The 114,463-nt window shown below is 36.9% G+C and carries 96 protein-coding genes and 2 riboswitches; of the genes, 17 read left to right on the top strand and 79 right to left on the bottom strand.

Translation table 11 applies throughout. From position 1 onward, the window contains the following. The 11 genes from V7097_RS04325 to V7097_RS04375 form a co-directional block, all read right to left on the bottom strand. Positions 1 to 488, bottom strand: a 488-nt coding sequence (locus tag V7097_RS04325) for a hypothetical protein (RefSeq protein WP_335702368.1), incomplete at its 3' end; no start/stop codon positions are given. A 328-nt stretch (positions 489 to 816) separates the two neighbouring features. After that, positions 817 to 1,704 (bottom strand): hypothetical protein, encoded by an 888-nt coding sequence (locus tag V7097_RS04330; protein WP_335702369.1) that lies wholly within the window; start codon positions 1,702 to 1,704, stop codon positions 817 to 819. Beyond that, positions 1,694 to 2,791, bottom strand: a complete 1,098-nt coding sequence (locus V7097_RS04335) for a glycosyltransferase (RefSeq protein ID WP_335702370.1) — start codon at positions 2,789 to 2,791, stop codon at positions 1,694 to 1,696. Before V7097_RS04335 ends, V7097_RS04330 begins: the two co-directional genes overlap by 11 nt. Positions 2,792 to 2,811: 20 nt before the next feature. Then, positions 2,812 to 4,053 (bottom strand): hypothetical protein, encoded by a 1,242-nt coding sequence (locus tag V7097_RS04340; protein WP_335702371.1) that lies wholly within the window; start codon positions 4,051 to 4,053, stop codon positions 2,812 to 2,814. A 69-nt stretch (positions 4,054 to 4,122) separates the two neighbouring features. After that, positions 4,123 to 5,238, bottom strand: coding sequence for a UDP-galactopyranose mutase (gene glf / locus V7097_RS04345; protein ID WP_335702372.1), 1,116 nt, complete (start codon positions 5,236 to 5,238; stop codon positions 4,123 to 4,125). A 17-nt stretch (positions 5,239 to 5,255) separates the two neighbouring features. Continuing rightward, positions 5,256 to 6,647, bottom strand: a complete 1,392-nt coding sequence (locus V7097_RS04350; protein ID WP_438824195.1) for an oligosaccharide flippase family protein — start codon at positions 6,645 to 6,647, stop codon at positions 5,256 to 5,258. 69 nt (positions 6,648 to 6,716) lie between these two features. Further along, positions 6,717 to 7,937 (bottom strand): glycosyltransferase family 4 protein, encoded by a 1,221-nt coding sequence (locus V7097_RS04355; RefSeq protein WP_335702374.1) that lies wholly within the window; start codon positions 7,935 to 7,937, stop codon positions 6,717 to 6,719. A gap of 37 nt (positions 7,938 to 7,974) precedes the next feature. Further along, positions 7,975 to 8,604 carry a sugar transferase gene (locus V7097_RS04360; protein ID WP_335702375.1) on the bottom strand — a complete coding sequence of 210 codons (630 nt, stop codon included), beginning with the start codon at positions 8,602 to 8,604 and terminating at the stop codon, positions 7,975 to 7,977. 30 nt (positions 8,605 to 8,634) lie between these two features. Next, positions 8,635 to 9,732 carry a copper resistance D family protein gene (locus V7097_RS04365; protein WP_335702376.1) on the bottom strand — a complete coding sequence of 366 codons (1,098 nt, stop codon included), beginning with the start codon at positions 9,730 to 9,732 and terminating at the stop codon, positions 8,635 to 8,637. Further along, complete coding sequence (locus tag V7097_RS04370; RefSeq protein ID WP_335702377.1) at positions 9,733 to 10,317, bottom strand: copper resistance CopC family protein; 585 nt, start codon at positions 10,315 to 10,317, stop codon at positions 9,733 to 9,735. A gap of 132 nt (positions 10,318 to 10,449) precedes the next feature. Continuing rightward, a complete protein-coding gene (locus tag V7097_RS04375; RefSeq protein ID WP_335702378.1) occupies positions 10,450 to 11,847 on the bottom strand; it encodes a multicopper oxidase domain-containing protein in 1,398 nt (465 codons plus the stop codon). A 376-nt stretch (positions 11,848 to 12,223) separates the two neighbouring features. On the opposite strand from V7097_RS04375, the gene V7097_RS04380 reads away from it, so the two are divergent. Then, entirely contained in the window at positions 12,224 to 12,979 is a 756-nt protein-coding gene (locus V7097_RS04380) for an IclR family transcriptional regulator (RefSeq protein WP_335702379.1), read from the top strand. A 14-nt stretch (positions 12,980 to 12,993) separates the two neighbouring features. Then, positions 12,994 to 14,124: an NADH-dependent flavin oxidoreductase gene (locus V7097_RS04385; RefSeq protein WP_335702380.1), complete on the top strand. Its 1,131-nt coding sequence runs from the start codon at positions 12,994 to 12,996 to the stop codon at positions 14,122 to 14,124. Positions 14,125 to 14,197: 73 nt separating this feature from the next. Here the strand turns inward: V7097_RS04385 and V7097_RS04390 are convergent, their stop codons facing one another. The 6 genes from V7097_RS04390 to V7097_RS04415 form a co-directional block, all read right to left on the bottom strand. Then, complete coding sequence (locus tag V7097_RS04390; RefSeq protein WP_335702381.1) at positions 14,198 to 14,758, bottom strand: TVP38/TMEM64 family protein; 561 nt, start codon at positions 14,756 to 14,758, stop codon at positions 14,198 to 14,200. A 75-nt stretch (positions 14,759 to 14,833) separates the two neighbouring features. Beyond that, positions 14,834 to 15,457, bottom strand: coding sequence for a DJ-1/PfpI family protein (locus V7097_RS04395; protein ID WP_335702382.1), 624 nt, complete (start codon positions 15,455 to 15,457; stop codon positions 14,834 to 14,836). Positions 15,458 to 15,545: 88 nt separating this feature from the next. Further along, on the bottom strand, positions 15,546 to 16,172 hold the full coding sequence (locus V7097_RS04400; protein WP_335702383.1) for a nitrite reductase: 627 nt from the start codon (positions 16,170 to 16,172) through the stop codon (positions 15,546 to 15,548). 103 nt (positions 16,173 to 16,275) lie between these two features. Further along, complete coding sequence (locus tag V7097_RS04405) at positions 16,276 to 18,711, bottom strand: heavy metal translocating P-type ATPase (protein ID WP_335702384.1); 2,436 nt, start codon at positions 18,709 to 18,711, stop codon at positions 16,276 to 16,278. Positions 18,712 to 18,783: 72 nt separating this feature from the next. Beyond that, complete coding sequence (copZ, locus tag V7097_RS04410; protein ID WP_335702385.1) at positions 18,784 to 18,990, bottom strand: copper chaperone CopZ; 207 nt, start codon at positions 18,988 to 18,990, stop codon at positions 18,784 to 18,786. A gap of 75 nt (positions 18,991 to 19,065) precedes the next feature. After that, positions 19,066 to 19,398, bottom strand: a complete 333-nt coding sequence (locus V7097_RS04415) for a metal-sensitive transcriptional regulator (RefSeq protein WP_335702386.1) — start codon at positions 19,396 to 19,398, stop codon at positions 19,066 to 19,068. A 546-nt stretch (positions 19,399 to 19,944) separates the two neighbouring features. On the opposite strand from V7097_RS04415, the gene yidC reads away from it, so the two are divergent. Further along, positions 19,945 to 20,736: a membrane protein insertase YidC gene (yidC, locus tag V7097_RS04420; RefSeq protein WP_335702387.1), complete on the top strand. Its 792-nt coding sequence runs from the start codon at positions 19,945 to 19,947 to the stop codon at positions 20,734 to 20,736. 76 nt (positions 20,737 to 20,812) lie between these two features. Here the strand turns inward: yidC and V7097_RS04425 are convergent, their stop codons facing one another. Further along, entirely contained in the window at positions 20,813 to 21,937 is a 1,125-nt protein-coding gene (locus V7097_RS04425; RefSeq protein ID WP_335702388.1) for a polysaccharide deacetylase family protein, read from the bottom strand. Between the two features lie 236 nt (positions 21,938 to 22,173). On the opposite strand from V7097_RS04425, the gene V7097_RS04430 reads away from it, so the two are divergent. Next, positions 22,174 to 22,938: a divergent polysaccharide deacetylase family protein gene (locus tag V7097_RS04430; protein ID WP_335702389.1), complete on the top strand. Its 765-nt coding sequence runs from the start codon at positions 22,174 to 22,176 to the stop codon at positions 22,936 to 22,938. Positions 22,939 to 23,054: 116 nt separating this feature from the next. Here V7097_RS04430 and V7097_RS04435 read toward each other — a convergent pair whose 3' ends face one another. The 9 genes from V7097_RS04435 to V7097_RS04475 all read right to left on the bottom strand — a co-directional run bounded on the left by V7097_RS04435 (position 23,055) and on the right by V7097_RS04475 (position 33,712). After that, a complete protein-coding gene (locus V7097_RS04435; RefSeq protein ID WP_335702456.1) occupies positions 23,055 to 25,391 on the bottom strand; it encodes an ABC transporter permease in 2,337 nt (778 codons plus the stop codon). Between the two features lie 10 nt (positions 25,392 to 25,401). Next, positions 25,402 to 26,163, bottom strand: a complete 762-nt coding sequence (locus V7097_RS04440; RefSeq protein WP_335702390.1) for an ABC transporter ATP-binding protein — start codon at positions 26,161 to 26,163, stop codon at positions 25,402 to 25,404. A 132-nt stretch (positions 26,164 to 26,295) separates the two neighbouring features. Next, positions 26,296 to 27,561 (bottom strand): HAMP domain-containing sensor histidine kinase, encoded by a 1,266-nt coding sequence (locus tag V7097_RS04445; protein WP_335702391.1) that lies wholly within the window; start codon positions 27,559 to 27,561, stop codon positions 26,296 to 26,298. Continuing rightward, on the bottom strand, positions 27,558 to 28,247 hold the full coding sequence (locus V7097_RS04450) for a response regulator transcription factor (RefSeq protein WP_335702392.1): 690 nt from the start codon (positions 28,245 to 28,247) through the stop codon (positions 27,558 to 27,560). Before V7097_RS04450 ends, V7097_RS04445 begins: the two co-directional genes overlap by 4 nt. 201 nt (positions 28,248 to 28,448) lie before the next feature. Next, positions 28,449 to 29,744 carry a VTT domain-containing protein gene (locus V7097_RS04455; protein ID WP_335702393.1) on the bottom strand — a complete coding sequence of 432 codons (1,296 nt, stop codon included), beginning with the start codon at positions 29,742 to 29,744 and terminating at the stop codon, positions 28,449 to 28,451. 245 nt (positions 29,745 to 29,989) lie between these two features. After that, positions 29,990 to 30,760 (bottom strand): SDR family NAD(P)-dependent oxidoreductase, encoded by a 771-nt coding sequence (locus V7097_RS04460; RefSeq protein WP_335702394.1) that lies wholly within the window; start codon positions 30,758 to 30,760, stop codon positions 29,990 to 29,992. A 171-nt stretch (positions 30,761 to 30,931) separates the two neighbouring features. Further along, positions 30,932 to 31,573, bottom strand: coding sequence for a pyridoxamine 5'-phosphate oxidase family protein (locus tag V7097_RS04465; RefSeq protein ID WP_438824196.1), 642 nt, complete (start codon positions 31,571 to 31,573; stop codon positions 30,932 to 30,934). A 152-nt stretch (positions 31,574 to 31,725) separates the two neighbouring features. Further along, entirely contained in the window at positions 31,726 to 32,358 is a 633-nt protein-coding gene (locus tag V7097_RS04470) for an FMN-dependent NADH-azoreductase (RefSeq protein WP_335702396.1), read from the bottom strand. Positions 32,359 to 32,941: 583 nt separating this feature from the next. After that, the gene (locus tag V7097_RS04475; RefSeq protein WP_335702397.1) at positions 32,942 to 33,712 is read right to left on the bottom strand and encodes an SDR family NAD(P)-dependent oxidoreductase; all 771 of its coding nucleotides are present in this window, start codon (positions 33,710 to 33,712) and stop codon (positions 32,942 to 32,944) included. Positions 33,713 to 34,639: 927 nt separating this feature from the next. Between V7097_RS04475 and V7097_RS04480 the strand changes: the two genes are divergently transcribed. Beyond that, on the top strand, positions 34,640 to 34,762 hold the full coding sequence (locus V7097_RS04480) for a YjcZ family sporulation protein (RefSeq protein WP_335702457.1): 123 nt from the start codon (positions 34,640 to 34,642) through the stop codon (positions 34,760 to 34,762). A gap of 465 nt (positions 34,763 to 35,227) precedes the next feature. Beyond that, a riboswitch (purine riboswitch) is annotated at positions 35,228 to 35,329 on the top strand. Between the two features lie 136 nt (positions 35,330 to 35,465). Beyond that, positions 35,466 to 36,659, top strand: coding sequence for a NupC/NupG family nucleoside CNT transporter (locus V7097_RS04485; protein WP_335702398.1), 1,194 nt, complete (start codon positions 35,466 to 35,468; stop codon positions 36,657 to 36,659). A 90-nt stretch (positions 36,660 to 36,749) separates the two neighbouring features. Here the strand turns inward: V7097_RS04485 and V7097_RS04490 are convergent, their stop codons facing one another. The 12 genes from V7097_RS04490 to V7097_RS04545 form a co-directional block, all read right to left on the bottom strand. Next, positions 36,750 to 37,376 carry a GyrI-like domain-containing protein gene (locus tag V7097_RS04490; protein WP_335702399.1) on the bottom strand — a complete coding sequence of 209 codons (627 nt, stop codon included), beginning with the start codon at positions 37,374 to 37,376 and terminating at the stop codon, positions 36,750 to 36,752. 194 nt (positions 37,377 to 37,570) lie between these two features. Beyond that, positions 37,571 to 38,083: a DinB family protein gene (locus V7097_RS04495; protein WP_335702400.1), complete on the bottom strand. Its 513-nt coding sequence runs from the start codon at positions 38,081 to 38,083 to the stop codon at positions 37,571 to 37,573. Between the two features lie 234 nt (positions 38,084 to 38,317). Then, positions 38,318 to 39,058: an amino acid ABC transporter ATP-binding protein gene (locus V7097_RS04500; RefSeq protein WP_335702401.1), complete on the bottom strand. Its 741-nt coding sequence runs from the start codon at positions 39,056 to 39,058 to the stop codon at positions 38,318 to 38,320. 17 nt (positions 39,059 to 39,075) lie between these two features. Beyond that, complete coding sequence (locus tag V7097_RS04505; protein ID WP_335702402.1) at positions 39,076 to 39,822, bottom strand: amino acid ABC transporter permease; 747 nt, start codon at positions 39,820 to 39,822, stop codon at positions 39,076 to 39,078. A gap of 65 nt (positions 39,823 to 39,887) precedes the next feature. After that, entirely contained in the window at positions 39,888 to 40,724 is an 837-nt protein-coding gene (locus tag V7097_RS04510; RefSeq protein ID WP_335702458.1) for a transporter substrate-binding domain-containing protein, read from the bottom strand. 101 nt (positions 40,725 to 40,825) lie between these two features. Continuing rightward, positions 40,826 to 41,005: riboswitch (Lysine riboswitch) on the bottom strand. Between the two features lie 90 nt (positions 41,006 to 41,095). Beyond that, the gene (gene pdxA / locus V7097_RS04515) at positions 41,096 to 42,058 is read right to left on the bottom strand and encodes a 4-hydroxythreonine-4-phosphate dehydrogenase PdxA (RefSeq protein WP_438824197.1); all 963 of its coding nucleotides are present in this window, start codon (positions 42,056 to 42,058) and stop codon (positions 41,096 to 41,098) included. Between the two features lie 35 nt (positions 42,059 to 42,093). Then, positions 42,094 to 43,389: a four-carbon acid sugar kinase family protein gene (locus V7097_RS04520; protein WP_335702404.1), complete on the bottom strand. Its 1,296-nt coding sequence runs from the start codon at positions 43,387 to 43,389 to the stop codon at positions 42,094 to 42,096. Between the two features lie 445 nt (positions 43,390 to 43,834). After that, complete coding sequence (locus V7097_RS04525; protein ID WP_335702405.1) at positions 43,835 to 45,004, bottom strand: UxaA family hydrolase; 1,170 nt, start codon at positions 45,002 to 45,004, stop codon at positions 43,835 to 43,837. Further along, positions 44,997 to 45,296 (bottom strand): UxaA family hydrolase, encoded by a 300-nt coding sequence (locus V7097_RS04530; RefSeq protein ID WP_335702406.1) that lies wholly within the window; start codon positions 45,294 to 45,296, stop codon positions 44,997 to 44,999. The genes V7097_RS04525 and V7097_RS04530 overlap by 8 nt, the downstream gene beginning before the upstream one ends. Before the next feature lie 118 nt (positions 45,297 to 45,414). Beyond that, on the bottom strand, positions 45,415 to 46,683 hold the full coding sequence (larA, locus tag V7097_RS04535) for a nickel-dependent lactate racemase (protein ID WP_335702407.1): 1,269 nt from the start codon (positions 46,681 to 46,683) through the stop codon (positions 45,415 to 45,417). Positions 46,684 to 46,764: 81 nt separating this feature from the next. Further along, positions 46,765 to 47,874, bottom strand: coding sequence for a 2-keto-3-deoxygluconate permease (locus V7097_RS04540; protein WP_335702408.1), 1,110 nt, complete (start codon positions 47,872 to 47,874; stop codon positions 46,765 to 46,767). Then, positions 47,852 to 49,021 carry a glycerate kinase gene (locus V7097_RS04545; RefSeq protein ID WP_335702459.1) on the bottom strand — a complete coding sequence of 390 codons (1,170 nt, stop codon included), beginning with the start codon at positions 49,019 to 49,021 and terminating at the stop codon, positions 47,852 to 47,854. Before V7097_RS04545 ends, V7097_RS04540 begins: the two co-directional genes overlap by 23 nt. A gap of 147 nt (positions 49,022 to 49,168) precedes the next feature. On the opposite strand from V7097_RS04545, the gene V7097_RS04550 reads away from it, so the two are divergent. Beyond that, positions 49,169 to 50,275 (top strand): CdaR family transcriptional regulator, encoded by a 1,107-nt coding sequence (locus V7097_RS04550; RefSeq protein WP_335702409.1) that lies wholly within the window; start codon positions 49,169 to 49,171, stop codon positions 50,273 to 50,275. 50 nt (positions 50,276 to 50,325) lie between these two features. On the opposite strand, the gene V7097_RS04555 is transcribed toward V7097_RS04550, so the two are convergent. The 4 genes from V7097_RS04555 to V7097_RS04570 all read right to left on the bottom strand — a co-directional run bounded on the left by V7097_RS04555 (position 50,326) and on the right by V7097_RS04570 (position 55,000). Then, positions 50,326 to 51,525 carry an MFS transporter gene (locus V7097_RS04555; protein WP_335702410.1) on the bottom strand — a complete coding sequence of 400 codons (1,200 nt, stop codon included), beginning with the start codon at positions 51,523 to 51,525 and terminating at the stop codon, positions 50,326 to 50,328. A 268-nt stretch (positions 51,526 to 51,793) separates the two neighbouring features. Next, positions 51,794 to 53,029 (bottom strand): amidohydrolase family protein, encoded by a 1,236-nt coding sequence (locus V7097_RS04560; RefSeq protein WP_335702460.1) that lies wholly within the window; start codon positions 53,027 to 53,029, stop codon positions 51,794 to 51,796. Between the two features lie 19 nt (positions 53,030 to 53,048). After that, positions 53,049 to 54,227, bottom strand: a complete 1,179-nt coding sequence (locus V7097_RS04565; protein WP_335702411.1) for an ankyrin repeat domain-containing protein — start codon at positions 54,225 to 54,227, stop codon at positions 53,049 to 53,051. A gap of 47 nt (positions 54,228 to 54,274) precedes the next feature. Then, positions 54,275 to 55,000 (bottom strand): ankyrin repeat domain-containing protein, encoded by a 726-nt coding sequence (locus V7097_RS04570; RefSeq protein ID WP_438824198.1) that lies wholly within the window; start codon positions 54,998 to 55,000, stop codon positions 54,275 to 54,277. Positions 55,001 to 55,237: 237 nt separating this feature from the next. On the opposite strand from V7097_RS04570, the gene V7097_RS04575 reads away from it, so the two are divergent. From V7097_RS04575 to V7097_RS04590, 4 genes are all read left to right on the top strand, one after another. Next, positions 55,238 to 56,128: a cation diffusion facilitator family transporter gene (locus V7097_RS04575; protein ID WP_335702412.1), complete on the top strand. Its 891-nt coding sequence runs from the start codon at positions 55,238 to 55,240 to the stop codon at positions 56,126 to 56,128. Positions 56,129 to 56,515: 387 nt separating this feature from the next. Beyond that, the gene (locus V7097_RS04580; protein ID WP_335702413.1) at positions 56,516 to 57,103 is read left to right on the top strand and encodes a DeoR family transcriptional regulator; all 588 of its coding nucleotides are present in this window, start codon (positions 56,516 to 56,518) and stop codon (positions 57,101 to 57,103) included. Positions 57,104 to 57,287: 184 nt separating this feature from the next. After that, complete coding sequence (locus V7097_RS04585) at positions 57,288 to 57,863, top strand: copper resistance CopC family protein (RefSeq protein WP_335702414.1); 576 nt, start codon at positions 57,288 to 57,290, stop codon at positions 57,861 to 57,863. 3 nt (positions 57,864 to 57,866) lie between these two features. Then, a complete protein-coding gene (locus V7097_RS04590) occupies positions 57,867 to 58,958 on the top strand; it encodes a copper resistance D family protein (protein ID WP_335702415.1) in 1,092 nt (363 codons plus the stop codon). Between the two features lie 417 nt (positions 58,959 to 59,375). Here V7097_RS04590 and V7097_RS04595 read toward each other — a convergent pair whose 3' ends face one another. The 3 genes from V7097_RS04595 to V7097_RS04605 are packed head-to-tail and all read right to left on the bottom strand — an operon-like array spanning position 59,376 to position 62,780. Continuing rightward, on the bottom strand, positions 59,376 to 60,056 hold the full coding sequence (locus V7097_RS04595) for an ABC transporter ATP-binding protein (protein ID WP_335702416.1): 681 nt from the start codon (positions 60,054 to 60,056) through the stop codon (positions 59,376 to 59,378). Next, positions 60,053 to 61,702, bottom strand: a complete 1,650-nt coding sequence (locus tag V7097_RS04600; RefSeq protein WP_335702417.1) for an ABC transporter permease — start codon at positions 61,700 to 61,702, stop codon at positions 60,053 to 60,055. Before V7097_RS04600 ends, V7097_RS04595 begins: the two co-directional genes overlap by 4 nt. 1 nt (position 61,703) lies before the next feature. Next, complete coding sequence (locus V7097_RS04605; RefSeq protein ID WP_335702418.1) at positions 61,704 to 62,780, bottom strand: Fe(3+) ABC transporter substrate-binding protein; 1,077 nt, start codon at positions 62,778 to 62,780, stop codon at positions 61,704 to 61,706. A gap of 406 nt (positions 62,781 to 63,186) precedes the next feature. On the opposite strand from V7097_RS04605, the gene V7097_RS04610 reads away from it, so the two are divergent. Next, positions 63,187 to 64,032 carry a DUF2935 domain-containing protein gene (locus tag V7097_RS04610; protein ID WP_335702419.1) on the top strand — a complete coding sequence of 282 codons (846 nt, stop codon included), beginning with the start codon at positions 63,187 to 63,189 and terminating at the stop codon, positions 64,030 to 64,032. A 146-nt stretch (positions 64,033 to 64,178) separates the two neighbouring features. Here V7097_RS04610 and V7097_RS04615 read toward each other — a convergent pair whose 3' ends face one another. From V7097_RS04615 to V7097_RS04710, 20 genes are all read right to left on the bottom strand, one after another. Continuing rightward, on the bottom strand, positions 64,179 to 65,942 hold the full coding sequence (locus tag V7097_RS04615; RefSeq protein WP_335702420.1) for a putative bifunctional diguanylate cyclase/phosphodiesterase: 1,764 nt from the start codon (positions 65,940 to 65,942) through the stop codon (positions 64,179 to 64,181). Between the two features lie 201 nt (positions 65,943 to 66,143). Continuing rightward, on the bottom strand, positions 66,144 to 66,923 hold the full coding sequence (gene nadX, locus V7097_RS04620; RefSeq protein WP_335702421.1) for an aspartate dehydrogenase: 780 nt from the start codon (positions 66,921 to 66,923) through the stop codon (positions 66,144 to 66,146). 16 nt (positions 66,924 to 66,939) lie between these two features. Beyond that, on the bottom strand, positions 66,940 to 69,219 hold the full coding sequence (locus V7097_RS04625) for an ATP-binding cassette domain-containing protein (RefSeq protein ID WP_335702422.1): 2,280 nt from the start codon (positions 69,217 to 69,219) through the stop codon (positions 66,940 to 66,942). 175 nt (positions 69,220 to 69,394) lie between these two features. Further along, positions 69,395 to 71,623 carry an FIMAH domain-containing protein gene (locus tag V7097_RS04630; RefSeq protein ID WP_335702423.1) on the bottom strand — a complete coding sequence of 743 codons (2,229 nt, stop codon included), beginning with the start codon at positions 71,621 to 71,623 and terminating at the stop codon, positions 69,395 to 69,397. A 654-nt stretch (positions 71,624 to 72,277) separates the two neighbouring features. Then, positions 72,278 to 74,335, bottom strand: coding sequence for a glycoside hydrolase family 3 protein (locus V7097_RS04635; RefSeq protein WP_335702424.1), 2,058 nt, complete (start codon positions 74,333 to 74,335; stop codon positions 72,278 to 72,280). 980 nt (positions 74,336 to 75,315) lie between these two features. Then, a complete protein-coding gene (locus V7097_RS04640; protein ID WP_335702425.1) occupies positions 75,316 to 75,750 on the bottom strand; it encodes an SRPBCC family protein in 435 nt (144 codons plus the stop codon). A 14-nt stretch (positions 75,751 to 75,764) separates the two neighbouring features. Next, positions 75,765 to 76,541 carry an SRPBCC domain-containing protein gene (locus V7097_RS04645; RefSeq protein ID WP_335702426.1) on the bottom strand — a complete coding sequence of 259 codons (777 nt, stop codon included), beginning with the start codon at positions 76,539 to 76,541 and terminating at the stop codon, positions 75,765 to 75,767. Positions 76,542 to 76,714: 173 nt separating this feature from the next. Beyond that, on the bottom strand, positions 76,715 to 77,110 hold the full coding sequence (locus V7097_RS04650; RefSeq protein ID WP_335702427.1) for a DUF1761 domain-containing protein: 396 nt from the start codon (positions 77,108 to 77,110) through the stop codon (positions 76,715 to 76,717). A 226-nt stretch (positions 77,111 to 77,336) separates the two neighbouring features. Beyond that, the gene (locus tag V7097_RS04655) at positions 77,337 to 77,888 is read right to left on the bottom strand and encodes a hypothetical protein (protein WP_335702428.1); all 552 of its coding nucleotides are present in this window, start codon (positions 77,886 to 77,888) and stop codon (positions 77,337 to 77,339) included. A 158-nt stretch (positions 77,889 to 78,046) separates the two neighbouring features. Then, positions 78,047 to 78,649, bottom strand: a complete 603-nt coding sequence (locus V7097_RS04660) for an HAD-IA family hydrolase (protein WP_335702429.1) — start codon at positions 78,647 to 78,649, stop codon at positions 78,047 to 78,049. Between the two features lie 21 nt (positions 78,650 to 78,670). Further along, positions 78,671 to 79,654, bottom strand: coding sequence for a tRNA dihydrouridine synthase (locus V7097_RS04665; RefSeq protein WP_335702462.1), 984 nt, complete (start codon positions 79,652 to 79,654; stop codon positions 78,671 to 78,673). Positions 79,655 to 80,002: 348 nt separating this feature from the next. Then, positions 80,003 to 80,728, bottom strand: coding sequence for a glycerophosphodiester phosphodiesterase (locus V7097_RS04670; RefSeq protein WP_335702463.1), 726 nt, complete (start codon positions 80,726 to 80,728; stop codon positions 80,003 to 80,005). 9 nt (positions 80,729 to 80,737) lie between these two features. Continuing rightward, entirely contained in the window at positions 80,738 to 82,039 is a 1,302-nt protein-coding gene (locus V7097_RS04675; RefSeq protein WP_335702430.1) for an ABC transporter substrate-binding protein, read from the bottom strand. 30 nt (positions 82,040 to 82,069) lie between these two features. Further along, entirely contained in the window at positions 82,070 to 82,900 is an 831-nt protein-coding gene (locus V7097_RS04680) for a carbohydrate ABC transporter permease (protein WP_335702431.1), read from the bottom strand. 30 nt (positions 82,901 to 82,930) lie between these two features. Next, positions 82,931 to 83,926 carry a carbohydrate ABC transporter permease gene (locus V7097_RS04685; protein WP_335702432.1) on the bottom strand — a complete coding sequence of 332 codons (996 nt, stop codon included), beginning with the start codon at positions 83,924 to 83,926 and terminating at the stop codon, positions 82,931 to 82,933. A 580-nt stretch (positions 83,927 to 84,506) separates the two neighbouring features. Next, a complete protein-coding gene (locus V7097_RS04690) occupies positions 84,507 to 85,889 on the bottom strand; it encodes a 2-oxo acid dehydrogenase subunit E2 (protein WP_335702433.1) in 1,383 nt (460 codons plus the stop codon). A gap of 26 nt (positions 85,890 to 85,915) precedes the next feature. Continuing rightward, complete coding sequence (locus tag V7097_RS04695) at positions 85,916 to 86,935, bottom strand: alpha-ketoacid dehydrogenase subunit beta (RefSeq protein WP_335702434.1); 1,020 nt, start codon at positions 86,933 to 86,935, stop codon at positions 85,916 to 85,918. Between the two features lie 149 nt (positions 86,936 to 87,084). After that, complete coding sequence (locus V7097_RS04700) at positions 87,085 to 88,071, bottom strand: thiamine pyrophosphate-dependent dehydrogenase E1 component subunit alpha (protein ID WP_335702435.1); 987 nt, start codon at positions 88,069 to 88,071, stop codon at positions 87,085 to 87,087. A gap of 224 nt (positions 88,072 to 88,295) precedes the next feature. After that, positions 88,296 to 90,221: a sigma-54-dependent Fis family transcriptional regulator gene (locus V7097_RS04705; RefSeq protein WP_335702436.1), complete on the bottom strand. Its 1,926-nt coding sequence runs from the start codon at positions 90,219 to 90,221 to the stop codon at positions 88,296 to 88,298. A gap of 603 nt (positions 90,222 to 90,824) precedes the next feature. Continuing rightward, a complete protein-coding gene (locus tag V7097_RS04710; RefSeq protein ID WP_335702437.1) occupies positions 90,825 to 91,583 on the bottom strand; it encodes an SDR family oxidoreductase in 759 nt (252 codons plus the stop codon). A 262-nt stretch (positions 91,584 to 91,845) separates the two neighbouring features. On the opposite strand from V7097_RS04710, the gene V7097_RS04715 reads away from it, so the two are divergent. After that, positions 91,846 to 92,394, top strand: a complete 549-nt coding sequence (locus V7097_RS04715; protein ID WP_335702438.1) for an NADPH-dependent FMN reductase — start codon at positions 91,846 to 91,848, stop codon at positions 92,392 to 92,394. A 97-nt stretch (positions 92,395 to 92,491) separates the two neighbouring features. Here V7097_RS04715 and speG read toward each other — a convergent pair whose 3' ends face one another. From speG to V7097_RS04745, 6 genes are all read right to left on the bottom strand, one after another. Further along, positions 92,492 to 93,007 carry a spermidine N1-acetyltransferase gene (gene speG / locus V7097_RS04720; protein WP_335702439.1) on the bottom strand — a complete coding sequence of 172 codons (516 nt, stop codon included), beginning with the start codon at positions 93,005 to 93,007 and terminating at the stop codon, positions 92,492 to 92,494. 342 nt (positions 93,008 to 93,349) lie between these two features. Next, positions 93,350 to 94,204 carry a malate synthase gene (locus tag V7097_RS04725; protein ID WP_335702440.1) on the bottom strand — a complete coding sequence of 285 codons (855 nt, stop codon included), beginning with the start codon at positions 94,202 to 94,204 and terminating at the stop codon, positions 93,350 to 93,352. 367 nt (positions 94,205 to 94,571) lie between these two features. Then, a complete protein-coding gene (locus tag V7097_RS04730) occupies positions 94,572 to 95,072 on the bottom strand; it encodes a DUF1456 family protein (protein ID WP_335702441.1) in 501 nt (166 codons plus the stop codon). A 162-nt stretch (positions 95,073 to 95,234) separates the two neighbouring features. Continuing rightward, a complete protein-coding gene (locus V7097_RS04735) occupies positions 95,235 to 96,146 on the bottom strand; it encodes a Gfo/Idh/MocA family protein (protein WP_335702442.1) in 912 nt (303 codons plus the stop codon). Positions 96,147 to 96,536: 390 nt separating this feature from the next. Further along, positions 96,537 to 97,169 (bottom strand): acetate uptake transporter, encoded by a 633-nt coding sequence (locus V7097_RS04740; protein ID WP_335702443.1) that lies wholly within the window; start codon positions 97,167 to 97,169, stop codon positions 96,537 to 96,539. 201 nt (positions 97,170 to 97,370) lie between these two features. Continuing rightward, positions 97,371 to 98,213, bottom strand: coding sequence for a LysR family transcriptional regulator (locus tag V7097_RS04745; RefSeq protein ID WP_335702444.1), 843 nt, complete (start codon positions 98,211 to 98,213; stop codon positions 97,371 to 97,373). Positions 98,214 to 98,330: 117 nt separating this feature from the next. Here V7097_RS04745 and V7097_RS04750 point away from each other — a divergent pair, with 117 nt between their 5' ends. The 4 genes from V7097_RS04750 (at position 98,331) to V7097_RS04765 (ending at position 104,902) form a co-directional block, all read left to right on the top strand. Continuing rightward, the gene (locus V7097_RS04750; RefSeq protein ID WP_335702445.1) at positions 98,331 to 99,479 is read left to right on the top strand and encodes a YbfB/YjiJ family MFS transporter; all 1,149 of its coding nucleotides are present in this window, start codon (positions 98,331 to 98,333) and stop codon (positions 99,477 to 99,479) included. Positions 99,480 to 99,890: 411 nt separating this feature from the next. Continuing rightward, a complete protein-coding gene (locus tag V7097_RS04755) occupies positions 99,891 to 101,138 on the top strand; it encodes a sugar ABC transporter substrate-binding protein (protein ID WP_335702446.1) in 1,248 nt (415 codons plus the stop codon). Positions 101,139 to 101,207: 69 nt separating this feature from the next. After that, positions 101,208 to 102,509, top strand: coding sequence for an alpha-glucosidase/alpha-galactosidase (locus tag V7097_RS04760; RefSeq protein WP_335702447.1), 1,302 nt, complete (start codon positions 101,208 to 101,210; stop codon positions 102,507 to 102,509). Between the two features lie 107 nt (positions 102,510 to 102,616). Continuing rightward, a complete protein-coding gene (locus V7097_RS04765) occupies positions 102,617 to 104,902 on the top strand; it encodes an Ig-like domain-containing protein (protein ID WP_335702448.1) in 2,286 nt (761 codons plus the stop codon). Positions 104,903 to 105,068: 166 nt separating this feature from the next. Here V7097_RS04765 and V7097_RS04770 read toward each other — a convergent pair whose 3' ends face one another. The 7 genes from V7097_RS04770 to V7097_RS04800 all read right to left on the bottom strand — a co-directional run bounded on the left by V7097_RS04770 (position 105,069) and on the right by V7097_RS04800 (position 113,995). Then, complete coding sequence (locus V7097_RS04770) at positions 105,069 to 105,350, bottom strand: YciI family protein (RefSeq protein WP_335702449.1); 282 nt, start codon at positions 105,348 to 105,350, stop codon at positions 105,069 to 105,071. A gap of 79 nt (positions 105,351 to 105,429) precedes the next feature. Beyond that, positions 105,430 to 106,167 (bottom strand): tRNA pseudouridine(38-40) synthase TruA, encoded by a 738-nt coding sequence (gene truA, locus V7097_RS04775; RefSeq protein WP_335702450.1) that lies wholly within the window; start codon positions 106,165 to 106,167, stop codon positions 105,430 to 105,432. A gap of 42 nt (positions 106,168 to 106,209) precedes the next feature. Then, positions 106,210 to 106,971 carry a Nif3-like dinuclear metal center hexameric protein gene (locus V7097_RS04780; RefSeq protein ID WP_335702451.1) on the bottom strand — a complete coding sequence of 254 codons (762 nt, stop codon included), beginning with the start codon at positions 106,969 to 106,971 and terminating at the stop codon, positions 106,210 to 106,212. Between the two features lie 952 nt (positions 106,972 to 107,923). Then, the gene (locus V7097_RS04785; protein WP_335702452.1) at positions 107,924 to 109,174 is read right to left on the bottom strand and encodes an exo-beta-N-acetylmuramidase NamZ family protein; all 1,251 of its coding nucleotides are present in this window, start codon (positions 109,172 to 109,174) and stop codon (positions 107,924 to 107,926) included. Between the two features lie 30 nt (positions 109,175 to 109,204). Next, positions 109,205 to 111,271: a glycoside hydrolase family 3 protein gene (locus tag V7097_RS04790; RefSeq protein ID WP_335702453.1), complete on the bottom strand. Its 2,067-nt coding sequence runs from the start codon at positions 111,269 to 111,271 to the stop codon at positions 109,205 to 109,207. A gap of 17 nt (positions 111,272 to 111,288) precedes the next feature. Further along, positions 111,289 to 112,971, bottom strand: a complete 1,683-nt coding sequence (locus V7097_RS04795) for a serine hydrolase (protein WP_335702454.1) — start codon at positions 112,969 to 112,971, stop codon at positions 111,289 to 111,291. Between the two features lie 562 nt (positions 112,972 to 113,533). Continuing rightward, the gene (locus V7097_RS04800; RefSeq protein WP_335702455.1) at positions 113,534 to 113,995 is read right to left on the bottom strand and encodes a hypothetical protein; all 462 of its coding nucleotides are present in this window, start codon (positions 113,993 to 113,995) and stop codon (positions 113,534 to 113,536) included. Positions 113,996 to 114,463: the final 468 nt, after the last annotated feature.

The following is a 114,463-nucleotide window of genomic DNA, read 5'->3' on the forward strand; positions in this document are numbered from 1 at the left end:
ACGACCGATCCAGCTACATTTGATGCCTTCTCTGAAAGATCTATATGTAATAGATCAGGATTGTTTACTTTACCACCTTGTACCGTAAACGATACGACATGAGGATACCATTTCGATTCAGAATCAACCCAGACTCCTAGTAATTCGTATTCTCCATCTGGTACAGCAAAACCAAAGTCCCCATTTGTTTCCGTTACTGCGTTATACCAGCTATCTATTGTAGAATTATAAATACTTAAATTTATTCCTGACAGCGGATTCCCATTTTTCATTAGATTTCCTAATACATTCGGGCTGGTTGTTATTGCGCTTGCTGGTTCAGAACCTTCAACGTTCGCCTTACCTTCTTCTACTTCCGTTGATTCAGAACTTTCAACTGTAGTATTACTTTCTATTGCACTTACAGATTGAATAAAAGCTGTCGCTATTAATAAAAATACCATCAGGATTGCAACAGTTTTATTCATAATGCGAGTCCTCTTTCCCACCAACTCTCCTCCTTTTTAATATATTCATAAGATTTTAGACATAAAAACGACTTGATGACTAAAAAGGGTACATTTGGCATATTGATAAATGTCTAATTCTTAAGTACTATTATACTCTTAAAACAGGCAGAACTTACTATATAACGAACGTTTTATTTAGCTAAAATTGTATAAGATTTGACAAAAAACTCCCTATCATCAAAAATAAAAACCGGACAGATTCAACATTTACCTATATTCACAGTTCTAGGATGTAAATGAGAAACTAGAAATACCAAACTTAATTAATTATTGTTTCATCATAGTAGATATTCGTTTTTAAGAAAGTTCAAACAAAAACTCGTATATACAGATCCTTCAAACGAGTTAAGGTTTGTTGTATATATGTAGGTTGAAACTGCTTAACATAATCTTCTGATATACTTTGAATATCAGGTACTTTCCTTTGTCTAATTTGTTGTAAAAAAACCCTATCTGGGTCATTAACATCCATTCCGACTTTATGTACGAAATACACACTAGGATCTTGTAGGTACTCCTGGATTTCATTCAATAGATGCCTTCGATGCACCATTGCATGAGAGCCTGGATTACAAATTGGATTTCCTTGAATTTTGACAGCATAGGTAGCATAAATAACTTCCTCTAAAGCAGCTAGTTTAGATTTCTCTACTGCTTTCATTAATGCTCCTGTCATAGGATCATTTACGAAGTGGCTCACATATTCTCGTCGGAACACCTGACCTGGATTAAAGCTTCCATAGGGAGTTTCAATTTCAAAAAAATGCTTGAATCTCTTCGGCCACTTATATAAAAAACGCCTGCCAATGATCCAATCTGTACCTTTTTCGATTTTCTGCAAATTAACTCCCATATACAATGAATCAGCCATAGTATGGTCCAAAAACTCTGAAAATCCTGGTTTAGTCAGCAGCATATCCGAGTCCAGTGTTACCAAAAAATCATAATTGTACTTTTCATTTTCAAGCATTTTCATCACACCGTAATGAAAATTAGCCAGTTTCCCATGCTTCAAAGGCAAGCTGTATGGACAATGATCGACAGAAATATTTTCACCGAACTCCTTGTCTGTTCCACCATTAAACAACACCACCCTATTCCCAGGCGATAACACTCGCAAGCTGTCAATTAAATCCTCCAAACTTGCTAGATGGTTATGGGCTAATATTGCATAAACAATGTGACTAATGACCACTCACCACCTTTGTTGTTCCATAATCTTCAGCCAATTTTAACGTCATTTGCTCAACAGTAAAATTATAGCTAGATTGTCTGGCACGTTCTTTAAATTCGTATAGTTCTTCATTCGATAATTCGATAGCTTTTTCCATTGCTTTCGCAAGAGACGTTGAATCCTTTGAACGTACTAAATAGCCATTACCCCCATCAATTAAGGCTTCATTTATCCCCCCAACATCTGTGCTAATGACCATTACACCCGCTGATAATGCCTCTATAAGAGTATAGGGAAACCCCTCCTGTATTGAGGAAATGAGGAAAACATCATAGTTGTTTATGCAAGGTACGACGTCCTCAGGTGGGACAAACCCATACAACTTAACTGATTTTAGCTTTTTTTCCTTGATTGTTTGGCGGATGATTTCAAGCATCGGTCCCTCCCCATAAAGATCGACACTAAATTTAGGACATCTTGATTGTTCGAGATGTTCAATTGCTTGAAGAAGATACATAATGCCCTTTTCTTCTATAAAGCGGCCAAGAAAAACAAATTTTCTTATCTTTTGGTCTGGCACTACAGGTTGCACCGTAGGCATAATTTTAATACCGTTATGATTGATTGAGACTTTCTCACCTTTAATGTCATGATCCATCAGCAATTCTTTTACATGACCGGAAACAGCAATAATCCGATCGCAATGATTGACTGCATAGACAAATATTTTTTCATAGAGATATCTCATCCGTAAACGGTCCGGTATCCAACCATGAGCTGTTGCCATAACGGTTGCTTTATGAATGGCTAGTTTTGCCGCAATGATACCTATGAAAGTTGCTCGTGGACTATGAAGGTGCAGGATATCTGGTTGCGTTGTATTCAAAAGATGCATGATTTTCCATATACTTTTTAAACCACGATCCACTTCATAAATCACAGCTTTAGGGTTTGCCTTCCGGATAAAAGAAACTAATTTAGAACCTGTAGGAGCGATCACTGTTAATTTCACTTTATCGCAATCCATATGGTTTACTATATCCATAACATGCTTCTCTGCCCCACCATAGGATGAATTTAAGATAAGTAACATTACACTTTGTGTCATGTCTCACACTCCCTACCTGATTAAATTTTAGCAAACCTATCTTTCTCGTCATTAGGTAAGGCTTGTCGATTTCTTCTTAACATCTGCCATCCGACGAGAAGGATCCATAAGAGAAAAATCGGAGCAAAAGCAGCAATCTGTAGTACTAGCATTAAGCTACCTACTAAAATGGTAAATAACTGAATAACGGTCGTCTGATTACGGTCACCTATCCTAACGACGCATGAAATAATTAATGGTCCTAACAAAAATCCGAGCCAGCCAACATTGGCAATTGTTTCATCTAATATTCCCGTTGTCATACTCCATCCAACGTATTGATTTGGTATTTGCAGGAGGGCAGATGTAGCATATACTGCATATGGCCACGGTTTTCCACTCCATAATTCTCTTGGTACAAACATTATCACTGTAAACAAATAACTCTGGAAGGGATGATCAAGTATCTCCAATTTTTCAGGGGAAACTTGCGCGTAAATAGCCATCTTTGTTACATCGTCACGCCCCATATCAACCCGTAAATTTTGGTAAACTTCCTCCCAATTATTTATTTGTAGCATGTTATAACGAAACGTCTGCTGGTACAACGAAGAAAATGAAAGGAGCATTCCTGTAAAAACGATAGTAACAAGTAATAGGTTAATTGGTCGTAGTACATTCCTTTTCCATAAAGCATAGATTAAAAGCACCAGTATCAAAGCAACAATTCCCCTTTTTCCATTCAACCAAATACTGATAAATAGAAACGGAGTGCCAAAAAGAATTACGAATATGCACTCTCTCCTCTTATTTTCTATTAATAGAAGAAAGTAAGAAATTGCACTCAAAAAGGTTGCACCACTTATAAAAGCATGGTAGGCTCCGGCTTCAAGAGTTGGAAACCCCTGAACAGCCCTTCCATACTGTTCATACATAAAAGGGCTTGGAGAAAATAGTAATAAAAGAATCGGGCTCAGAAGCCCAATAATATAAATAATCATGGAAATCGGTTGTTTATTTTTTAAAGCTATACCTACCCTGTTCACCCGGGAAATAGCAGTGTAGGACCATATGACTGGTACCATAGCAATAAATATATTGTAAATAAGCGAGGTTTTAGTGTCATGGGATGCCAATATAAAACTTGTTTCATAAGTATAAACTGGAATACCAAATACAATATCCAATCCTATTGGGATAAAATAAAAAACGTAAAAGATGATCATGATAAAATTAATTGAATATCTAGAACCTTGTAGAATACTAGAAACTGCTTTAAACACCCAAAAGGTTCCCCATAAAAAAACAAGGAAATTGCACAGATTGACCATAGATTTTCCCCATTCCCTAATCTATCCAATACTCACTCCAGACCCTAATTCCTTTGCCACCGCCGTAAGCGCTTCACCAATTACTTGGTGCATGTCATAATATTTATACGATGCCAATCTGCCCCCAAATATTACATTATTCTCTTTATCAGCTAGAGCTTTATACATTTTATATAAAGAATTGTTCTTCTTATCATTGATTGGATAATAGGGATCACACCCAGGTTTCCATTCAGAAGGATATTCCTTTGTAATAACCGTTTTCTCTTGTGAGCCAAACTCAAAATGCTTATGCTCAATAATTCTTGTAAACGGGGTATCAGCATCCGTATAATTTATAACCGCATTACCTTGATAATTGTCTGTTTCCTCTAATACATTCACTTCAAAATGAAGACTTCGATACTCCAATACCCCATACTGATAATCAAAATATTGATCTATCATTCCTGTAAATACTGTTTTTTTCGCTATGGCTTGTAAATCGCGGTTGACAAAAAAATCCACATTAAGAATAATATCACTTCCAAGTAGCATTTTTTCAATGATAGGAGTATACCCACCTCCTGGTATTCCTTGAAAACGATCATTAAAATAATTATTATCAAATGTAAACCGAACGGGAATCCGTTTAATGATAAAGGCCGGCAAATCCTTTGCATCCCTACCCCACTGTTTTTCGGTGTAGCCTTTAATTAATTTTTCGTAAACATCTGTTCCAACAAGTGAAATTGCTTGTTCCTCCAAATTCTTTGGTTCCGTTATTCCAGCTTTTCGCTTTTGTTCCGCAATTTTCTCTTTAGCCTCCTGAGGGGATACAACACCCCAAAGTTGGTTAAAGGTATTCATATTAAATGGTAAATTATAGATTTCACCTTTATAATTAGCCAGTGGAGAATTAGTAAATCGATTAAACTCCACAAAACTATTTACATAATCCCAGATTTTTTTATTATTCGTGTGAAAAATATGTGCACCATATTTATGTACATTTATTCCTTCAATATTTTCTGTATAGACATTTCCACCCACATGGTCACGCTTGTCGATGATAAGGCATTTCTTCCCCTGCTTAGTTGCTTCATAGGCAAATACTGAACCAAATAAACCAGCACCAACAATTAAATAATCATACATTTTTTAAACCATCCCATCTAATCCCCCGTTTTTCTAATTCTTCCATTCGAAACCTTATTAATAATACTAAATAAAAAATCGTCCTTTATCAGCAGCAGTATTCCGAGATAGATGAAAATACCAGCTCCAACTTGGATTAAAGGAACCAATAAAGTGGCGTTATGTAGGAAATAACCCATGATAAATACTACAAGACCCATAAGAGCAGATAGGAGACCATATTTCATAAAGGATTTCATCAATTCCTTTAGTTCGATAAGTTTAAATACATAAAGGAATTGAACAAGCATCACACTTGCTTCAGCAATAAGTGTAGCAATGGCAGTACCCAAGCTTTCATATTTTTTAATTAAAAGGATGTTAACGATAATACTGACTGCTGCACCAACTGCGACGGAAATAGTTAATTTATTTTGTTGCTGGGTTGGCAATAAGATTTGGATGCCAAATAAGTTAGAAAAACCAATAAATACAATAATAGGACTCATAATAACTATTAATATGACAACCTTTTCATAACCAGGCCCAAGAAACCATGGTACGAGTGTATCGGCTACGCTAGCCATTCCCACCATCAAAGGCAAGGTTAAAAAAAGAATGAACTTCATGGAGAAATGATTATAATGCTTAATTTTCTCATGATTCCCTCTAGAAAATTCTGAAGCTATCCTTGGAAGCATGACTATTCCTAATGAAAAAATAAAACTAAGGGATAGATTTATTATTTTTAATGCTTGCTCATAAAAGCCTACTTCCTTTTCATTAACGAAGACACCTAGAAGTACTTTATCCAAAACAATATATACATGGATAATTATTTGCGATGAGAAAATAATGAACATTGGTTTTAAATGTCTAATGATATCAGTACGTTTTATTCTTGTTGGTTTTACATATTTATTAAGATGAACCCATAATACAGCTTGTCCAATAAACTGAGTTATTCCATTTATATACATATAGTTTAGTAAATCATCTGGTTGTTTTATAAAAATAAAGATTAATAGCAAAGATACTATTCGTACCGTTGCATTCCTAATTATTGTTTTCTTTAATTCTTCTAACCCTATATAGAACCATGAGATATCAATCATCGAAGCGAGCAAAATGAATAATTGAGAAATAAAGATCGATCGATAATTATCTATAGTTAAGAAGACAAACAAGAGGTAAATAATCATTACAATAAGCGAAGTTACAATTTGAATGAGATAGAGACTCCAAAATTCCCTTGATAATTTTCCTTGACCACTATCCTTAGCTGATGCTATTTGTCGATTGCCATATAGAGGTATACCAACTACGGAAAAGAGCACAAAAATTTGGACAACCGATAACGAGTAAGCATTCATCCCAATCCCTTCTGGTCCAAGTGCCCTTGATAAATACGGGATAGTGATGACCGGCAATGCTAATAACAAAAATTGATAAATGGTATTATATAAATAATTTGATATTAATTTGCTCATAAAGGTTCCCTACGTTTCGGGATCACTGCGACCATTACATTGATTACTATCCAACTTATTAATCATGTTGATATACTGTTTACTAAATGCTTCCATTGTGAAGTTCTCCTGGAATAGTTTTTTATTGTCTTTCTCCAATTTAACTTTTTCTAGACTTGATAGTCGTTTTACATCGTTAATTAGTTTGATTGCTTCATCTTTTGAATCATATAGTAAAACACCCTTTGCCTTTATTTTGCTAAAGTATTTGTTTCCTCCTGTATTACTTGCAATAATCACGTTTCCTAAGGATAATACTTCTAGCATCACAAGATCAAAATAGGTTTCTTTATTAGGCAGAATAAAAACATCCGAAGCTGAAATTAGAGAGTGTGGATCATTAGTCCATCCCACCTCAACCCACCTTTTGTGATTCAAGCCGGTAAGTGGAGCTTCATTTCCTGCAATTAAGAAATAAGTATCCTCATTTTCTGCTAATATTTCTTCACCTATTTTTTTTAGATGATCATACCCCTTCGTTTCATTGTGTCTACCAGCATATGAAACAACAAATGCATTTTCAGGTATATTATATTTTTTTAATACTTCTACTCTAGTTGATTTGGGTGAACAGGGCTTAATCCCGCTCAAGAGATATCTATATTTATTAAAATTTCGTTCTTTTATATAATTGTAGTTTTTCCAATTATTTCGATATGGCTCTTCCGCTTCTTCACAAGGAAAAACAATATAATCGGCTTTGTTAAACGCAAATTCATCAATTTCCATAATATTGCGCCATCTTTTTTTATAAATCTTCCTTTCGATATCAGTCAAAGTATCTTGAATGATCTCTAGGTGACATGGTTTTGGAGTGTGAGAGGTTAAAATAACTTTGCCTTTATATTCCTTAAGACTGTCACGAACAGCATACATAGATGGAGTACTATGAAAATGAACATAATCATAGTCATTAAGTTCAACAGCAGCTCCATGCTCAGTCTTTCCAAACAGTTTGTGAAAAAATAGATACCGTTTGATTGCTTGGTAAAATATCCTAACTGAGAAAGGCAATTTATCAAATATCATTTTCAATTTTAGGTTACTATTTTCTGTTCTCAGGAATTCCACATTTTCAACTTTCAGTTTCAATAATCCCATTTTTAAGTTTAATAAATAGCCTGCGGGTCCTCCGATCGGCTTTAAGTTTCTTTCACTCATGTATATTAATACTTTCTTGTTGGTATCCATATTCCAAGATCCCCTTTATACAGCTCATACTTCATATTTACCTCCAGCCTTTTGCGAAAAGAATAACAAGGATGGACTTTATAGCAATCTTCGTATCTAGCAACAGGGATATTTTTTCTATATAAAATAGATCCAGATTAAGCTTTTCCTTAGGGGTTAATTCGTATCCTCCATTTATTTGAGCCCATCCTGTAATTCCAGGCTTTACTCTTAACCGCTCCCTGAAATGGGGAAGTTCACTTTCAAACTCCTCAACAAAAACCATTCTTTCCGGCCTCGGACCAATTAGAGACATCTCTCCTTTAATCACATTAACTAACTGAGGAATTTCATCTAAACGATGTTTTCTCAGAAAATAACCAACCCTAGTAATACGCAAGTCGTTTTTATTGGCCAACTGTGGCCCATTTTTCTCTGCATCAATATACATCGTTCGGAACTTGATGATATTAAAAGGTTTGCCCGATTCGCCAATTCGTTCTTGAATAAAAAATACTGGTCCATTTGAATCAAATTTGATTAGAATACTTATAAGCAAAAACACAGGGCAAAGAATAACTAATGTAGCAATACTAATCAAAATATCCATTTGCTGTTTATAATAGAAATAAGAGTTTCTTTTTGTAGGAAAGGTTATTGTTTTAACATTTTCATTAATAATTTTCATATATTCACCTCTAGAACAAACACCTAAATGTTACTGGATACTGAGCATTAATGATAAATATAACGTTAAAACACTTACTACACTTAAGTTAAAAGATAAGAAAGATGACGCTTTTTTGATAAATGCTAAAATAGATAAGCTAATAAAGAACAGTGCTACTAATAACAAACTAATACTGTTGAAACCAAATGATAAAAAAACACCCATTTCAGCGGTTATATTCCCAGGATAAAAAAAATCAAATAGCTTTGATGGACCTTCAAGTGCAAATATAGTCTCAAAATCACTTGGCGGTGCTGTGTTTCCTAAAACAGAGGTTGCAGTGAATATGAATAGAACAACCAAACTTTCTGTCTTTATCCAAGGTATAGGGTTGAAAGTAATATCATTCTTCAATCTTCTTCTTATTAAAATGCTATTAATAAATGCAAAGGCAAGCAAAGGTATAATGAAAATGTGTTTTAGCAAAAGCGCTTGACCATATGTTAGTTTCCATGCATTCGTATACTCATCAAATCCTACTACTAACTTCATTAAGTATAGTCCTGTTACAAAGGTTGTCAGTACACAAAGGATTGCAATAGGAGTAAACCATTTTAGAAATTTTTCCCAATTATTATAATTAGTTGAGAGCCATCCAGCGACAAATAAAATTCCAATCCATACACATACCGCTAGAAAATGAAAAGAATGAGCTAGAAACCCAGAATAGCCTACCATGGAACTAGCATGGCTTCCCCAACAAACTGCAAATATTAAACCAACAGTAATTAAAAGACCAATGTATGAATACGATGCTTTCTTTTTAATATCAAACATGATGAGATAGATGAATATGATTAGCGAATATGCAACTGTTAGAATCCAAACTTTTCCAACCTCAAATGTAAATAAAACTGAATGAATTGTATTACTTAATCCAGTATCTTTATAAAACGCTAAAATTAATTGCAAGGGCTGCATAAATGATAAAATCACTATTCCTATAATCGAAATTAATAGAACCTTTCTTGAAACATGGATCTCTGGTCGTATCTCTTTCGGAACAAAATATAATATAAGAGTTCCGATAAGAACTGAGAAACATAGATATAGTAGAAGGTCACTAATAACTCCTAAAACCAACAATTACTTCTTCCTCCTTACTAACCACCAGAACAATCCAGCTCCAATTATTAACAAAATGAATACAATAGTTGGGATTAAATAATTTGGCATCGTTTGTTCCGATTCCTGATTAGTTTTCGGTTCTTCTACTTTTACATCTTCCTTTTGATTATCAACATTTTTCTCTATATTTTCTTCTTTTATATTGTCTGTTTGATTTTCTGTTTTATCTTCTGCTGGTGTTTCCTCAACAGGTGCATCGACTGTAAATGAAAACCCTCCATCAATTATATGTCCATCTGCACCTACTATTTTCCATACAACTTTATAACTTCCATTTTCTAATGATTGAGAGAATGAACCTTTCATTAAGTCTTCTTCAATTATAAAGCTCTCAAAGCTTACAGATTCTCCATTAGAATTCATAACTTCAAACTTACTTGTCTGTTCAATTTTTGTTTCATATACCAACGAAATTTCTTGCAATGGTTCTTTTACCACTTGACCATCACTCGGTGAAGATTCCTTTAATGCAGTATGAGCAAACACTTGATTTGAAGTAAATACAAACAGAAGAACAAATATCGTTATAACTCTCTTAATCATTTAAACAACTCCCTAAAAGTAAAACCACTCTATATTGCTTCAATAGGATGGAAGCTAAACATATTAGTAATGTATATATGAATGAGGTGGATATTTTATGATATAAAAGCACTATCCTTAAGTAGTTATTCACTACGTTACGATAATTGGAATCCTCCCTCTAAGGAGGAAATTTTCGCTTAAATGATGTCTATACTCGACCTGAGCATAGGCATTTATCTTTTCCTTCGTTCTAAATAAGACATCTCTACGCTGAGCAGTACATAATTCAATTGGAGTTCCGGCTTTAACTGAATATGGATGATTGTAATTGCCAAAGGGTGGTACCCCTAAAGCTCTCCCATCAGCGGCAATCACAACAACATCAAAAGGGAAGGTAACTTTGATCTTTGTGTACGCCGCGCAAAGGATACGTACAAGAACGTTTTGATTTGTCGTAGCATTAATAGACACCTGCATTCCTGTTACACCACTATTCAGATCTGGAGGGATTGTTATTTCAGGCTGGATGGCTACAGTGCTTCCAACCCTACCTGGAAAATTCACACCTGTTACAACAAAATAATCAGGGTTGTAATCATGAAAGGAGAAGAATCCATTTCCTCCTGGTCGCATAAAAAATTCATCGTTAACTCCTGGCTTATCCCCGTGGACAGCAAAAGTATGGCGCCCATGATCAGCCTCTTCACGCCAAGTAGAATCAATGTCATCGATTACCCATAGTGCTTCCACATCATAAGGTACGGTCATTGCATGTGGATCTCCACTTTCCAAATCGCCACCGATAAATCCGGAAAATTCAGTAAATTTACCAAGGTCTGCAGCCGTTCGTCTCGGATAACCACCTACATTTTTGCCATCAGCCGGATCATAGGCATCTGGGGGTTCAATAATCAAGAATCCGTAAAGGCCATACTCAAAATGCTGAAAAGTATTCCGATGGCAATGGTAAAAATAACTTCCAATGTGGTTTGGTTGAAACTGATACGTATAATGTCCGATCTCCATGGAGGTATGTCCAACTCCGTCATTCATTGCAGTAGGTTCAATTCCATGCCAGTGAATCGTATGAGGGGAATGCCCGTAACCATATACTGCACCATGAAAGATGACCCCTCGAGGGATACGAATCGTTGGAGCCGGAAATGTTCCATTTGCCGCTACAGGGACATCCGGATTCCCAATAAGGAAAAATTCAATCTCATTTCCATCCCACATTTGGATAGAACGAGTACGCATTAAATTTACTCTAAGTGTATTTGGATAGATCTCCTGATGGTTTTCCTCATGCTCCTCATGTTCTTCGTGTTCCTCATCTTCATCAAATAATTCATCTTCAGACCAGTATTGTGGTGGCATGGTAGCTCCAGGTACATTTTCAGCCACAAAAGCAGGTACTGGATTTGTGGGCAGGATAAGCTCAGGAGTAGGAGGCTCTTCTCTAGGCGGATTAAAGGATTTTACCCATTCACCTTCATGTCCAACAACGGAACGTCGAGGGATGTGATATTTTGGATTATCAACGGCCATATTTTTCCTCCTTTGCGGACTATTCACCTATTCATATAGTTGTTTTGAACTACTCTATTAATAATACTAAGTTATGATTATTCCAAAGTATACGAATATCAGTAGACAATTTACTACAATCAGATCAGCAAACTAATATTTAGGCACTTTCTAGCACCAAATTTTGTTGAATTTAGTCAATAATAGTCATTTTTTTCCGTATCTTTCCTATTAAACACATATAAAAATGGGCTGTTCCAAAAGTCATAAGAGTGACCTTTGAGAACAACCCAATTTTAATCCATTAATTGTTAAGTTTCATATAATGAAACCCCGACTTTAAATTTTGAGTTAAAAATCTAAAACATCTATACTATCAGGAGACTGAGGTGATGAAATGGCAAAGAATGAGGTTTCCACATTTAAAAAAGGACTTCTCGTTTTAGAATTAGTAAAACAACGTAAAGGTATTACGTTAAAAGAAGTGATGGATGAACTGGATTTAAGTAAATCGACAGCTTTTCGGATGTTAACAACCCTTGAAGAAATGGGATATGTATATAAGCTTCAAACTCAATATTTTATTCATCATAAAATGTTTTGCGAAAGTTTCGAGAAGCGTTCAGAAATGGATTGGGCTTCCTTACGCTCGATTTATCAAGTTGCAAAAGATTTGCAGATGAGCACATATATTGGAAAAGTGGACGGAACCGATCTTGTGATGACACAGGTAGTACACGCTCCATTTCAAGAGTCGACTGAAGAAGAAATTGGGAATCGTTCAAAACTACATCAATCCGCTTTGGGTAAGGTAATTTTAGCTAATTTAGATGAAGAATCACTAGCTTTCACATTGAATAAATTGTCACTTGAAAAAGCAACAAAAAATACGTTTCAAGATTCGCAACTATTCCGTTATCATTTAAAAGCTATACATGAGGATGGATATGCGTTTGATGATGAGGAACGGATTGTCGGAATCCGTTGTGTGGCTGTTCCAGTTTTTCGAAATAAGGAGGTAATTGCTGCTCTAGCAATTGCAGCGCCTGCCGAACAAATTTCTCGTAGCAATCTTAAACACATTTCTACAAAGCTACATGCAGGCAGTAAAGCCATAACAACAGAAATAGAAACCTTAGTTAATATACATTAATCCGGAGGAATTCCATGACTAGTAAATATCAAAACTTATTTCAAGATTTCACATTTAAGAGTGGTGTCCATGTAAAAAACCGTCTCATGATGGCACCAATGACAACTTTTTCTGCAGATGAAAATGACTTTGTTTCCCAAGAAGAACTTGCATATTACGGAGAGCGTGCAAATGGTGTGGGAACGATTATTACAGCCTGTGCATACGTTTCGAAAAATGGTAAAGGCTTTGAGGGGCAAATGGGGATTGATCACGATGGGACTACCCACGGTCTTTCCAAATTAGCAGATGTTATTCACTCTGGTGGAGCAAAGGGAGTTGTTCAACTTTATCATGGAGGGCGATTGGCAGTTCCAAGACTTGTTCCAAATGGAGAAACTGTAAGTGCAAGTGCTGTCTCCCCCCTTGGAGACCGTGGTTTTTATAGTGTCGAGCAAACACCTAGAGCATTAACAACTGAGGAAGTATATGAAATTATAGATGACTTTGGCGAAGCAACACGCCGTTCTATTGAAGCTGGGTTTGACGGAGTAGAATTGCACGGTGCAACAGGTTATTTACTACAACAGTTTGTTTCACCACATTCGAATCACCGAACAGATGAGTTCGAAAATCGCTATTTATTCGCAATAAAATTAATTGATAAAGTAAAGCAAGTAATCAAAGAACATGCAACAAAACCATTCTTAATTGGTTATCGTTTTTCACCTGAAGAGCCTGAAACTCCAGGTATTACCATGAAAGAAACATTTGAATTACTTGACGAATTAATTCATGCAGATATTGATTATATTCATATTGCTACAACAAATGCTTGGGCAAAGCCACGTAGAGGAATCGATAGCGAAAAATCACGTACAGAATTAATTTCAGAATATAATGGTGGACGTGTGCCTGTTATTGGTGTTGGAAACATTCATACACCGGATGAAGCAGCGCTTGTATATGAGAAAGGGCAAACAGACTTTGTCGCACTCGGACGAACACTTGTAGTTGATCCACATTGGGTAGAAAAAGTTCAAAATGATGAAGAAGAAACAATCAGATACCAACTATCAACATCTGATCAACACAAAGCCATTATTCCTACACCTTTATGGAAATTAATTTTAGAAATCGAAGGATGGTTTCCGGTAGTACGATAGGGACTTAAGGGACAGGTTCGTTGTCCCAGATTATAAGCGTAAGTGGGTCACGGTACCTGTCCCCGTGACCCACTTATTTTTCTTTTTGTTTTTTACTTATATTTCTTAATAAATAGATTATCCCTGCTATCGAAAGGATTGTTAAGACGAGCTTTCCTTCTGTTGTCCAGTTGGTTACTTGGTTCACTGAATATGCTTCAATTAGTAGTGATGGAATCTTTCCGATTGAGCTTGCAAATATGAAAACGATTAACGACACTTCACCTATTGCGGAGGTAAAGGTCACTAAACCAGACGGTACAAAAGGTAATAATCGTAAAGAAAGGATTAGAAAAAAGGCATCCTTCCCATTTGTGTCAAGGAGTTTTGATATCTGTGGATATTTATCCAGCTTTTGTCCCACATACCTTTTAAAACCCTTTCGGTATAGCCAAAAAGAGACTATGGCACCTATTGTTTCTCCTAAGTAAGAAATGAGGGTTCCCTCCCAAAAACCAAAGACTAGTAGGTTGGCAGCTGTAATAAAAACACTGGGAATAAAGCCAAAAATGCTGATTACTATATTAACCAGCAAACTGACTATAACTGCGAATTCTTTATAGTTAACCAGAACCTCCACTAGCCAATCTTGCATACTCTTCCTCCGCGTACATGGGCCACATCTTGATATACAAGACGAACCTTTATTTATCTAAAGCTATCATTTAGTTCACATTATAAATTCGATCGTTTTGGCAGTTCTTTCAGCTGTAGATCCCCCCATAGTTTGCTCAACAAGATATAGTGCCATATTAATTCCTGAAGTAACTCCACCAGAGGATATGATGTTACCATCCTGTACTACTTTTCTGTCGGATAAAACTTCAATCTCAGGATATTTTTCTTGTAACAATTTCAATGCTAAATGATGGGTGGTTGCCTTCTTTCCATCTAACAAGCCAGTTTCACCTAATATGTATGATCCGGTGCAAACTGAGCATATATAATCAATGCTTTTACGAGTAATAATCCAATCTATGATTTTCTGGTTTTTAGCTATTGACTGTACTGCTCTTAAAGGTCCACCAGGAACTATTAGAATATCTAATTCTGGACTACTATCAATGCTAAAGTCAGGTTTTACTTTTATGCCTGAATGAGTAGTAATTTCCATTCCTGTTTCCGAAAGCGTATATACTTCGAATGGTCTTGTTGGTAGTAAATGCTTTTTGTAAAGGGATAATGCTTGTTCGGCTTTGTTATTAGCTGTTAATGATAAAACTTCAGCAGGACCAGCAAAATCTAAAATATCCACAAAGTCAAACAGTAATATACCAACCTTTCGCTTTTTCATTTTCTTATCCCCTTTATCTGAAACTATTTTTCTAATAGTTTCATTTTTAATCCCTTGAACGGAACCATTTGAAGGTGATTTAGAAAATTTATATAACTGACTCTTTTATGTTTTCTAAACCATAACGTGTTACAAATTTGGAAAATTGTTCTCTTTTCTTGCCTTGTTCTGCATAGATATTTATTATTTTCTCAACAACTTCATAAAGTTGTTCTGGGGTTAGCTGCTCCATTAATAAAGTACCTGTTCTAGCATCTTTTCCTTTTGCTTTACCACCAATATATAAATCATATCCGTCTCTTACTTTGATTACACCGATATCATTAACTAAAGGTTCACCACAACCAACTGGACATCCTGTATAGGCTGGGCGAAGTGTAAATGGAGCTGGTTTTCCCGCTATTCGCTTATTTAGTTCTATGGCCACAGGCATCCCTTCTTCTTCCGCGCCTTTACAAAAATTGCAGGTTCTTAAGCTTTTTACAAAATTCCCTACTGGGTAACAGGACAATCCGACTTCCTTAAATTTTTCTTTAACGAATTCGATTTCACTCTCTAATACATCAATGTATAGTTGTTGGAAAGTTGTTAACTCCAGTTCATCACCATCATTCATGTACTCAGCAATGACAACCAGTTGTTTCGCATTTAATTTTGCTCCGAATGATATTCCGCCGTTCACAGCCAATTTGACCTTTTTTTCTTTTTGATCCATCCTCATTCTCACATCCTAAAATCTATTTCCCGAAATATTTTCAAGTATGAATACTCTAGAGTAAACCTCGTTATCATAGCTTACTCTAGAGCTAACAGTGACTTTAATTTTTTAATTTTACTCTTTGTAATCGTAATGCGTTTAATACAACTGATACAGAACTGAACGCCATCGCTGCACCTGCCACCCATGGAGCGAGTAATCCTATTGCAGCAATCGGAATCCCAATAGTGTTATAGGCAAATGCCCAGAATAAGTTTTGTTTAATATTTCGCATTGTTTTGCGGCTCATTAATATCGCATCGGCAATGCTATTGAGATCACCACGAATAAGTGTAATATCCGCCGCTTCCATTGCAACATCTGTCCCTGTACCAATGGCCATTCCAATATCAGCAGTAGCAAGTGCTGGTGCGTCATTAATACCGTCACCGACCATCGCCACTTTTTTACCCTGTTGTTGTAACTTTTTCACTTCTTCTGCTTTACCTTCAGGAAGTACTTCCGCAATAACAGAATCAACGCCAACCTCTTTACCAATAGCTTGTGCTGTACGCTCATTATCACCAGTCATCATAATGACATGAATGCCCATGTCATGTAAGCGACGGACAGCTTCTTTAGATGTATCTTTAACGGTATCCGCAACAGCAACTAATCCTGCGTACTGTCCATTAATACCAGCTAACATTGCTGTTTTACCATCACTCTCTAACTTTTCCATCGTTGGTAAAACCGATTGTATATCAATCCCGTATTGCTGCATAAGTTTACGTGTACCAATCACAATCCCTTGGCCTGAAACTGTTGCAATGACACCATAACCTGGAATTGCTTCAAAGAATTGAACATCCCCAAGTTCGATGCCTTTTTCTTGGATACCTTCAACAATCGCTTGTGCTAATGGATGCTCAGATTGTTTTTCTGCTGCACCGATCAGAGATAAAAATTTCCCTTCATCTTGACCATCTGCAAGTAAAACATCTGTTAAAACCGGTTTACCATGAGTTACAGTACCAGTTTTATCGACTACTACAGTATCAATACCTTGTGTTAGTTCTAAATGCTCGCCACCTTTGAATAAAATCCCAAATTCAGCTGCACGACCAGAGCCCGCCATAATAGAAGTCGGTGTTGCGAGTCCTAGGGCACATGGACAAGCAATAACAAGTATTGCAATCAACACTTCAAGTGCTGGTGTAAACTCTCCCGGGCTTACCCAAATGATCCATACGAGGAATGTAAGTATGGCAATCCCCACTACGATTGGAACAAAAATGCCTGAAATTCTATCCGCCATACGTTGGATCGGTGCTTTAGAGCCTTGAGCATCTTCAACTACTTTAATAATTTGAGCTAATGCTGTGTCGCGTCCCACTTTTGTTGCCGTCATTTTGATAAAACCGTTTTTGTTAATCGTTGACCCGTATAATACGTCACCCGCATTTTTATCTACTGGTAAGCTTTCACCAGTTAACATAGATTCATCAACAGCTGTTGCTCCTTCTATTACTTCACCATCTACTGGAATTTTCTCACCTGGCTTTACTAAAATGGTGTCACCGATTACGACTTCTTCTAACGGTACTTCTTTTTCAACTCCATCACGTACAACGATAGCTGTTTTTGCCTGAAGCCCCATTAATTTTTTGATCGCTTCAGATGAACGGCCTTTTGCTCTTGCTTCAAATAATTTACCTAAAACAATGAGTGTAATCAGGACTGCACTTGTTTCAAAATATAGGTGTGGAGCGTGATGTGTTCCAGCTGTAACAATTGCTTGATAGACACTATAAAAATAAGCTGCTGAAGTACCCATGGCTACAAGTACATCCATGTTTGCACTTCCATTACGAAGTGCTTTATAGGCACCTACATAAAACTGCTTCCCGATAATAAATTGTACAGGTGCTGCTAAGATCATTTGTATCCATGGATTCATTAAGATGTCTGGTACATATAAAAATGATGTAAATGAAAAATGCCCTACCATCGTCCAAAGTAACGGTAACGACAAGATAGCTGATATTATAAATTTTCGTTGCTGATCTTTTATTGCCTTTTCGCGGTGGTCTACCTGTTCTTTATCCTCTTGCTTTTGGTGTGCACCGTAACCGAGTTTTTCAACTTTTGCAATAATATCTGCAATGGTTATTTCTGAAGGATTAAATTCAATCGTTGCTTTTTCAAGTGCTAAATTGACAGTTGCATTTGCAACACCTTCCATCTTATTTAACCCTTTTTCAATACGAGTAGAACAAGCTGCACAAGTCATTCCTGTAATATCAAACTCCGCTTTTTGTTTCACAACACCATAGCCTAGTGCTTCTATTTTCTTTTCAAAATCTGCTTCACTTAGTTTGGATGGGTCATATTTAATCGATGACTTTTCGAGGGCTAGGTTAACGGATGCCAGTTCGACACCCTCCATTTTATTTAACCCTTTTTCGATTCGCGTCGCACACGCTGCACAAGTCATACCTGTAATTTGAATGCTCGCTTCTTTTACTTTACTTGCTTTAATTGCTTCTGTACTCATGATTTTCCCTACTCCCTTATACCTCCTAGGGGTATATTTTTATGAAAATGAGAGAGTGCTATGGAAGCACTCTTACTCTACATCATATCCTTGATCTTCAATTGTTTCTTTAATTGTATCAAGGGTAACTTGGGACTCATTAAAGGCTACTTCAACCAAAGCTTCATCTAATTTTACTTTAACTTCGTTAACACCTTCTAACACGCCAACGCTACCTTCTACAGCCTTTACACAATGTCCACATGACATTCCTTGTACGTTTAATGTTACTGTTTGCATATTTTTTCTCTCCTTTTAAAAATGGATTAATATATTGTTCCATACTCCACTGGGGTATATACAACTTAAAAAATTTTACTTTTTCATTAGCTTTTGGATGGTTACAACTAATTCGTCTAGGACTTCATTATCACCTTCCGAAAGGCGGTCAATGACACACCCTTTTAAATGGCCTTCCAAAAGAATTTTGGCCACACTATTTAAAGCGGATTGTGTTGCAGAAATCTGAGTAATAACATCATCACAATATACGTCCTTATCGATCATTCCTTTAATGCCTCGAATCTGACCTTCGATACGATTTAATCGATTGGTTAAATCCTTTTTCACACGTTCAGGATGATGGCTTTTACGTTCAGACGTGGCATCCCCAGGATGACAAGCTACTTCTTCAGCTTTGTTTTCCATAGCACAACCTCCTAACTTGATTCCATCATACTATACCCCCTTAAGGTATGTAAAGCATGAAATATTTAATTTTCTAAAATTTTTTTGCGTGTTGTAGCATGAGGTATTCAGTCGAGATATATGAGCTTTACTTGTTTTGACCAATAAACTTCCAAAAATTATTCTTAGTGTGGCAGTTTGATTTCATGTATAGTAAAGGTATACGTAATCGAAAAGTGGTGAAAATCCTTTGTTATTAGATTTCCTTATACTAGATCCAGAATTTTATGCTCTAATGGCACTTAACGTTAATCTCTGTATAGGCTTCATCATTTTACTAACAGTGCAAAGGGTTGAATTTGGTTTTCGCTCACCCCTATCCTATATTACAGATATACAAAAAAATGAGAGTAAGAAATTTGATATAAATAGGAGTCTTTTAATTAAGTTCTTTATCACAAGGAGAATGACAAGATCTATTAGAAATAGAGTCTTTACGAGTGATGATGCTGATTGCTTTGTTTCCTTTCATCTTAACAGTTAAATTTCAACTTTTAAGGAGGAAACATGAAAAAGTATCGTTCTGTCACCAATCTCATTGCCCTTTTTATCGCACTTACAGCACTTCTTTCTGGATGTGGGGTAAATTCGAGTGGCAATGATCAAGGTATTTTCAATAGTTATTTAGTGGAGCCTTTAACACATCTCATAAATTTTATCGCAAATACATTTTCTGGTAGTTATGGGGTGGCCATTATTATTGTAACCATATTAATCCGTTTGGTTATGATGCCATCCATGCTGAAACAGTATAAAAATCAAACCCTTATGAAAGAAAAGATGGCGTTTATTAAGCCCGAAATGGAAAGGATTCAGAAGGAAATAACCGCTGAAACTGATCCGAAAAAGAAACAAGACTTACAACGAGAAATGATGGGACTTTATCGACAACATGGAATTAACCCTCTTAATATGGGGTGTTTGCCATTACTTATTCAAATGCCTATTTTAACTGGGCTCTATTATGCAATTCGTGGTTCAGCAGAAATCTCTCACCATACGTTTTTATGGTTTAGTTTAGGGCATCCGGATATATTTTTAACAATTATTGCGGGAGTCATTTATTTTATTCAATTTAAAATCTCTCAATTACACATGACACAAGAACAACAACAACAATTTAAATTTATGGGGTTGTTGTCGCCAATTATGATTGTTGTTATTTCATTTAGAGCTCCAGCTGCATTACCACTTTATTGGGCAGTAGGTGGAATCTTCCTAACCATTCAGGCATTTATTGGTCAGCGGCTTTATCGAAATAAGAAGGTAGAGACTGTCATAGAAAGTAAACAAATATAACAAATTTCAACAAGGCCAATTTCGTAAAAGAGATTGGCCTTTGGATTGTCGTTTGGCTTAAGTCCGTTTTCGTATCTTACTGAACAAGCCAAGCAAATTGACGAAGCGTGGTTTCGTTTGAAATTCGTACACGTTTCAAAAGTAATAATTCGTTCGGTTGATCTTTACTGATAAATTGGCCAGGCTTTGTTGTGACTGCAAATGTATAATATTTCTTTGTTTCTTCAACGACATTATGATTAAATCGCCCTGCTGGGTATGCGATTGCCACCACAGGATAACCTGTTAGATTTTCAATTGTTTGTTTAGAAGCATTTAGTTCGTTATCGTAATTAGAGATGATTGGAAGATCCGCATGGGACATCGTATGGGACTGAATAGAAAAAATCCCTGAGCTCACCATTTCTTTTATATCTTCTGATGATAGCAAATATGGTGATGCACCGATTCGACCTGCAACAACAAATTCAGTTGCTCTGGGAAGGAAATGTTCATCTTCTAAAGCTTGGAGGACACGAAGTGCATTCATATTATTCTTCATTCCATCGTCAAATGTGACCAAGATGGGTTTGTTTACCTTATTCCTTTCATCCCACTGCTCAAATGTAAGAAGAGTATACTCATTTTCTTTTAAATACCTCATTTGCGCCGCAAAATTTGCAGGGGAGACAAATAAACCTTTTAGACCTTGTCCTTTATATTCTTCGATTGCATGATACATGAGAATTGGCACACGTTGCTCAAAACAAAATGTATTCTGAGCAATTAATTTTCTCATTCCTTGTTCATCGACCTTGTATGCCTCAATTTGATATTCGCCACGTTGCCCTAAAAATTCCCCTATATCAAATAAAATTGAAAAGTGAATATCCTTATCCGTAGAAGTAAATCTTTTCATAGTCAATGGACCATCTGCCGTTCGCCAAATATGGTAATCGATTTGATTTATATTATTTTCTTTAAGTTCAACCGCTGTAATTGTTGTTTTGGTTGAATTGTATGTAGTAGATGCAATAGAAATGGTTGCCATTGGTCGATACACATTTCGTTTTATTAATTCTTCTTTTTCTTCAAATAAAGTTGGAGTATACGTCGTGAGTATTAATGGAGGCTGTAGTTCTTGTTTCATATCGCGAGCATCAATCTCATTATTAGTAAGTAGAAAAATTGTACAAAGAGGAACCCAAAAATACCTCAACATGCCACCCATCCTAACCTATAATTTACTAAATTTAGTTTGCGAAGGGTGCTAAAAATTACAAGTGGGTAATTTTGGAATAACTAAGCAGTGCCTGACCCCAGGTAGCGGTAACGCTTTGGTTCGCTGGGGGGCAGGCCCTTTAATAAAGCGATGATAATCGTACCAGGGGCAGGTAAAAAAACAATGGATGAATTGAATTTTTTTTGTGAAAACTATATAAAAAAAAAGGGTTAGTTATGAAAATAAAATTTCTTATCATTGCTCTTTTATTCTTTAGTTTCACAACTGGGGTTAATGCAAAGAATTTAGAAGACCCAAGAAAAGTACTTGCAATTGTGATTGACGATTTCGGTAATGGGATGGATGGAACTGAAGAAATGCTTGAACTTCCAATTCCTCTTACAGTTGCCGTTATGCCATTTTTGCCAACAACTGAACAAGATGCAAACCTTGCTCATGCGAAGGGGCATGAAGTCATTGTCCATGTTCCTATGGAGCCAAAGCGAGGGAAGAAGAGCTGGCTAGGACCTGGGGCAATTACAACCGATTTAAGTAATGAACAAATAAGAAAGCAAATTGAAAGCGCGATAGATAATGTTCCTTATGCAGTGGGAATGAACCATCATATGGGTTCAAAGGCTACAGAAGATGAAAGGGTGATGAGAATTATTTTAGAGGTATGTAAGGAACGAAATCTTTATTATCTAGATAGTAAAACAGCCAAAAAAAGTGTAATTCCTAAACTAGCAGAAGAATTATCGGTTCCTTATTTAGAAAATGACATATTCTTTGACCACGTCTATTCTGAGTCACATATTTATCGACAAGCCTCTAAGATTGCCCAGCATTTAAATAAACATGAACAAATCATTGCAATCGGCCATGTAGGTATTACAGGGAATCGAGTTGTAAGTGCATTAAAAACGTATATCCCTGAATACGAAAGACAAGCTGAACTTGTTCCCCTTTCTGAATTAATTCCAATACATTTATTACACTAATACTTTAAAACGGAGGGCCTGACCCCAAGTACGGTAATACTTTAGTACGCCGAGGGGTCAGGCCTATTTAATTGTCAATTATAAAAAAGGAACCAAAAGAACCGTCCCTCTGGTCCCTATTCTGTAATTAAACCATAAGCAGAAATTTTCTTGATTCTTCGAGATACGAACATTGAGACAATGTATGCTAATATAAGGATACCTATACAGAGCATTAGAATAGTTGGTAAATGTATGATAAAATCCAAACGTTTTACTCCTGCACTGGATAGTAATACGGAGAGCATCGGATTAGTGAAAAAATAGCCAAGCACACCACCAATTCCAACACCTGTCATAACCACAGGTAGAAAACTAATGGATATTTGATTCATCAGTTGAATCGTTGAATAGCCTATTGCTTTCATTACACCAAACTCTTTCTTACGCTTAATAATCATTGTTTTGATAACCAGATATAGAATCATCACAACGACTAGAACAGTAATTGTCAAAACCATCACCATAACCGCAAATACTGCAGCTGTATACATACCTGTTTGGCTCTCGATATTTTCATCGATATCTAACGTTTCTACTATATGATTTCCGTACTGTTCCTGGACATTATCGATAAAGTCTTTGTTTGATAAACCGTCTAGATATACATAAAGGGTCGAACCTTGATAATCTTCTTGTAATTGCTGAATTCCTTCCATTGCTATTGCTGCTACCTGGCCTAAATTACCAATTGATTGACTGAGTCCGGTTACCAAGTAACTTTTGGTTTCGGTTCCGTATTCTACTTCAACCGTATCACCAATTCCTTTTTCAATTTGACTTGATACAACCCAGGAGATGGATATTTCATTTTCATGCTTTGGCTGACGCCCTTCATAGACGATATTATTTTCTAACCGGTCATAACTATCAGTTACATTTGTATATACGTTTTGACCATCAATCTTTGTGGTAATTAAATCGAATATATTCACTTTCCTTACATGGTCCATTTGTTCAATATCTCTCAAAAGCTCTCTTGTATCTGTATCTGGCTTAACAGCGATATATACATTTGAAGGTTCTGAGCCGAATAAGTTAACAAATGCTGTTTTATCTGAACTAATGTTGTAATATAGCACCATTGAAAAGACAGAAGCAAAGGTTAATGCAATAATGATTAATAGAATCATCATATTTTGTTTTGCATTTGACAGCAACGATTTAATAGCAAGTGTGAAATGAAGACTACCTTTCGCTTTCTCCAAAGGAAAATGATTTTTTCTAAAACTGTGCGTTTGAATCCCCCCACGAAGTGCCGCAACAGGTAGAATTTTTCGAACGCGGAAAGCCGATAGTAATGTAACGACTACAACACTAAAAACAACAAGGAAAATACTAACTAAATTAATGATTATGTCAAAGCTTTGAATCCATATTAAGCCGGATAAGGATGAAATAATACCACCGATGAAAGGCATTAGACCATATGACAATGCTACACCTACCGTACTCGCACAAAAAGCAATTAAGATAAACTGTAGAATAATTGATGAAAGAATTTGCCCGCTTGTATAGCCTATCGCTTTAAGTGCTCCAATATTTGCCATCCCATCTTCAATGCTATTTGAAACACGGAACTTAATGACAATTAGTGATACAAGCACGATAATGGCTGCAAAAGCTACTAATATTGTCGCAACGATGTTAATAGTCAATGTGCTCACATTTTTCACTAATTCAATATCTAATCCCCAAATATATGAAGTTGTATCCCCTACTATTGATTGTGGAAATTCCTTAGTAAAATCATTTAGTACCTTCGAAGATTGAGTTTTGTCTTCCATCACTGCAGATAAGATCATCCCATTTGATTGATCGTCTAGATTACCTGCTAATGTTTGATAGGAAGTCTCTGGTAGCATAAATTTCATAATACCGATGTTGTTTGTACCCATGATCGTTGTTTCTAAGAATCCAGCAATTCGAAATTCATAGTCCTTGTCTAGATAGGTGATGATAAAGGTATCACCTAATTCATAATCCCCGTTTGTTTTAAAACTATAAGGCAAATAAATATCATTGGTACTCGATGTATTTAGCTTTTCAATCAACTTTAGCGGTCCAATATTGCGACTGTTCTCAGCATTAAAAATAGCAACACTGCTATTTAATTCACTGCTACCAAAAATAAATTTAGCACTGTTCATAATGACAATCTCTTCGGTTTCTGTTCCAGTTACCCCTGAATAGCTCGCTAAAAATTCGGTATATGTTGAATTATAACTAGCTTGATCCATCATAATCGTTACATGAGGATCTTTTAACTGTTCAACTTTCTTATCAAAAAATGGATTGATTTGAGTAATGACCATTAGACCAATATTAAGAAGTAGCGCAGCAATCAAAATAAAGATAAATAAAGAAGTAGTAGCAGATTTACTTTTTCTAATATTCGCCATAGCTAAATTCATAATTTTCACCTTACCACCCCATTTCTGCAAGGAAATGTTTTAGTTTTTCATGGCGCTCGAAATTCTCACTCTCACTGTATGCACCTAACTGTAAGTCACCACAAATTATGCCATCTCTTAAATAAATAATTCTATTTCCGCGCAATGCAGTTTTAGTATCATGAGTTACCAAGACAATACTTTGTCCATTACGATTTACATTTGTGAATACATCTAAAACATTATCACTAGAAGCAGAGTTTAATGCACCAGTTGGTTCATCTGCAAACAATACTTTTGGTCTGTTAATGACCGCTCGAACTATCCCAACTCGTTGAGCCTCACCGCCAGAAAGCTGGGTAGGAAATTTTGTCCATGAGTTTTCATTGATCCCTACTTGTATTAATAGTTCTTTCGCTTTTTTAACAAGTTCACGCTTATTTTTATTTACCAAAAGACCACTTGCCAGTACATTATCGAGTACACTCATATTGTCTAGTAAATAAATTTGTTGGAATACAAATCCACAATTATTTCTTCTAAAAATCGCTAGTTGATCATTATTTAATTTAGCTAAATTTTTTCCTGCAAAATTGATTTCACCTAATGTTGGTTTATCCATACCACTAATTGCGTAAAGTAGAGTGGATTTCCCGGATCCCGAACTACCCATTATGATTGTAAAATCCCCTTCTCCTAAACTGATATCTAGATTTTTTAAAACATGCTGCTGAATTCCTCCGCTAGAAAAGGATTTACACAGTTTCTCCGTTCTAATAATTGTGTTTGTCATGATTTATTCGCATCTCCCTTAATAAAATTCGTTTTTAACCAAAAGAAAAAAGACCGCAATAAAGATTACAGTCTTATCATACAAAATGAATTCTTATTAAATCTTTGTGCAATTCTTAACTAATTCTTAAATCTAAGCAAGCTTGATTTTCAAGACTACTTTGAAGCCGTCTTTTAGGTTGTAACAGCTAATTTGACCATCCATATTTTCCATGAAGTACTTCGATATGTATAGACCAAGGCCTGAACCATTCTTGCCTTCGATATTTTTCCCTCGATAATATTTATTAAATAGTAGAGGTAATTCTTCCTCACTGATTCCTGGTCCGTAGTCGATAATGTGAAGTTCAAGGTAACCCTGATTGACTAGAGACTTAACCGTAACCTCTGTTCCTGCATATTTATATGAATTACTGATAATATTGTCTATTACCTGCTGCATACGTAGGGGATCCATTAAAAGAATACATTGTGGAATTGGATCATAGACTATTTTGTGATCATAATTGACATTCTCAATCATATCAACAAGTACTTCACTCGTTTCTTCGGTTACCGTTAATTTTAACTGTTGCAGTTCTTCTAAAGTGGCGTGAAACATATCCGTAACAAGCAAGTTAATTTGCTCTGCTTTCGAATAGATCGTATTCACTTGCTTAATCACCTTATCATCTTTGCTACGCAAAAGCATTAATTCACTAACCGCTTTGATTGAAGCGATAGGCGTCTTAATATCATGACTTAATGTAGCAACAAGCTCCTTCTTACTTTGGTTGGATTCATACTCTCTTTGGCGCGCAACATCAAGCTCCTCACGCAATATATCAAAACTTTCGGTGAACGCACCAAAGTAATTATTCTTGCCCATGTTTAATGGTATATCTAAATTGCCTCTTGCCACATTCGCTGCGAAATATTGAAGCTGGTGAAATGGTTTCAATAACGTTTTGTAAATATAAATCATATAAAGGATAATAACAATCATTAATAGACTACCTATCAAACTAATGGATGTGACCAGTTCACGTTTCATTTGTTCCACGATTTCTTGCTCGTTATTGTGAATAACTATTTTTCCTACAATCTCATTATTTTGCTTCAGATCGATAATAGTATCCCGTTTTTTTATGGCACTGTATAAATCAGTAAAATGATTGCCTGGTGTTTGATAAATTACGTTTTCCAAATGATCTACGATCGAAAATGGTTGCTTTATATCACTGCTGTGAAACGTTTCTTCACTAACTTGTCCCCAATTTTTTTCGACTGTCTTTACCACATCATTTATGGCCACAAAATCCAACTCTGAAATATTATTATTCTTAATAACTATTACTGACAGAACAATACCTATACTAAAAACAACCAGAATCGTTACAATTAGTAATTTGATTCTCATTGGTTGGTATCCTCTAGTACATATCCTGTTCCCCATACAGTTTTTATAAATTGCGGGTCCTTTGGATTACTTTCAATTTTCTCACGTAAATGCCGAATATGTACATTTAGGGTCCCATCCCCTACAAAAGAATCTCCCCATACATTTTGAAACAATTCATCTTTTGTGATGATACGATTTTTATTTTTCGCCAAATAAGACAGAAGTTTATACTCCATTGTTTTTAGCTGAATATCGACACCTTTTACTCGTACACGATGCAGCTTTGTATCAATTTGGATCTGTCCAAACTCTAAAATTTCTTGTTGGTTGCTAGATCCACTACCAATTCTTTTGAGTACTGCTTTTACTTTTGCGAGTAAGATACTTAGGGTATAAGGTTTATGGATGTAATCATCTCCACCTATGTTTAGAGCAATCAGAACATCGTCATCGCTAGAGCGTGCACTTATAAATAGAATTGGAATCTGCGTTGTCTTGCGCAACTTTTTACATAAATCAAATCCAGAAGAATCCCCAAGGTTAATATCAAGAAGGACCAGTGATGGTTCATGTTCTTCCAAAAAACGTTCGCACTCCTCCGCGCTCGTTACAAATGCCGTTTTGACTTCAAACATATTAAAATATTCACAGGTTGTTTCAGCTAAAGCAATCTCATCATCAACAATCAAACAATCTAATTTCATCGCCAATCTCCCCAAAAAAAGGATTATCCTACTTTGGTAACAGGATTATTTACAGTATACATTAGATTTGATAAGCTAGTTTAAATTTTGGCAATGGAACAGGTTTGGTGCCCATTTTATGAATATGCTTGGACGGAGACACACGTCAAATGAAAAACAGGTTGAGAAAATACTTCAGCATGTTTCCCAACACGGATCCGTTTAGTTCCTAGTCATTACACCCATTAATCGAAAACTTTCCAGCAATAATATATTCATACTGAGCCACACCCCTCCGAAAACATAGCCCGCAACAATTTCACTCGGTAATTGAATTCTAAAATAGACTCTACTAATTGCCATAAGAAGAAAAAGAAAAAGTACACCAATAGCTCCTACTGTATGAACCCGAGTGCTTCTTATATGACGTAGGAACATAAAGATAAAGAATCCATAAATGACAAACGCCATTAAGGACTGTTCACTAGGAAAGGAATAAGAAATTGGTTCCACTTGTTTACTTTCAATAGGACCAATTTGATGAAAAATCCGTCTTAAACTCTCTTCATAAAGTTCACCACCCACTAAAAGAATCAATAAAAATATACTTTCAAGCAACTTGTCTCTTCCTTTCCAAAGAACGAAAAGGAATGTCACAATTGTGACGGCGATAAGTACTTTCTGTAAACCAATATATAAAAGTAGTTCCATTATCGACTCCCAGCTTTTATCGAAAATTTGGAGAACCAATAGAACTACAATTTCATTGAAATCATTAAACTCATTTGCGAGAAAATCCTGTGTCATACCTATCATTAATAAAACAAACCCTAAAGTAGCTACCATAATTCCCGCTATAAATACCCCAGCCCGTTTTTGTGTTCGAAACAAATTTATGACTTTGTTTATCCAATGCACCGCACCTTCTTTGATTTGAACTTTGTATTTTTTTATTATATAAATTACACCTAGAAAGATTGCAGCAATAATACATGCAATCACTAAATATTTCTTAATAGTCGTATGAAATTGCTCCCATTGTGGTCCAAGTATTTTTCCTAAAGAAATAAAAACACTGACCCAAATAAACGCCCCTCCATATGCATAAAATGCATAATTTTGGAATGGTATCTGTGTTATTCCCGAAAAGTAGCCTGTAATGTGACGAATACCAGGAATGTAATAGGCAATCATAATCACTTTATTTCCATAGACTGTAAACCACTGTGATACCTTTTTTATTCTTTCAGGACCTAGATGGAGACGATGCCCATGTTTTTCAAAAAACGGTGAGCCTAATTTAAAGCCAATCCAATACGAAATCGTCATCCCAATCGAACTACCAGTTCCAGCAATTACAATACTTACGAACCAGTTAAGATGACCTTGATATACAAAATAACCCGTATACATCATAATTACTTCACCAGGTAATGGCAGCGCCAGTAGCTCCATTAATAATGCAAAAAACAATACCAAGTAACCATGTTGATCAATAGATGTCGTTATAAAGTCCATATAAAACGATCTCCTTCTCAGCCTTTTGAAATCCCTTTAACCATTTTAGACATAGACATTTATTAGTAGACAGCGTTTTGGCTGAACGCGATTATGACGAAGAAGGAATGAATGAATGAAGATTTAAGCGAAACAATTGCCTAGGGTACAGTCACGTATAAAAAACAAATAAGCCACTCATATACGAGTGGCTTGCTTACAACAGTATTTTTTAAAGAGATTTCCCTTTTCGTTTTTTATGATTATTACCGAGATGTGTATCCAGCATCAGCGTGGATAGTTGTTCCTGTTATATAAGATGATGCGTCAGATGCTAACCAAAGACTTGCTTCAGCGATTTCTCTTGGCTGTCCAAAACGATTTAGTAAACTTAATTGAGGCGCGTAACTTTCTTCAGTTAAACCAAATTGTTCTAGGGCTCCACGAAGCATAGGAGTGTCGATTGCACCTGGAGCTACATTATTTACACGGATATTATATTGCCCATTTTCTAAAGCAGCTACTTTTGTCATACCAACGACACCATGTTTTGCCGCAACATACGCAATATTATTTGGCTGCGGGCGGAAACCACTAACAGAGGAAATATTAATAATAGACCCTCCATTGCCTTGCTTGATCATCTGTTGTAATTCATACTTCATACAAAGGGCTGTACCGGTTAAATCGACAGAAATTAAACGATGCCAATAATCCTCATCGAACTCAGCTGCAGGCTTGTCATCAGGTGTTAGTGCAGCATTATTAACAGCAACGTCTAGCTTTCCATATGTATCGACTGCAAATTTAACCATTTCTTGTACCTGTTCGGATTTTGAAATATCCACTTTTACAAACGCTGCTTCTCCACCATTTGCTACAATGTCCTCTACAGTTGCACGTCCTTTTTCTTCATTAAAGTCCGCAATTATTACTTTAGCTTTTGCTTCGGCAAATAGTCTTGCAGTTGCTTCCCCCATACCCATAGCTGCACCTGTAACAATTGCTACCTTACCTTCTAATACTGGAAAAGTCATAATAAAAACCTCCTATATAGATTTTTTTAGGACTACAAGTTTATTATGTCACGAATTTTAGTAACTACAATGACGAGAAAAATAACATTATATGAATATTTCGTGTCTTCAGTTTAAAAGAAGTGCAATGTAAAAATCCAGTGGGATTCCACTGGATTTTTAGTCTATTTCTTAATATAGTCTTTTCGTATAACTTTCTTCTAGTCTTTCATTTATAGAATCAACACTGCTATTAGGGAGCTGGGCGTGTTCGAATAGGATCTTGGCGGCGGATGGCAATGCGGCTTTATCTGGCCAAGTATTTGGATCCCAGAGCCCAGATCGTTTAAAGGCTTTTGCACAATGAATGAAACATTCTTCCACATCTACACCGATCCCCAAAAGTGGACGCTTATCCTTCACAGCCATTTTTCCTAGCAATTCTTCATCTTTTACTATTGTAGCATTGCCGTTAATTCTTAGCGTCTCACCTAGTCCGGGAATCAAAAAGAGAAGACCTATCTTGGGATTGGACAAGATATTCCGCAACGAATCTATTCTTTTATTACCTGGTCTGTCTGGTATGAGTAACTGTTTCTCATTTAAAACAAGAACAGATCCTGGTTGATCTCCCCTTGGCGAGACATCACAAAAACCGAATTCATCAGATGTAGACATAACCAAAAATGGTGAGTTAGAGATAAAATCTTCACAATGTTGATCAATGTATGTAATGGTCTTATTTTCTACTAATTCACTTGGAAAACCTACCATTGCACGTAATTCTTCTTCTGTTTTAACTGAGTTTTCAAACGGCCTGCTATTTATCAATATGGTCACCCCTCGTTTAAGGATTACTAAATCCTATTTTATCACGAAGGTTCATAATTATCCCCATATTCAAACTATTTATCACAAAAACAGGGCCTGACCCTCAGCGCAGTACAGCTTTAGCACGCTGGGGAGCAGGCCCATTAAATTAAATATTAAACTAATACTGCTGATAATTTTTTTGCTACTGCTTCAACTTTTTCTAGCCCTTCAGCAATAATCTTTTCAGCTTGATCTGGTGCTGATGCATGACCTTCAATAATAACTTCGTCAATGATTTCCATACCGAATACGCCGCCAGCAACGTTTTTAATATAGGTAGCAGCCATTTCCATTGGAGCTGCTTCAGGTGTTGAGTAAACGCCACCACGCGCACTTAGAATCACTGCTTTTTTATCAGTCAATAATTGCACTGCTTGGCCATTTTCATCATATTTGAATGAGTAACCAGCTTGGTACACATAGTCGATGAATGTTTGTAATTTAGCTGGGATTGTTAAGTTCCATAATGGGAATGCGAATACCACTACGTCTGCAGCTGTTAATGCATCCATTGCTTTTTGTTTTGCAGCTAAAATACGTTTCTCTATGTCAGTCATTTCTTCGCCTGATTCTACTTTACCAAAAGCGTTGAATAAATCTTGTCCTAGGTAAGGCATATCTTCTGCAAACACATCGTAAGTTGTTACATTTACACCTTCAATGTTATTCATGAAAGTTTCATACATTTTACTTGATACAGCCTCTGAAGCTGGACGGTTATTTGCTTTTACTACTAATATGTTCATTATATTAAATTCTCCTCCATTTATCTCTAAATTAATTATCTCGAATCAATGATATGTTAAAATAATATCATAGTCAATGGATACATCTCACACGCTTTATAAGGAAAGCCTTATCTTTCTGGATCTTTTTCTTAAAAACGATGTTTGACCTCCGGTGTGGAAACGCTTAATCCGCTGGGGATAAGCACTTTAATTAATTGTCGTTCTTCTACTGTTATTTCAAAGTATTACCAAGTTGGGAAATCTATTTTAGGGGGTAATGATTAGATAATTTTTTCATGACCTGTCCTAGTAAGCCTCTCATTCTGACACTCTACGGAATTTTTCTGCTTGTCTTGTCGGAATACGTCTTTCATTCGGACTCTCTGCTGGCTTGCTACTTCACGCCCTGTCCAAATAAGCCTTTTATTCCCTTTTCCTCAACTGTCTTTTATGTAAAAATTAATCAATCAATCCTCTATAAAAAGTACACGCACTCGAATAGACAGAACAGTGCTCTAAATCAGAATGGTTTATCATGAAAAATGCTCGTAAAAAAAACGTACTTCTTACTGAAGTACGTTTTCATTCTAAGCTTTATTAATTAAACGTTATATAGAGCACCATCGACAGTGAATGAAGATGAGCTTACATAAGAAGCTTCGTCAGAAAGAAGGAATGCAATTACGTTAGCAACCTCTTCAGGTTCACCATAGCGCTTCATTGGTACTGCTTCGTTATAAGCGGCTTGTGCTGCTTCTGCTGCACCTGGCGCAACATTTGATTCAATTTTACGCATCATTTGTGTATTAATGACACCTGGGTTAACTGTGTTTACACGAACGTTAAATGGCGCTGCTTCTAGAGCCGCAACTTTATTAATACCCATTACAGCATGTTTAGATGAGTTGTATAACAACATGCTTGGTGATCCAATTAAGCCTGCTACTGATGAAGTATTAACGATTGAACCAGATTTTTGTTCTTTCATGATTGGTAATACATATTTTAGACCAAAGAGTACACCTTTTACGTTAATACCATAAACGAAATCAAAATCTTTTTCTGTAATTTCTTCAAGTGGTTTAGCTGGTCCCTCAACACCTGCGTTATTTACGAAGCCATCGATACGGCCAAATTTCGAAACTGTTTGTTCTACATAGTTTTTAACATTTTCTTCATTCGAAACATCTGCTTTTACCACTAAGCTGTTATCTTCTGTTAAACCAAGCTCAGATTGTACAGCTTTGACTGCGTCTTCATTTAAATCCACTAAGACAACGTTTGCTTTTTCGTTTGCTAATTTTCGTACAACTTCTTTCCCGATACCACCTGCTGCACCTGTAACAATGACTACTTTACCCTCAAAATTCATTTGTTAACCTCTCCTTATTTATTCGGATTAGCTTTAAAACAATCTCGAATTTATTTATCTTGAATTTAAGATATAATTAAATTGTATTCCTAATATAATAATAAATCAAAGAATTTGCTTATTTGAACAAAAAAAATCCGCCCTTGAGAGACAGAGAGAGACAGGTTATATTTCCTAAAATGTTGGAAAACAATGGCCTGACCCCCAGTACAGTATTGCTTTAGTACGCTGAGGGGCAGGCCCAATAATTAATAATTAGATTTTCATCAATAAATCTAAATTTGCCCGATTGATCCACTTCCTCCCCTGATAAATAAGGAACTCCTGAACCATCGTATTGGAGACCATTTCTTTTCCTTTTAACGAATAAAATCGAGTTTGTAATAGGCATCGAATCTCTGACTGATCCCCGTTTTCACCAAATCTGGTGGGGTAACGACGATGAATTAGAATTTCAGTTTTTCAGTTTCAGCAACAGCGAAAATCGGGTCAAGGACATGGGCTGATGCCGCTTGTCCGAATGGATTATCACAGATTAGCTTTTTCTCAAAAAATCCGCCTTCTCAAACGGAATGAGAAAACAAAGACAATAGCAAAAAACGGAATGAATCTTATACCAAAGGGGGAACGTAAAAAAATTCCTCCCCGAGATGAATTCCCGTCCATTATTCCTCTAAATGTCCTACCATTACGGAGTCTAACCTCAACTGGTTCACCTCGAAATCTCACTAAAGGATTCAAGCTTATCACTCTCCTTTCTTCTCATCGATATAAAAAAGGACAGGGCCTTTTAAGATAATGTATGAAGAAATAAACAAATGGAACTGGACAAATATTTAAAAGTTTTATTAATCCGCACTTGTCCATTTCGTATTATTTAAATTTCATAAGTATGTATTATCTCTTAGATAAAGGAGGTAATATATGATGTCTTGGGAAAATTGCGATCAAAGTGGTGGTTACAGTAGCGGTTCTGGATTTGCTTTAATTGTTGTTCTCTTCGTCCTATTGATTATTGTAGGAACTGCATTTGTTTTCAAAGGTTACTAATATTACCTTTCATGACCGTATACCTTTAGGGAGCACAATCACCAAGTGCTCCCTATTATACTTTTAAAATGAGGCTTTCAATTATAGATTCAACCATTCAGCATTGTAGGCTGATTAAGGATGTTTTAATAAATTTATTCTTTACTACATATTTTCTTCAAATATTTCCCGATTCAGTGCTTCTCTTATCGATTATTCTTTTATTGCGAATAGTACGGCATGATTATCAAAAAGGAGTTTTCAAGTATCAGAGAAAAAATAATCCCTAAAATGAATCAACTACTCAGTTCTTTCATTTGTTGGTACTTTTTAGCATTACACTATTCACGATAATTCCAACAAACCCAGTAATAGAGAAGATATATGATTGTTCAAAGGTATTAAAGAATGTGATTCAGTAAGTTCAGTATTTTATTACTTTTTATTGATCTATTGTTAATTAGGAAATCCTCTGTTAGAATTCAAAAATCAACTTCATAACGTCCTTATATATCTATGGAAATATGGTCCATAAGTCTCTACCTGGCAGCCGTAAAGTGCCGGACTATAAGGAAAGTTAGAGTGCGACATGTGGCACATGTAACCTAGTGCATTCTCTTCTTTCTTTATAGATTGAGAGGATGCACTTTTTTATTTTCACAAAAAGGTCAGACCTCCAACAACAATAAAGGACGTCTATGAAGCTTTTATAAGGAGGCTATTCATGAATATTTTATATGGTTTATTATCCCTAGTCGGGTTACTATTTTTCGCTTGGCTTCTAAGTAAAAATAAAAAGGCCATCAAATGGCGTACGATAATGATAGGTGTTGTGTTAGAAGGGATATTCGTTTACTTTATGCTCAATGTTCCCCTTGGTAGTTGGATTTTAACAAGTGCTGCTCAAGGTGTTCAGCATGTCTTGAACTATAGCCAAGAAGGCATTGAATTCTTATTTGGTGGTTTTTTTGCAGAAGGAACGAATATAGGATTTGTTTTCGCAATTCAGGTATTATCTGTCATTATTTTTATCTCAGCACTCGTCTCAGCTCTATATTATTTACGAATCATCCCAATTGTTGTACGCGGACTCGGGTTGATTGTTGGTAAAGTGTTTGGTACCACTCGTATTGAATCTTTTAATACAGTTGCCAATACGATGTTAGGCGTAGTAGAATCCCCATTACTTATTAAACCTTATCTTGCAAAACTTACTCGTTCGGAATTGTTCACCGTTATGGTTGGAGGCACAGCTTCAGCAAGTGGTGCGATTCTGTTGTCATATGCTCAAATGGGTATTGATATCAAGTATTTACTCATTTCTATTTTCTCCGTACCATTTGTCGCTATTGTCATATCCAAAATCATGGAACCTGAAACAGAAGAGTCTGAAACGATTGAAGATGTCAAAATGGAAAATGCAGGTCACACAAATATTTTTGAAGCCATTTCTGAAGGGGCTGTAAGTGGAGTAAAGCTTGCCGCAAATATTGGTGGTTTGCTGATTGCGTTTATCAGTTTATTGGCTCTCGTTAACGGCGTTCTAGGCATGGTCGCAACGGATTTAGCGACTATATTTGGATATGCATTCTTTCCTTTTGCTTTACTTGTCGGGATACCGTTTGAAGATGCTTTCCGTGCTGCATCCATTATCGGAACAAAGATTACAGCCAATGAACTTATTGCCTATCAGGACTTACTCAAATTACAAGAGGAACTAAAGCCACAAACGGTTGCGATTTTATCGGTTGCATTATGTAACTTTGCGAACTTATCTACTGTCGGACAATTAATTGTTGGTCTCGGTTCGTTAGCACCATCAAAGAAAAAACAAATTGCATCTATGAGTTTTAAAGCCATTATTGCCGGTACTTTGGCAGGATTTATTACTGCTATTTTTGTAAATATGTTTATCTAAACTTTTCCCCATGAAAACGGACCCGGATTTCGCAAAAGATTATTTTTATGAAATCTGGGTCCGTTTCGCAAATGTTAATTTAATTGGTTTTTAGCCTTTGGGCTTAACTCTATATCTTAATACAGTTTTTTGTTTTGCTGGCTCTACTTTTCTTGCGTCGGAAAGATATATTTCTCTATGTACAAGGGTAACTATTTCAAGATTATTTGTTGAAATAAATTCATTCATTTTTTCAAAACTTTGTGGTTCATCATCATAGGGACCGATATGAAGCATTTGGACAGATAAGCCATCCTCCATTACACCGAATTTTACTTCCTTTAAAAGTGGATGTGGCTTCTTTTTTCTTACATTCTCAAAGGCTCTCTCTACGATCTCTTCGGTTACAAACTCTGGCTGTCTGATCATGATCGTATAGATTAATTCGTCTTTATTTAAACTATCTAATTTCCTTCCTTCTTCAGTCAAATCCCATATTCCTTCCAATGGATAGACTGTATATTCAACATATCCTTCCGGAGTATATCCTCCTTTTGGCATCATTCTGATTGCATAAGTTAAAGAGTATAGAACTTTTATTTTTTCAGCGAACTCCTCACTATTCGGATTACCTGTTCCATTTATCATCAAAAATTTTTGCTCTGGAACTGTGATAAGTTCTGGTTTGCTTTTTGGTACATATAAATTTTTTTCATGTTTTCTCCACTCGTGTTTCATGTCTTACTCCTTTATTTAATTTTTTAAAAAACAATTATCATATCTTAAATGAATAATATCACTATTTCTGTAACTATTAAAAATGCCTGAAGCCCCGTGTAAAAAATTAAGGACCCCGTTTAAGGGGGTCCTTAATGAGCAATTAGTTATTTCATCTTTTTTGTAGCGAATAACAATAAACAGGTAACAAGAAGTTATTGCTTTGCATCCAAAAGTAATTTAATCTCTTTGATTTGTGCGAGATGTCGCTGTTCATGCAAATAGATTTGTTCAATCCATTGGTCAAGTGGTAATTCACCAAGAGCAGGATGCATTGTTGATTTTTCCGCTAATACCGATTTATCCTCTACTGTACTTAGGAAAGTCAGCAATTTTTTTCTCGAATCGTTTAACATGTCTATGATTGTCTGAACTTCAAATGGTCCTATATCTGGTTCAACGATTTTGGGAGCTTTAAGCTTTTTCGTTCGATCCAATATAAGCTTTACGTTTTTCCGTTCTGTTTGATTATTGTCAATCTCTTTTAATCCCCATGCAATAGCCTTTATTGTTGCCTGTTCTACTAAAACTAAGTGATGACAAACTTGTGCTATACTCCATTTATTAATCCCAGGACTACTATTAAATTGTGTATAACCTAATGAAGCAATCTCCATTACCAAGTCATTTCTCGTTTCATACAGATTGTCATTTACTAAGTTACTCATGAAATTCTCCCCTCACGAGAAAGTAAATACATAGATTCCTATTCTGTATATATTCTCTAAGCTGAAAAGTATTCTTTAAGTTTTATTTTTCTAGACTAAGGAACATCTCAAATTTTGCATTCATTGGTGGAGTAAATCATTTGTAATTATAGTGTAGAGCCTGCCCCCACTGCAAAAAATTAAGGACCCTATTTAAGGGCCCTTAATATTTAAACATTAGATAAAATTTTCTCATTATGAACGTACTAACGTACGTTTTAGGAATTCCCTAGTACGGTCTTGTGTAGGATTATTGAAAATTTGCTCTGGACTTCCTTCTTCAGCAATAACTCCCTTGTCCATAAATACGATTCGATCAGATACTTCTTTTGCAAATTCCATTTCGTGCGTTACGATTAGCATCGTAAGACCAGATTCTGCGAGCTCCTTCATGACTTTTAGAACTTCTCCTACCATTTCTGGATCAAGAGCTGATGTTGGTTCATCAAATAGCATCACATCTGGTTCCATCGAAAGTGCTCTTGCAATCGCCACGCGTTGCTTTTGCCCACCGGATAATTGCTTTGGCTTGGCGTTAATATATTTGTCCATGCCAACAACCTTCAAGTATTTCATCGCTACTCTCTCGGCTTCTTCCTTGGAGCGTTTCAGTACTTTTACTTGTCCCACCACACAATTGCTAAGGACATTATGATTATTAAATAAGTTAAATTGTTGGAAAACCATCCCTAAATGACGTCGGTAGGCTGCGACATCATGCATGTCATCCAATATATTTTTACCATGATAGATAATTTGGCCGCCGCTTGGTTTTTCTAACAGATTAATGCAACGAAGAAGAGTTGATTTACCAGATCCTGAAGAACCGATAATGGAGACTACTTCTCCTTTATTCACCGAGAAATCAATATCTTTTAATACTTCATGAGTTCCAAAGGATTTGTTTAAATGTTGAATATCAATAATCTTTTCCATATTCTCTCCTCCTTCTTCTATTGCTTTTGATTTGCTTGTAATGGTCTATCGTTCCCAATCATCGTATAGTTATCAGAGCCATCTAATTTTTTTTCAAAGTATAATAGTATTCTAGTGACAATGAAGGTCATTACAAAGTAGATCATACATGCTACGAAGAATGATTCAAAATATCTAAAATTATTACCTGAAATCGATTTTGTCACGAAATATAATTCTGTAACGGAAATTACATTCAGAACGGACGTATCTTTAATATTTATCACAAATTGATTACCCGTTGCAGGTAGAATATTACGTATAACCTGTGGTAATACAACATTCCACATCGTTTGGAAATGATTCATTCCTATTGCATGCGCTGCTTCAAACTGTCCTTTATCAATCGAAACAATCCCACCACGAACATATTCAGCCATATAGGCTCCTGTATTGATTGATACAACAATAATCGCTGCAACAAAAACATTCATATCTATACCAAATGCTAACGCAGAACCATAATAAATAACCATGGCTTGTACAATCATTGGTGTTCCACGGAAGAATTCTATATAGATTGAGAGGATTACATTAATCACTTTTAAAAATATTTTGTTCACTCCACGTTCAGGCATTGGAATTGTACGGACTACTCCTGCTAACAATCCAATCGCTGCCCCAATAATCGTCCCAATAAGAGCAATCAAAAGTGTTACACCCGCACCACGAAGGAACATTGGCCAGTTTTCTGTGATTATTCGAATGACCCACTCAAAACTCATCTTTTTTCCTCCTTTACCCTATAAAACCGACTGTATGTTGATATACAGCCGGTTTCTGGCATTTATTATTGTGCTGCTGGTTGATTTTTAATTGCCGAATCCATAATGCTTGTTTGTTCTTCTTCTGAGATACCTGCTAAAATTTCATTGATTTTATCTGTTAATTCACTGCCCTTTTGAAGTCCAACAGCGATTGCTGTATCATCTGCTGATGTTTTAAAACCTTCATCAAACTCAACCATGACAAAGTTCTCATTTGCAGATGAAGCACTAATTCCTTCAGGACGCTCTGAAACGTATCCATCAATTATTCCTGATTCAAGAGCAACTCTCATTGCTGGGAAGTTGTCCATTGCTGTTTTCTTCTCCACACCTTCAATTTGATCAATCACTGAATAGTGGAACGTATTTAATTGAGCTGTAACTTTTGCACTGTTGAAATCTTGAATAGAAGTAGCATTTTCATACTTACTACCTTTCTTCACAACCATCACTAAATTTGAAGTATAGTAAGTATCTGAGAAATCGATTGCTTCCTTACGTTCTGCTGTCGGTGACATACCCGCTATGATTGCATCAATTTTCCCTGATTGTAAAGCTGGTACAAGACCATCCCACTCTGTTTTGACAATAACTAATTCTTTTCCTAATCCTTCAGCTACTTTTTTAGCGATTTCTACATCATATCCACCCGCATATTCTTTAGAGCCATCAATTTTAACTGCACCGTTTGAATCATCGTTTTGAGTCCAGTTAAATGGCGCATATCCAGCTTCAAGGCCGACTTTAAATGTATTATCTTCTGACGACCCGGAACCAGAACTATTACTTGTCCCACATCCTGCTAATAAAAGAATAGTTGAAATCAATAAAACTATGAATAATGATAACTTGTTTCTCATCATCTATTTCCCCCTGTTTTTTGATAAATTTCGACAAAAAAAACGACCCGAGATTTACTCAGGTCGCTGTATCGTCACCCTAAAGTCCTCTCTTTTATCTCAAATGAGATAGCACAACTCAATAAACCGGGGTTTATTGAGACAGTCCTGCAGCTCTTAACTGCAGACCCAGCATGTAATACTGAGAATATTACAAACTTCGGCGACATTTCCTTCTCCTTAGCATCACTGCTTCTCAAACTCCACTAAAGACTGTTAAATATCGCGCCTCTACCTCACTATTAAAAAGTGAGGTCTTATTTAATTAGTTTCTATACTACTATAATACCTATAAAACCGTCAACCAGTATTTATTAGCAATATCTAGTAAGTCACTCCGGTGCAAAATCTACTGCTTGGCGAATGGCTTCAATTAAGCTTCTCTCATCCGCAATCCCTTTGCCTGCAATATCAAAAGCCGTGCCATGGTCAACACTAGTACGAATAATGGGTAAGCCGACTGTTATATTCACGCCAACATCAAGCCCTAGTACTTTTACAGGTCCGTGCCCTTGATCATGGTACATTGCGACAACAATGTCGAAATCCCCACGAGTTGCACGGAAAAATAGAGTATCAGCAGGCAATGGACCAAATACTTCTATTCCTTCAGCTTGAGCTTTCTGTACACCAGGAATCACTTTCTCTTCTTCTTCGCCGTAACCGAATAGTCCATTTTCACCAGCATGAGGATTGATTCCACAAACAGCAATTTTTGGATTTTTAATTCCGGATTTTTTTAAAGTCTCGTCCGCTAATTTGATCACTTTATATACACGTTCAGAATTGATCATCTTGACCGCATCAAGAATCCCTACATGTGTTGTAACATGAATGACTTTCAAATTGGGTGCAGATAGCATCATCGAAAAATCTGTTGTCCCGGTTAAATCAGCCAAAATTTCCGTGTGACCAGGGTAAAAATGGCCAGCCTTATGCAAGGCTTCTTTATTTAAAGGTGCCGTGCAAATTGCATCTATTTGCTTCCGGTTTGCTAGTTCAATAGCTTTTGCCAAATATTCATAAGCTGCATGACCTGCTTCTGCAGAGACTTTTCCAATAGGCAAATCCTCCGGCAATAATTTAAGATCAAGACAATTGACAATCCCCATTTGAAAATCTGCATCATCAATATGTTGGATGGAATGAATATGGAGCTTAGAATGGACATAAGCTTTTGCCCGCTCAAGAATTTTCGCATCTCCGATTACAATTGGCTTACATTTTTCATGTACTTCTTGTTCAGCTAAGCTTTTTAAAATAATTTCCGGTCCAACTCCTGCAGCATCTCCCATTGTAATCCCAATGATTGGTCTTTGCTTCGTCACGTTCACACATCCCTTATCAAAAAGTGCATTGCATTTATCAATGACTCACGATTCCCAAAACCCCCGGCTTTCGTGACAGCCCACATATCTCTTTCATATCCTATTAATCTTCCAAACGGCAAACCTGGTTCTATTTCAGAAGCTAATTCCATTTCGTTAATCCCAAGCATAGAACAGACTGCCTTCGCCGTATCTCCACCGGTTAATATCAACCCATTAATTAATTGGTTTTGGTTACAAATATCTTTTGCCAAAGTTCCTAAGCTGATTGCAATTCGTTCACTAATTTCCACCTTAGTTAAACCTTGTATTTCACCCTCATTTTGGGCAATTTCGCGATTTTCTTCATTCGACTCAACATACACAATATAATGCTTAGCATTGGAATGTGATTTCATTTCTTTTAAAATGGAGCTTGACTCAAAGACTGGTTGAATTAATTTCCGGACATCTAATTTAATGGAATACACATCTTCTAATCGAGTTGCTTCCTCAAGTTGAAGGTTTGTAATATGCGAGAGGCTACCTGAAACAGTCAATGTTTTACATATGGGTGGTTGTGAACTTCGAATTGTTTTCCCTTTTATTTGTAGGGCTTCAGGAATATATTCAATTAAACCAGCTGATCCTACCCAAACAATCCTTTTTCCTGTCAAAATGAATCGGTCTAGAATCATTTGAAAGTCAGATTCTCTCTCTACATCACATACAACCCATGATTTTGCTTGTTTCAGACAATCATCAATTTGCTTCAGAAATTCTGCTTCTGCAAGGTGAAGCAGGTCTTCAGAAAAAACCGCAGCTTTTCTCCCGCCTTTTTTGATTAGCAAATGTGGAATATAACTATCAGTAACAGGCGTCTTCGGATCCCTTCCAAATTCTGTTTCCGAGATTAAAGCTCCATTAATGTAGTGATAACCTAACTTTGTCGTTCTTCCCATCTTTGGTAGTGCTGGAGCAATTACTATTAGTTCTGGTTGAAAGACTTCTTCGATTGCTTCAAGTTCAGCTTTAATATTTCCTCTTAATGTCGAATCAATTTTTTTATAAATATGTTGATAACCTAATTTTTGCAGCATGAGGGCTGCTTTTTTTACAGCCGCCTTTGCTTCTTTCGGACCTAAAGAGCGGCTATTTGTATCAATAATTAACACATCACGATTTGACATGCTGCCTTCATTCTTACAGTCGTGGATGACCGAAGAACGAAGGCCCTTTAAAGCAAGCTGCACACCTGAGTCGTTTGCCCCTGTAAAATCATCTGCTATAATACCAATTTTATTGTTCAATCCATCCACACATCCTAATAGAAGACAAGAATCAAATACGCCAAGGCGTATTTGCGCCCGTTTTTAGGCCCACATGAAGTGGGTCATAAAGAAGTTGCCACAGGAAGTGGCGTACTTAGTCTTTGATCTTATGGTAGATACTGTGAAACTTCAATCTGTGGATTCACTACTCCACAGATTGTTAGTTGAGGCCCACAGGATGTGGGTCACAAAGATGTTGCCACAGGATGTGGCGTTCTTAGTCTTTGTTCAAATTTTCAGGCTTTTACTGGCAGTTGCCCTCTTTGAGGGCTTAGTGCCAGTTAAAGCTGAAAATTTACCTTTGAAAAATCATGGCATCCGCTGGAGGCTTTAGGCCCACACGAGGTGGGTCACTCAGACGTTGCCACAGGAAGTGGCGTTTTTAGTCTGAGTTCCTTAATTACAGTAGGGGTTTGAGCATCTACTATATAAGTTAAAAGGTTGGTCCAATTCTCCAAATACCAAAGTCGTTTTGTTTCAATATTTCTGATTTTGTTAGTTTACCAGATGAGACAGATTTAATTTCTTCAAAGATCGATTGTCCAACTGATTGTACGGTTTCTTTTCCTTCTATAATTGTTCCAGCATTTAAATCCATATTATCTCTCATACTATTAAACATTGGTGTATTTGTTGAAATTTTAATAACAGGGGCTATTGGTGATCCCGTTGGCGTACCACGACCAGTTGTGAACAGGACCACCTGTGCACCTCCCGCGACCATTCCGGTAAGCTGTTCAATATCCTGCCCTGGAGTATCCATCCAGACAAGTCCTTTTTTGGTTGGAATGTCCGCATAGTCAATTAGTTCTTGAAGCGGGCTCGTGCCAGATTTTGTAGCTGCTCCAAGTGACTTTTCCTCGAGCGAACTTAATCCTCCAGCTATGTTCCCAGGTGTAGGATTACCTGTGCGGATATCTATACCCATCATTAGTGCTCGACCTTCAGCCTGCTTAATCTTTTCATACACACGCTCAACAGTAAGATCATTGACCGCTCGATTAGCAAGTAAATGTTCGGCACCGATTAATTCTGTAGTTTCTGCAAGGATTGCGGTTCCACCGGCTTTTACAATCAAATCACTTACATGACCAACTGCAGGGTTTGCAGATAGGCCAGAACATGCGTCCGAACCACCGCATTCCGTTCCAATGATTAACTCACTGACATGGCATGGCTCTCTCATAATTGCAGAGGCATCCTGAACCATTTTTGCGGCAATTTTAGCAGCGTTAGCTATCGTTTGCAAGGTACCTCCATTTTCCTGAATGGAAACAGTCTCAACCGGCTTTCCACTTTTGGCGATTTCTTCCGCTACACTTCTTGCTTGATGTGTTTCACAGCCTAGTCCTAGCACGACAACGCCATACACATTTGGATTAAGCCCTACACCGACGTATGTTCGGAAGGTTTGATCATAATCCACCCCAACTTGTGTGCAGCCATGCTGGTGAATAAAACTAACGGTACCATGCACGAGCTGGGTAATTTGGTAGGCAGCCTGTGTTGCACAGGTGATGGTAGGAAGAATCAATACATGATTGCGAACCCCAACTTTTCCATCCGGACGTCTATACCCCATAAAATATTGTTGATTATCCATTTATATCGCCCCTTCCACGTGTTCCTTCGAGATTATGAACATGGACGTGCTCACCTGTAGCAATATCACAAGATGCAACACCGATGATTTCACCGTATTTATAAATCTTTTCACCCTTTTTAATCAGAGCAACGGCAAATTTATGTCCAAAGGGAATTGATTGCAAGAGCTTTACCTCAAGCTTCTTATCGCCATTTGAAGCAGAAACAAATGATTCTGCCTCTAAATCAGCCAAAACAGTCGCAACATTATCATTCTCATTCATTAATACCGCTGAAAAACTTTGGGACATGCCTCATTCCTCCTCTATCAAAATCGTAAAAATTATACTTCATTGAAATAGCTACTAAATACCCTTTTAAACAATGTAAAATTAGCAATATATTTTAATAGTTTGGAAGGTATCGGGTTTAGTCCTCGGTATCAACATACGGAATGGTCAATGGCCCTAATGGTAGTACAGCAACAGACATGTCTTTTCCATACTTTTCTTTAAGCTGCTCTAACGTTTCTTCAATATTATGTGTTGGCTTCAGCATCGCCTGTGTCACTTGTTCATCTGTAAGTAATGAATATACATACACATCAGCCCATACTTGGATGACAGCCTGCTTTTGCACTTGCCACTGGTCGAATGTTTTAAATTCAGGATTATTGATCATGTCTAAGATTTCTTGTGGGGATTTGGCCATCTTTAATATGTCCGCATAATTCCCATGGCTTGGAAGACCATCTGAACATTCTGAAGCAACAATAATCGTTCCACCTTTTTTCACAATTTTATGAGCTGCACTCATTCCTTTTACGGCCTGGTACAGATTCTGATCGAGTGGATAGCCGGAATTTGATGTGATAACGATATCAAAACGCTGATCACATTTTGACATGGCATGCTCTTTTACATAGGCACAACCTTTGTCATGTGCAGCAATTAGTTCCCCAGCAAACACATTTGTAATCTGTTTATCACGATTCAAGGTAACATTCAGCATAAAATGGGGTTTACACATCATGTTGATTTCCCTTGTCATATCCTGGAGAGGGTTATTGACCATATTTCCCCATGTCGATAACGGGTCTCCGATCATCCTTGCATTATGAAAGGTCATGATGGTCTCAATCCCTGCAATCCCTGGCATGATTCCCTTTGGTCCACCGGAAAATCCAGCAAAAAAGTGAGGCTCGATAAAACCCGTTACAATTCGAAAATCAGCTTCAACATATTCTTTATTTAAATAAACATCACAGCCAAATTGACTATGTCCTACTTTGACAAGCGTTTCTTTATCGTGACAGTGATTATTAATGATGCGAATGTTATCAACTACCCATTGACCAAGCATTTGAACAAACTCTTCCTCGGTTTGGTCACGATGCGTTCCAGTTCCATTTATAATCACAAAATTTTCAAGCGGTACATGGCTTAATTCTTTAATTAAAGCTGGAACAAGTTTTTCATTAGGGGTTGGCCGTGTGATATCACTAATGACGATAGCTACCTTATCCGTTGCTTTCACCATTTCCGCTAAAGGAGGTGATCCAATTGGATTTTTAAGTGCCTCTTGTAAGGCTTCCATCTCATTAGCTAGGCCTGAGGGATTTTGTGGTTCTAAAATGAGTGCATTATCCGGAACGTTAATCGTTAAATTCTCTTTTCCATATAACAAAGTTGTTTGCATTTTCTTCTCCTTTGTGAATCAATATTTCAATAAATAACCGCACCCCTAGCCTCTTAATCGACCAGGGGTGGAGTCTGTTTTTTACACCGGTACTCCAGGATCTTTTGGCGCCCTAGGATTTTCCAGCTTACCATCAATACCTTTACTTCTTTGGTATTTATCCATTAATATAACGGCAATTGGACAAAGAATAGCAGTCGTTAAAGTAGAAATTGAAATTTGCATCGTAGCAATGTTCGCTATATCCTGATAAGCTTGGGCTTCAGCGGCGCTCATCATGCCAGCACCAGATGCAACGACTGCAGCAGCTGCAATTGCTGCAGGTGTACCTACCGCATTCCCCGCTGTGGACGCCTCTGCCACCGGGGCAATATAACTTTTTTCTTTAAACAGCTTGAACACGAGAATACCGGTTAATCCGGTTAATACTACTGTCATAATCCCAAGTAGTAACCCAGCCCCAACAACGCTTGGGTTAAAGAATGTCATAAAGTTCATCCCAGCGCCAAGTGCAAACGCAAAGAACGGAACTGGCAGGATTTCTCCTGGTGCTAGAAATTCTCGAATCTCAGGGTCAAGATTTCCGAGTAGCATTCCTATTCCAATCGGTAATAAAACAGCGATAAACGCAATAATTGGGAATTTAGAACCTAAAAGCCCTAATGACATTAATGTAAAAAATGGCCCATCATTCAATGATAGGACAGATACTGCACCGACATCTGACCTGTTTCCATATTGACCTGTCAATGCAGCATACATACCACCATTTCCATTGGTCATTGCCGCAATAATTGCCATTGTCGATAAGCCCAGAAAGCCGTTCATTGGATCAAAAAAGTATCCAAATATTACTCCAACAGCAAGTCCAGTTAAATATTTTGATGTTGTCAGCAATACTCCTTTTTTCATAGCAATACCACCGACTCTAAGATTCATCTGACTACCCGCACAAAATAGGAATAATGCAATCAATGTAAATGCGCCAGTTTTAAATAATGCTTCTGAAAATCCACCAATACGTAAAAGCTCATAATTACCATCAGCAGTTGGAGCAACCCCTAAAGATTTTAAAGCGTCCATAACTACTGGGATGTGCATTTGGTCCACAGTATTAAATAACGCCCCTAGCATCAAAGGTACAACCATCAATCCACCAGGTACTTTCTCAATCGTTTGCTTGATCTTCATTTCCATTTACCCCCTCTTTATTGAAAAAATAAATACGGCTTACCTGCTCAGCTGTATGTTCTAACAATTTTTTTGATTCTTTCATCGCTTCGTCTAAGCTTATTGGACGATTAATAATGCTAAAAACCCCAATGATTCCATATGGATATAATGTTTGAATTCTTTCACCAATTGAGCCCGCAATAACAACGGCCGGAATATTCAGTTTTTTTGCTGTTTGGGCCACCCCCATGGGAGTTTTTCCGTAAGCTGTTTGAAAATCTACCTGCCCTTCCCCAGTGATTACAAGGTCAGCACCTTTAAGATTTTCTTCAAGCTTGGAATATTGAATAACGACATCTATCCCTCTTTTCATAGTGGACGGGAAAAACGCTTGAAATGCTCCTCCTATCCCTCCTGCAGCCCCAGCTCCTGGCAAATCATGCAACCGGATACCTGTAACTTGTTCCACTAAATTACCCCAATGAGTAAGATTTTGGTCGAGGACCTGGACCATATCATCTGTAGCCCCTTTTTGTGGTCCAAACACATGAGAGGCTCCGTTATCACCAACGAGTGGATTTTCCACATCAGAGGCAATTAAAAAATGACTTTCTTGAATTCGTGTATCAAAATGGTTCATGCGTACTTCATGAATTTGATTTAATGCACCTCCACCAAAGCCAACTTCCTTTCCAGACTTGTCAAGAATTTGCATACCCAGTGCCTGTAGCATTCCAACGCCACCATCATTTGTGGCAGATCCACCTATCGCTAAGACGAAATTCCGATATCCATCGTCAAGTGCTCTTTTAATTAATTCACCGGTTCCATACGTCGTTGCAGTTAATGGATCACGCTCAGAGCGACTAATTAAATCCAAGCCTGATGCACTTGCCATTTCTATAATGCATGTCTCATTATCACCCAACACCCCGAAAGAAGTCTCGATAGGTCTGCCAAGTGGACCTGTTACAGTCACAGGAACTTTATGTCCTTTCGTCGAAGTAACGAGATTTTCCATCGTTCCTTCTCCTCCATCTGCCACAGGTATTAAAATCGTTTCTGCATTCGGAAATGCATTTTTAATTCCCTTTTCAATTGATAAGGCCGCTTCCATCGCAGTTACACTGCCCTTAAATGAATCAGGTGCAATTATTATCTTTATTTTGTTCCCCTCCTCTCCGAAAACGCTTACAATAATCTGTTTATTTTATTATAATCTACTTGCTTCAAATCTTCTTTATATGTAGAATACAAATAATTGTATAAATTCTAAAAATTTTTTGTATTCAATAACCAAAAGGAGAATTAGATGATTACTAGGGAAATTGCTGAGATGCTAGTAAAAGAAACTTCGAAAGTTATGAACCTAAATATCAATATAATGAATAAAAAAGGAGTTATTATTGCAACGGGCGATCCCTCACGCCTGGATTCAATCCATGAAGGCGCATCAATAGTCGTTGAAACTGGAAAGGAACTAGAAATTACATCTGAAAATCAAGGACAACTTCGTGGAACACAACAAGGAATTAATTTACCGATTCATTTTCATGATGAGGTTGTTGGAGTAATCGGTATTACAGGGGAACCCAAAATAATAGGAGATCGTGGAGGCCTTGTAAAAATGATGGCCGAGTTATTGATTAAGCAAGCTTACATGGCTTCCCAAACGGAATGGCGCCAAAGAACGAAAGAGACGATTATAGAGGAACTTTTAAAAGAGAAACCTAACACTATCACTATCGAACGATGGCTAAGTCTACTTAATATGAAGCTTACTGGTCCTTTTGTCGTTGGCTTAATTGAGGTGTTTGATTATTCTTTTTCAAGTCACTTACTTATTAAAAACACAGAAGAAGTGATTGGTAAAGGAAAGGTGTTGGCAGGATTTGTTCATGGAAATAAATTACTGCTGCTTTTAACTGGTTTTTCTCACGAAGGTGCAAAAAAGAAGTTAACTTACCTTGGTAAAGAATTTGAAAAAATGAAGGTTCATGTTCGTTTGGCATTCTCTCCGCTTATTCACCAACTTCTACACGTTAACCAGGGTTATCGTGAATGTGAAATTGCCTTAGCCATCAGTAAATCTGAACAAAAGATCATTTCTTATACAGACATTGAACCAGAGGCACTCATTCACCAAATCGGTCCAAAGCTTGCTGAACAGTTTTCCGAAAGAATACTAAAGAGCAAGGGTGATCTTATAAATCAATTAGACACGCTTCAAGCATTCTTTGACTCGAATTTAAATATTAAAGAAGCAGCAGGAAAACTTTATATCCATCGTAACACCTTAATTTACCGTCTTAATAAAATCAAAATGGAAAGTGGCTATGACCCACAAAACTTTAAAGATGCCTTTGCATTGCAATTGGTCATTTGGTTAAATAACAGAACCAGCTCTCCACCGCATTGAAAATGTGGAGAGCTTATAAGTTGCTGATTGTCCTTTAAAAACTCTTTCTTCTAGGTTAATTCAATCTGCTTTGTTTCTCTCCCTAAAAATGCAAGTGTAATCACACCGACGACGATACTTATGCAAAACAGTGTAAAAATGAAACTAATGGAATTACCTGCAGCTACAAGTGAGCCAACAAGTAGCGGTCCAAGAATCCCACCTACACGGCCAATCGCTGCGGCCATACCAGCGCCTGTCCCACGAATGACAGCCGGATATTGTTCAGGGGTGTAAGCATATAAAGCCCCCCATGCACCTAGGTTGAAGAATGATAAAAAGATACCCGAAAGGATCAGGGCTGCAGTCGTTTCTGCCTGTCCGAAAACTAGGGCCGAACCTGCCGTCCCTAGCAAATAGGTGACAAGTACAAACTTTCTACCCATTCGTTCAATAAGCCATGCTGCTGTAAAATAACCTGGTAGCTGAGCCAGAGTCATGATTAATACATATTCGAAGCTTTGAATCATACTAAAACCTTTCATCACCATCACACTTGGGAGCCAAAGGAACATTCCATAGTATGAAAAGACGACCGTGAACCAGACCATCCAAAGGACGAATGTGGAACGTGCATATTTCTTCGACCATACCTCGCGTACATTTTGAACAATAGACCGTTTCTCCGCTTTTTTGGGTGAAAATGCCGGAGAGTCCGGAAGATTCAACCGTAAATAAATAGCATATAAGGCAGGTAGAGCACCTATGATTAGAGCAACTCGCCAGCCAAATGATGGGATAACAAAATATGATATAAGTGCTGCAAGTAGCCAGCCAAATGCCCAGAAGCTTTCAAGTAAAACGACAACTCGCCCACGATCCTTCGCCGGTACACTCTCTGAAACAAGCGTTGAAGCGACAGGTAATTCTCCACCTAGCCCCATGCCTACAAAAAAGCGTAGAACTAAAAAAGCAAAAAGAGTAGTTGTCAATGCGGAAACACCACTCGCAAGTGAAAACAATACCAATGTGATAATAAAAATATTTTTCCGACCAATCCTATCCGCCCATAGGCCGAAAAGTAGAGCACCAACAGCCATCCCGATTGAGTTTACACTTCCAATCCACCCCATCTGTTCTGGTGTTAAACCCCAATCCGCGTTCAGTGCTGCAATAATAAACGATAGCATCCCTACATCCAGTGCATCAAACATCCAGCCGAGCCCTGCGATACCAAGAAGCTTTCGCTGTGAAATTGTTTTTTCTGTCATAATCCATACCCCCCCAAGTGTCTTGACAGCTGTCATTACCTTCTTCACTATAATCGGCTTTAATTGAAAAGACAAGGTTTTTTTTCGTAGTATGGTTTTAGTATGAACCCATTAATCTCATATAATCTACTATGTATAAATGACAGTTTAATCATGAATACTTTTTCATGTCCATTTTCTATTTGCTTGTCGTAATATAAAGAATAAGAAATGCAAAAGTGAGCTTACGTTGTCATACAGAAGACAATGCAAGCTCACTTTTTAGTTACTACCTCTTATCTAAAGACCCTGAAGAAAAAATACCCTTATGCAGTACAGCCAAACGCTTTGGCAAGCGTGCTACAGTTTCTGCTGAACAGCTCGCTGAGACGAGGACGACAGTCGCTTCATCTCCAACCTTTGGCCAGATTTGATTTCCTTCTTTATCTAAAGGTGTAATGCCTCTAGTAGCAAGGGATAAGGCACGAGACAATTGATACTCATTGCTCCAACCATATAATTGTGCTGCAAGATGTGCCTTCTGAAGAATGTCTCCGATCCCAAATGGTGACCAATGATCTGTTATACTGTCATTTCCGAGAAGGACCTCTACTCCCTGCTTTTGAAGAAGAGGAATTGGCATGATAGTTTTACCAATTGGAACAGTTGAGGCGATTGAAATACCTAATGAGGATAGGCGGTTTGCAAGCTCGATTCCTGATTCTTCAGATAATGAAGCGAGTGAGAATGCATGACTGATTGTTACTTTTCCCTTTAGACCAGCTTCTTCTGTAAAATCTGCCAACCTATTAATGGCTTTTATCCCTGTTTCTCCACCTTCATGAAGATGAATATCAATGCCTACGTTATATTCCACTGCGATTTGTACCATTCTTTCCAAAGACTTCTCCATATTTCCGTCAACAACGGTTGGATCAAGACCTCCTACATGTGTTACTCCAAGATCCATGGCCTCTCGTAGTAGCCCTTCTACATTTGAACGAAGCAGTCCATGTTGAGGAAAAGCCACGATTTCATGTGAAATTTTATCTGAATAATTCTCTAAAGCTGCCTTTAATTTTTCGAGATTTTTTAACCCGATAGTCTGGTCGATATTACAATGACTTCGAACATATGTTGAACCGTAGCTCACGATTAACTCAATTAATTTTTCCGCACGCTCTTGTGCTGTTGGAAGCAGTTCAGGTAGTAGCTTTTCTTCAAATTCAATCATGTCGAAAATAGTTTTTCGATTTGCTCCTGCTTTCCATGGACCTCCAAAGTAGGTTTTATCTAAATGGATATGCATTTCCTTAAAAGCAGGGAGGAGAAGCATACCCTTCGCATCATAGCAATCTATATCTCTTCTATATGGTATCTTGGTATCTTGTATTTTCGCAATAATGCCGTTCTCGATTTCGATATTACGTAGTTGGGTTTCAGTCTCGACAACCTGTCCGTCTTCATACTTATATCCACTTTCTAAACGAACATTCAGTAGCATATAGAAGTTCTTTTTAAGCATATTTCTATCTTTCATTTGTTTATTCTCCTTTGTGTTTTTTCCCTAACAATTCGAGAGATTGCTCTTTATGCAAATGGTACAAAGGATTAGTGGGATCATGCTTGATTGCATTCTCAATGGCATCAATTGCTTCTTCATGTCTTCCTAATGACCTTAGGCTGTTTGCCTTGTGGAATGAAAAATCGTATCGATGTGGTTGGAAAGCCAAAAGCTTGTCCATTTCGATGACGGCTTCCTTATGTCTGCCAAGTTCTCTCAAATAATTTGATTTATGGTATCTGTAAAAGGTTTCATTTGGATCAAGTGCACAGGCTTTATCATATTCAGTAAGTGCTTCATCTGGTTTCTTCATCAACCGCAAGCAATTGGCCGTATAGAAATAAAAGTCTAAGTCAGTTGGATCTTTAGCTTTGGCAGTCTCGAACTGAACTAAAGCCTCTTCATACCTCTTTGCCTCTTGTAAAAAATACCCTTTATAAAAATATAAATCTAAGTTTTCACTCTCCCTTTCAAGTTCACGGTTCATGATTGCGATAGCCTCTTCGTACTTATCTTCTTTGTAGAGTGATTTTGCCTTTTCGATACTTTTATTACTCTCCGCATATTCCTTGTTTAAGATTTTGACGACCTTTGTTTGATTGAGTTCTTCTGCATATTGAAGTGCAGACTTGCCATCTCGATCAGGCAGTTTTATATCCGCCCCCGCTTCAACAAGAAGCTGAATAACATCAGAATACAGTCGCCCACCGTTTCCCAAAATAACAGCTTCTAGTAAGGCCGACCACCCTAAATCATTCACATGATTTACTGGGACACCAGCATCCAAGCAAATTTGAACGGTTTTCAGATACCCTTTTTCACTAGAAGGCAGTAATGCTGTACCACCAAATCGATTTACACTTTTGCGATCAGCTCCATATTTCAGCATCATGCTTAAAATTTCATGAAATCCGTTTGCACCAGCGCAAATAAACGGAGTTAACTGAGTCACATCTCTCGCATTCACATCACTTTCAGCTTTTACTAACAATTGAACAACTGAAATTTGATTATTTTGTGTGGCCGCCATTAAGGCAGTTCTACTGTTTTTATCTTTATAATGAATGCGTGCTCCTTCTTGTAGAAGACGCTCAACACCCTCCAATGCTCCAATTTCACTTGCACTAATAAGTTTTTCATTTAAGGATTGTTTTTGCATCATACTAACTCCCTCAGTAGCTTAATTGATTTCTCCATCGATAGAATTTATTTTGCTCCTGCCCGTTGAAGTATTTCTTCTATTTCTTTAAATCCTCTAGACCTTGCGTGTTCCATGGGTGTTACATCATCACTATCAGGAATATTTACGTCTGCCCCATGTTGAATTAACAATTGAATGATTTCTTGTTGTCTTTTTCCGCCATCACTAAGAATAATTGCTTCTAATAATGCTGTCCAACCTAAATTATTAATATGGTTGACATCAACATCCGTATTTTCTAATAACTCTTTTACTACATCTACATACCCATGTTCTGATGCTGGAATAAGTGCTGTGCCACCATATCTATTTAAGAGGGTATTGTCAGCACCGGCTTCAATTGTAAGCCTAAGAATTTCTAAATAGCCTTCTGCTCCAGCATATAGGAACGGATTGTTTTTCATATTATCTTGGATATCAATATTAACGCCATGTTCTATTAAGACCTTTACTACCTCTGGTTGATTTGCATATGTAGCAATCATCGCCGCTGTTCTTTCCTGTTCATCAACAGCATTAATGTCTACGCCAGCTTCGATCAATTCCTGAAGTTTTGAAACATCCCCTTGCTCAGCCGCTTGAAAGTATTGCTCTTTCATATTTTTATTCCCCCCTTCTGACTTCTGATCTTTTTTTGAATCTAATGGTTGGTATATATAATCTGATTCTTGGCTATTCTGACAACCAAGAAGTAATGCAAATAACAAAAAAGGGATAATTTTCTTTAACATTTTATCCAAGTCACCCCTGCCTAACATTATTAATTTTTCTATACTCATTATATATCAGGTTCCCCCTAATAAAATCCATAAAAAGAATGTCAATGCCCTTCTACAAAAGTTTTTCCTTTGGTAAAAACTCTTTCCTTACTAGTTATTTTGTTGCTATTTCACAAAAACGTTGCCATAGACTAACACGAAACCCCTTTGTTACAATAAGATTCAATGTTATTTTTTGGAGGAAGAGAAATGGAGCAGAGGTATCAAGATCTGAAGTTAGGAGAACGTGGTGCGATTTTAAGTATTGCAGTTTATATTCTTTTATCAATTGTGAAATTAATCATAGGATATATAGCCGATTCAGAGGCTCTAAAAGCTGATGGATTAAATAACACAACTGATATAGTTGCTTCTGTTGCAGTATTGATTGGTTTAAAACTATCGCAAAAACCCGCTGATGACGATCACCCTTATGGCCATTGGAAAGCCGAAACAGTTTCTTCTTTAATTGCATCTTTAATCATGATGGTTGTTGGTATTCAAGTTTTATATAGTGCAGCATCATCTGTTTTTAGTGGTAATAATGAATCACCTGATATGATAGCAGCATGGACAGGGTTTATTTCCGCTTTTATTATGATATTGGTTTACCGATATAATAAAAATCTAGCTAAAAAAGTAAAAAGTCATGCAGTTATGGCTGCTGCTAAAGATAATCTCTCTGATGCATGGGTAAGTATTGGTACCGCAATCGGAATTTTAGGTTCCCAACTTGGTATACCTTGGCTCGATCCAGTGACTGCATTTGTTGTTGGATTATTAATCTGTAAAACGGGATGGGACATTTTCCGAGAATCTTCACATTATTTAACAGATGGCTTTGATATAGAGGATTTAGAAGAATATAAACAGACGATTATGAATGTAAACGGGGTATTAGAAGTAAAAGATATTAAAGGAAGAACATATGGAAATAGCAATGTCGTTGATGTTGTGATATCTGTTCCGAAGAATTTAGATATTACCCAAGCGCATGAAATATCTTCAAAAGTAGAGGTAACTTTAATGAACCAACATAACGTTCATGATGTTCATGTGCATGTTGAGCCAGTTGGAGATAACAAGTTAATTATGAATTGATTTAAAAAACAAAAAACGATTGGGTAGTCCGTAGACTACCCAATCGTTTTTTGTTTGAAATATGAAGTATAGTTAAACCCTAACACTAACTGCAATTAAGAAGTCTACTATCTAATTAAGAATTTTAATTTCCAAATTGGATCACCCGGTGACAAATTCTTTGAATCAGCTTTGCTTTCTGACTGACCTCGACTATTCCATTGTTTCTTTCTTCTTGATAAACGATATATATTTTGTTTTAGTTTGTGACTTATAACAAAAAGTCACAGTTTTTTCATATTAACATGGCTTACCCTTATTTAAATTAAAGATAAAAATGTTAGAATGAGTGTTGTAGATTGTTATTTTAAGAAAATAGTTTCACCATCTAACAAAGAGGTGTAGAAGATGCTACCGATTGAAAGGCAAAGCCAAATTAGAAGGTTGATCCAAAAACACAAGACATTGAAAATTAGTGAGCTAAGTGAACAGTTTAATGTTTCAGAAATGACGATTTATCGAGATATTAAGCCTTTAGTTGAAGAAGGTCTCATCTCTAAAACCTTTGGTGGGATTTCACTTAATGAAACAGATAAACATGTGTTTCCAAGTCAAAGTCAATGTATTTACTGTCACAAACCAAACAATCCTAAAATGGAGTATCGAATAATCTTAACTGACAACAAGATTGAAACGACTTGCTGTGCTCACTGCGGACTCCTACGCCACCGCCAACTGGGGGAGGATGTTTTACAGGCAATATGTCATGATTTTTTTATGAATACAACGATAAGTGCTCCTTTAACTTGGTTTGTTTTGGACACCACCCTTAACGTCGCTTGTTGTCAACCACAAGTATTAACGTTTGAAAACCGGGAACATGCTGAAAAGTTTGTTAAAGGTTTTGGCGGAGAAATCTTTGGTTTGCAGGATGCTATGGAAGTGATTTATCAAAAAATGCAATGTCCTTCAGGGGGCTGTAGCAAACATCATTAAGGAAACCACTACGTAGATGCATTGAAAACTTAATAAACCGTGGATTGTATATGGAACAGATGGTGGTACGTACACAATCACCCAAATTGAAAATGACAATGGCTTACATGAGCATGAAGAGTATAGAGTTGAAGTAAGTAAACAATAAACATAATAGTAATAAGAGGTATTGGAGGAATTTATTATGAAACGTATAATTACAGCTTTAACAGCAATATTATTGGCACTGACTATTTCGAATAGCGTGTTCGCTCATTCACATTTGCAAGAATCGAATCCTGCAGATGGCGAGATCATAACGGAGCCCATTACTGAAATTGTACTTGAGTTTGATGGGAAAATTGAACAGGGTAGTTTCATTGAGGTAACAACTACTTCCGGGCAAGTTGTTGAAATTCAAGACATTATCATAGGTGAAGGAATATTAACAGGTACTGTTTCTGAGCCCCTTGCAAATGACGATTATCAAGTAAACTGGAATATTATGAGTGCAGATGGTCACCAATTAGATGGCGAATTCTCATTTACAGTAAATGCACCAGATGTAGAAACTGAAGAGGAAGTTGCAGAAGAACCTTCAGAAACTCCTGAAGCAGTTGAAGATACAACAGACGGAGAAAAACAGTCAACAGAAAGTCAAGATGAAGTTTCTTCCGATGAAGCGAAGGAAGAATCATCCTTTATGACAGTCATTCTAATTGTTCTTTTAATAGTTATCATAGCTGGTGGATTAACCCTACTTATTAAGAAAAGGAAATAATAAATGGATTTATTCATTATTATTAGTCAGACGCTTTTATATTTATCCTTTTCGGTTTTAGTAGGAGGTTTTATCCTTTTACTTGTTCCAAACGAATATCGTCCAGGTATCAAGTTTCCTAAGCGTTTATTGCTAATTTGTGCAATTACGATACCAGTTTACACGTTTGTTCCTGTGTTGGACATTATATTATTTCTTGCTCCACGTTTAGGTTTGCTTGAATCATTGAAAATTGTATTAACTACCTACACAATTGGCACTGCCTGGGACTTTACCCTTCTTGGTTCTCTACTATTAGTATTACTAATTGCTTTTACGAAAACTAATGAAAAGGCAAGTTTTGCTTACTTAGGTACACTACTGACATTGGGGTTAATTTTAACGGTTGCTTGGTCAAGTCATGCTGGTGCTCTAGATCAAAACATAGGAATTATTAGTGACTTTATTCATTTAGTTGCTGTGAGTATTTGGGTTGGAATTCTCTTAATAATTGGATGGTTCTCAACAAATCATAACAATTGGCTCAAATTTTTAAGCTGGTTTTCAGCGGTCGCCTTCGGGTGTCTAATTGCTACGATTCTTAGTGGTTTATTTATGATGGATGTTATTATGGATGAATATGTTGATTCATGGATGATTTCCTATGGACAAGGAATATTATTAAAACATTTATTCTTACTGCCACTTCTTTTTTACGCATTAGTGAATGGTTTTATTGTGAAATATAAACTATCAAAAGACGCTACGTTCAACCCGATCTCTTGGATACGTTTAGAAAGCTTTATTTTATTTACAATTTTCACGATTACAGCTATCTATTCACAACAACCACCACCCCACGGAAATTTTTTAACTAGTGATGCAATATCACCTTTATTTCGTCTATTTCATGATGATATCATTGATGTAGGCAATACTATCGGCTTTGCTCTAAACTTAAATACGATATGTTTCTTTTTCATATCCATTTTATTTTTTATATTAATGGTACTCTCGTACTTCAAGAAAGCATCCATAATTATATCATTCCTTTTTAGTTGCTTATTTGTAACAAGTATCTATTTAATGTTAATGGTGACAGTCGTGATAATCTAAAAAAAGAAGAGTGGCTCAATTTAATTGAGTCATTCTTTTTTTAAGGGGCAAAAATTAGCCTTTTACATTTTTATAACTTACTATTGAACACACTAAAAAAACTAAGCCGCACACTTTAATAGAATAAGCACTATGCTGATCCAGTTGGTGATGACAAGTTAATTATGACTTGATTAAATTAATTTGAAAAAGCAACGTCTTTATGCAGACGTTGCTTTTTCAAATTCCTATCATAAATAATGATTGTAAATGCCGTAAAACCAAAAAAGAAATTCTTATCAATTCTAGCTAATTGATATTTTAATCTTACAAGGAACTCCCTTCCACAAGGTTTAATTTCCGCAAATCCTGGAACCTTTTGTTTGAAAGAATGAAAAAGTGAAATGTACTCCCTAATGCGAAAGTCATTTGTACCCTCTATTTTACAGCTGTTAGCTTTTCATTATACGTTTCCTTTGTACCTCCAAATACGATGCTACGATCACAAATTGCATCCACATCATTTCGATCATGCGTAACAATGATGCAGGTCATATTAGCTTTTTTTAAAATGGATTGAAGGTCTTCACGAATTGATTCCCTTAGGTCTGCATCTAAATTACTGAAGGGCTCATCCATCAATAATAGGTTCGGCTTAGGTGCTAATGCTCTTGCCAGAGCCACACGTTGTTGCTGACCGCCACTTAATTCATGAGGAAATCTTGACTCGAATTCCTCCATTTTAACCAGTTCAAGCATTTCTTGAACACGTTGTTTCCGTTGCTTCCTAGGTAAACCTTCTAATCCAAATAAAACATTATTCCTCACATTCATATGCGGAAACAAGGCATAATCTTGAAATACCATTCCAACTTCCCGATCCTCAGGCTGGACAAATAGGCTTTCGTTGAAAACAGGCTTACCTGCGATTGTAATGCTTCCTTTCGTTGCCATCTCCAAGCCTGATATTAGTCTTAGTAAGGTACTTTTCCCACTTCCACTTTTCCCTAAAATCCCAACTATTTCTCCCTTTCCAATTGTAAGAGAAAAATTTTCAACAATAGGAGTAGCTTTCCGTGAAAATGAAAATGTAAGATTATTGATTTCGAGAATCTTCATTGTACCACCTTCTTCTTATCGATCATCTGAATAATGACAACAGACAATACACTAATGGCAATAATCATTAGAGAAGTAATTGATGCTTCGTAAATTAGCTCATCTTTTGCATATTGGTAGGTTTTTGTTGCTAATGTTTCGAAATTAAACGGTCTCAATAGTAGGACTAATGGTAATTCCTTAGTTATCTCAACAAATGTTAAAATAAATCCACTTGCAATTGCACCTTTCATTAAGGGCAAATCGATTTTGAAAAATGTTTTTGTAACATTTTTCCCAAGCATTCTTGAAGCTTCTGCATATTTCATGCCAACCTTTTCAAATCCAACCTCAATAGCGTTAAAGCCTGTAGCCATAAAGCGAATGGTGTATCCAACAATAAGCATAACGATTGAAAGACTCAAAATCAATGGAGCATTTCCATATCCCATATAAGAGTAAAATGGTGCAAGCCATTTATCAAGAGTAATGAATAATGCTAGGACTCCAATTGCGACAATGGCACCAGGTATTGAGTATCCTGACGTTATTAGTTTCGACAAAATATATGAAAAAGTTGAATGGGTACGACTGACATTCGCAACAATAACAGCTATAAGTAAAATAAGTGTCGTTGAAATTAGTGCAACATATACCGTTTGATACAAAAAGGTAACAAACGAATCACTCCAAACCTTGTGAAAGGTTAGTTTTGCCCATGATAGTAACTGAACAAAAGGGATTAAAAAGCCAAGCGCGAATACTATCGAGCAATAGCTGGACGCAGCAAATGCAGAAAATCCTTTTAGCTGTTTCGGAGAAAGTGGTCTTGTTTTATTACTTAAATTGTAACGTCTTCGTTTACGTAAAATGCGTTCCAAAATAAACAATCCTACAATAATTAACATTAACCAAGCAGCTAATCTCATCGCGGTATCTACATCATACATTCCAAACCATGTTTGAAAAATAGCGGTTGTAATCGTCTGAATCCCAAAATAGCTTGTGACACCATAGTCACTTAGTACCTCATAAATGACAAGTACAACTCCGCCAATTATTGCGGGTCTTGAAAGTGGTAATACTACCCTAAAAAATACAGCCATTGGCTTACTTCCTAATACTCTCGCATTTTCGATATACGCAGTACTTTGGTTTTCCAAAAACGCCTTTGTAATGATATAAACATATGGAAACAAAAATAACGAGAAGACAAAAATTGCACCTCGTAGTGAAGAAATGGATAATAACTCGGGGTTGATTTGGTAATCAAATGTATTCCTTATTGTAGATTGTATAACCCCTGTATAACCAAGCATGGTTCGATACGTATATGCTGCTATATATGGGGGTATCGCAAGCGGAAGAATTAACCCCCATTTAAAAAATTTCTTGAAAGGAAAGTCGTATGCCGCAATGAGCCAGGCCAAAGTCACACCCAAACATGCTGTTACAAGCCCAGTAAAGGTCATAAGGACAAAGGTATTAAATACATAATTTGTTAGTAAATATTGTTTGATATGCATCCAATTTTCATTCGGTTCCTGAAACAATGAAAAGAATACAAAAAGGATGGGGAGCAGTATAATGACTGCTCCAATCATACTTATTATCCACCATCCATTTAGTTCCTTTTGTAAAAAACGCTTGATAGTCCCAGTTTTCATATTACTTCCAACCAGTTTTATTGAATATTTCAATTGCTTCTTTATTGTGTTCATCTAAAGTATCAAAATTCAGCTCTTGCATTTTGAAATCGCCCCATGATTGAAGGATCTCTGGTTTTTCAGCATTCGGATTTACCGGAAACTCATAGTTATTTTCTGATAGGTATTCCTGTGCCTCAACACTCGTCATATACTCAATAAGCTTAATGGCATTTTCTTTGTTTTTACTATGCTTTGTTAACGCTATTCCACTAATGTTTACATGAGTACCGTTCGTTTCTTGGTTAGGGAAAAACACGCCAATTCCTTCTGCAACTTTCTTTTCTTCAGGGTCTTCAGAATTTGCCATTAACCCAACATAATATGTGTTCATAATGGCTACATCACCAGTTCCAGCTGCGATTGCTTTTGCTTGGTCACGGTCACCACCGTCTGGCTGACGAGCAAAGTTTTTCACAATTCCTGCTGCCCATTCCTCAGCATCAGTTTCACCGTTTAATTCAATGAATGAAGCAAGTAATGACTGGTTATAAAGACTAGTTGAAGATCTAGCTAATACTTTTCCATTCCATTTCTCACTTGTTAAGTCCTCATATGTAGAAAGTTCATCAGGCGAAACTCGATCCTTTGAATAGACAATAACACGCGCTCTTGTTGCCATTCCAACCCAGTTTTTGTCAACATCTCTTAGGTTTTCTGGAACATTCTCATTTACTGCGTCGGATTCAATCGGTTGAAGAATGCCATTTTTCTTTGCGTGGGCAAGAACACCGCCATCAACTGTAACAAATAAATCTGCTTGAGTGCTTTCTCCTTCACGTTTAATACGTTCAATGAGTTCTTCAGCTTCGGCTTTGATTACATTTACTTTTATTCCGGTTTTTTCAGTGAAATTTTTATACACTGTATCGTCTGTTTCATAATGTCTAGCCGTATATACATTCACTTCATGTGATTTTGCAACATCTTTTTTTGTACCATCTGTTCCTTCTTCTGCGTTATTTGTGCCACAACCTACTAAAGCAATTGTTAAGGCAGATGTAACAAGTACAGGTTTTAAAAGCTTTTTGAGTTTCATGTTATGTAACACCCTTTTCACATTATATTTATGATAATGAAAATCGTTATCAATTAGCATGATTTTATTTTACTTACTATCTTTAAATACGTCAACAAGAATATGAAAAAAATTCACAAAAATCGTTCATTTCCCTCTAATGCTGTTATTTTTCGTGATAAAAATGATTTATGATTCGTTTACTGAAGGTGGGAAAGTCGTTCTATAAATCCACTTGATAATAAAATGTTATTGCTTCTTTCTTTAGCAAAGAGTATTGATGCTTTAGAAGCAGGTGTTACCAATGCCCTTTCTAGAAAGCCTTCAAATTCGTTTAGCAAAGGTTATCCTAAACAAATAGCGGTATATTCATAATACTTATTTCATATGAATAGGGTAAATGATTGCGATTATTGGAGGGATTGGAATGAATAGAAATAAAGATTTGCATGCTGATACTGGCGTCACGTCAACAATGTTTGTAGAGCGATCTTTAAATGAAATTCGTTTTTGGTCTAGGATTATGAAAGAACATTCATTATTTCTCCGATTAGGTTTTAGAGCAGAGGACACTCAGCTAATCCAAGAAGCTAATCAATTTTATCGAATATTCGAACGCATCGAACAAATGGCACATTCCCTTTCCAATCAAACAGACCCTGAACAAATAAGAAGATTTAATTCAGAAGTACAACAATCCGCAACTGGTATATTTGCATTTAAACGAAAAGTATTAGGATTAATTCTCACTTGTAAATTACCAGGTGCAAACAATTTCCCTCTACTTGTTGATCATACAAGCAGAGAGGCAAATTATTTTAGAAAAAGATTGATTGAATTAAATGAAGGTAAACTAAAACCACTTCCTGAAGCTATTATTAAAGAAAATGTTTTCTTCTTAAGGATTATGGCTGACCATGCAAAATTTATTGGCCATTTGCTGGATCCATCTGAAAGGAAGTTAGTTGATATGGCCCGAAATTTTAGTAATGATTTTGATCAATTAATGTATCAAGCAGTAGACTTAGAATCAATGAAGCCACAATCTCAAACTGTTCCGCTTTTAGATCAATTTCTGGATCAAAATCGTGTGTCAGTCGCATCACTTCGGGACTTCAAGAAAACAGCGCGTGATCTAATAGAACAATGTAAAATAAAGAGTATTATTCATCCGTTATTAGCAGATCATGTTTTCCGTGAGGCTGATAGATTCCTAGAAATAATCGATATGTTTGATGCTCATCTTACAGGTATGCACCCTCAATCAAGGTAGTGTATCAAGCTCTTTTATGATTTTGATAATGATAATTATATTCCCCATTTTTTGAATGGGATTTGTAAATGCCAAAAAACCAAAAAAAGAAGTAATTCCATTTTAGAAATTACTTCTTTTTTTTATGAGCAGGATTTCTCCTTCCCTCAGGCATTCAGTTCAGTTAACAGATATTCTTCAAACGCTTCACTGTTCAATGGTTTGCTAAAATAAAAACCTTGTCCAAACATTAAACCATCTTTGTTTAGTTCATTAACGTGTTCCTGAAGTTCGATTCCTTCTGCAATTACATTTAATCCTAAAGTTGTTGCTAGTGTTAACACGGATTTTACAATAGCTCTGCTTTCTTCATTCACATGAATATCTTTAATGAATGAGGCATCAACCTTTAATGTATCAATCGGAAGATGCTTTAGATAACTTAGTGAACTATATCCCGTTCCGAAATCATCAATCGAAATTTGAATCCCCAACTGGCGGATTTCCTCAAGGATGGACGCAGCATCATTCACATCCATAAAAACACTTTCGGTCAATTCAATTTCTAGCCATTTTGGGTCTAAATCCGTTTCTTTTAGTATGTTCTTAACTGACTTGATAAAATTAGCGTCCTCAAGCTGTCGGATCGATACATTAACCGAAATGACCAATGATTGATAGCCACTTTCTTGCCATTTCTTCATTTGCCTACAGCTTTCCCGCATGATCCATTCCCCTAATGGCACAATTAATCCTGTTTCTTCAGCCAATGATATAAATTTACCCGGTGGAATGGTACCTAACTCAGGATGATTCCATCTCACTAGAGCCTCCATACCAATTAATTGTTTAGTAGAGAGATTTAGTTTAGGCTGGTACTCTAAATAAAATTGTTCTTCTTTAATAGCATTTCTCAATGCAGTTTCTAGCAACCTACGTTCTAGAGATTCATTTTTAATTTTACTATTAAAGATTAAATAATGATTCTTCCCTTTATTTTTGACGCTATAGAGGGCATCGTCTGCATTCTTAATCAGTTCCTTTGAATTATCACCATCGATAGGATATGTAGCAACCCCAATACTGCACGTCATGATATGCTCCTGATCGGAAATTGAGATTGGGGAGTTAAATTTTGTTACAATTCGATTCACATATTTTTTTAAATCCGCTTCACCTTTTATATCCTTTAGCAATACAATAAATTCATCACCGCCTATACGACCTACTAGATCGCTAGGGCGAATCGCGTCCTTTATTTTTCTTGCGGATTCAATTAATACTTGATCACCTTCATCGTGCCCCCACTGATCATTAATTGATTTAAAGTTATCTAGATCAATGATTAGTACTGACATTTTAGATGTTGAGACTCTATTCTTCCTGTCGAGAATTTCCCTGTTTAATTCATTCATAAAAGAACGTCGATTCGGCAGATTTGTTAATGTGTCATGATACGCAAGATGATATATTTTCTGTTCAAAAATCTTCCTGAATCGAATATCACGCATGACAACAAGAATTAAATCGTTTTTTGAAAATGATGATTTGTCTATTACACTAAAACTCGCCTCTATATCAATATAATCCCCTTTGTTATCACGGATACGAATTTCAATATGTCTAACTGTTTTTTTCCTCTTACAAAAAATCCTTATTTCCTTGCTAATCGTTGCCTGATCATCTGGATGGATCAGATCAAAAAAATTATGATGTCTAATAGAAGATAAATCATAATTTAATATTGCTTCAAAGGACGGCGAAGCATATTGAAAAGAGCCGTCAACTTCAATGAGACTAATTAAATCTGTCGTGTTTTCAGCTATTAATCTATATTTTTCATTTTGCTCGTCTTCTACTTGTTTTTGTTTTGCTATATCTGGGCTAATGGATTTGTCAAAATAATCTAGGGTACTATTCGTATTTTCCACTTTATTAAACTCCTTTAAAGTTTAAGATTACCTTCTTTAACACAATGTTGAAAATAGTGAACCTTTTTGAATGATTTTATAGTAGCATCAAATATATTTTGCGTCAATTTTAAGATTCTTGAATTCAAGATATTTTAGACTTCGAATAAAAGAGAAACAAAAAAATGAGCACACTGGCTCATTATCAATTGGAACGCTAAGTCATCCACCAATTCTTAGTTTCCCATTCAATCTTTTTAATGTCCCCAGAATACTCATAGCGGCTAAATAACTCGTCTTTGGATTTTCCGGAAGTGGATTATTCGTAATAGTAAATGTTGCTTCTCCAAACTCTCCTGTAATGTCCACTTGATGTACGTTCTTTTCAATATGCGGATCAGCTACAAGGCACACGCTCGTCTTCTCTATCCCTATACCAGCCAGTGATAAGACAATGGAGACATTCATGTTTTTCGGGAATTGCCTTATTGCATCAATCGCTCTCCCCTCAAATACAACTTTCGCTTCATCGATGGCTTCTTTAATTAGCGCCCTAGCAGGTTTCCGTGTTGTCAACGAAACGCTTGTAACCGTGCCAAGAGCATGTGCATTTTGCAATAAGTCCAAACCGCCTATTGCACCAGACGGTAAGTGAACGGCATACTTATATTCATTAACAAGATTACTAATTTCCGTCAGCAGTGCTTCATCTGCAAATGCACCAACACTGATTAATACTGCATCCTTTTTCTTTATAACCGATGGTAACAAGGTTTTCACTACATTTATGTTCGCTGCCTCTACAACAATATCAATTTCTGAATCAAGAAATGCTTTGAGGTCAGTAAATAATTTCACACCAAAGTTTGATTCCAACAACCGATATTTTTCCTTATTCCGTACCAAAATACTTTTAATCCGTAAATTTTCATGTTGATTTTGATTGATTTCTTTCAATAAAAAATTAGCAACCGCTCCCGCACCGATTAAACCAATATTCATTGTTGGCCTCCATATTTTAAGTGATTTGTTTTCTAACTCCATCCTTTAACCATTTCGCTGTCAATGTCTCTGCATGTAACATTTCTTCTGGCGTACCTTCTAATATAATTTCTCCGCCTTGTTTTCCTCCACCTGGACCCAACTCTATTACCCAGTCGCTTGCCGCTATAAAGTTTAGATTGTGTTCGATTATGATGACAGAATTACCTCTATTTACGAGATTTTGAAATACGTCTAAGAGTTTTTCATTATCTTCTGTGTGCAGTCCTAATGATGGCTCGTCTAATAAGTAGATTTGTCCTTCTTTTTGCAAGTGGCTTGCGAGTTTTAGACGTTGGATTTCTCCTCCGCTTAGAGAACTATTCGTCTGCCCTAAGGTTAGATATCCTAATCCTACTTCTTTTAGTTTATGTACTCTTTTTATGACCTTTGGTATTTTAAAATAATTTATAGCCTCATCTATTGTTAAATCTAAAATCTCTACTATATTTTTATCCTGATATCGATAGACAAGCGCTTCGTCTGAGTATCTCGTACCGCCACAAGTTTCACAAGGGATTGTCACCGGATCTGCAAATGCCACGTCTGGCGTTAGGACTCCTTTTCCTTTGCAGATAGGACATGCTCCTATGGAGTTAAAGCTGAACAAACCCGCTGGTTGACCTGTTTCTTTTGAAAATGTTGTACGAATATCATCCATTATTCCCATATATGTAGCTAGGTTCGAACGGTTGGATATCCCTATACTTCCTTGTCCTACCATTATCGTTTCAGGATACTTGTTCGCGAATGCTTCCAACATTAAGGAGCTTTTACCTGAACCTGATACTCCACAGATAGAGACTAAGACATTCTTAGGAATATTTACGCTTATATTTTTCAAATTATTGTTACTAGCTCTGTTTATTGTAAAATAACTTTTTATATTCCTCGGATGTTTATTTAATTTTAACTTATGGTTTAGAGCTGTTGCGGTAGGAGAGTTTTTCAGACCTTCTACTTTTCCTTGATAGACAACCTCTCCTCCCTTTACACCTGCTCCTGTTCCCATTTCTATGATTTCATCCGCTACTTTTATTACTGATAGATTGTGTTCGATTACGATGACCGTATTATGTTGGTCTTTTAGCCTTTTTAGCATTTGTATTAACATATCCACTTCTTCTGGATGGAGTCCAGCACTTGGTTCGTCGAATATGTATGTGATGTTGTTTAGACTGCTCCCTAAATGACGAGCAATTTTTACCCTCTGAGCTTCGCCACTGGACAGGGTACCCATTTTTCTTGATAAACTCAAATACCCTAATCCCATATCGACTAGCTGCTTTACATGTGGGATTGCTTGTTGTGCTATCGATTCACCCATCGGGTCTTTTATTTTCTTTAGTTCTTCTAGTAATTCTGGAAGCTCTAACTGATCATATTCTGCGATATTTAGGCCATTTATTCTACATTCTAATACCTTTGGGTTTAGGCCTGAGCCTTTACAAATTGTGCAGAATGAATTTGTTGATACGGCTAAGACGTCATCCTGGGATACTTCTTTAAGCTTTGAGATATCTCTATTAATATAAAGGCGATTAAATCGAGGCAGTAGCCCATCCCATTCATGATCTTGAGGTCCGTTTTTTGTGTGAAACGGCGCATAGACTCTTTCTCCTTCTCGTGGACCATATAATAGCAGGTGGAGCTTTTCTTCTGAGTAGTCTTTTATCGGTTTATCTGGATCGAATAACCCACCGGTCATCATCCATCTGCCTTGCCAACCTGAAGGTGATAATGGCTTGAATTTTACAGCATAATCTCGAAGTGACTTATCGAAATCGATGATTTTATTTAGGTCTGGTGCAATTACCTCTCCATACCCACTACATTCTGGACATCTACCAAAGGAGCTTTGACTCGAAAAATCGGTGGCAGAACCAATTGATGGACTTCCTATTCTCGAGAACAAAAGTCTAATTAATGGATTTATATCCATATAGGTACCTACTGTTGAGTGAGAATTCCCTCCAACTTGTCGTTGTTCCACTACTACAACTGGGCTTAAGTTTTGCATAAGATCAGCATGGGGTCTTTCGTACCTTGGCATTTGATTTCTGACATAGAGAGGATAGTTCAAAGTCATTTGTCTTCTACTTTCTGTTGCCAATGTATCGAATACGACCGAGCTCTTACCTGAGCCTGAAAGCCCTGTAAATACGATAATTTTTTGTTTTGGTATGTTTAAATCTACATTTTTCAAATTATGTTCTTTAAGCCCTCTTAAAATGATTTCATCTTTTATTTCTGACATTTTGCTATCCTTTCTGATTTTATTTTTAGATTCATAGATTATTGAGCAATTATATAATCTAGCTTACCCTATAAATCTCTATATAAGCTAATGATTGAATAGAAAAAGATACCTGAAGTAAAAAAACTATCCTGACTGCTATGTTCACGGCAAAAAGCAGTCAGGATAGTACTGTTTATTTTATTTCGATTGAGTCAAAGATTCTTTGTAATTTTATATATGAATCTTCTGCTATATCCGTTTCTTTAGCATTTTCAAGATGCTTAATTGCATCTTGGAAATGTTTACTTGCTTCCACTTGTCTGCCCATATCCCGGTGATGAATAGCTGAAGTTATAGAATTGAACAGTTGCTTGCTTAATGAATTTGTGATTTTCCCCTCGCTTGTTTGCTTTGTAACAAATTTCTGTGCAGATTCTAAAGTTTCTGCTACTTCAATTTTCATTAAATTGGCTCTGTCTGCATAATAAATATTTCCATCATCCCCTAGGGTCATCAACTCAGTTTCAGCAAGTGTTTCATGCTCAAATGAATCAGGATCGATTACTGTTAGTTTACCAGCAAGAGTCGTGTACAATAGTCCGTCTTCACTCCAGCGGATATGGATTGGTCTCCATCTTCCGTAATCTTTTACTTCTGGATAAATGTTTTTGCTCTTCACAATTTCTAAGTTTTCTGGATCCATTGCAAAGATTGTTCCTCCCGCTGCTGACCATAACAAACCATCTGGTCCTAGACTCATTCCACTAATCATCTTCGGCTGAACTGTAACACCTGGTATGTCTGGAACAAACTCAGTGATTTTTTCACCTTTTTCCATATCCCATACGAATATTTTGGCTGCCGACTCTGTTGGGTCTATTCCCAGTCCGCCAGCAACAGTGGTTGAGCCATAAAGCTTTCCATTCACTTCTGCTAATCCGGCAATGGCTTGATTATGAACAACGTCTTCATAAACAACTGGATCTTTTGCACCGGATGGATCAAGTACTGTTAATGAACCTCCCAAATGACCGTAATCAGGTATCGTACCAATATATAATTCATCGTTAACTGCAGTCATTATAAATGGACGATCCTGATTTGGTATATCGTAAATTTGCTTAGTAGAGAGTGAAGGATTTGTAACATCCATTTCAAAAATAGTAGCACCAGGGTAAACCCCAAAATACGTTTTGTTGCCAAGGGAAACCATACCTTCTGCTTGTCCCAAGGTGAAATTGTTGTATTCATTTGTTTCTGTGTTAAAAACCGAACCCTTCCCTCCTGGATATCCACTTAAATATAAATGACCTTCAGGGCCTTTCTCCAATGTTTGAATAGGAATAGGATTTCCGACAATTGGATATTGAATGGTTTTTACCTTTTTTGTTTGTAAGTTCATATAAGTGACCTGTCCACCAAATTGAACGGTAACTAATGATTGACCAGGGAGGTCAGGATCATTTTCTACTTCAACCCAGGTTGTATTTCGTAAAAAGGTTCCAAACACTACTCCTGTATCAACCGCATTAAGGGTATCTAGGTCCACTTCCTTCAATCTACTTCCTTCTAGAAAATATACTTTGTTGCTTCCAGGAAGGCCGTGAATCAGGCGTAACCCTTTATTGTTAGTATAGTACTTGTCACTCCATTGGCCTGTTTCTGTATCATAAAACAGGAGCGTATTACTGCCGCCGCCAACACCAGCTATGATATATTTGCCTGCTGCATCTAATTGCCAAACACTGCTGCCAGGAACAACATGATTAGGCACCTTTATCGCTTCATATTCACCTGTTTCCACATTTAGTTTCACTATGCGATTATCAACACCGATACCTAAGTATAGGAAACCATTATGATACGCAGTGGATCTGGAGTAGTTTTGTCCCGGAGCAATACTACCATAATCCTTCATCTCTCCAGTCTTCGGATCATATCTTCCAGCTTTTGCATTCGGATATGAACCGAAATATACTCTACCCTGTTCATCATAAGATAAACCGTACACCACACTTTCCCCTATACCACCAAGATTTTTTACCTCCTTAGTTACTGGGGAATATTCATATAAATACCCATTACCACCTATATAGACATTGCCATTTGGTACAGTAATATGTGTCCAGACTGCCCCTGTACCTTCTAGGGGATATGTCCTTACTACTTTCTGGCTTTTAAGGTCGATCACCTGAAAAATGGCAGGGTCACCACTAGCAGTTGTGTACATCATATCCCTTCCATCTTCCGTGCCATAGGTACAATCATAGATGGCAATACTTTGAATAGTAGACCCCAAATTTATGGGTTCTTTAAACCCTTTTTCTACTTCTGCATTAACCGGAAGACTATAAAATAAAGAAGAAACAATTAATAGACATACAGCAAAAAGAATTGAAATTAATTTAGTAAACGTTTTCAATTATTCTGCTCCTTTCATTCAATTTTTTAATAGATCGATTACTGTGTGTCCCTCCCTCTTTTTGGTATATTTTTAAAATAACAAATCCAAAAATGGATGAATATGACGAAAAATAGCCCATAAATAATACAGTTATAAAGTCATGTAGAATATTAAAGGGATTATGATTTAATCAGCAAAAAACAGTTCTAATGAACTGTACCTAAAAAACTATTATCAAAAGAATGAGTTTTCTAGTATTAGTAAAATAAAATAGTTATAATGTTCAAAGTCATTTGTCTTCTACTTTCTGTCGGGAATACCTTCTATTCTAAATATAAGAAAAACTATTCCTGATTGTACTGATTAAAAAGCTTTTTCACTACCGTGAATTCGTAAAGGAGCCATTCCGATTCCATTTTCCGATCAAAGTTGATTGAAAAGTTGCCTTTTTACGCTTTACATCCGTTTTATGATTTTTCAACCAGATTCATCATTGAGAAAATAATGCCTTATTCCAGTCACTAAAGAAAAAGGCACAACTAACAGTAATAACTGCTAATTGTGCCGTCTTTTTTTCGTAAAACTTCCGGTTGTTAGGTTAAGCATTGCTTGTAAGGAGCTAGTTGCTCCGTTGTTGGTGAATGCTCCTTCTTCTAATAAGCGATTAATGTCTTATTTCGTATAAGATAGTCCGAAACCTAAATCATAGTCATCGCCTACTGCATTCGTATAGGCATAGTCGAAAGTTTCAGCATAACCTGGAACATCGGATGCATTCTTTTCTGCTGCTTCTTTGTTTGCTGGAACAGTATATGGCATTTTCCCTGTAGGATTAAACTTGCCGCGAATTACATCGACAATCGCATCTGGTGTTGTACTGAATGTTGCGAGTACCGCGTCTGCTCCTGGTTCAATTTCGTCGATAAGCCATGGGTTGGTCATATTAATAACAAGAATATTGGTGTCTACTTTTTCTTGGATTTCTAAAATGCGCTCGGAATCAATACCCGTATCCGAATCTTTCTTCAGTTCGATAGATGGCGGATCATCCTCTGTGTCATCCCGTGACCAGCTTAAGGATGGCAATACGAACGATAGCGCATGTGTAGCGTCATCCAGTGAATCTACAATTTTAATATCTGGATCGGCTAATTGGATGGAAGTAGCCAAGCCCTTACTTGCTTCTTTGGCTGCTGCTTCATTTTTCTGGAATACTTCTACATAAAGCTTCACATCTTCTACTTCTTCATCGGCAATCGGCAACACTGGGTTTGCTTTTTCTTGGCCGTTGCGTAGAAGCACGATGGATTTACGATGTGCTTCATCAGCAAGTGCTTGTGACTCTGGATCATCCCCAATTTCCTGTGCTTTTTCTGGATCCACATATGGATTTTCAAATAATCCAAGTTGATACATTTCCGTTAGTAAATAGGAAATAGAACGATCAATTTCCGATTCATCAACCAAACCTGTTTTAATGGCTTCGATTAACGGTTTTACATCTGTTCCACCGGAAAATAGATTGGTTCCAGCTTTGATTGCCTTCGCATAGCGTTGAGGTTCTGTCAGATTCTCGACCCCCCAAACCATACTACTAATAATACCAGTGTCGGAGTTTACATAGCCCTCATAACCAAGCTCGTCCCGAAGAAGTCCCTGCAATATTGTCTTATTATAAGCAAATGCGACTTCCTCGAATTGCTGATCTTCGGAATACCATAGATGCTTCGGAAGTTGAACGGTACTTGGCTCATTTACTGGTTTTGCATAGTATGGCATGATTGATGTCGTTCCCGCTTCAATGGCTGCGATAAATGGTGGTAAGTGATAGTCATATAAACTACCTTCCGTTGGGTATTCATTCGTACTTCCCCATGCATGGTGTGGGTCCGTACCTTCAACGCGCGGTCCGCCACCAGCAAAGTGTTTGATGGTTAGAGAAACACTGTTTTCATCTAATTCTTCCCCTTGAAAGCCTTCTACAATGGATGTGACCATGTCAGAAACCAATTCTGGATCTTCCCCAAAAGTCCCATCTGTTCTAGTCCAGCGTGGTTCTGTTAGAACATCGGCCATGTATCCGTATAATTTGTGCATCCCTGCTGCACGCCATTCCTTGGCAGCGATTTCAGCAAACTGTTTAACAAGTTCAGGGTCCTGTGTAGCAGCAAGACCAAGCTCACCAGGCCATGTAGAAATCTGTCCGCCAGCCTCTGCGTGACCAAAAGTTCGGTTCGGGTTTACGTGGTTACGTGGATTGGATGTCATGACAACTGGAATCCCTAGTCGGGAAGCTTCTCCAAGTTCTTGAAACTCATTATTCCGAGCAGCTAAATCCCGTGGCTCTGGATCATCGCGAACGATAAAATAGCGCAAATGATCCTCGTTAAGTTTTGTACGGCTAGAATTGTTGTTGAACGTAGAAATCAGCATCATTCCAGCCTTTTCTTCAATTGTCATCTTCTTCACAAGATCCTTAACGCGGACATGTGTAGGGAGATGCCAGTTTTCATATTGGTCTACTTTTCCATTATTATTTAAGTCTTTAAATTTTTTGCCCCCTTGAACAAGAATGTTTTTGGACCTTGCTTCGAGTTCTGGTGCATTTTGCTTATTGCCATTTGATTTTCCAGATTCTGCACTTACGGAAGGTAATAATAGCGAAAAACTTAAAGCTGAAACAAGTGAGATCTGCATTGCTTTTTTTAGTTTAGTAGAGATTTGTGGCATTTCCTTCCTCCTCATTTTATAAAATGTAGCGCTTTCAAAAGATTAAGGCACTGAATTCCTTAAGTTTTTCACCTCCTTAAATTGGTACACAAATTTAACTTATAGGGAACCCTAGGTTAAAATCGCGTATTTTTACATTCCGTTCCTGATAAAGGACAATTTTGAAATAAAGATACTGTCATTTTTTTACAAAATAGTATGTGAATTTGTTATTTCCTGGTGTTTTGAAAATTCAATTGTGGAATAGAGTAAATTTTTAATAACCTTTGGTAACATAAAATTTGATTAATCATAGGTGGCTTTAATCCCCGTAAATTAGGGAAAGGAGTTTGTAATTGTATGTATTATTCTTAAAAAAATGGTTGCTAGAAAAAGAAAAAATATTATCAGTAGAACAAATTTATTATTTGTTTATTGTTTAAACAAATTATTATAGATATATTACCATGGCTAGTATATTTACGTCCACAATATTCTTTTAATTTTGAAAAGTTAGTTATTTTATACTATAACAAGAAATAGTCCATCCTAAAAAAGATGGACTAACTCAATAAAATTCAAGGACTGATTGATTACTTTTTACCTAAATCAAGTTAACCTTACAGGTTTTCCTAGTTTAGCGGATTCGTAAATAGATTTCCTTGCTTCCTCACCAGTTACATGTAGTTTACGATTTTTATTAATAGAATTTACAATATCCTCATACTATCGTTTCTTGATTCATAGGAAGTCATTCGCTTTGATGAAGAACTCGTTTTCACTCGTTCTTTAGGTTGCTTGGCAAATTCAAGGTCAGATTAGAAGCAGTTTTTATAACTAGCAAATATTTATTTTAGAGTTACATTTGCAATGCTAGCTTCGCCACGCACTCCACGTGTCCAGAGTATATATGGCAGCACATGGGGTGCTGGTGACTAATTACTCGCTATTTACATATGGAATTCATAAAAATACACATGAATAAATTTTTTCCAAACAAATTAAACTTCAAGGATAGCTTTGATATTTTTCAAATCTTTCATATTTGCTCTTCTCATCATATATGGCATGAAAAGAGAAAGAATCTTATTAAAGCCAGTAGGGTTCCCTCTATTTCTTAGAGTCATTCGAGTATGATTTTCATCAATCGCTTGCCATGTATAGATGGTCTCCATTGGGAATGGACCATCCGCTGTCTTCATCACAAATTTCTTGTCAGGAATAAATTCAACAATTTCATACACATACGCAAGTTCCCTACCGAGAAATTTTGCTTTAAAAGCAATTTGCGATCCTTTTGTGAGTGTTTTTGGTGTTTTCCACTCTACTGATTGTATATTTACATACCATTCAGGTGCATGATCTGGGTTTATTGCATATTCTGATACCTTCGAAATTGGACACTTTATTATTATTTCTGTTAATACATCTACCATTTTAGCCACCTATTTTATTTCTTTTCAACATAATTTTTAAGTAAAGTTCCAAGTAGGTACTCCCAGCCTTTAGAGTGCTCATCTTTCCAGTGCTCTTGTATTAAGCCCGAAGCTGTATGAGACAGTTGGAGCAACGTTCCTCCATCTTTTTCTTGAAGACGATACGTATAGGCACTGTTTACCGCTCCTTGCATGCCGAGATGGCCATGCAAACGGATTTCTTCAGGAGCATTTACATAATAGACATTTCCCCAGATTGCCCCTTCTTTTTCACCCCAATTTTCGATAAAACGTCCTCCGAGGACAGGTTCAAATGTAAAGTGGGATTTTACTCCTTTTGGAGCTAGACGAAATTCCCACCAGTCTTCCACTCTTTCTGTTAATGCTTTAAAAACCTCTTCACGTGTTGCTTCTAGGAATAACTCCTGTTCAATACGAAAATCTTTCGTTGTTTCCATTGTATCGTTTCCTCCTTTTTCTTGAACTACTGCCCGCAAGTTTAACAGAGAACTAGCAGTATATTGCATGTATTTACCTACCCAGCGGTTATACATTTCTTGAAGAGGTATGGCATTAAGGAAATTCCTTTTATACTTCCCTTCACGCCGTACTACCACCAAATTTCCATCCTCTAGAATCTTTAAATGTTTCATAATGGCATACCTAGTTACTTCCGGAAAATAGTCGTCTAGTTCTCCAGTCGTTTTCGGTGAAGCCCTAAGAATATCAAGAATTTCTCTTCGGATCGGATGCCCTAATGCTTTAAAAACGGTTGATAGTTCTTCGCCCATAACATCGATCCTTTCATTAATATTTGATTACTTGTGACTAAAAGGTCACACGTTTTTATGTGACCTTATGGTAACACGTGATTCAACCCAAGTCAAGGTTGCAATTATGTAGTTATTTTCTGGATAAAAAAGAGGACAAATCCTAGTTTGTCCTCTTCCAAATTATTGAATACTTACATGAAAAGTCCGTGTATGGTACCAAGCAGTGTGAATATGATTAAATGGTCTCCTATCGCAACCAAAAATGACCTCCTGGACATTAGCCCAAATAACGTATTTTTCAAATAAACCAATGAAATCAATAACCCTATGATGAAACCGACTCCTACTCCTTCTATCAAATGATCGGATCCTACTGATTGAATGATCACACCTACTATCAATGAACTAATAAACGCAAGAATGATAGAGTAGATATATTTCAATGGACCTGCACTTTGATTTTCAAGAATATCTCGCTTCTTGTTTTTTTTAGATAAAACAACAGAGTAATAGACTCCCCCGTAAACTATATAAACAATTCCTCCAACTATTATGGGTAGGTACTGAAGGCTTCCAAAATCAATCAAAATAAAATAATTCCCCCTTATTTTGGTTCTATCGCTAAACAAATCGCCTTAATTTTGCATTTGATTGCAAGCGACCCTTGTATCGGTTCCAGTTGGACCAATTCGATTGGATTTACCAACATTCAATATGACTATTTCAATTTTTTAAAAGTATGCTAGATGTTTAATTCACAAATTTGGGATACTACCAAGTTTAATTCCACACATTCTTACTAGTTTTATGGCTCTACTTTAAAACATAGTATGGATTTTCTATTAATTCAATTCCTGCTGTTTCATATCTTATAAACAAACTTTCATAGTCCCATTCCTCATTAACACACATTACCCTTCTTAGCCCTTTTTCATCTAATTTTTTATCTTCATCCTTGGTTATAAGAGCTGTAAAGTAATACTTTAATAGGATATTACCAATTATATCTTCGTTCGGTGACTCTTTTTTTAGCTCTTTAATTATTTCTTTGAAATATATGTTTTTACATACTACATGTTCTCTTATGTACGGGGTTTTCTTGTTAGTTTCAAAGGTTTCTAAAGCGATTGGGGTGACATATTTATGCACCCCAATACTATTCCAATCATAATTGATATCAAAAATTTCTTTAGCAGATGACTTTAAACATCTATAAACGAAGCCTTGAATGAAATTTGTACTATTTTGAAAGGTATTTACAGATTCTGGATCCATTAATCTTATTGCATTGTAGTTTCTTATTAACCAGTCGGTAGCCTTTTCATATACTAATTTCTCGGTGGATGTTGTTGTATTTGTTAACATATTCATACCTCACTATAGTGCTATAGGAAATACCATTATCAATAATCAGAATTCAATACTATCACAAGAAACCTTCCCTAGTATCGATATACTAACTTCGAGACCACTTCAACATACATACGGTGATACATTTCATTGTTGAAATGAAATATGGCTTTTTATAAATAAGGAAGGACTTTCGTCCTGAAATCAGCATAGTTATCGATGTGAAAGTCAGCCTCAATATCCGGATTTTCAAAGGCAACGGTTTTAATTCCTAATTCTCTAGCAGGTATTAAGTCTAACTCGCGATCGCCGATCACTAAATCAATCGGATGATCCTTTATCACATGTTGATAAGACGCTGCATGTGGTTTTCTAGTAAAGCCTTCTTCCTCGACCGAAACAACCACCTTAAAGTAGTCTAATAACTTAAACTTTTCCAAGAGGAACAGGGTGGACTCCTTGTCGCGATGCGTGACGATAAAATTGTCATCAGCTGCTTGTAAAACTTCTTCTAAATGTTCAAATGGCTGACTGTTAAAGGAATACTGATTATATAATTTAATGTATTCTTCGCGCTGGCTTTCATCAATTTCATATTGCTGAAAGGCCACTTTCGAGTTAACCTTGAGCCACTTCAATACTTCATTTGGATCCAAATCCTTGCCGCTTAAATGGATAAAACCTTTGACAAGTGCTGGATAGGTGTTAAACAATGTTCCATCAAAATCCCATAAAATATTAATGTGAATCCCTCTCTCTTCTTTTACATAATACATACCATTTCTGATGAAGCACAGTTACTGTCCCCGTGTCTCATCAACATTCTCTATCACAAAGTTATCAAGCAATGCACGCACTTCATCTGTTGACTTTGCACTCATCAATTGATTTCTTAATTCACTCGCCCCTCGAAAACCCTTGACATAAATCTTAAAAAAGCGACGAAGCTGTCCCAAAGAACGTGTTTGTAAATGGGAATATTTATCAAAAAGGTCAAGATGAAATCTTAGAAGATCAAGTAATTCCTTACTGCTATGATCTTTTGGCTCCTTTTCAAAGGCAAACGGGTTTTTAAAAATACCACGCCCAATCATAATCCCATCCACACCGTATTGATTAGCGAGCTTCAATCCAGTTTGACTGTCAGGAATATCCCCATTAATCGTCAAAAGTGTATCTGGTGCCACCTCGTCACGAAGTTTTTTGATTTCCGGAATCAGCTCCCAATGAGCATCTACTTTGCTCATTTCTTCTCTTGTACGCAAATGAATGGATAAATTAACAATGTCTTGTTTCAATATGTGTGTTAGCCAGTCGCGCCATTCATCTACTTCCGTGTAACCAAGCCTTGTCTTTACACTTACAGGCAATCCTCCTGCTTTTGCTGCTTGTATGATTTCAGCTGCAACCTCTGGACGACGGATGAGACCGCATCCCTTCCCATCCTCTGCCACATTATCTACAGGACAGCCCATATTGATATCTATACCTTTAAATCCTTGTTGCGCCATACCAATACTCATTTGTCGAAAGTGTTCGGGCTTATCTCCCCATATATGGGCCACCATGGGTTGTTCATCCTCTGTAAAAGTCAATCGCCCACGCACACTTTGCTGCCCCTCTGGGTGACAATAACTCTCCGTGTTTGTAAATTCTGTGAAAAACACATCAGGTCTTGCTGCTTTACTCACTACATGGCGGAAAACAACATCCGTCACATCTTCCATAGGTGCTAGTATAAAAAACGGCCGTGGTAAATCACGCCAAAAATTATCGATCATATTCAAACTCAGTTCCTCTCATCATGGGACATTAAGTCGAAAACTTGTCCCAAAATTAAAAAGCAAAAAGGTTCATGCTTCCTTTACACTTATACCATGTTTGAACACTTTTTATCAAATGCGCGTGTCGCTTGTCACAGTGACGACCTAATCATTTTCCCACGGATAAATGATAGGCAATAATCCCAATCTTTGATTTGATTGGGCTTATTGTTTGGCCTGTAAAAATAAAGCTATTTCATTAAATACGCGTCACAGCGACAACCTGAAATATTCTTGATTCACAAATTGTTCTACTGATAATGACAAAAAAAAATCCCATTTCTTTAATGGGATTTTTAGGTTTCATCAAGATAGTTTTATTTGCTTTGTATTCTTTAAATACTCCACCAACTTATCCGGAAAATTGATAGTCATGCCATCGACTCCACATTCAACTGCATGTTTCATGAGTTCCTCGTTTTTTGTATTCCATGTACGAATATCAAAAGAATGATTCCTCGCTTTTATCACATCATCTTTGGTTAGCTTTGTCACATCCACACAAAATTGTTGCGCTTGGATAGCCTTCATTTTTTGTATATTTAGGTCAGAAACCAGGTCTGTTAAATAGCCAATTCGGACATTGCTATCGAGCTGCCTTACTTTTTTTAAAATTGAATAATCAAAGGATGTAATGGTAAGTAAGCCATAGTCCACAGGATATTGTGATAATACATTCAGGACTTCTTCCTCGATATGTTTTCCTTTTATTTCAATTGCTAGATAGAGTCCCTTTTCTGAAAAGTAATGTAAAAATTCTTCAAAGGATACGATTTTCTCACCTTTGTATTTGTCGTGAAACCAAGATCCAAAGTCTAGTTTTCGTAATTCAGAAAAGGTCAGATCTTGAACTTCGCCAGTTCCATTGGAGATTCTATTTACAGTAGAATCATGATGAACGACCAATTTACCATCCTTTGTAGCGTGTAAATCTAGTTCAATCCCATTTGCCCCTAGTTCTATTGCTTTATAAAAAGCGGCCATTGTATTTTCGGGAGCATAACTAGATGCTCCCCGATGTGCTAATATCATCAATTTGTTTTACCCCTGATAATCTTCAAGAAATTGTGATACTTTTTTCTGCAATTGGTCTAAAATTTTCTGTACATCTGCATCCTGATCTTGTTCAACCATTTCTAGAATTGTGACAAGTTCGTTCCAAATTAGGGAATCGGAAGGGTTGATTGGTTGACCATAAAGAAATTCCATTTGATCAATCGTCACCTTTGCGTTTGGAAATTCCTCTAAGTGGTCTTTAAATTCCTGAAGCTCCATTGCTGATTGTCTAACTGGAATATACCCTGTTGCCATACTGATTTCTGCAACCTTTTCAGTAGAGGTTAAAAATTCTACTAGTTTTAGAGAAGCTTCTTGTTCCTCATCGGAAGATTTAAAAACTCCTAAACTATTACCGCCAATTGGCACATTTCTTTCATCAACAGCTGGGAGGAAAGTGGTCCCTACCTCAAATGAATCCCCAACATCACGGACGATCCCTTGGAAGGATGCACCTGATTTATAAAACAACGCTAATTTCCCAGCTTTAAAGTCATCATCTGCTGTATTGTGTTGGTTGATTGGCATCGCTTTTCTCTCATGAACAATGTCTTTAAATGATTCGATTGTTTCAACCATCTCTGGTGAGTTTAAATCAACCGTTCCATCTTCATTAATTAGCTTTGCTCCTCGATTCCAGGCCATTGGCTGAATATACCATGGTGTATCCTTGGCCATATTAAAGCCCCAAACTTCATTCGTGCCATCTCCATCTTCATCAATGGTTAATGCTTCAGCTGCTTGTACAAGCTCATCCCAAGTTTCTGGAACCTTCACCCCATGTTCCTCGAATAAGGTTTTATTATAATATAGTACCGGAGTGCTACTTTCGAAAGGGATGGTCCATAATTGATCTTTGTAGCGGAATCGGTCCCATAACTGTGAATGAATATCGTCGATTGTATCTTGATCAATGAGTTCCTCGATAGGAATCAATTGGCCACTATCCGCAATTTGCGGAATCGCGTGTCGTTGTCCGAGCTGGGCTACATCAGGCAGATTTTTTGCTACGACTGCAGCTTGAATCTTTTGTGCCATTTCGTCATATCCGCCGTGGTAGGATGCTACTACATCAATATCAGGGTGTTGCTCTTCAAACTCAGCAACTAATTCTGCATAATTTTCTTCATCGGTTGTCCAAAATTCGATTTGAACTTTGCCATCTTCTGTAGTAGAAGGGGAGTTTGACCCGCTCGTTTCACCGCCACAAGCAGCTAAAGTTAAAGCGGTGAGTGAAATTACACCAAATTGTAATAATTTATTTCTACGTAGGTTGAACTTAAACATGTTAATTCCTCCTAAGAGTTTTATAGTTTTTTATTTTGTCGCTGAACCTAGACCTATGTTTACCATGTACTTTTGAATAAACAAGAACAAGATGACGGATGGTATTGTAACAAAAGTGGATGCGGCTAGTAACTCAGGCCAATTGATGCCTCGTTCAGGGTCAATCATATACCGCAGCCCCATCTGAACCGTTCGCATATTATTTTCCGTTGTAATGAGCAATGGCCAGGTATAGTCATTCCACGCATTTCGGAATGCCAACAAACCTACCAGTGCCAGACTCGGCTTTGCATTTGGTAAAGCAATTTGGAAGAACATCCGTACCGTAGAAGCCCCATCCATTTGTGCTGCTTCGAAAAGTTCTTTTGGCATTGTTTTAAATTGTTGACGCATGATAAAAATTCCTAGAATAGTAGCTGCACTAGGTAAAATTAGGGCAGTATATGTATTCAATAAGCCTAATTCCGCAATCAGTAAATAGGATGGAACCATTGTTGATTCAAACGGAACCATCGAAGTAGCCAATAGAAAAATAAAGACTATTTTACTCCCTTTAAATTGGATGTTTGCAAAGGCAAAACCAGCTAAGGAGCAGGTGAACATTTGCAGAAACATTATGGATGCCGAAACGATAAATGTATTGGTGAAAAAGCTCGCCCATGGTGCTGATTTCCAAGCATTAATAAAGTTTTCAAAGTGCCACGTTTCTGGTAAAAGTTGAAATCCCCCACCAAACAACTCACCTGGACCTTTAAAGGCAGAAAGTAGCATATAAATAATCGGGTATGCCATAATGAACCCAAGGGTAAGTACAACTATAAGCCATACTGTGTTAAGCGAAATTTTTTTTGCATTTATCATCTTTACAAACCTTTCTGTTATCTTTGTAATCTATCGATAAAACACTTTCTTATTTCCGATTTTCAGGTTAATTAGTGTCAAAATGAGTACGACGATAAAAATAATAACTGAAATGGCTGAAGCATAGCCCATCTCAAAGGTTTGGAATGCTTTTTCATAAAGGAGCGAAACCATTAACCTTGTACTATTGGCAGGACCACCGCCAGTCAACGTATCAATAGAGGCAAATGTAAGATATTGATCAATTGTTTGCGTAACGATGATGACAAATGTCGTTGGAGCTAGTAAGGGAACTTTAATTTTTTGAATAATAGTCCATGTTCCGGCTCCATCCATTCTAGCTGCTTCAATGAGATCGTTACTGATATTCTGAAGACCGGCGATATATAGGACCATAACGAACCCAACATTACTCCATATCCCCATAATGATTACGGCCCATAAGGCAGTATCAGCTGAATTTAACCAAGGTATAGGCTGGATTCCAACCAATCCCAATAACTCATTAATAGCCCCATAGTCATTGTGGAACAACCACATCCATATCGATGAAATAGCCACCGATGATACAAGCATTGGTGTGAGAAATAGAGACCGATAAAAGCCAATTCCCCGGAATTTTCGGTCTAGCAATAGGGCAAAGGACAAGCCTATTATGACCGATGGAACAACAGTGAAAAAGCAATAGATCGTGGTTTGCCAAAGCGTATGATATAGCTCCCCGCTTGATATAAGTTCTTCATAATTTCGCAGACCAACAAATTGCGGACCACTTGTCAACATATCCCACTGAAAAAGACTTAGGCCAAAACTATACAGAATTGGGAATACCGAAAACACGAGAGCGATTAGTACAACTGGTGCTAGAAAAAGATATGCAACTATAGTGTTTGTCCTTTTTTGGCGAGCAACAGTATTCTTTGGAATTTTTCCCTTTTTAGGTCCACTCTTAACTGGATGCAACATAGAACGAACTTCACTTTGTTTGTTCTCATAAACAACAGAGCTATTGGAGGCACTTCTCATTTTCCGTTCCTTTCCTACTTGTTATTTTCTAGTATTATGCAAAAAAATTTGATTCTCCCATCTTCATTTAGTTGGCTCCTGTGTGTGTTGTATTCGGCCTACTATCATTAAGGGTTCGATTCACTCAGAGGGCTGAGTTGCGATTAGTTTTGCGCGTGTGTTATTACATTCCTTCAAGATTCATTTGGCTGAACAATAAATACATACACAGGAGTTTAAAATTAACTCTATAGCTATTTTGGAATTTGGATATTGAGTAGAAATTAATAACGGGTAAATTTTTATGAATATATAGTAAATTTCATTAATTTAGCGGACTTAAGTAATAGTGCTTTTGGTTGTAATATGGGGACGGTCGAAAAGAAGGTCTAAAAACTCTTTGAAAGGGTCAAAAAGGTTTCTGAAAATCAAGGAAGAAATCGAAAAGTTAAAACAAGATAAAGTAAATGCAATTCGAGCCAAGGTACGAAAGGAAATTAAATATGAGGAAAATCGATCAATTAACAATCTCATTTCAAAGAAAACTGCCCTCATACATACAATGTATTTTGAGGACAGTTTTTTTTGCTACACTATTAACTTAATAAGCTAATAATAAATCAGGTTCGTGAACCAATTTTTTAAATTCATTTACAGCCTTCTGTGCTGTAGCTCCATCAATTAATCGGTGATCATAGCTTAGTGACAAGGCCATTACTGGTCTAATTTCAATTGCATCATTGATGACAACTACTTTTTTCTCAATACGACCAAATCCTAGAATACAGGATTGTGGTGCATTAATAATAGGAGTAAACCAAGCCCCTCTTTCAGAACCTATATTTGAAATTGTACAAGTACCACCAGACATTTCATCTGCTTTAATAGAACCTTCCCTCGCTTTTTTAGAGAGTTCTTGAATCTCTTTGGCAATATCAAAAAGTGATTTTTGATCCGCATTTTTTATAACTGGAACCACTAATCCACGTTCTGTATCAGCCGCAATTCCCATATTATATTGTTTATGAAGAATGATATTATCTTTTTGATCATCCAGTGAAGCATTTAACATTGGATACTTTTTAAGAACTTTTGTTAAGGCTTTAACGATATACGCGAGGTATGTGAGTTTAACGTCTTCCTCACTGAAATATGCTTTCGTCTTTTGTCTATGGTCAACTAATCGAGAGACCTCTACTTCGTCAAAATGGGTAACATGTGGAATCGTTGTTTTGGAATGAACCATTGCATTCGAAATTACTTTACGAATACCTGAAAAAGGAATAATTTCATCATCAACTGTTGATGGAGATGCTGAAACTTCTACATTTGCTTGAAGTGCGCGATCCACATCCGTTTTAGTAACTCTTCCATTTGGACTCATTGCTTCAAGCTCTTCTAAGTTAATATTATGTTCACGTGCATATTTACGGACAGATGGTGCAGCAATAACTGTTCGCACTTTCTTCTCAACTATTTCAACAGGTTGGCTAACCACTTTTTCAATAGTTGGTTCTTTTGCAATTGGTTGTTTCAATGCCTCTGCCGCTTCTCGAATATCTTCTAAACAAAGTTTTCCATCTGGGCTAGCTGGTGTTACCTTTTGCCAGTCCACGCCAAGTTGTTTAGCAAGTCGTTTCACTCTCGGTGTTGCTCTGACTTCAACCACTGCTTCTACTTGTTGAGGTTTTTCCAATACTTCAACAGTTATAGCTGTTTCTAATTCTGCATCAGATTCACTTGAAGAATTTGTATCTAGGACAACGAGGACTTCATCAACTTTAACTGTATCTCCTCTTTGTTTTTTAATTTCCTTGATATAACTAGACTCCGGTGCTTCTATTTCAGATACAGCTTTGGCTGTTTGAACTTCTACTAATGTCTCCCCTTTTTCGATATAGTCACCTTCTGAAACATGCCAGAAGGTAATTAAGCTTTCATCATTTTCTTCAGATTGTCGAGGTAGTTTTACTTCGATTGCCATGATGTGAACCTCCTTTACTTCAGTTTTTATTCATTAACTAGTTCCCAAGCCGCTTTATAGATTTTTTCTGCATTTGGCAATACATATTGTTCTAATGGACGACTGTATGGAATAGGAACATCAGGGATTGCCATTCTTTTCACTGGTGCATCCAGGTCATATAAGCCATGTTCTGCAGCTAAAGCAGCAATTTCAGCAGTTAATCCATATGATAGATAATCCTCATCAACAACCATTAAACGATGTGTCTTTTTAATAGAGTTCAAGATTGTTTCTTTATCAAGTGGAACGAGTGAGCGAATATCAATTACTTCTGCACTAATTCCGTCTTCTTCCAATTTTTTCGCTGCTTCAAGTGCTTGGACAGTTGTCATTTGAATACCTACAATCGTTACATCTGTTCCTTCACGAACAACTTTTGCTTTATCTAGTGGAACTGTATATGCTTCTTCTGGAACATGTCCTAAGGAAGCATCGATTTGATCCATCCAGCCTAAACCTTGAAGTGTTTTATGGAACATGAAAACTACTGGGTTATCATCACGAATGGCTGAGATCATCATACCTTTTAAATCATAAGGTGTGGTTGGAGCTACCACTTTCATTCCTGGCATATGAGCAAATGTTGCATATAAAGTTTGAGAGTGTTGTGCCGCATCATTGTAACCACCGCCAACACCTGTCATAAGAACCATTGGAAGTTTTACATTACCACCAGACATGTAAGGGATTTTTGCCATTTGATTGTAAATTTGGTCCATACAAACGCCAAAGAAGTCTACAAACATTAATTCTACGATTGGACGCATCCCTTGTGATGCTGCTCCTACTGCTGCACCTATAAATGCAGTTTCAGATATTGGTGTGTCCATAATTCTTTCCGGGCCGAATTTATCATACAAACCTTCTGTAGAACCAAAGATTCCACCATATTTGCCGACATCTTCACCCAAAACAAAAACTTCTGGATCTTTTTCCATTTCTAAACGAATTCCTTCAGAAAGCGCTTTATTTCCAGTTAATAAACGTTTCTTTGTTTGTAACATAATAGACACCTCTCCTTTTAATTTTTCTATCAAATGCGCCTTAGCGTATTTGCGCCCAGATTTTTTCGAGCAAGCTCGAAAAATTACCTTTAAAAATCTGTGGCATCCGCCGGAGGCTTTAACTTTATTCAGCATCCCGCTGAATAAAGTTAAATATATAAATCTTCTAATGCTGCTTCTGGTTCGGGATATTCACTTTCTCTAGCAAATTGATAAGCTTCGTCTACTACCTCTTTTGCATTCTTTTCAAGTGCAACAACTTCCTCTTCAGATACGTTATATTCAGAAACGAGTTGGTTACGTAATTTTAGAATAGGATCTTTTGCTTTTAGTTCTGGCACTTCTTTTTTCTCACGATATAATTCTGGGTCACCTTGGAAGTGTCCGAGATAACGATATGTTTCGATTTCTATAATCGAAGCACCTTCGCCATTACGGGCACGTTCTACAGCTTCTTTAGATGCTTCGTACATCGCAATTGGGTCATTATCTTTTACATAATAGCCTTTAACACCATATGCCGAAGCACGAAGATCATTTGACGCAATCGATGTTGAATCTTCTTTTGCTACAGAAATACCATAATTATTGTTTTCAACAACAACGATTAATGGAAGATTCCAAAGTGCAGCTAGATTCAAAGATTCATGGAAAGCGCCTTGGTTTGCTGCGCCTTCACCTATGAACGCAATAGCTGCATCATTTGTTTTTCTCTTTTTCGAAACTAATGCAGCACCAAGTGCATGAGGAATATTAGCCCCAACAATACCTCCACAGGAAAAATTAACTTCTGGATCAAAGATGTGCATATGTCCACCTTTTCCTTTGCTTAAGCCTGTAACTTTACCAAACATTTCTGCAGTCATTTTCTTCAAGTGAACACCTTTTGCAATGGCATGGTGATGTGGTCGGTGTGGAGATGAAACTGTATCTTCTTTTCTTAAATGCGCACATATACCCACTGCTGCTGGTTCTTGACCATTGGCTAAATGCATTTCACCAGGTACAGGACCTAATCCAATATTGAAGACAGGATTTTTTCCTTCAGCATAAGCATCCATCATACTTTCTTCATAATAACGAATCTTGTACATTGTTTCGTACATCCATTTAAGTTGATCAATAGAAATAGTCAATTTTATTTCCTCCTTTGCATTCTCTTATAAATAGTTACACCAACTAATAATGCAAGAATCGTGCCAACTTTATTAATTCGTTAAAATTATTTTCCAAACCACATTTGTGAGGATTTTCACGAATAAGCAAAAATTGAATTCTATATAAAAAAAGAGAACTGTCCCATTTTGAGACACTCCCCTCTAATGTAAGCGCTACACTCCGATACAAAATGCAACACCAATTATTGGATATTGAATTTTTTCATTTGCCGATACAAAGTACTTCTTGCAATCCCCAAATATTTTGCTGCATGTAAAATGTTCCCTTTATTTTTTTTCAAAGCATGGATAATGGCTTGCTTTTTTAATTCATTACGATCCAGAACAACGGTTTCCTCATTTGTACGTTGATTGCTATTTTCAAAGATTTCATTTGGTAAGTCTTGTGAAGTTAAACGATCATTCAAGCTTTTATTCATTGTTCTCTCTAAAATATTTTGTAATTCTCGGATATTACCAGGCCATCTATATTGCATTAACGCGTGAATAAATCCTGGTTCGATAACAGGCATTGAGCGGTTAAGGCTTTTACTAAACTGACGGATGAAAAGCTCAACTAAAAGAGGAATATCATCTATTCTGTTTCGAAGTGGTGGCAGTTCTATAGGCATAACATTTAAACGGAAAAATAAATCTTCTCTAAAACTACCTTTCTCTACTTCTTTACGAAGATTACGGTTGGTTGCGGCTATAATTCGAACATCTACAGAAATAACCTTTTGTCCGCCAATTCGAATTACTTCTCTATCCTGAAGAACACGCAATAAAAGCACTTGCATCTCCAATGACATTTCCCCAATTTCATCTAAAAATAGAGTTCCTCCATCGGCCAGCTCAAATTTCCCTTGCCTGCCCCCTTTTTTCGCTCCTGTAAAGGCACCTTCCTCATACCCGAAGAGTTCACTACCTAATAAATCACGTGGGATACCACCACAGTTAATCGAGATAAAAGGTTTATTTTTTCGGTTACTTGCATTGTGAATAGCCTGTGCAATCATATCCTTACCTGTCCCACTTTCTCCTAAAATAAGGACTGTAGAACTTGTTTTGGCCGCTAGTTTTGCTTCTTGCACTTTATCTAAAAATGTACGAGATTCACCAATAATTTCACCAAACGATACTTTGGCTCGATGGTCTGTTAAATGGTTAACAAGGTGACGAACCTTTTTCATTTCTTTTAGTGTGATCATCGAACCAAGCCATTTGTTATCTTGATAAATTGGTATTTTACTAACCATACAATGGATACTTGGTTGCAAATCTTGACGTTTTATATATATTTCTTTGTCCAGAAAACGCACTTTATTGGTTGAAGTTAAGATTTGATTTTCGAAGATAGTACTTAACTTTTTATTTTCTTGCTGTTCCTTTTTAATATCAAATAGCCTTGTAAACTGTTCATTTGAAATAATAATTTTTCCTTGAGTATCTGTAATAACAATAGCATCATCGATATTATTTGTCGCTGCTTCAAGGAATTTTTGCATCATTAAAATATTTTGCATGTTTTCGTGTAACTTTAATTGATATTCAATGGCTTTAACAGTTGACATAACCATTCCTAAAGTATGGGAATGAACTTTTTCCCTCGGTCCAGACATATTCAGAACACCAATAATCTTGCCATTACTATCATGAATCGGGGCTGCCGAACATGTCCAAGATTGACAAACCTTTGCATAATGCTCCTCTGCAACGATTTGAAGCGGAGAATCAATCACGATCGACGTACCGATGGCATTGGTTCCCATTTCTTCCTCGCTCCAATCAGCTCCTTCAATGAAACCCATCATATTTGCATGATTCAATGGTTCTTTATCTCCAATTACTTTTAATAATTGCCCTTGTTCATTACAAATAATGACCATAAATCCGGAGCCCTCAACAATAGAATAAAGACCTTCCGTTAATGGTGTAGCCAAATTAATTAATTCCTTATATTTTTCAAGGTCTAATGATTTAATTTTTCCATATGTACGAAAAGGGTCGATCCCCATTTTTTTTGAACGAAGCCATGAAAGCCTAACAATAGGATTGATGGTTGGTTTTAACTCATCTTCATAAATGAACTGTTCCCAATTTTCCTTATAACTTTTTAAACTTTTCATGCTACCCTCCAAAAGAAATATTTATTTAATCTAACGTGGATGATTGCGGTTTCAATGTACTCTTCTATTGTATCATCTATATCTTTTAAAATCGTGAAAAAAGAGCGAACCTTAAAGGCTCGCTCGGTCTATATGAAAGATGTTTTTATAATGGCGGATTTTGTTATACTTCTATATCTCTTTCTAAATCATCTATGTATTGGATGCTCAACAATAAAAGTTATCCATCCTTCCTTAAGAATTCTTAAGCTTTTTTACTAAGACAAGAAAAAGTATGGTGCAAGGTTTTGAGATTGAGAAAAGACCCTGAAATCGCCAAAAACTCTATTAACGAAATCAGGGTCGGTTTAGCTAGTATTTATTTTTATAGTAAACTTTTATTAGTGTATTAACTTTTAAAAATAGATGCGATGTCTTCAATATCTAATCCATATCACGTTCTATTTAATCTGTGGCATATACACAAGCTTCTTATTAGTTGCCGGAAAATCGATTTTCCCAATTGAGTGAAATTGAGATAATCCCTAGTCTTGCAACACCAACTTCACAATCGCTTTCATTTGACTTGAATAGTGATCGCAGATATAAAGAGAGAGCACCGAATTAATAGGCAGTCCAACCACCGTCTGCGGTAATGACTTGTCCGTTAACAAAGCTTGAATCGTCTGATGCTAAAAATAGAGCCACTGTTGCAATTTCTTTAGATTCACCTGATCGTGGGTTATTAACTGCTCCACTCATGGCGTGTTCCATTCCAAATGGGTTGGGTTCACTCATTGTTGTTCCAATATTGGTATTTACAGCACCAGGGGCGATAGCGTTGCAACGAATTCCTTCATTCGCATATTGGAAACCAACATTTTTTGTTAATCCAATTACGGCATGTTTTGAAGCAGTATATGCTGCTCCTGCACGTGAACCGAATAAACCCCCTACTGAAGCATTATTAATTATAACGCCGCTCTTCTTTTCTAAAAATATTGGTAGCGCTTTACGAATAGCGAACATTGAACCGGTCGTATTGACAGTTAGTACACGTTCCCATAATTCATTCGTTAAATCCGCAGCTGGAACAAAATTGTCCATAATTCCTGCATTATTAACTAAAATGTCTAAAGTACCATATTTTTCAACTGCCGTATCAATCATTACATTCACATCTTCTTCTTTACCAACATTGACAGGAACAGCAGTTGCTTCTCCCCCAGCTTCCGTAATATCCTTGACGACTGATTGAACAGCATTTTCATTCAAATCCGCAGCAATTACTTTTGCACCTTCTCTTGCAAATAAAACAGCAATCGCTTTCCCCATTCCAGAACCAGCACCTGTAACTACCGCAACTTTGTTTTCTAGTTTCATCATCAAACCTCCCAAATTTGCAAACTTTCATTACAACTCTATTATATAATAGTGTGTACTTTATGACGCAATTCATATTTATCTAGTTTATGAACTTTAATTTATTAGGATAATAAGTTTTAAGCAAGTTCCAGTTTCAGTCTTAAGAGATCAAGGAATCTCTTACTACCATATTCTCTTGGAAGCATTTCTTTTGCTAATTTATCTTGAATTCAATATAATTATCTTGAATTCAAAATAAATTAAAGGATGGATGAATAGAATGACAAAAGTTGGCATTATTCTTGGTAGTCTTCGTAAAAATTCGTTTTCAAAACAAGTTGCTGATAACGTAGCACCTTTATTCCCAGAAGGATATGTAACAGAGTTTGTAGAAATTGGCCACCTGCCTCTTTTCAACCAAGACTTTGAAGGAGACCTAGAAACTCCTGCGGAATATACAGCATTCCGTAATGCAATCAAGGAACTAGACGCGGTATTGTTTGTTACGCCTGAATACAACCGTTCAATCCCTGCTGCATTAAAGAATGCACTTGATGTAGCATCTCGACCTTATGGAGAAAGTGTTTGGAATGGAAAACCTGCAGCAATCATTAGCCAATCTCCTGGTGCACTTGCTGGGTTCGGTTCAAACCATCATTTACGTCAGGTACTTTCATTTTTAAATATGCCCGTTGTTCAACAACCAGAAGCATATATAGGATCTGTACATGAATTATTAGATGAGAATGGTAAGTTAAATGAAGGAACAGTAGAATTCCTACAAGGGTTCGTTAATGAATTCGTTGAATTAATCAAGAAATATCAATAAGGTAAAAAGTTGGAGTGTTGTGCAGAACTACCTGCCAAAACTCCAACTTTTTTCATTGCAAGTTATAGTAATTCTATGAGAGATTAACCTCCGACTCTCAAGAGCCCCTTTTAAAATATTGATGTTGGAACATACACATTCTTATTGCATTATGATATTCACCGCCAACAAAAAACTCATCAATTAATTCACCTTCAAATTGAAAACCAAGTTTATTATAAATATGAATTGCTTTTTCATTCGTTTTATCAACGATTAAATATAATTTATACATATTTAATACAGAAAACGCATAGTCCATTGCGAGATATGTTGCCACCTTCGCATAACCATGTCCTTGATGATTCGGATCAATAATAATTTGGAATTCAACCCTACGATGAATATAATCAATCTCTACTAATTCAACTAGCCCCACCATTTCATCGCCTTTTTGTACAATAAATCTTCTTTCACCTTGATCATGAATATGTTTATCATATAAATCCTGCAATTCAACAAATGACTCATATGGCTCTTCAAACCAATAGGACATGATGTTTGCATTAATATTTAATTTATGAACAAATCCTAAGTCTACTCTTTCTAAAGGTCTTAATTTTACATCCTTCATTCCTTTTCATCCTCCAAAACCTGCGTTCAAACCTCTTAAAATAAAGTCTTTCCTTTTCTCCCGCTTTTTTGTCCGTTTTTTTAAAAAACATCTCATTTTTTCACGGTAACAGGCAGTCCACCTTTTGCTGCTTGAATAAAATTTATCGCAACATCTGGACGTATAATATGCAACTACAAAAAAGCAGAAGGTATAGATTTTATCTATATCAACTGCTTTTCTATTATCCCTACTACGCCAACCAAGCGACAACTTCACAATAGCCAGGCATTGTTCGCATTTAGTGATGGGTGGGAAAAATGGATCAGTTCCCTGTCATTATTATAATCTTTGGACTTACGTCTAAATACGCATTAATGCGCCATTAGGCTTTGGTAGATCTTGATCTATTATCTGATTCATTTTACAAAAATGCTCAAAAAATTGTTGTGCTAGCTCTCGTTCATTTGGGTCACTTTTCAACGAAACTATATCACGCAAAATTTGAGCCATCCATGAATTATCAAAATAGCGGTATTTACCTGTTTTCCATGTCATTTTGTCGGGGAATTTTTCATTAACATAGTAATTCCAAAATAACATCTGATCCGATTCCTGTTCTGTAAGTTGGAGTTTGTATTTTGAATGGGCAGGAATAATCCCATCTTCACAAAGCTTACCGATAAAATCTTCATTCACCATATAGACACCTAAGATACGTCTGTCTTCTTCAGGCATGCTGGAATCCATTGCCGTTAACAGGACAGCGCTATTTTGGTGCAAGCGAATGGGTTTGTTTGGCTTCCCCTTGTTGACACCACTTTTTATTACACCAGAAAAAACCTTCCAATCTGAAAAAGAACGATCCTGTTCTTCTTTGTCACACCAAAAGACCATTTGTGATTCGGGATGAAGTTTATGGTTTTTCATAAGTTTTTCATGTTCTAAGCGAAGTTCCAGTCTTTTTCGTTGTAGTATTCTTTCCTCTTCCTTCTTCGATTCTTCCTCCTTTCGTTCCATTTCCTTTTCTTGTATTATTTTTTCAAGTGAATTAGCTACACTTTTATCATGCAATTTTAAGTGCTCTCCAAATACATCTGGGAAAACAAACTTTTTATTTTCCGACGCGAAATGTATTTCAATAATAGAATCATTATGGTTAACTATACTACCCGCACCAAAACGCTTGTGTGTAACTTTCTTATTGATTAGATTCATTTTCTAGTCCTCCTTGTAGAAAAACTCGGTTACTATTACATAGTAATTTGACAATTTTTATTTAACAAATTTACCTTTAAAGCTCACACAACTATTTGAATTTTTCTTTGGCTTGATATTCATAAAATCAATCGTAAGACTATTGTAACATTTTTCTGGATGTTTCACAAACTTTCTTATTGACAACCTATTTTGTTGTGGGGTAAAATGAAATTTTATTCTCTGCATTCGCATGAAATAACTAAAAAAAAAGCCTCCAAAAAGGCACGAAACTTTTGGAAAGCCCCTATAAATAATCACTTGTTCATTGTTTTCAAGTGGAATGAGATCCGAAAACAAAACTTCATTTAAATGATGGCGATGGCATTTACCCCCTGTATTTGATAGTTAGCCCTTTTAAGAAGTTTCTGGCGAAATTATCTCCGCATTCTTTATAGTTCTTATGTCCTTCTTTTCGTAATAAGGCCCCTAGTTCTCCTTTTGTTACCCTTAATCCTACATTATCAAAAATATCTAGCATATCCTCAGTCGTTAACGCCAGTGCAATTTTGACTTTCTTTAAAAGTAGATTATTCACGTTTCCACTTGTCTTTAAAGAAGGTTCTGGTGGATTAGGTTGTCCTGGTTTTGGCTCCTGTTTCCCTCTTTTGTAAATAATAAGGCCATTTAAAAATGAGTCTAACATACTGTGAGTACACTTTATTTGATCTTCATTCTCATATTCATCATCATCGTATGTCTTTGTGAGAATCTTTACTACCTCTGGTACTGATACCTCCACGCCACCAAGTTTAAAAATATCTGCCATTTCTTTATTTTTTATTTCCATTGCATATCTTAATCGGATTAAAATATCGTTATTATCCATAATTTGACCATTCCTTTTTTCAAATATTAATACCTGTCACTTAAAGCAACATGACACTATTCAGTCGATGTAGTAGTTTTTACCGATAACTAAAACAGAAACTCTAAAGTATGAATTCGGATTTTCCAACTGCCAGTAGTGATTTTCGATCCATGTATGCTATTACTTCTTTTCCGCTAGCTTCGTAAGAATTTCTTCGCAAATTTCATGAGTTTTCAGTGCATCCCGAGCAGAAATTACAGGTTCTGAATTTGTGCTGACTGCACGAATAAAATCTTTAACCATTTGCTCAAACCCTCTTTTAAACAAGGTTGGCTCCCAATCACTGCTCCGAACCTCAATATTTTCCATACCTTTCGAAATGACTAAGCTGGATACATTAGTGACCGTCCGCTTCTCCGATGGACCCATAACTTGGGCAATTTCCTCGGTGGTTCCATTATCCCTATTCATGATGCCGATTGCCGTGCCGCCTTTGGAAATAAATTGAATCACAACGTGGTATAAGGATCCATTTTCCATACGGCCGGTCACAAGCATATCATCAATCGGGTGTGAAAATAAATACCTCATCGTATCCACTACATGGATAAAATCATCGAAAACAAACGTTCTCGGCTCACCAGGAAGATTATTGCGGTTTTTCTGGACGACCACCATATTGGGCTGCGCAACTTCCTTTAACTTTACATACGAAGGGGCGTATCTGCGATTAAATCCCGCCATAAGAATAAGACCTCGGTCCTCCGCAAGTTCAACAAGTCTATTAGCACCTTCATAATTGTCCGTAATTGGTTTGTCCACAAACACATTGATTCCGTGATCTAGAAGCCACTTAACAATTTCCTCATGAGAGGATGTCGACGAATGGACGAATGCTCCCGTAATCCCACTATCAACCATCGATTTGAGGTCAGAGTGAATATGTTCAAACCGATACTGGCTGGCAATTGTTTGTAACTTTTCTTGGTTTCTTGTGTAAAAGTGAAACTCAATCTCCTTTAATCCACTATAAACTGGAAGATAAGCTTTTTGTGCAATGTCTCCAAGTCCAATAACCCCTATTTTAACCACAATAAATCCCCCTCTTCGATCTACGCGTTCGCCTGTCACAATGACAACCCGATTATGTTTTACTTTGTTTTATAAAATCAGTCTAATTTTCTCAATAAATATACTTACAATAAATATAGTGAAACGACAAACGATAAACAAGTTTATACCATTAAAAAAAGCTGGAGACATGGTTCGTTAATCGAGATTAAGCGCATACTGAAATCTAGCCTCTATGGTAAGTAACATAAGGATACCTATACCCTTTGAGTTCATTTAATCCATGTAACAAGAACTATGTATAATAAATAAGACCGTGAATTCGTAAAAGAGTCTTTTAACGAATTCACGGTCTTTTGTCTTTTAATAATTAAATATTAAGAAACGCTCCAAAAGTAATTAATTAATAGATTAAATAACTATTTTTTTTGATTTAAAGTCATTTACTAGACGCTCTTGAACTTTAATTTCACCAATTGGTAAGATGGTTTTTCCATATACTTCATTTAGCACTTGTGCCATAGCCGCATAGATGGCTGTAAAACCACAAAGAATCCCTTCATATCCAGCAATCGTTAAAATCAAGCTAGAGCCTGTGAAATTTCCAATTGCCAATAAGAAAAATAGAATCGTAAGTGTTCCAAAAACAAGTTGAAGGGCTTTGTTAATACGCAAAGTTCCGATAAACATGAATAACGTGAAAAGTCCCCACATAAACAGATAAGCGGCCATTGATAAAGAACCAGCAGCTTCACCATAGCCCATTAATGGAATCATGTTTAATGCAACCAATGATAACCAGAAAAAACCATAGGACGTAAAGGCTGTTGTTCCAAATGTATTGTTTTTCTTGAATTCCATGATGCCCGCAATAACTTGTGCTAAGCCACCATAAAATATTCCCATTCCTAAAATCATTGCATCCAATTCAAAAAAACCTGCATTATGAATGTTCAGCAAGATTGTTGTCATCCCGAATCCCATTAATCCAAGTGGAGCAGGGTTTGCTGTTATTTCTTTGATGTTTGTAACTGTCTTGTCCAATAAATTCACTCCAAATTGATATACATTATGTTAACACATAGGTTGTATTATAGGCACGGCGATACTGTCATGTCAACTTTCGTTCTCTTCCAAATATTGCTGAAAGTTGTACGTTTTCTAATCATTTCTAGTTACATACGTAACCATCTCCACTTTTGTAAAGCGTTATCTGTAGAACGATGTATTCAGACTCAATTATTTTTATGAATAAATTATGCTCAAGAAATTTTGTTCAGTTTGCGATAATGTATAGTTTTTGCGAGTGATAAGATGTGTCTCAAGATAGCGATATTCCTCAGGTACTATAGCAGTATCTTTTATTCCAAAACGATCTGCTACTTTTCTAGGCATCATTGTGATTCCTAATCCTGAATCTGCACATTTCACTAAAGTTTCTAAAGCACCTACTTCAATAGTTTCTCCTAATCTTAAATGATATCTTTGATAAAGAGATTCCATATGTGATCGATAAAAACAGCCATAACTAAAGACAATTATTGACTTACCATCCAGTACTTCTTTCCAATCGTCTTTTTTTGACACTCCATTTCCAATTAAAACCATCTCTTCAATCCATATTTTTTCTGAAATTACCTGTTTATCATTAATAGGACCAGTCACGAATGCTAAATTAATATCTCCACTACATACTTTTTCAACCATTGCATCTGTTGTCCCAGTTTGCAAACGAATAGGTACATGGGGATGTAACTCATGAAAACTTCTTAGACCATCCGTTAGTCTTACGGCTGCTGCTGATTCCATTGCTCCAATTTGAAGAGTCGGCTCAAATCCTTGCATAATCGTCTCTGTTTCTTCCCATTTTAGGAGCAATTGTTTGTATTGCTTAAATAAGACTTCACCCTTTTGTGTTAATTTCATGCCAGACCGGCTCCTAAAAAACAATTGTGCATTATAATGAGCTTCTAACTTTTTTATTTTTGCAGTCATATTTGACTGCAAGTGATTTAACCTCCGAGCAGCTTCAGATAGACTTCCTTCTTCTGCAACTGCAACGAAGGCCTGTAAATCTTCAATATGCATGCCTTAACATCCCCCTCCCATCAAAAAAAGTGATGGATATATCATTTAATAACATTTTCTTTAATCAATTATATTCATTATATTAATCATATAACCACTAGGAAAGGAAAATTTTTTATGAATAGGAAGGGTTTGGAATTAGTTCTGCTCGGTTTTTTTACGTTAGCTATTGTAATGGGGATAGGCCGCTTTGCTTATACACCATTATTTCCCTACATGGATAACCTATCATCAAAAGCTGCAGGATGGCTTGCTTCAGCAAACTATACTGGTTATTTTTTAGGAGCATTTCTTGTAAGATCCATTCACCCAACACGTCAACGCTTTCTTTTTTATATCTGGACCAACATTGTCACCACTATCCTGATGGGTGTTACTATGTCATTTAGTATTTGGTTACTATTACGTTTTATTTCAGGGGTTACAAGCGCCATTGTTTTTGTATTTATATCCGGATGGATATCCCAAGAAATTCATAATTACGAAGGCAAAAATCGAAATGGAATTATATTTGGAGGTGTGGGATTCGGAATTTTTCTTTCCGGTTTTTTAGTTCCATTATTAATGCCGATCTCTAACTGGAGAGTTATTTGGATCATGCTTGGACTAATTAGTATTGTTTTCACATTGATTTTCTATAGGTTCTTACCTGAATCTAACCAAACATTACATTCTCCCCACAAAAAAGACTCAACTGATTCTAAGCGTTCTGTTCTCGCTTTATATATTTGTTATTTTTGTGAGGGCTTTGGATATATTATTTTTGGTACTTTTATAGTTGCAAAGTTAAGTAGTAATGAAGCCTTACCTATTTCTCCATCTATAATATGGGCTATAACTGGATTAGCGGCTATCCCTTCCTGTTTGTTTTGGACGTGGCTGCGAAATCGTATATCTTTAATTCGAACTCTTTCTATAGCCTATATTGTACAATTAACTGCCATAGTTCTTGATACAATCTCTTCCTCCCTTTTCTTCACAATTCTCAGTGGGATAGGGTTTGGGGGAACATTTATAGGGATTACAGTCTTATCATTTGAGATGGCTCGCCAATTGCGGCCAGATGCCCCCCAACAGCTTATTGCTGGTATAACCGCAGTATATGGAATAGGACAATTGTTAGGTCCAATTGCGACATCGTTTTTACATCCCGATCGCTCCTTTGTTCCATCTTTTTTATTATCTGCAGTTGTTATTTTTGTTGGTTTGGTGACTTTTCTTATTTCGGAAAAAATCTCAAGTATTAAAGTTAAAGAAAGTCTTTAATTTTTTTCAAAACTGCCTACCTTTTTTCTACGAATGTCTAATATCATCCACAGCTACTGGAGTATACTTAATGGTTTTCTTTTAATGCATTGATTTTTCTCCGAATTGTGTCCATTACATCTTCATGATCCATTTATTCTTTTATTTGATAACTTTCAAAGTAACTTCTAGGAGAATAGTCATCTGGTATTTTTTTACTATTTTACTTAAAGACATTATATAGACTTGTCACAAAATTTGAAATAAATTAACATATGAATGCGATTTGTTTTGTTAACGCTTCCATTCCGGTAAATAAAGGAGGGGTCAAAAAAATACAAGTTTATTAGGTTTTTCATTTCAACAGACTTTTATTTTAAAAATTGCCCTAAGGAGAGATTCTAATTAAAAAAGAAAAGCTTATGGCTTTTAATGCTCTTATTTACTTTTGGATTGATACTAGCCGCATGTACTGCTGATGAAGGTTCAACACCTCCAACAGATAAAAATGACCCCTCTTCAAAAGAGGGTATTTCTGGTGAGATAACGGTTTGGGCACATCCATATACGGGTGGTGCGGAAGAAGAAACTGCGATGTGGGACAAAATGATTGCTTCTTTTGAAGACCAATACGATGTAAAAGTTAATTTTGAAACCATACCGTGGCCAAACCGTGATCAGAAAATACTTACCGCACTTGCTTCTAACACGGGTCCAGATATTTTTTATGTAATTCCAGACCAAATGCCACAATATGCTGATGTGGGTATGTTAGTAGAACTTGATCCCTATTTAGAGGACAACGATATGGATGATTTTGTTGAAACAGCATTAATGGCGACCCAGTGGAAAGGTAAAACTTACGGCCTTCCAATCTTACAGGAAGCAACAACATTCTTTTATAACGTCGATGTCATTGAAGCAATAGGAGAAGATCCAAATAACCTTCCAAAAAACTGGGATGAATTTAAAGATTGGGCTGAAAAAGCGAAAGCGAAAGGATATTATGCCATGAGTTATCCAGGTGGTGGTTCCATGAACCACACATTGTATCCATGGCTTTGGCAGGCAGGCGGAAATGTTGTAAACGAGGATAATGAAGTTTTAATCAATAGCCCAGAGGGTTTAGAAGCCTTTGAACTTATTAATGACATGTATCAAAAAGGCTGGATTCCTGAGGATTCAATAACGGCTACAGATCATAACGGATTATGGTTAGGTGGAAAAATATTAGCTGTAATGGGATCTGCAGATTTAATATCTGTACTACAAGAAGAGGGAGATTTTGATTTTGTCATTTCACCACCACTAAAAAATAAGGAACAATACGCTTATGGTACGACAGGAATGTTTGTTGTTGCTTCTAATAGTGATAATCCAGATGCAGCAGCTGAGTTTTTAAAAACAATTACAAATGCAGACAATCAACGAGCCTTTAATTCTTTAACAAATTTTATTCCTACAAGGGAATCGGCTAAAGATATTTTTGCTGAAGGAGATCCTTTAAGTTATATCGCAGCGAACACACAATACGCACTACCTGGGGTAATCCATCCGAAAGGTCGAGCGATCATGCCATTAATTCAGGCAGAATTACAAGCCATGATGGCAGGCGAAAAAACACCTCAGGAAGCAATTGATGCTGCTGAAAAAGCAATTGAAGCAGAGATTGCAAAGTAACGGAACACGAAACATATATAAAACAAAAAGAACTTAGGAAATTCACGTAAATAAGGGGGGAAAACATTAATGTCAAAAATAACCATCATTGGTGCGGGAAGTACAGCTTTTGCTAAAAACTTACTAGGAGATTGCATGACTGTAGAAGCACTTCAAGATTTCGAATTTGCATTATTTGATATCGACCATGAAAGATTAAAAGATTCGGAAGCCATGTTGACGAATTTAAAGAAAAGTCTTAAGTCAACTGTGAAAATTGCTTCCTATACGGACCGTAAACAGGCGTTAAGAAATTCAAAATATGTAATCAACACGATTCATGTAGGTGGGTATAATCCAGGCACAATCACTGACTTTGAGGTACCTAAAAAATATAATCTCCGTCAAACGATTGCCGATACAGTTGGAATCGGTGGTATTTTCCGTAGCTTACGTACGATCCCGGTTCTTATGGACATCGCTAAAGATATGGAAGAGGTTTGTCCTGATGCTTTGTTTTTAAATTATACAAACCCAATGGCCGTTTTGACCGGTTCGATGTTACGGTATACCAATATTAAAACCGTAGGGTTATGTCACAGTGTCCAAGTTTGTGCTGATAGACTACTAGATTCTTTGGAAATGCCTAAGGACAATATACAGTGGAAGATTGCAGGTATAAATCATATGGCCTGGCTATTGGAAGTTACGCGTGACGGAAAAGATTTGTACCCAGAAATCAAGCAAAAAGCAAAGGTAAAGCACAAAACAAAACATGATGATATGGTTCGTTTCGAATTAATGAAACACTTTGGTTATTATGTCACCGAGTCCTCGGAGCATAATGCCGAATATCATCCATACTTTATTAAAAGTAAATATCCGGAGTTAATTGATCGTTTGAATATTCCGTTGGATGAATATCCAAGAAGATGTGTCAATCAAATTGAAGGCTGGAAAAATATGCGTGAGGGTTTGGTAAATAACAAAAATCTAACCCATGAACGTACACACGAATATGGCTCACACATTATTGAAGCAATGGAAACAAATGTACCTTTTAAATTCGGGGGTAATGTCTTAAACACAGGTGGTTTGATTAGTAATCTTCCAGAAAAAGCATGTGTGGAAGTCCCTTGTGTTGTTGACCGAAGCGGAGTTGCTCCTACCTATGTTGGAGAGCTTCCTGAACAATTAGCGGCTTTAAACCGATCCAATATTAATACGCAATTACTGACCATCGAAGCTGCAATGACAAGGAAAAAGGAATATATTTATCAGGCAGCGATGTTAGACCCACATACCGCAGCAGAACTGTCTCTAGATGATATTGTTTCATTATGTGATGACTTAATTGAAGCACACGGGGATTGGTTACCAAAATATAATTAATTGCATCTTTCAATTGTCCGCGATCTCTTAGTCCTATGTAGTAAATACATTCGTCCTATTAGGTCACGGGAAATTTTTAAAATCTAACAAATAAGGAGATTAAAAAATTGAAACGTACATTTCTTATTCTAGTTTCATTTGTCCTACTTTCTTCAATGTTTATAACAACACAACCTATTAAAACAAATGCAGGAACAAACGGGACACAAGGGCTTGTGAAAAATTTAGGTGTACCACATTACACTGTTGGAATTTTCTCGAGTGCTTATGGAGAGGGCCCAAATGGAACACAGGCCACTTTTGTTGCGTCTTCCGGAGTATTTAACGTGATCAATACGGTTACTGGTGAAAGAATAGCTAGCCACAAGCTAAATAATACAAGCTCGATTTGGGGAGTAACCGTAGATCCTTCGGGTTTGGTGTATCTCGCTGATACGACCAACCTCTTCCGTTATGACCCGCAAACAGATGAGCTTGAGGACCTTGGACGCGCAACAGAAACAGAATCAGCAACTTGGGGGATCACCTCTGATGAAAATGGCCGTATTTATGGCGGAACGTACCCAAATGGGAAGGTATTTATGTATGATCCGGAAAACAATACCTTCACTGATTTCGGCCCAATGGCTGAAGGTTCAGGCTATGCAAGAGATGTTCAAGTGTATAATGGAAAACTTTATGTTGGTCTCGGAATTAATCAACACCTCATCGAATATGACCCGACCACTGGAGAAAAAAATGAAATCTTTCTACCAGAGGAGAACCAAGATGAAGGTACACCTTATGACGTAGATATCCGCGGTGATTATTTATTTACTCGGTTAGAAAAATCTAGTTCCCTATTAGTTTATGACCTCGTAAATAAAACTTGGGTTGATGAAATCACGCAAGTAAAGGGTAGCATGGTCTCCCCTCTCAATGCAGATAATAAAGTCTATTTTCACAAAGGAAATACAATTCATTCCTATGATTTAGATACGCTAGAATTGTCAGCGACAGAACTTAATGACACATGGAGTAGCAAAGGGTTTGGCTGGATCGAGCTCGATGAACCAGGATTTGAAGGGTTAAATTTAACAAGCTTACGTTTTAATGGAACCTATTGGATTTATAATCCAACAACGGGCCAATCAAAAGAAATGACAGCCCAAATTGAAGGACAACCAATCAGCATTCAATCGATTGCCTTAGGACCGGATGGGAATATCTATTCTAGTGGCTACCATTCTGGTGGATTCGCCTATTATTCTACAACAGAGGATAAAATTACGAGTTTTACTGGATTTGGACAAGGGGAAGGTATTATCGCAACTGAGAATTATCTATATTTAGGCGTATATCCCGGCGCCAATATCTATCAGTATGATCCAACACTTCCTTATCAACATGACCCGACCGTCCCTGAAAAACAAACCAATCCAAAGGTCCTTTTTTCATTAAAAGGGTTGGAGCAAGATCGCCCATTTGCCTGGGCAGAAGGTGATGGCCATGTTTTTGTAGGTACTGTTCCTGATTATGGTGTGCTTGGCGGAACACTGTCCATACTTAATGAAGCTACTGGTGAGCACGAAACATTTAGAAATGTTGTCCAAGATCAGAGTATTATTTCTCTCCAGTACAAAGATGGATTAATCTATGGTGGCACAAGCGTATATGGTGGTTTAGATAGTATCCCGACCGCTGATGATGCAAAGCTCTTTATTTTTGATCCAGAAACAAAAGAAAAAGTATACGAAGGAACTCCGATTCCAGGAGAAAGAGGAATTGGTGCACTTGAATTCGATGACGAGGGTTATTTATGGGGAATGACTCGAGGTAAAATCTTTAAGTTCGATCCAAAATCCCGTGAAGTTCTTCAGTCCAAGGAGTTGTTCAGCTATAGCTGGGATGGAATTAGTCACTACTGGAAAGGTGCATTCTTAGACTTTGATGAGGATGGCAACTTCTATGGAACATCTTTAGGTCGATTGTTTAAATTCAATCCAGATAACTTGGGAGTAGAGATCTTGGATGACAACGCTTCCCTTTATGCAAAAGATGACGAAGGAAATATCTACTTTTCCCGCGGAGCAGAATTATTTGCTTATGTTCGTGATCAAACTGCTCCAGAAGCTCCAAACATTTTAGACCCAGTAAAACCATTGTCTACAAACAACAGGACACCTGAGATAACAATTGAGACAGAGCCAGGAGCAACAGTGTTCATTGTTGATAATGATGAAAATGTTGGTGTTGGTCAAGCAAATGAGAGTGGTATTGCTGTGATCAAAACACAATCACTTTCACAAGGAATTCATAAGATGAAAGCTTATGTGGTTGACAAAGCTGGAAATGAAAGTGACCTGGTCGCAGTTCCACACATTACTATTAACAATGGTAAGAAACCAAATTAATAGAATATAAATGCATGGGGCTATCCTCTTCTGTGTGTCCAAAATGTATGTGGCAACACATGAGATGCTTGTGAGTTTTTACAAATAACTTAAAAGAGGGAATTTGACCAGGAGCTGGCAATTCCCCCTTTTTTCGTGAAAATGCCCTCTATGAGAGGGTATTTTTTTATTTGTCGAGTAAGTAATTATTCTCGTCATTAGCAGGTTCAATCGTTCTTATTTCATAAGATTTACATCCGGAAGCAATGAAAGGATCTTTTTTAGCAATAGAAGTTGCCTCATTTAAATCTTTGGCTTTAAATATAACTATTCCTCCAGGGTAATCTGTAAAAGGTCCACAAAGTGTTAGTTTTCCTAGTCTCTTCAATTCTTTCAAATATTCCACATGGCTCTTTATCAGTTCTTTATTTACTGGCTTCAGATTATTCATCAAATACATATACATCATTCTTGCATCCCCCTCTGCATCCGGTAAATTCTCTGAGTTAAATGAAATGTTGGTTATAAGTTTTTAAAAAAGGGAAGGTTTAAAAACCAACCTTCTCCAAGTACAACCCTTCGGCATCCGCCATACGACCTGTTTGAATTCTTTCTTTAGATTCAAGAATACTTGGTATTGCTGCAGCATCTTTTTCTCCTAATCCAACTTCAATTAACGTTCCTACAATTTTTCTCACCATATTGTAAAGGAAACCATTTCCTCGCACTTTAATTTCGATAAAGCCCTCATTTTCATTTATCTCAAGTGAGTATATTTCACGCACCATGGACTTTTTCTTCGACTTTGCGTTGGAATAGGAAGTAAAGTCATGCTTTCCTAGAAAATATTGAGATGCTTTTCTCATTTGTTCGATATCAAGCTTTTCCTCCACATGCATACTATACTTTCTCATGAAGGGATGTGTATATTGCTCGTTCCAAATTTTATATAAATAGGTTTTATCTTTAGCATTATAGCGTGCATGAAAACGATCATGAATTAACGTAACATCCACAACGCTAATATCATTAGGAAGATATCTGTTTAAATAATGCATAACTTCATCTTCCGTTGCATTTTTACGCATCTTAAAATTAGCGATTTGAGCAAGAGCATGTACACCTGCATCCGTTCTTCCAGATCCAATAATTTCAATCTTTTCTCCTGCCAACTCTGTTAATACATTTTCAATTTTCCCTTGAATAGTACTGTCACCATTACCAAGTCGTTGCCAACCTTTGTAACGGCCACCATCATACTGAATGGTTAATTTATAATTGTTCATTGCTTTCTCCTTAAGATATACGTATTTCTTTGTTATTATATCTTATCTTATATTCGCTTCATAATGCTCTTCATTAAGTCTCACTACTTCAAGTTCTTTTATATTCTCATTCAGTCTCATTGCTAAACTTTCAATTCCAAACAATTCTGTAAAAGTATGACTCCCAATGATAAGATTTATCCCTTTAAACTGCGCATATTGAATCGTATACAAATTACATTCACCTGTAATGTATACATCACACTCATTTTCAACTGCTTCTTTAAGGCAAGCTGTTGGCGCTCCATTTCCACAGACCAAACCCACTCGCTTCACCTTTTTGTCATTAAACTGCCAAGATTTAACGGGTTCTTCAAGTAGATTCTCCATAGTTTTTACTAATTCATTAAATTCAATTTTTCGATCATATTCTGCAATTCTACCAAAATATAACCCTTCCCATTCGTGGGTTCTTTTAACAATTTCTAAATTCAATTTTTTTAATAAACTATCATTTGTCCCAAAGTTACAGTCATCAAGTGGCAAGTGATTATAGTAGTGACTTATACCATACTCTGCTAGTTTTTCTATGCATGCCTCTCTTAATCCAAATATTTCATCCCAGGCATCATGGTGTGTCACCATCATATCAACTCCATGAATTCTTGCTTCCTCTACAGTTTCAAGTGTTAGGTTGACACAGTACCCTACTTTTTTTACTTTTTTATCTGCTTGGTATGTAATCCCTGATTCACTAGAATAGATTTCCTCATTTGTTACATTAAAAAGATCATTAATTCTTTCAACAATATATGAAACACCCATGTACTTACCTCCTCAAATATCTTTTGATTTGCTTGTTTTATCATATTTAGTTCTTTAATTCATTTCTTACTTACATGTTTTTGCATTAAGTCTTCTCTTCTTGATCTAATTTCTTGATTCTTATTTAAATTTTCTCTAAGTACTTACTCCTTACCCATTTTATCATACCCATATATTTCCTATACTTATATTTATTCTATCTGCAAACCTATATCTATGATAACTATAAATCTTTACGCAGAACTCTTAGTTGTGCGTAAAAGTTAGACCCTAAAGCAAATTCCCCCAAACTTTTTAGTCCGAGGGAATATTAATTTAAATCAATATTCAACTAAAATACGCTAAACCCACTGATACCAAGCTTATTTCAACTCTAGCAGCGCGACTGTCTCAACGTGTCAAGAGTGTGTGTGGCAACACAAGGATGATGGTGGGTTTTAACACTATAGTTTACTGGGGGCAGGCACTTGTAACTTAAAATGCAATTATATCAATGTTATTTCCGAAATCGGTAAGTGATTCATTTATTTGATATTGCTCAAAAAGGTAATAACTACATATTGAAGGAGGGTTCTTTTAAAAACAAATAATTATTCCTTCTGACTTCTGGTAATCTATAGTGAAACGGACCTAGTTAAAGGCCAGGAACTATTCGGCATGAGCGTCGAGCAAATGCAGCGCTATCTAGAAGAAATCAGTTTAAATCAGCCCCTCGGTTTTCACCTGTTCCCAAAAACCAATGCAGTAAAAAAGTGCGGCCGCTGCAACTACAAAGAACTCTGCGACATGTACTAATAGCAAGTCGCTAAAAGCAAAAGCCATTCCACTTACTAGAGTGGGATGGTTTTTTTGAACTCCAACTGTCCGCCTGGGGTGGACAGTGTCCACAAGCGGTGACAGGCACCATAATAATCAAAAAGAGAACTTCGATAAATCGAGGTTCTCTTGCGACTTAGTATAATAAATACTGCTCACGAACAGTCATAAATTCATCCAGTCCAGACTGCCATTTGGCTTTCATTTCTTCGACTGATTTGCCTGCTTCGATGTCAGTGCGGATGCTGCCGTTGCCGACTAGGTTATCGAAGAAAGAGATTCCGTTCGTTCCAGGAGTCCTGAAGGCAAAGTCGTTTGGATACATGTCATGAATCGTTTTGACGATATATAATCCAGTTTCAAACGGCTTAAAGGCATTACGGTTGGTTACGTGAATTTGAACTCCATGGCTTAGCTTGTTCACATGCTTCGAGAAGGTCGGTGTAAACGATGCTGCGCGGAACGTAACGCCCGGCAATTTGTAAGAATTTAATTGAGCCGCTAAATCTGCACTATTGATGAACGGTGCTCCGATTAATTCGAACGGTTTGGTTGTACCACGTCCTTCTGAAACATTGGTTCCTTCAATTAATGCTGCTCCCGTATAAACAAGAGTTGTATCTAATGTCGGCATGTTTGGTGATGGAAGCACGAAATGTAATGGTGTTTCATCATAATACATATTTCGCTTCCAGCCCTCCATTTCAACGACGGTTAAATCAGCACCGATTTCAAATTCCTTATTGAATAGCTTCGCTAATTCCCCTACTGTCATCCCGTGGCGGACTGGAATCGGATATTCGCCGACAAAGGATGAGTACTTATCTTCCAGTACAGGACCTTCTACTTTTGTACCGCTAATAGGATTCGGACGGTCAAGCACGATAATTGGGATATTGTTCTCCTTTGCTGCTTCCATCGCTAATGCCATAGTGTAAATGTACGTGTAGAAACGTGCACCGACATCCTGAATATCAAATAACAAGACATCTACATTGCTTAGCATTTCCGGAGTTGGCTTTTTTGTTTGTCCATACAAGCTGTATACCGGGAGTCCCGTTTTTTCATCGGTATATTTTTCAACATAGGCACCCGCCTGCGCATCTCCGCGGACGCCATGCTCTGGGCCGTATAAAGCGGTCAGTTCTACATCTGGATTGTTATAAAGCGCATCGACAATGCTATTAAGGTTTTGGTCGACCCCAGTTGGGTTGGTGATTAAGCCGACGCGTTTCCCTTTAATCAAATCAATTTGGTCCTTCAGGAGAACCTCAACACCTAAGCGGAACTTTTCATTCTTCTTTTCTTTATCGTTTTTGGCATACGCTGCTGTAAACGTCGATAGGACGAGCACAAGCACAAGTAAGCCAGTAAGCCATTTTTTCACGAATTCTCCTCCTCCGTTTCTACCTTTCTATTAGTACCCTAATCCATGCCCAAATTCGTATAGAATACTATCATCATGGTTGTAGATCGTAACTGGAAGCTTGCCAGTTGGGTTGTTTTCTCCAAAAATGGTATTGGCTGCAGCTTCAAAGCTAGCTGGTCTGAAACCGTACTGAGCAAGATAGGCATCCACATTATTATAAGACATGATGTCGTACGGATTTCTTGCTCCCACAGCAATAACCGGTGCATCTGTTGCCTCTATAATCTGATTCGTCATCACCATTTGACCGGCATTTGGCGCTCTTCCGCCGACGCTGGATGTGTACGTTCCAACAATAACGTATTTTGCACCATCTAGCAGTTTTAACTGTTCAGTTGTTAGCTTGCTAGATGCGTTAATGTAGGTCGTGTTTTCATGATGTTTTATCACTTGATCTGCAAGAAGATTGATTGAGAAGTTAGAACCGCCTACCACGACAATCTTATCTTCTTCATTTGCATTTACCGGAAGCACGTTATTATTTTTCACAAGAGTAATGGACTTTTCTGCTGCTTCTTTCTCAATTGCTTTATGTTCCGCAGAGCCTACTACTGCAACGGCATTAGCCACTTTGTCTTCGATACTTTCTTCTGCTTCAGCTTTCACGATGCTGCGGTTTAATTTCAATGTAAGAATTCGTTCAACTGATTTTTCAATTCGGTCGATGGATATTTCACCGGAATTAACTGCAGTATATAATCCTTCTGCTACTTCTTTAATTCCAACAGGCATTAAGATGATGTCTGTACCTGCCTTCACACTTCGAACAGCTGCATCAACTGGGCCAAAATGATCCGCAATTGCCAGCATGTTCATTGCGTCAGTTACGATTACACCTTTATAACCCATTTCCTCACGCATGAGCTCTGTTAACACTTTATAAGAAAGTGTTGCCGGAACAGCAATTTCTGTACCATCTTTTTTCGAGATGGCTTTTGTTCCATCCACTTTCGGGAAAGTGACGTGGGCAGTCATAATCGCGTCAATTCCAGCATCCATTGCTTGCTGGAAAGGATATAATTCGACAGCTTTTAATCTCTCTATATCGTGAGGTACTTCCGCAATGCCCAGATGTGAATCTGTAGCTGTATCGCCATGTCCTGGAAAATGCTTAGCGGTAGCTGCTGTTCCAGATTCTTGAAGTCCTTTAATATAAGACTTGCCTAAATTTCCTACTAAATCTGGATCCTCACCAAAAGAACGTACTGCGATAACTGGGTTATCTGGATTATTGTTAACATCCAAAACTGGACCAAAGTTCATGTTGATGCCTAACGCATTAAGCTCTTCACCGATTGATTTACCAACTTTTTCGGCTAATTCCTCAGAACGAGTTGCACCAAGTGCCATGTTCCCTGGGAAATCCGTTCCGGTTTGCAGGCGTGTAACAATTCCGCCTTCTTGGTCAATCGAGATTAACAATCCGTACTTTTCTGCTGCTTCTTGATAAGCATTGACAAGCCTTGTTGTTTGCTCTGCTGTCACGGTGTTTTCACGGAATAAGATAACTCCGCCTAAGTGATAGTCCTTTACCAACTGGGCAATTTCATCATTCATTTCCGTAACATTTTTACCTTTCCAATTGCGGAAATCTGGCATTAACATTTGACCGACCTTTTCTTCCATCGTCATATGTTTGATGGCATTGCCGATTATGTCATAGCGTTTGCCTTTTTCTTTTTCAACGAGGATTTCCTCTTGATTTCCTTTGAATTGAATGGCAATGCGATCACTGAATTTACCATCTGTAACAGAGATAAAGGTTTTACCGTTGTGACCTGAAAGCGTCACTTCCCCGTCATTCGAAACAGAAGCTACGTTTTTGTTCGAAGACTTCCATTTTAGATTTTCAGATGCGAGCATAAAGCCGCCATCATCATTAACAAGCAAGCCGTTTAATTGCAGCTTGTTATCCTGCACTTCTCTCGTAACCTGCGGAACATTAAGGTCAATCACGAGATCGTCTATTCCAGAAGCCGCTGCTGCCCCAGAGTACGGAATCGCCGAAAACACTAATAGCAAAGCGATTATGGAAAAAATATATTTCTTCAACATTTGATGTCTCTCCCTTTTTAATAGTTTCTTAACAGCCAGTCATTTTCTGTAAAAGATAGAGAATCTCCATTTAATTTCGGGCTTAATACATACCAGCCGCGTGCATTTGTAGATGCATCGGTCTTATACACAAACCTCAGCTTTGTCGCATCACTAGGGATGACGACTTCTTTCGTTTTCCAGCCGTTGCTCGTTCCGGTAAATTCAGACAGCTGCTGCCATTCTCCATCCTGGTATACCTCTACCACTCCAAAATCCCAGCCATTTTCGATCATATGCCATGTTTGGAAAGTCAATTTGCTGTCTTTCGTTAACTCAAGTTCCGTTTCCATGGCACGGTTGAGTTTATCGCCATAGCCTGCAAACCAGGCTTCACCCTTTCCAGGAATTGAGACCGGAATGGAATCGGCTACCTGTCTAGCAAATAACCGTCTAGTTTGGTTCGTGGACACCGTACTACGGGATGGGTGAACACGATTGGTCAACAAGATCGCGACCGTTTTATTGTTCGGACTGACGACAATCGAGGTTCCAGTATAACCAGTATGCCCAAAGGAGTAAGTGCCTTCGGATAAGGCATCCATATACCATCCTTGTCCTAATTCCCAGCCTAACCCATGGTCATCACCAGGAAATGCGGCATTTTGATTTTCGAGTAAAAGTTTTACGGTTTCAGGCTTGAGGATTCTTTTTCCTCCATACCTTCCATCATTAATGAAAATATGGGCAAATTTAGCGAGATCCTCGGCTGTTGAAAAAACTCCGGCATGACCGGAAACACCATCAAGCGACCAGGCATTTTCATCATGAACTTCTCCCCAAACGAGTCCGCGGTTAGGTGTGGCCTGGTATTCTGTCGCGGAAATTCGATTTTTCAACGAAGCTGGAGGGTTGTACATCGTATCCTTCAAACCTAATGGCCCTGTGATATGTTCCTTGACAAATTCATCCTGGCGCTGACCAGATAATTCCTCAATTAGTGCCCCTAACGTGATCATGTTTAAATCGCTGTATTCGTAGGTGGTTCCAGGCGGGTTTTTTAATCCCTGGTTGAGAACATACTGAATCCTGTCTTCCCTCGAATTACCTTTTGTATAAAGTGGAATCCAAGCCGTAAACCCAGATGTATGTGTCAATAATTGACGAATGGTTACATCCTCTTTTCCATTCGCAGCAAACTCAGGCAGGTAGTCAGCAACGGGATCATCGAGTTCAAATAATCCTTGTTCAAAAAGAATCATCACCGCTGTAGACGTAAAGATTTTGCTGATTGATGCTAAGTCGAAAATCGTGTCTTCCTGCATCGCGATTGGGTATTCCATTTCTGTAAACGACCCATCCATATATTTAGCCGCATAGCCGTAAGCATCATGTTTAACGATATGCCCTCCTCTAGCTACAAACGCCACAGCACCAGGCATAACTTTTTCGGAAATGGCCTTATTCAAAATAGGATCGATTTGCTGGAGCGACGCTTCGACCATGCCTGCTCCCCTGGCCGATCCTGGGTGAAGTACACTTGATGATGGAAGGATGTTAGAATTCCAAGTAAAAACTGGGTGTGGTTTCTCTGATGAAGCTGCTTTCTTTTCTTGCTTTTCAATCGTTGGCGATAAAGGCGATTCATTGGCAGCGAAAACAGTGGATGTGCCTAGAAAAATGGTACTTACTGCGGTAATGATAAGTGTTTTTCCTCTCATATGTCCTCCTTATACCATTGAAATGCATTGTAGACAATTACCCTATGTAAATCAAAAACTGGTAACATTTACAATCTATAGTTAAAGCATATCCCCATTTGCGTACAGTCGTCTATACCGCATAAGTCCCATAACCTTGCATTAAACGAGTCGAAAGAAGTGAGCCTTTAGTTTTATTTATTGAAATATTTGAAAAAATAGTGAAATTTTATTTCAAAATTCCAAGTACTAACTCCTATAGGGCGTTTAAGTGAATAAAATGTATCCGCTGCCATTTTGGATTGGAGGCGGATAGTACAGAAAATATTATCTGCGAGCTTTTTATAATTTCCTCTCCCAAAAATAGGTCGCCAAAAAGCTTCTCAATGGTAATTGAATGGAGTATCATACGAGTATCCATAGTTAATTCACTTGTAGAGGAGGATGTTCAATTGTAAACGTAATAAAAGGTAACACTAGAAGTTCTACCTTAAAGGGTTAAGTAAGAGTATTGTTATTCAACTTTTTCACCTAGGGGGGAATGTACTAAATCAACCTTAAAAGAGATTTTTCCAACAATTCTTTATTTGTATTTTATACTCGGATTAAATGGGGAGAACATACCATTCGGATTATGTTTCCAAATCCATACGTGCAGTGAATATTCAGGTACCACACCAGGAATTGGAGAATCAAAATTTTGACCAAATAACGAATTATCTGTTAAAGATAAATATTCAACACCAACTAATTGTAAACCCACATTTGCTTTAGGTACGTAAAGTAACACTTCAGGAGCAGATGTATCTACTTTTTCATCGATAAGTTTTGGATTTACATAATGGTATCCCATTACACCTAATCCCGGCACTTCAACAAACTCATCAGTCGGTAAATATCCATCTTTTAGTGCTTTTTGTACATTATGGTACTTAGCCGTTCCTTTTCTAGCTTCTGCTAGATCTGATTTACCTTCCGCCCCAACACCTGAAGACATCACAATCAAAAGTACAACACCAATTGCTAGGCCCAAAAATCTTTTCACAAAATTCCTCCTCATTTGATAAATAGTCAATAATACTTATTACAAAAGGCATATTTTCATGTCTGTCCGAAAAAAATGTTCTATAAGAAGGGGGTAAGTCGGATGATGGCATACTTCTTGTTTATCATCGGTATCTATATTTAGCGCATTAAATAAAAATAGTCAACGCTCTGAATGTCTCAAAGCATTGACTTTCAATGTTTATTTTTGTTTTACACTTTTATAATGAACTGCGAAACACACTCAACATGTGCGGGGTGTATGTGGCAATACAAGGTGTTGGTGGGTTTAATTAAATAGCTGGGTTCCTAGTTCAGTGAATCTACCTATTTTCTAATACATATTCAACTTTAGCTTAAGTGTGAAATTTCACAAATATATTTAACAATAAAAACAGGCTAGGACATAACTAGCTTATAATAGAGGGATTGGAGAATTTGGGTGAACTCAAATTTACTTTCTCCATTT

It is taken from the genome of Bacillus sp. JJ1562, assembly GCF_036962705.1.
In the GTDB taxonomy this organism is placed as follows: Bacteria; Bacillota; Bacilli; order Bacillales; family Bacillaceae_L; genus Ferdinandcohnia.

What these genes read in the sequence shown, in the direction of transcription:
- V7097_RS04685 (WP_335702432.1), bottom strand. Translation starts at nt 83,926, where the DNA reads ATGAGAAGTGCCTCCAATAGCTCTGTTGTTTATGAGAACAAACAAAGT.
- V7097_RS04555 (WP_335702410.1), bottom strand. Translation starts at nt 51,525, where the DNA reads ATGACAGAAAAAACAATTTCACAGCGAAAGCTTCTTGGTATCGCAGGG.
- V7097_RS04570 (WP_438824198.1), bottom strand. Translation starts at nt 55,000, where the DNA reads ATGTTAAAGAAAATTATCCCTTTTTTGTTATTTGCATTACTTCTTGGT.
- V7097_RS04440 (WP_335702390.1), bottom strand. Translation starts at nt 26,163, where the DNA reads ATGACAAACACAATTATTAGAACGGAGAAACTGTGTAAATCCTTTTCT.
- V7097_RS04490 (WP_335702399.1), bottom strand. Translation starts at nt 37,376, where the DNA reads ATGAAACACGAGTGGAGAAAACATGAAAAAAATTTATATGTACCAAAA.
- V7097_RS04380 (WP_335702379.1), top strand. Translation starts at nt 12,224, where the DNA reads ATGGCAAAGAATGAGGTTTCCACATTTAAAAAAGGACTTCTCGTTTTA.
- V7097_RS04710 (WP_335702437.1), bottom strand. Translation starts at nt 91,583, where the DNA reads ATGAAACTAGAAAACAAAGTTGCGGTAGTTACAGGTGCTGGTTCTGGA.
- V7097_RS04485 (WP_335702398.1), top strand. Translation starts at nt 35,466, where the DNA reads ATGAATATTTTATATGGTTTATTATCCCTAGTCGGGTTACTATTTTTC.
- V7097_RS04500 (WP_335702401.1), bottom strand. Translation starts at nt 39,058, where the DNA reads ATGGAAAAGATTATTGATATTCAACATTTAAACAAATCCTTTGGAACT.
- V7097_RS04425 (WP_335702388.1), bottom strand. Translation starts at nt 21,937, where the DNA reads ATGTTGAGGTATTTTTGGGTTCCTCTTTGTACAATTTTTCTACTTACT.
- V7097_RS04530 (WP_335702406.1), bottom strand. Translation starts at nt 45,296, where the DNA reads ATGTCCCAAAGTTTTTCAGCGGTATTAATGAATGAGAATGATAATGTT.
- V7097_RS04390 (WP_335702381.1), bottom strand. Translation starts at nt 14,758, where the DNA reads ATGCAAGATTGGCTAGTGGAGGTTCTGGTTAACTATAAAGAATTCGCA.
- V7097_RS04590 (WP_335702415.1), top strand. Translation starts at nt 57,867, where the DNA reads ATGGATTTATTCATTATTATTAGTCAGACGCTTTTATATTTATCCTTT.
- V7097_RS04670 (WP_335702463.1), bottom strand. Translation starts at nt 80,728, where the DNA reads ATGATATTAGCACATCGGGGAGCATCTAGTTATGCTCCCGAAAATACA.
- V7097_RS04505 (WP_335702402.1), bottom strand. Translation starts at nt 39,822, where the DNA reads ATGAGTTTTGAGTGGGTCATTCGAATAATCACAGAAAACTGGCCAATG.
- V7097_RS04635 (WP_335702424.1), bottom strand. Translation starts at nt 74,335, where the DNA reads ATGCCACAAATCTCTACTAAACTAAAAAAAGCAATGCAGATCTCACTT.
- V7097_RS04415 (WP_335702386.1), bottom strand. Translation starts at nt 19,398, where the DNA reads ATGGAAAACAAAGCTGAAGAAGTAGCTTGTCATCCTGGGGATGCCACG.
- V7097_RS04705 (WP_335702436.1), bottom strand. Translation starts at nt 90,221, where the DNA reads ATGAAAAGTTTAAAAAGTTATAAGGAAAATTGGGAACAGTTCATTTAT.
- truA (WP_335702450.1), bottom strand. Translation starts at nt 106,167, where the DNA reads ATGAACAATTATAAATTAACCATTCAGTATGATGGTGGCCGTTACAAA.
- V7097_RS04455 (WP_335702393.1), bottom strand. Translation starts at nt 29,744, where the DNA reads ATGGACTTTATAACGACATCTATTGATCAACATGGTTACTTGGTATTG.
- V7097_RS04585 (WP_335702414.1), top strand. Translation starts at nt 57,288, where the DNA reads ATGAAACGTATAATTACAGCTTTAACAGCAATATTATTGGCACTGACT.
- V7097_RS04450 (WP_335702392.1), bottom strand. Translation starts at nt 28,247, where the DNA reads ATGAAATTAGATTGTTTGATTGTTGATGATGAGATTGCTTTAGCTGAA.
- V7097_RS04575 (WP_335702412.1), top strand. Translation starts at nt 55,238, where the DNA reads ATGGAGCAGAGGTATCAAGATCTGAAGTTAGGAGAACGTGGTGCGATT.
- V7097_RS04600 (WP_335702417.1), bottom strand. Translation starts at nt 61,702, where the DNA reads ATGAAAACTGGGACTATCAAGCGTTTTTTACAAAAGGAACTAAATGGA.
- V7097_RS04405 (WP_335702384.1), bottom strand. Translation starts at nt 18,711, where the DNA reads ATGAGTACAGAAGCAATTAAAGCAAGTAAAGTAAAAGAAGCGAGCATT.
- V7097_RS04795 (WP_335702454.1), bottom strand. Translation starts at nt 112,971, where the DNA reads ATGAGAGGAAAAACACTTATCATTACCGCAGTAAGTACCATTTTTCTA.
- V7097_RS04460 (WP_335702394.1), bottom strand. Translation starts at nt 30,760, where the DNA reads ATGACTTTTCCAGTATTAGAAGGTAAGGTAGCAATTGTTACAGGTGCA.
- V7097_RS04780 (WP_335702451.1), bottom strand. Translation starts at nt 106,971, where the DNA reads ATGGGTGTTTCATATATTGTTGAAAGAATTAATGATCTTTTTAATGTA.
- V7097_RS04550 (WP_335702409.1), top strand. Translation starts at nt 49,169, where the DNA reads ATGATTACTAGGGAAATTGCTGAGATGCTAGTAAAAGAAACTTCGAAA.
- V7097_RS04640 (WP_335702425.1), bottom strand. Translation starts at nt 75,750, where the DNA reads ATGGTAGATGTATTAACAGAAATAATAATAAAGTGTCCAATTTCGAAG.
- V7097_RS04645 (WP_335702426.1), bottom strand. Translation starts at nt 76,541, where the DNA reads ATGGGCGAAGAACTATCAACCGTTTTTAAAGCATTAGGGCATCCGATC.
- V7097_RS04580 (WP_335702413.1), top strand. Translation starts at nt 56,516, where the DNA reads ATGCTACCGATTGAAAGGCAAAGCCAAATTAGAAGGTTGATCCAAAAA.
- larA (WP_335702407.1), bottom strand. Translation starts at nt 46,683, where the DNA reads ATGCAAACAACTTTGTTATATGGAAAAGAGAATTTAACGATTAACGTT.
- V7097_RS04565 (WP_335702411.1), bottom strand. Translation starts at nt 54,227, where the DNA reads ATGCAAAAACAATCCTTAAATGAAAAACTTATTAGTGCAAGTGAAATT.
- V7097_RS04400 (WP_335702383.1), bottom strand. Translation starts at nt 16,172, where the DNA reads ATGGATCAAAAAGAAAAAAAGGTCAAATTGGCTGTGAACGGCGGAATA.
- V7097_RS04525 (WP_335702405.1), bottom strand. Translation starts at nt 45,004, where the DNA reads ATGGATAATCAACAATATTTTATGGGGTATAGACGTCCGGATGGAAAA.
- V7097_RS04510 (WP_335702458.1), bottom strand. Translation starts at nt 40,724, where the DNA reads ATGAGAAACAAGTTATCATTATTCATAGTTTTATTGATTTCAACTATT.
- V7097_RS04435 (WP_335702456.1), bottom strand. Translation starts at nt 25,391, where the DNA reads ATGAATTTAGCTATGGCGAATATTAGAAAAAGTAAATCTGCTACTACT.
- V7097_RS04375 (WP_335702378.1), bottom strand. Translation starts at nt 11,847, where the DNA reads ATGGCCGTTGATAATCCAAAATATCACATCCCTCGACGTTCCGTTGTT.
- V7097_RS04370 (WP_335702377.1), bottom strand. Translation starts at nt 10,317, where the DNA reads ATGATTAAGAGAGTTATAACGATATTTGTTCTTCTGTTTGTATTTACT.
- V7097_RS04690 (WP_335702433.1), bottom strand. Translation starts at nt 85,889, where the DNA reads ATGGCAATCGAAGTAAAACTACCTCGACAATCTGAAGAAAATGATGAA.
- V7097_RS04610 (WP_335702419.1), top strand. Translation starts at nt 63,187, where the DNA reads ATGAATAGAAATAAAGATTTGCATGCTGATACTGGCGTCACGTCAACA.
- speG (WP_335702439.1), bottom strand. Translation starts at nt 93,007, where the DNA reads ATGAAGGATGTAAAATTAAGACCTTTAGAAAGAGTAGACTTAGGATTT.
- V7097_RS04605 (WP_335702418.1), bottom strand. Translation starts at nt 62,780, where the DNA reads ATGAAACTCAAAAAGCTTTTAAAACCTGTACTTGTTACATCTGCCTTA.
- V7097_RS04755 (WP_335702446.1), top strand. Translation starts at nt 99,891, where the DNA reads ATGCTCTTATTTACTTTTGGATTGATACTAGCCGCATGTACTGCTGAT.
- V7097_RS04470 (WP_335702396.1), bottom strand. Translation starts at nt 32,358, where the DNA reads ATGAACATATTAGTAGTAAAAGCAAATAACCGTCCAGCTTCAGAGGCT.
- V7097_RS04495 (WP_335702400.1), bottom strand. Translation starts at nt 38,083, where the DNA reads ATGAGTAACTTAGTAAATGACAATCTGTATGAAACGAGAAATGACTTG.
- copZ (WP_335702385.1), bottom strand. Translation starts at nt 18,990, where the DNA reads ATGCAAACAGTAACATTAAACGTACAAGGAATGTCATGTGGACATTGT.
- V7097_RS04725 (WP_335702440.1), bottom strand. Translation starts at nt 94,204, where the DNA reads ATGAATCTAATCAATAAGAAAGTTACACACAAGCGTTTTGGTGCGGGT.
- yidC (WP_335702387.1), top strand. Translation starts at nt 19,945, where the DNA reads ATGAAAAAGTATCGTTCTGTCACCAATCTCATTGCCCTTTTTATCGCA.
- V7097_RS04655 (WP_335702428.1), bottom strand. Translation starts at nt 77,888, where the DNA reads ATGTTAACAAATACAACAACATCCACCGAGAAATTAGTATATGAAAAG.
- V7097_RS04715 (WP_335702438.1), top strand. Translation starts at nt 91,846, where the DNA reads ATGACAAAAGTTGGCATTATTCTTGGTAGTCTTCGTAAAAATTCGTTT.
- V7097_RS04360 (WP_335702375.1), bottom strand. Translation starts at nt 8,604, where the DNA reads ATGAAAATTATTAATGAAAATGTTAAAACAATAACCTTTCCTACAAAA.
- glf (WP_335702372.1), bottom strand. Translation starts at nt 5,238, where the DNA reads ATGTATGATTATTTAATTGTTGGTGCTGGTTTATTTGGTTCAGTATTT.
- V7097_RS04355 (WP_335702374.1), bottom strand. Translation starts at nt 7,937, where the DNA reads ATGGATACCAACAAGAAAGTATTAATATACATGAGTGAAAGAAACTTA.
- V7097_RS04695 (WP_335702434.1), bottom strand. Translation starts at nt 86,935, where the DNA reads ATGTTACAAACAAAGAAACGTTTATTAACTGGAAATAAAGCGCTTTCT.
- V7097_RS04625 (WP_335702422.1), bottom strand. Translation starts at nt 69,219, where the DNA reads ATGTCAGAAATAAAAGATGAAATCATTTTAAGAGGGCTTAAAGAACAT.
- V7097_RS04475 (WP_335702397.1), bottom strand. Translation starts at nt 33,712, where the DNA reads ATGAATTTTGAGGGTAAAGTAGTCATTGTTACAGGTGCAGCAGGTGGT.
- nadX (WP_335702421.1), bottom strand. Translation starts at nt 66,923, where the DNA reads ATGAATATTGGTTTAATCGGTGCGGGAGCGGTTGCTAATTTTTTATTG.
- V7097_RS04790 (WP_335702453.1), bottom strand. Translation starts at nt 111,271, where the DNA reads ATGTTGAAGAAATATATTTTTTCCATAATCGCTTTGCTATTAGTGTTT.
- V7097_RS04680 (WP_335702431.1), bottom strand. Translation starts at nt 82,900, where the DNA reads ATGATAAATGCAAAAAAAATTTCGCTTAACACAGTATGGCTTATAGTT.
- V7097_RS04675 (WP_335702430.1), bottom strand. Translation starts at nt 82,039, where the DNA reads ATGTTTAAGTTCAACCTACGTAGAAATAAATTATTACAATTTGGTGTA.
- V7097_RS04745 (WP_335702444.1), bottom strand. Translation starts at nt 98,213, where the DNA reads ATGCATATTGAAGATTTACAGGCCTTCGTTGCAGTTGCAGAAGAAGGA.
- V7097_RS04760 (WP_335702447.1), top strand. Translation starts at nt 101,208, where the DNA reads ATGTCAAAAATAACCATCATTGGTGCGGGAAGTACAGCTTTTGCTAAA.
- V7097_RS04660 (WP_335702429.1), bottom strand. Translation starts at nt 78,649, where the DNA reads ATGTATTATGTAAAAGAAGAGAGAGGGATTCACATTAATATTTTATGG.
- V7097_RS04385 (WP_335702380.1), top strand. Translation starts at nt 12,994, where the DNA reads ATGACTAGTAAATATCAAAACTTATTTCAAGATTTCACATTTAAGAGT.
- V7097_RS04595 (WP_335702416.1), bottom strand. Translation starts at nt 60,056, where the DNA reads ATGAAGATTCTCGAAATCAATAATCTTACATTTTCATTTTCACGGAAA.
- V7097_RS04540 (WP_335702408.1), bottom strand. Translation starts at nt 47,874, where the DNA reads ATGAAGATCAAGCAAACGATTGAGAAAGTACCTGGTGGATTGATGGTT.
- pdxA (WP_438824197.1), bottom strand. Translation starts at nt 42,058, where the DNA reads ATGGGAGATGCTGCAGGAGTTGGACCGGAAATTATTTTAAAAAGCTTA.
- V7097_RS04335 (WP_335702370.1), bottom strand. Translation starts at nt 2,791, where the DNA reads ATGACACAAAGTGTAATGTTACTTATCTTAAATTCATCCTATGGTGGG.
- V7097_RS04395 (WP_335702382.1), bottom strand. Translation starts at nt 15,457, where the DNA reads ATGAAAAAGCGAAAGGTTGGTATATTACTGTTTGACTTTGTGGATATT.
- V7097_RS04770 (WP_335702449.1), bottom strand. Translation starts at nt 105,350, where the DNA reads ATGATGTATATGTATTTGATGAATAATCTGAAGCCAGTAAATAAAGAA.
- V7097_RS04430 (WP_335702389.1), top strand. Translation starts at nt 22,174, where the DNA reads ATGAAAATAAAATTTCTTATCATTGCTCTTTTATTCTTTAGTTTCACA.
- V7097_RS04730 (WP_335702441.1), bottom strand. Translation starts at nt 95,072, where the DNA reads ATGGATAATAACGATATTTTAATCCGATTAAGATATGCAATGGAAATA.
- V7097_RS04665 (WP_335702462.1), bottom strand. Translation starts at nt 79,654, where the DNA reads ATGATCGATAATTTTTGGCGTGATTTACCACGGCCGTTTTTTATACTA.
- V7097_RS04560 (WP_335702460.1), bottom strand. Translation starts at nt 53,029, where the DNA reads ATGCTTAAAAAGAACTTCTATATGCTACTGAATGTTCGTTTAGAAAGT.
- V7097_RS04445 (WP_335702391.1), bottom strand. Translation starts at nt 27,561, where the DNA reads ATGAGAATCAAATTACTAATTGTAACGATTCTGGTTGTTTTTAGTATA.
- V7097_RS04480 (WP_335702457.1), top strand. Translation starts at nt 34,640, where the DNA reads ATGTCTTGGGAAAATTGCGATCAAAGTGGTGGTTACAGTAGCGGTTCT.
- V7097_RS04750 (WP_335702445.1), top strand. Translation starts at nt 98,331, where the DNA reads ATGAATAGGAAGGGTTTGGAATTAGTTCTGCTCGGTTTTTTTACGTTA.